Genomic DNA, 104,856 nt, shown 5'->3' on the forward strand with positions numbered 1-104,856 from the left:
AGTGTTCGAACACGTTGTCCCAGTATTCGGCGGCGAAGTTGGCGGTGTGCAGCTTGATGCCGATGCGGTCGCACACGGCCTGGGCGTCGGCCAGGTCTTCACGGGCGGTGCAGTATTCGGTGCCGTCGTCTTCTTCCCAGTTCTTCATGAACAGCCCTTCCACCTGGTAGCCCTGCTCCATGAGCAAAAGGGCGGAGACGGAAGAGTCCACGCCGCCGGACATGCCGACGATGACGCGGGTCTTGGCGGGGTCTTTGAGTGCTGGGCTGGTCATGGTTACCGGTGTGTATCAAGGGGGAAAAACGCCGATTCTATCAAAACCGGCGCGGCGCGTCAGTCGCGTAGCAGGTCGAGGCTGTGCAGCGGGCCTTTCAGGTAGTCGTCGAGGCAGCGTGGCACCAGCTCGCTGCGCCAGCGGGCGGGGTCGGCCAGCAGTTCGTCGCGGGTCAGCCACACGGCGCGGACGATGTCGCTGTCCAGTGCCAGGTCCGCATGGTGGCGCACAGGGCGGGCGGCGAAGCAGATGCGCTGGTAGGTCACGCCGTTGCTCGGGGCGGTATACAGGTAGATGCCGACCACGCCGGTGAGTTCGACTTCCCAGGCGGTCTCTTCCAGGGTTTCGCGCAGGGCGGCCTGGGGCAGGGTCTCGTTGGGTTCGAGGTGGCCGGCGGGCTGGTTGAAGACGTGCTGGCCTGCCTTGAATTCTTCGACGAAGAGGAACTTGCCTTGGTCTTCGACGATGGTAGCGACGGTGATGTGGGGTTGCCAGGTCATGTGCGGTGTCCTTTCAGATTGCCGGGACCGCTTTGCGGCCCTTCGCGGGCAAGCCCGCTCCCACAGGTGCCGTGCAGGTCTCGGTGTCTGCACCTTTCCTGTGGGAGCGGGCTTGCCCGCGAAGGGCTGCGCAGCAGCCCTAATCCCAGAAAGCACAAACCCCGGTGCGTGGCCGGGGTTTGTGCTGTTACTTCAAGCGAACCTTACAGGGCAGCAATGGCGCTGTTCAGGGTCTGGCTTGGGCGCATCACCTTGGCGGTCAGCGCGGCATCCGGGGCGTAGTAGCCACCGATGTCGGCCGGCTTGCCCTGAACGGCGTTGAGCTCGGCGACGATGGTCTCCTCGTTCTCGGTCAGGGTCTTGGCCAGTGGGGCGAAGCGTGCCTGCAGGGCGGCGTCGTCGCTCTGGGCAGCCAGGGCCTGGGCCCAGTACAGGGTCAGGTAGAAGTGGCTGCCGCGGTTGTCGATACCACCGACTTTGCGCGAAGGCGACTTGTTGGTGTCGAGGAACTTGCCAGTGGCCTGGTCCAGGGTGTTGGCCAGGACCTTGGCGCGCGGGTTGTCGTAGGTGTTGCCCAGGTGCTCCAGGGAAGCGGCCAGGGCCAGGAATTCACCCAGCGAGTCCCAACGCAGGAAGTTCTCTTCCACCAGCTGCTGCACGTGCTTCGGTGCCGAACCACCGGCGCCGGTTTCGAACAGGCCACCGCCGTTCATCAGCGGCACGATCGACAGCATCTTGGCGCTGGTGCCCAGCTCCATGATCGGGAACAGGTCGGTCAGGTAGTCGCGCAGCACGTTGCCGGTCACCGAAATGGTGTCCTTGCCTTCGCGGATGCGGGCCAGGGAGAACTTGATGGCATCGACCGGCGCCAGGACGCGGATGTCCAGGCCGGTAGTGTCGTGATCCTTCAGGTACTTCTGCACCTTCTCGATCATCACGCCGTCGTGGGCGCGGGCCGGGTCCAGCCAGAACACCGCAGGGGTGTTGCTCAGGCGGGCACGGTTGACGGCCAGCTTGACCCAGTCCTGGATCGGCGCGTCTTTGGTCTGGCACATGCGGAAGATGTCACCGGCTTCGACGTTCTGCTCCAGAACGACCTTGCCCTTGCCATCGACCACGCGCACCACGCCGTCGGCCTGGATCTGGAAGGTCTTGTCGTGGGAGCCGTACTCTTCGGCTTTCTGTGCCATCAGGCCAACGTTCGGCACGCTGCCCATGGTGGTCGGGTCGAAGGCGCCGTTGGCCTTGCAGTCTTCGATGGTGGCCTGGTAGATGCCGGCGTAGCAGCGATCCGGGATGATCGCCTTGGCATCCTGCAGTTCACCGGCGGTGTTCCACATCTTGCCCGAGTCGCGGATCATCGCTGGCATCGAGGCGTCGACGATGACGTCGCTCGGCACGTGCAGGTTGGTGATGCCCTTGTCGGAGTTGACCATGGCCAGGGCTGGACGCTCGGCGTACAGGGCCTGGATGTCGGCTTCGATTTCGGCCTGCTTGTCGGCTGGCAGGTCCTTGATGCGGGCGTACAGGTCGCCGATGCCGTTGTTGGCGTTGAAGCCTACTTCAGCCAGGGCTGCAGCGTGCTTGGCCAGTACGTCGTTGTAGAATTCTTCGACGATGACGCCGAACATGATCGGGTCGGAAACCTTCATCATGGTGGCTTTCAGGTGCACCGACAGCAGCACGCCGGAGGCCTTGGCATCGGCGATCTGCTCGGCGATGAAGGCTTTCAGGGCCTTGCGGCTCATGGTGGCGCAGTCGACGATCTCGGCAGCTTTGACGGCAGTCTTGGCTTTCAGCACGGTGGTGCTGCCATCTTTGCCAACCAGCTCGATGCGCAGGCTGTCGTCAGCCTCGATCAGCGCGGCTTTTTCGCTGCCGTAGAAGTCGCCATTGTTCATGTGGGCAACGTGCGACTTGGAGTCAGCGGCCCAGGCGCCCATCTTGTGCGGGTGCTTGCGGGCGTAGTTCTTGACCGACAGCGGCGCGCGGCGGTCGGAGTTGCCTTCGCGCAGCACCGGGTTCACGGCGGAGCCCTTGATGCGGTCGTAGCGGGCGCGGGACTCTTTCTCGGCCTCGGTGGACGGCTCGTCGGCGTAGTCAGGGATGTTGAAGCCCTTGCCTTGCAGTTCCTTGATCGCGGCTTTGAGCTGCGGTACCGAGGCGCTGATGTTCGGCAGCTTGATGATGTTGGCTTCAGGGGTGGTAGCCAGCTGGCCCAGTTCCGCCAGGTGATCGCCTACTTGCTTCTCTGCGCCCAGTTGCTCCGGGAAGGCGGCAAGGATACGGCCGGCCAGGGAAATGTCGCGAGTTTCGACGGCGATGTCAGCCGAAGCGGTGAAGGCTTCGACGATCGGCAGCAGCGAGTAGGTGGCGAGGGCGGGGGCTTCGTCGGTGAAGGTATAGATGATCTTGGAACGGGTGGGCATGCGGGTTAACTCTCTGTGTGCTGAGCGTGCTCGAGTCTCGTGTTGCGCAGGGTAGGCGCATCGCCCTGGCAACGCCATGAGCGGAAAGTCGAGAGGCTGCGAGCGGTGATGGTGGATGCATCAGTCGAGCGTCAATGCTGAGCTGCGGTAACAGTCCAGACTTTTCTGGCCAGGCTTTTCGGCCATTCATGGCCAAGGGCGGTCCGCATTTTCCTGGGATTCGCCCCGGTGACCCTTCGGTCGCGGCGGAGTATACCAAACCATTTGGGCTATTCAGCAAGGCGAAGTGACATCGGCGCCATTTATAAGACCAAAGATGTAGGGGCAATGTGGCGTAGTGACGCACCGTCGGCGGGGTATTCTTCGCGGGCAAGCCCGCACCCACAGCTTGCAGGTCGACAGATGTGGTTTAGGCTCATTGGACGCAGGATGTCCAATCACACCCGACAGCGGAGTAGTGCAAGCATGGGATACCAGAAAATCAAGGTTCCGACCGACGGCGCCAAGATCACCGTCAATGCAGACCATTCGCTCAACGTTCCTGACAACCCCATCATTCCTTATATTGAAGGCGACGGGATTGGTGTCGATGTTTCACCCGTGATGATCAAGGTGGTCGATGCCGCCGTGCAGAAAGCCTATGGCGGCAAGCGCAAGATCGCCTGGATGGAGGTGTATGCCGGCGAGAAGGCCACCCAGGTCTACGACCAGGACACCTGGCTGCCCCAGGAAACCCTGGATGCGGTGAAAGACTACGTGGTTTCGATCAAGGGGCCGTTGACCACACCGGTCGGTGGCGGTATCCGCTCGCTGAACGTGGCCTTGCGCCAGCAGCTCGACCTTTATGTGTGCCTGCGCCCGGTGTTGTGGTTCCAAGGCGTACCAAGCCCGGTGAAGAAGCCTGGCGACGTCGACATGGTGATCTTCCGCGAGAACTCCGAGGACATCTATGCCGGTATCGAGTGGAAGGCCGGCTCACCTGAGGCGAACAAGGTGATCAAGTTCCTCAAGGAGGAAATGGGCGTCACCAAGATCCGCTTCGACCAGGACTGCGGCATCGGCGTCAAGCCGGTTTCCCGCGAGGGCACCAAGCGCCTGGTGCGCAAGGCCCTGCAGTACGTGGTGGACAACGACCGCGAGTCGCTGACCCTGGTGCACAAGGGCAACATCATGAAGTTCACCGAAGGTGCCTTCAAGGATTGGGGCTACGAAGTGGCCCGCGACGAGTTCGGCGCCGAACTGCTCGATGGCGGCCCATGGATGAAGTTCAAGAACCCCAAGAGCGGCCGCGAGGTGATCGTCAAGGACGCCATCGCCGACGCCATGCTCCAGCAGATCCTGCTGCGCCCGGCCGAGTACGATGTGATCGCCACCCTCAACCTCAACGGTGATTACCTTTCCGACGCCCTGGCGGCGGAGGTGGGCGGCATCGGCATCGCGCCGGGCGCCAACCTGTCCGATACCGTGGCCATGTTCGAGGCCACCCACGGCACTGCGCCGAAATACGCCGGGCAGGACAAGGTCAACCCGGGCTCGGTGATTCTCTCGGCAGAAATGATGCTGCGCCATATGGGCTGGACCGAGGCGGCCGACCTGATCATCAAGGGCACCAATGGCGCGATTGCGGCCAAGACCGTGACCTACGACTTCGAGCGGCTGATGGACGGTGCCAAGCTGGTGAGCAGTTCGGGCTTTGGCGATGAAATGATCAAGCACATGTGAGTCAATTGAAAACCGGCCGCTTCTGCTAAAGAAGCGGCCGGTTCTTTCGTATCCCGGCAGAGAGCAGGGTGGTCAGACTTGCACGGTCTCGCCCTCGGATTGGCCTACGGCGTTGGTCGCAGCGGCAGCGGCAACGGCGGCGTCCTTGATCTGGGTCGCATGCAGGCCTTTGGGGCCCTGAATGATCTCGAACACCACGGACTGGCCTGCCTTGAGGGTCTTGTAGCCTTCCATCTGGATCGCGGAGTAGTGCGCGAACAGATCGTCGGTTTTTCCCTCTTCGTTGATGAATCCGTAGCCCTTGGCATTGTTGAACCACTTGACTTTACCGCTTGCCATCCCTATGTCCCTCTGCAAAGGACTCCATCACTGGAGTATCATCCACTTCATCCGCATACGAACCATGCGAAAAATCTGGTTGACTGCGCGGATCTTTATCGACCACGGTGGGTTCTTATTGGTTGTAACACCGTTTTGCCGTTAGTCAAGGTCAGGTGGCGCGTGCGCCAGCGGCCGCCAATGCAGTCAACCCACAACCTTAACCTGACGCTCATGATGAAATTCTTTCCATGCATGCACCCAGTGAGATTCGACTAACATTCAATCAGGATCGCCCGCAATCGAATGAGGACGACGGCTCAGGGCTTGCGGTACAGGAAGCCAAGCCGATCCTGCAGGCGCCACCGATGTACAAGGTGGTTTTGTTCAACGATGACTACACGCCGATGGATTTCGTCGTCGAAGTGCTCGAAACGTTCTTCAGTCTGAACCGCGAGCTGGCGACCAAGATCATGCTGACCGTCCATACCGAAGGGCGGGCAGTGTGCGGATTGTTTACCCGTGACATCGCCGAAACAAAGGCCATGCAGGTCAACCAATACGCCAGGGAAAGCCAGCATCCGCTACTCTGTGAAATCGAGAAGGACGGTTAATCGCCGACCACTTGGGTATGAGGTGAAGCTATGTTAAACCGCGAGCTCGAAGTCACCCTCAATCTTGCCTTCAAGGAGGCTCGTTCGAAGCGTCATGAATTCATGACCGTCGAACATCTGCTGCTGGCACTCCTTGACAATGAGGCTGCTGCGACCGTTCTGCGCGCCTGTGGCGCCAATCTCGACAAGCTCAAGCACGACCTGCAAGAGTTCATCGACTCCACTACACCCCTGATCCCCGTCAACGACGAAGACCGCGAAACCCAGCCAACCCTGGGCTTCCAGCGTGTGCTGCAACGTGCCGTGTTCCACGTGCAGAGCTCCGGCAAGCGCGAAGTCACCGGTGCCAATGTGCTGGTGGCGATCTTCAGCGAACAGGAAAGCCAGGCCGTGTTCCTGCTGAAACAGCAGAGCGTGGCCCGTATCGACGTGGTCAACTACATCGCCCATGGTATCTCCAAGGTGCCGGGGCACGGTTCGCACGCCGAGAGCGACCAGGAAATGCAGGACGAAGAGGGTGGCGAAACCTCCTCTTCGAGCAACCCGCTGGATGCCTACGCCAGCAACCTGAACGAGCTGGCCCGTGCCGGCCGTATCGACCCGCTGGTGGGTCGTGAGCAGGAAGTCGAGCGCGTGGCGCAGATTCTGGCCCGCCGGCGCAAGAACAACCCGCTGCTGGTCGGTGAGGCTGGCGTCGGCAAGACCGCCATCGCCGAAGGCCTGGCCAAGCGCATCGTCGACGGCCAGGTGCCTGACCTGCTGGCGCAGAGCGTGGTCTATTCGCTGGACCTCGGTGCGCTGCTGGCCGGTACCAAGTACCGTGGCGACTTCGAGAAGCGCTTCAAGGCGCTGCTCGGCGAACTGCGCAAGCGTCCGCAGGCGATCCTGTTCATCGACGAAATCCACACCATCATCGGTGCCGGTGCGGCGTCGGGTGGGGTGATGGATGCGTCCAACCTGCTCAAGCCGCTGCTGTCGTCCGGTGAAATCCGTTGCATCGGTTCGACCACCTTCCAGGAGTTCCGTGGCATCTTCGAGAAAGACCGTGCCCTGGCACGGCGTTTCCAGAAGGTCGATGTCAGTGAGCCATCGGTCGAAGACACTGTCGGCATCCTGCGTGGCCTGAAAGGCCGCTTCGAGAGCCACCACAACATCGAGTACAGCGACGAAGCCCTGCGCGCCGCCGCCGAACTGGCCTCGCGCTACATCAATGACCGGCACATGCCGGACAAGGCCATTGACGTGATCGACGAGGCGGGTGCCTATCAGCGCCTGCAGCCTGAGGCGAACCGGGTCAAGCGCATCGACGTGCCGCAGGTCGAGGACATCGTTGCCAAGATCGCGCGGATTCCGCCGAAGCATGTCACCAGCTCCGACAAGGAGCTGCTGCGTAACCTCGAGCGTGACCTGAAGCTGACCGTGTTCGGCCAAGACGCGGCTATCGACTCGCTGGCTACGGCCATCAAGCTGTCCCGTGCCGGTCTGAAGTCGCCGGACAAGCCGGTCGGTTCGTTCCTGTTCGCCGGCCCGACCGGTGTCGGCAAGACCGAGGCTGCGCGGCAGCTGGCCAAGGCGCTGGGTGTCGAACTGGTACGCTTCGACATGTCCGAGTACATGGAACGCCATACCGTGTCGCGCCTGATCGGTGCGCCGCCAGGCTACGTTGGTTTCGACCAGGGCGGCTTGCTGACCGAGGCGATCACCAAGCAACCGCACTGCGTGCTGCTGCTCGATGAAATCGAGAAGGCCCACCCGGAAGTCTTCAACCTGCTGCTCCAGGTGATGGACCACGGTACCCTGACCGACAACAACGGGCGCAAGGCCGACTTCCGTAACGTGATCCTGATCATGACCACCAACGCTGGCGCTGAAACCGCTGCGCGGGCCTCGATCGGCTTCACCCATCAGGACCATGCGTCCGATGCCATGGAAGTCATCCGCAAGAGCTTCACGCCGGAGTTCCGCAACCGTCTGGACACCATCATCCAGTTTGGCCGCCTGAGCACCGAGACGATCAAGAGCATCGTCGACAAGTTCCTCATCGAACTGCAGGCGCAGTTGGAAGACAAGCGTGTGCTGCTGGAAGTCAGCGATGCCGCCCGCGGCTGGCTGGCGGTTTCCGGCTACGACGTACAGATGGGCGCACGGCCGATGGCGCGGCTTATCCAGGACAAGATCAAGCGGCCGCTGGCCGAAGAGATCCTGTTTGGCGAGCTGGCCGAGCACGGTGGCGTGGTGCATGTCGACCTGCGCGATGGCGAACTGGTGTTCGACTTCGAGACCACGGCTGAGGTTGCGTGATAGAGGGGGCCGCGTTGCGGCCCTTCGCGGGCACGCCCGCTCCCACAGGGGAATAGCTATTACCTGTGGGCGCTGGCTTGCCGGCGATGGGCTGCAAAGCAGCCCCTGCAATCTGGCAGGCACAAAAAAGCCCGGCACTTGGCCGGGCTTTTTCATGGCTAGAGCTTAGCGCGCACGGTAGGTGATGCGGCCCTTGCTCAGGTCGTAGGGCGTCAGTTCGACGCGGACCTTGTCGCCAGTGAGAATGCGGATGTAGTTCTTGCGCATCTTTCCGGAGATGTGCGCGGTTACGACGTGCCCGTTTTCCAACTCCACGCGGAACATGGTGTTGGGCAGGGTGTCGACGACAGTACCTTCCATTTCGAAGCTGTCTTCTTTCGACATGCAGTAGAGCCCTCGGATCCAGTGTTGGCCCGACGCATAACCGCACCGGGCAAAAAAGTGGCGTGGATTATGCCGGAAAACTGTGTGTCAAGCCAATGCTTTCAGTTGAGGGTGACCCAGCGCTGGTTTATCAGCAGCTCGATGGGTCGATACTGCGTCTTGTAGTTCATCTTCTTGCAGTTTTTGATCCAGTAGCCCAGGTAGACCGCCTCCAGATCCTGGCGCAGGGCTTCGGTGATCTGCCAGAGGATGGCAAAGCGCCCGAGGCTGCGGCGCTCTTCCTCAGGTTCGTAGAAGGTGTACACCGCCGACAGGCCGTTGGGCAGCAGATCGCATACGGCAACTGCCAGCAAGCGGCCTTCCAGGCGGAACTCGTAGAACCAGCAGAACGGCAGGTCGCGGACCAGGAAGGTGGAGAACTGGTCGCGGCTCGGCGGGTACATGTCGCCATCGGCATGGCGGGTTTCGATGTAGCGCCGGTAGAGGTCGAAATACTCTTCCTTGAACGCCGGGCGAGCGGCGGTCACGGTCAGGTCGGCGTTACGCTTGAGGATGCGCCGCTGCTGGCGGTTGGGAATGAAACGCGCGGCAGGGATGCGCGCGGGCACGCAGGCATTGCAGTTCTGGCAATGCGGGCGGTACAGGTGGTCGCCACTGCGCCGAAAGCCCATTTCCGACAGGTCGGCATACACGTGCACGTCCATCGGCTGGCTGGGGTCGAGGAATAGCGTGGTGGCCTGTTCGTCCGGCAGGTAGCTGCAGGAGTGGGGTTGAGTGGCATAGAACTTCAACCGCGCCAACTCTGTCATGATCAACCCCCTCGGTGAGACGTTGCTTTAAGTGTAAGCCAGCTCGCAGAACTCGCCTAGCAAACCCAGGTGGCGCTGTTGGGCTGGTCGAGGTGTTGCGCCAGGTACTCGGCGAAGCGGGCGCGGCTGATGGCGCGGGCGCCAAGGCTGTGCAGGTGGTTGGTCGGCATCTGGCAGTCGATCAGCACAAAGCCGGCCTGGCGCAAATGCTCGACCAGCGTCACGAAGCCGACCTTGGAGGCATTGTCGGCGCGGCTGAACATCGATTCGCCGAAAAACAGCCTGCCAATAGCCAGGCCGTACAGGCCGCCGACCAGCTGGCCGTGCTCGCGCACTTCCACCGAATGGGCGATGCCGCGCCGGTGCAGTTCGCAGTAGGCATTGCGCATGGTGTCGGTGATCCAGGTGCCGTCGGCATAGTCGCGCGGTGCCGCGCAGGCGGCGATTACCCCAGGGAAGTCCGTGTCGAAGCTGACCTGGTAGCGGCCCTGGCGCATCAGCTTGGCCAGCGAGCGCGAGACGTGCAGCTCGTCCGGGAACAGCACCGTGCGTGGGTCGGGCGACCACCAGAGGATCGGCTGGCCGTCCTGGTACCAGGGGAAGCAGCCGTGCCGGTAGGCTTGCTCCAGGCGCTCGGGGCTCAGGTCGCCGCCAGCGGCGAGCAGGCCGTTGGGGTCGTGCAGGGCCTTTTCCAGGGGCGGGAAGGTCAGCGAGTCGCGGGTCAGCCAGGTGAGCATGGTCTATCGTGCGGTGGGGGAGGGGAGAGGGCAGCATGGCGCGCAGGGCTTGCGGGGTCAATGCCGGCAGGGTCAAGAGGCATTGGCGGGCAGCAGAATAGGCAATTTCCTACACATTCATGAAACCACAGGCACCATCCGCTACATTTGCTGTCACACCTGTGCAAAAACACAGCATAAGCCTTTGTCACGAAAGAAAATGCGTGCTCAAATTGCACCTATACGAAAGTCGCCCCCACTCAAGCTCCATACGGCGCGCCGTCATGGCGGCTGGCGGGCAGTAATGTTAAAAGTAGTGGTTCATTGGCCAGACGCCGGCCGATCACTACTGGACGCGCAGCACGCGCAGGAATAGACGCGTTTTGAAGAAATCCACCGCAACTCCAGCTCCCTTGCCCGTGCCCCTGTGGCGCCAGCAGCTGCATTACCGCCTCAAGGAAGGTGCGTTGATCGCTGTCGGCGCACTGTGCCTGTACCTGTGGATGGCACTGCTGACGTACGACACGTCGGACCCGGGCTTCAGCCACACCAGCAACGTCGACCAGGTGCAGAATGCCGCCGGGCGTGCCGGTGCGTACTTCGCCGACATCCTGTTCATGGTGCTGGGCTATTTCGCCTACATCTTCCCGCTGCTGCTGGCGATCAAGACCTGGCAGATCTTCCGCGAGCGGCACCAGCCGTGGCAGTGGAGCGGGTGGCTGTTCTCCTGGCGGTTGATCGGCCTGGTGTTCCTGGTGCTGTCGGGCGCGGCCCTGGCGCATATCCATTTCCACCCGCCGGCGAGCCTGCCGTTTTCTGCGGGCGGTGCACTGGGCGAAAGCCTCGGCGACCTGGCGCGCAACCTGCTGAACGTGCAGGGCAGCACCCTGATGTTCATTGCCCTGTTCCTGTTCGGCCTGACCGTGTTCACCGACCTGTCGTGGTTCAAGGTGATGGACATGACCGGCAAGATCACCCTCGACCTGTTCGAGCTGGTGCAGGGTGCGGCCAGCCGCTGGTGGGAAGCGCGCAACGAGCGCAAGCGCCTGGAAGCGCAACTGCGCGAAGTCGACGAGCCGGTGTTCGACTCGAAGTTCGACCTGGCGCCGAAGGCCGCCGACAAGCGCGAGCCAGCGAAGCCGGCGCTGCGCGAGCGCATCTTCAAGCGTGAAGAAGCACCGGCCCAGCCCGTTGAGCCCCGCGAACCGACCCTGGCCCGTGAACCGACGATCGCCCGCGAGCCTGTGGTACCTCGCGAACCGACCCTCGCCCGCGAGCCTGTCGTGCCCCGCGAGCAGCCTGCAGCGGCCCCGACCATCGTGCCACCGGCCGCGGCCAGGGCGCCGGAGCCGAGCAAGCGGGTGATGAAGGAAAAACAGGCGCCGCTGTTCGTCGACAGCGCCGTGGAAGGTACCTTGCCGTCGATTTCCATCCTCGACCCGGCCGAACAGAAGAAGATCGAGTACTCGCCAGAGTCCCTGGCCGGTGTCGGCCAGCTGCTGGAAATCAAGCTCAAGGAGTTCGGCGTGGAAGTCTCGGTGGACTCCATCCACCCGGGCCCGGTGATTACCCGTTACGAAATCCAGCCAGCCGCTGGCGTCAAGGTCAGCCGCATTGCCAACCTGGCCAAGGACCTGGCGCGGTCCCTGGCGGTGACCAGTGTGCGGGTGGTCGAAGTGATCCCCGGCAAGACCACCGTGGGTATCGAGATCCCCAACGAAAACCGGCAGATGGTGCGCTTCTCGGAAGTGCTTGCCACGCCGCAGTACGACGAGCAGAAGTCGCCGGTCACCCTGGCCCTGGGCCACGACATCGGCGGCAAGCCGGTGATCACCGACCTGGCCAAGATGCCGCACCTGCTGGTGGCCGGTACCACCGGTTCCGGTAAGTCGGTGGGGGTCAACGCGATGATCCTGTCGATCCTGTTCAAGTCCAGCCCGGAAGACGCGCGGCTGATCATGATCGACCCGAAAATGCTCGAACTGTCGATCTACGAAGGCATCCCGCACCTGCTGTGCCCGGTGGTCACCGACATGAAGGACGCCGCCAACGCCCTGCGCTGGAGCGTGGCCGAGATGGAGCGGCGCTACAAGCTGATGGCGGCCATGGGCGTGCGTAACCTGGCTGGCTTCAACCGCAAGATCAAGGACGCCCAGGAAGCCGGCGAGATCATCCATGATCCGCTGTACCGTCGCGAGAGCATGGACGACGAGCCGCCAGCGCTGAAGACCCTGCCGACCATCGTCGTGGTGGTCGACGAATTCGCCGACATGATGATGATCGTCGGCAAGAAGGTCGAAGAGCTGATCGCCCGTATCGCCCAGAAGGCGCGGGCCGCCGGTATCCACCTGATCCTCGCCACCCAGCGCCCGTCGGTGGACGTGATCACTGGTCTGATCAAGGCCAACATCCCGACCCGCATGGCGTTCCAGGTGTCGAGCAAGATCGACTCGCGGACCATCATCGACCAGGGCGGCGCCGAACAGCTGCTCGGCCACGGTGACATGCTGTACATGCCGCCGGGCACCAGCCTGCCGATCCGGGTGCACGGTGCGTTCGTCTCCGACGACGAAGTGCACCGCACGGTCGAGGCGTGGAAGCTGCGCGGCGCGCCAGACTACAACGACGACATCCTCAACGGCGTCGAAGAGGCCGGCAGCGGCTTCGATGGCGGTGGCGGCGGTGGCGGCGGTGGCGGCGATGGTGACGATGCCGAAACCGATGCCCTGTATGATGAAGCCGTGCAGTTCGTGCTGGAGAGCCGCCGCGCATCCATCTCGGCCGTGCAGCGCAAGCTGAAGATCGGCTACAACCGCGCGGCGCGGATGATCGAGTCGATGGAGATGGCCGGCGTGGTCACCCCGATGAACAGCAACGGCTCGCGGGAAGTGATTGCCCCGGGCGGCCCGCGCGACTGATGAACACCTTGCCGGGCGCCAACGGTGGCGCCCGCCTTTTCAATGCTCAATGAGGATTCCCATGCGCGCGATTCGCATGCTGTTGGTTTCTGCCCTGACCCTGGGCTCGGTTACTGCTTATGCCGGTGAGCAAGACGTACAACGCCTGACCCAGCTGTTGGAAAAATCCCAGACCATCGAGGCCAACTTCTCCCAGCTGACCCTGGATGCCGGCGGCACCAGCCTGCAGGAAACGTCCGGCAAGATGACCGTGAAGCGCCCCGGCCTGTTCTACTGGCACACCAATGCGCCGCAGGAGCAGGTGGTGGTGTCGGACGGCAAGAACGTTACCCTGTGGGACCCGGACCTGGAGCAGGCGACCATCAAGAAGCTCGACCAGCGCCTGAACCAGACCCCGGCGCTGCTGCTGTCCGGGGACGTGTCGAAGATCAGCCAGAGCTTCGACATCACCTCCAAGGAGCAGGGCGAAGTGATGGACTTCACCCTCAAGCCGAAAACCAAGGACACCCTGTTCGACTCGCTGCGCGTGTCGTTCCGCAAGGGCCTGATCAATGACATGCAGCTGGTCGACAGCGTCGGCCAGCGCACCAACATCCTGTTCAATGGCGTCAAGGCCAACCAGGCGGTGCCGGACAGCCAGTTCAAGTTCGACATCCCCAAAGGCGCCGACGTCATCAAGGAGTAAGCAGAGCTCGCCATGGACCTGTTTCGAAGCGAACCCGTCGCCCAGCCGCTGGCCGCCCGCCTGCGTCCGTCCAACCTGGACGAGTACGTTGGCCAGGAGCACCTGCTGGCGCGTGGCAAACCGCTGCGCGAGGCGCTGGAGCAGGGTGCGCTGCACTCGATGATCTTCTGGGGGCCGCCGGGGGTGGGCAAGACCACCCTCGCGCGGCTGCTGGCGCAGTTCTGCGATGCGCACTTCGAGACGGTCTCGGCGGTGCTGGCCGGGGTCAAGGAGATCCGCCAGGCGGTCGAAGTGGCCAAGCAGCAGGCCGGGCAGTATGGCCGGCGCACCATCCTGTTCGTCGACGAAGTGCACCGTTTCAACAAGTCCCAGCAGGATGCCTTCCTACCCTATGTAGAGGACGGAACGCTGCTGTTCATCGGAGCCACCACCGAGAACCCGTCGTTCGAGCTGAACAACGCCTTGCTGTCGCGGGCGCGGGTGTACGTGCTCAAGAGCCTCGACGAAGCGGCGCTGCGCAAGCTGGTCCATCGCGCGCTGACCGAAGAACGCGGGCTGGGCAAGCGCAACCTGCGTGTCGGTGACGACGCCTTCAAGATGCTCATGGCCGCCGCCGATGGTGATGGCCGGCGCATGCTCAACTTCCTCGAGAATGCCTCTGACCTGGCCGAAGATGGCAGCGAGATCGACGTCGAGATGCTGCAAAGCCTGCTCGGCGACAGCCGCCGCCGCTTCGACAAGGGGGGCGAGGCGTTCTACGACCAGATTTCCGCGCTGCACAAGTCGGTGCGCGGCTCCAACCCCGATGGCGCCCTGTACTGGTTCGCGCGCATGCTCGACGGCGGCTGCGACCCGCTGTACATCGCCCGCCGCGTGGTGCGCATGGCCAGCGAGGACATCGGCAACGCCGACCCGCGCGCCCTGAGCCTGTGCCTGGCCGCCTGGGATGTGCAGGAGCGCCTGGGTAGCCCGGAAGGCGAGTTGGCGGTGGCCCAGGCCATCACCTACATCGCCTGTGCGCCGAAGAGCAATGCGGTGTACGTGGGCTTCAAGACCGCCTTGCGCGAAGCTGCCGAACACGGCTCGCTGGAAGTGCCGCTGCACCTGCGCAATGCCCCGACCAAGCTGATGAAGCAGCTCGGCTACGGCGAAGAATACCGCTACGCCCACGACGAGCCCGACGCCTATGCTGCCGGCGAGGATTACTTCCCTGAAGCGCTCGAGCCGCGCCAGTACTACCAGCCCGTGCCGCGAGGCCTGGAGCTGAAGATCGGCGAGAAGCTGCGCCACCTGGCCGAGCTCGACCGCAACAGCCCCCGCCAGCGGAGAAAACCATGATTGCCCTGATCGCCGCGGTCAGCGCGGGTGGTATCGCCGGGACCTTGTTGCGCTTCGCCACCTCGAACTGGGTCGCGGCCCACTGGCCACGGCACTTCTATCTGGGTACGCTGGCGGTCAACCTGGTTGGCTGCCTGCTGATCGGCCTGCTGTACGGCCTGTTCCTGCACAAACCGCTGGCGCCGGTCGAACTGCGCGCCGGCCTGATCGTCGGCTTCCTTGGCGGCCTGACGACGTTTTCCTCCTTCTCGCTCGATACCGTGCGCCTGATGGAAAGTGGGCAAGTGCCCCTCGCCTTGGGCTATACCAGTATCAGCGTGGTGGGCGGGCTTCTGGCCACCTGGGCCGGCCTGTCCCTGACCCGTTTCTGAACCAACACCTACACATAACGAGAGAACGATATGCTCGATTCCAAACTGTTACGCGGCCAACTTCAGGAAGTGGCGGATCGCCTGGCCTCCCGTGGCTTCAGCCTGGATGTCGCGCGCATCGAATCACTGGAAGAGCGCCGCAAGGCGGTGCAGACCCGCACCGAGCAGCTGCAGGCCGAGCGTAATGCCCGTTCCAAGTCGATCGGCCAGGCCAAGGCCAAGGGCGAAGACATCGCCCCGCTGATGGCTGACGTCGAGCGCATGGCCAATGAACTGGCCGCCGGCAAGAGCGAACTGGACGGTATCCAGGCCGAACTGGACAGCATTCTGCTGACCATCCCCAACCTGCCGGACGCCAGCGTGCCGGTCGGTGCCAGCGAAGACGACAACGTCGAAGTGCGCCGCTGGGGCACGCCGACTGCCTTCGATTTCGAGATCAAGGACCACGTCGCTCTGGGCGAAATCAGCGGTGGCCTGGACTTCGAAGCCGCAGCCAAGTTGTCCGGTGCGCGCTTTGCCGTGCTGCGTGGGCCTATCGCCCGCCTGCACCGCGCCCTGGCGCAGTTCATGATCAACCTGCACACCGGCGAGCACGGCTACGAGGAGCACTACACCCCGTACCTGGTACAGGCCCCGGCCCTGCAGGGCACCGGCCAGCTGCCGAAGTTCGAGGAAGATCTGTTCAAGATCACCCGCGAAGGCGAAGCCGACTTCTACCTGATCCCGACGGCCGAAGTGTCGCTGACCAACCTGGTCGCCGAGCAGATCCTCGACGCCAAGCAGCTGCCGCTCAAACTGGTCGCCCACACCCCGTGCTTCCGTAGCGAAGCCGGTGCCTCGGGCCGTGACACCCGCGGCATGATCCGCCAGCACCAGTTCGACAAGGTCGAGATGGTCCAGGTGGTCGAGCCGTCCAAGTCGATGGAAGCCCTGGAAGGCCTGACTGCCAACGCCGAGCGCGTACTGCAGTTGCTGGAGCTGCCCTACCGCGTACTGGCCCTGTGCACCGGCGACATGGGCTTCGGCGCCGTGAAAACCTACGACCTCGAAGTGTGGGTGCCGAGCCAGGACAAGTACCGCGAAATCAGCTCCTGCTCCAACTGCGGTGACTTCCAGGCGCGCCGCATGCAGGCCCGCTGGCGCAACCCGGAAACCGGCAAGCCGGAGCTGGTGCACACCCTCAACGGCTCCGGCCTGGCTGTAGGCCGTACCCTGGTGGCGGTGCTGGAAAACTACCAGCAGGCCGACGGGTCGATCCGTGTACCAGAGGTGCTGAAGCCGTACATGGGCGGCGTCGAGGTCATCCGCTAAATGGATTACCTGCCGCTGTTCCACAAGCTGCAGGGCGGCCGGGTACTGGTCGTCGGCGGCGGTGAGATCGCCCTGCGCAAGGCGCGCCTGCTGGCCGATGCCGGCGCCGCGCTGCGCGTGGTGGCGCCGGACGTCGACGGCCAGCTGGCCGCGTTGGCCCGGGAAGGTGGCGGTGAGGTGCTGGTGCGTGGCTATCAGGCGGCCGACCTGGTCGGCTGCCGGCTGGTGATCGCGGCCACCGACGACCCTGGGCTCAACGCCCAGGTGTCGGCCGATGCGCAGGCGCTGAGCCTGCCGGTCAACGTGGTGGATGCGCCGGCCCTGTGCACGGTGATCTTCCCGGCGATCGTCGACCGTTCACCGTTGGTGATCGCGGTGTCCAGTGGCGGTGACGCCCCGGTCCTGGCGCGGCTGATCCGCGCCAAGCTGGAAGCCTGGATCCCGTCGGCGTATGGCGAACTGGCCGGGCTGGCCGCGCGCTTCCGGCACAAGGTCAAATCCTTGTACCCGGACGTCAATCAGCGCCGTGGCTTTTGGGAAACCGTGTTCCAGGGGCCGATCGCCGAGCGCCAGCTGGCCGGGCAGGGCGCCGAGGCCGAGCGCCTGCTGCAGGCGATGGTCGACGGTGCGCCGGTGCAGCAGGGTGGTGAGGTGTATCTGGTCGGTGCAGGGCCGGGCGATCCGGACTTGCTGACTTTCCGCGCCTTGCGCCTGATGCAGCAGGCCGATGTGGTGCTGTACGACCGCCTGGTGGCTCCGGCCATCATCGAGATGTGCCGGCGTGATGCCGAGCGTATCTACGTCGGCAAGCGCCGCGCCGACCATGCCGTGCCACAGGACCAGATCAACCGCCTGCTGGTCGATCTCGCCCAGCAGGGCAAGCGTGTGTTGCGCCTCAAGGGCGGCGACCCGTTTATCTTCGGCCGTGGTGGCGAAGAGATCGAGGAGCTGGCCGAGCAAGGCATCCCGTTCCAGGTGGTGCCGGGCATTACCGCGGCCAGTGGTTGCTCCGCCTATGGCGGGATTCCGCTGACTCACCGTGACTACGCCCAGTCGGTGCGCTTCGTCACTGGCCACCTCAAGGATGGCACCAGCAATCTGCCTTGGCATGACCTGGTGGCGCCGGCCCAGACCCTGGTGTTCTACATGGGGCTGGTGGGCTTGCCGACCATCTGTGCCGAGCTGATTCGCCACGGGCGGGCGGCCAGTACGCCGGCGGCCCTGGTGCAGCAGGGGACTACGCGCAATCAGCGGGTGTTTACCGGCACCCTGGCGGACCTGCCGGACCTGGTGGCCCAGCATGAAGTGCATGCGCCGACCCTGGTAATTGTCGGGGAAGTGGTGCAGCTGCGCGACAAGCTGGCCTGGTTCGAAGGGGCGCAAAACAGCTGAAACCGTTGGGGCCGCTTTGCGGCCCTTTCGCGACACAAAGCCGCTCCTACAGGGATCACGCGTTTCCGGTAGGAGCGGCCTTGTGTTGTGAAAGGGCTGCACAGCAGCCCCGGCAATCTCAAGCCTGCCAGATCCCTTTGCCCACCAACCGCTCCCGATCATGGGGCTGGTTGAAGTCCTGCAGCGGGCCCTTGGGCACGATGCCGTTCGGGTTGATGGTCTTGTGGCTCATGTAATAGTGTTTCTGGATGTGCTCCATGTTCACCGTGCCAGCCACGCCCGGCCATTGGTACAGCTCGCGCAGCCAGTTGGACAGGTTGTGGTAGTCGCTCAGGCGGCGCAGGTTGCACTTGAAGTGCCCGTGGTACACCGCATCGAAGCGCACCAGGGTAGTGAACAGGCGCACATCGGCCTCGGTCAGGTACTCGCCCGCCAGATAGCGATTGCGGCCCAGCAGCTCTTCCAGATAATCCAGTTCGTTGAACACGTCATCGAAAGCGGCCTCGTAGGCATCCTGTGTGGTGGCAAAGCCTGCGCGGTACACGCCGTTGTTCACCGCCGGGTAGATGCGTTCGTTCAGCGCCTCGATGGTCGGGCGCAGTGGCTCAGGGTACAGGTCCAGGGTGTTGCCGGTCAGTTCGTTGAACGCACTGTTGAAGATGCGGATGATCTCTGACGACTCGTTGTTGACGATGCGCTTCTCTTTCTTGTCCCACAGCACGGGCACGGTCACCCGGCCGGTGTAGTGCGGGTCGTCCTGGGTGTAGCGCTGGTGCAGGTACTGCAGGGCGTCGAGGTGGTCGCCGCTGGAGCCTTGCTGCGGGTCGAAGGTCCAGCCATGGTCCTGCATCAGCCAGCTGACCACCGACACGTCGATCAGTGGCTCCAGGCCTTTGAGGGCGCGCAGGATCAGGGTGCGGTGGGCCCATGGGCAGGCCAGCGAAACGTACAGGTGGTAGCGGCCGGCCTCTGGAGCGGGCAGCTGATTGCGGCGCTGGGCGTTTTCGCGTTTGAAGGTGCCGTCCTTGCCGTTTTCATACCACTGGTCGTGCCAGCGGCCGTCGATCAAAAGGCCCATGGTGAGCTCCTCGGAAACAATATTGTTTGTCGTTGGAGCCCAGTCTAGGGCAAATCGTTCGAATAACTAGCGCAAAGAATGCCCCCTTACTATCTAGTTATTCGATTGGTTTCGCGCAGCCCAGTAACCCCGTGCGCTGGCAAAAGCCTGTTCGCGATCCTGGCCCAGGCCACGCAGCGCCAAGGCCATGGTCGCTATCGCGGCCATTTCGCCATAGCTGTCCTCAGCCTCGCCGCGCCACACCGCCAGCAGCTGTTCGGGCTGCAGGCTCGGTGGCTTCACATGGCGGCGCTCGCTCAGCGCCGGCCATTCCTCGTCCCAGGCTTCGCCTGCGCGGGTGCCGTAGAGGTGGCTGATGACATCGGGGTTGACCTCGATCTCGCCGCCATCGCCCTTGATCACCACGGCGTGGTCGCCGAGCAGGCGGCTGGCTTCACGGTGCACCGCCTGGTAGCCGGGGTGGAAGATGCTCTGCAGGCCGCAACGCGCGCCCAGCGGATTGAGCACCCGTGCCAGGGAATGGATGGGCGAGCGCAGGCCCAGGGTGTTGCGCAGGTCGATCATCCGCTGCAGCTGCGGCGCCCAGTCGTGCAGCGGGGCGAACGCCAGGTGCTGCTGGTCGAGGGCCTGGCCGACCGCCGCCCAGTCGCGGCACAGCGGGATCTGCAGCAGTGCCAGCAGCTGTTCGGTATACATGCGCCCGGCGGTGTGCGCGCCGCCGCCGTGCATGAGGATGCGCACGCCATTGGCGGCCAGGCACTTGGCGCTGAGCAGGTACCAGGGTAGGTGGCGCTTCTTGCCGGCGTAGGTCGGCCAGTCGATATCCACGGCGATGCGTGGCGCCTGCAGGTGCGCACGCAGGGCTTCGGTGAAACCGGCGAGCTCTTCGGCGCTTTCTTCCTTGTGCCGCAGCAGCATCAGGAAGGCCCCCAGCTGGGTGTCTTCGACCTTGCCTTCGAGCAGCAGGGTCATGGCGGCGCGGGCTTCTTCGCGGGTCAGGCCGCGGGCGCCGCGTTTGCCTTTGCCAAGGATGCGCACGAATTCGGCGAACGGGTGTTCAGCCGGGGTTTCCAGGGTCAGCGGGCGGGCGTCGGTCATATGCAATTGGTCGGCTTGGGCAGGCCCGCCAGCTTGGCGGCGAGTTTGGCGGGGGTGCCGTTGAACAGGCGGTTGAGGTGCGGGCTGTTGCCCTTTTCCGTGCCCAGCTTGAGCGCGGTGTACTTGATCAGCGGGCGGGTGGCCGGCGACAGCTGGTATTCGTCGTAGAACTGGCGCAGCAGTTCGAGGATTTCCCAGTGGTCGGCGGTCAGGGCGATGCTTTCGCGCTCGGCCAGGGCCTCGGCGACCGGGTGCGACCAGTCTTGCAGGTCGACCAGGAAGCCGTCCTTGTCCAGGGCGATGGCGCGATCGCCAACGTTCAGCGTACTCATAACCAACTGTTGACCTTGTCGTAGTGCAGCGACAGCTCGACGAAAGCCTGGTAGTCCACAGGCTTGGCCAATGCGCTGCTGATGGCGCGGGCCTGCAGGTCTTCGTCGAGGGCGAACAGGCGCTGAGCCAGGTTGGCCGCCTGCAGCTGTTGCTGGGGGGCACTGCCCTCGCGCAGGGCGTAGACCGCATCGCCGCACAGCAGCACGCCGTCGTCGGCGCCCAGCAGGCGCAGGCAGCTGTCCAGGCGCTCGTCGCCGAACGGGGAGTGGGATAAAACGTGCAGGGTTGCCATCAGAGCGTCACCACTTGGTCGAAACGGGCAATCAGGGCTTGCAGGGCGGGATCGTCCAGCACTTCCACTGGCAGCTCCAGGCCATTGGCGGCCAAGCCACGACGCGCCAGGCTGTGCTGGCAGGCGAACAGCTCTTCAACGCCGAACATCGGTAGCGCCTGCAGGTTGGCGGCGAGGTTCTTCTGCTCCACGGCGGCCGGTTGCTGGCCGGGCGCCAGCTGGAACACGCCGTCATCGAGGAACAGCATGGCCAGCGGCAGGTCGAAGGCGCCGCCGGCCAGGGCGATGTCCAGCGCTTCGCGGGCGGATGGGCCGTTCCAGGGTGCCTGGCGGCTGATGATCAACAGGGATTTGGCCATTTCAGTCGCCTCCGAAGCAGACCAGGCGGTCGGCAGTTTGCGCGGCTTCGTGCAACTGGCCGAGGCCAGACAGCTCCCACGGCTTGGGCAGGTTCACCGCCGGGCGCTGGTAGCGGCTGGCTTCGGCTTCATCGAGCACGCCACGGCGCAGGGCGGCGGCGATGCACACCACCGCGTCGAGCCGGTTGATTTCGATGAAGGCTCGCCATTGGGCGGCGATGTCCTGCTCATCCTGAGGCGCGACCACGTTGGCCGAGGCGCTGTGCACCCCGTCCTGATAGAAGAACAGCCGGGCAATCTCATGCCCGCCAGCCAACACCGCCTCGGCGAAGCGCAAGGCGCGGCGCGAGGAGGGCGCATGGGCCGGGGAAAAAACCGCGATAGCGAATTTCATGGACAACTCGTGCAAAGGAATGCCGCCATGATAAAGCAAAAAAGCCCGACCCCGCTTCTACCTGGCGGGTCGAGCTTCCTGTATTTGAGGCTGACGCTAGCCCGTGGGAGCTGGCTTGTCGTGGCGACGAACCGCTGCGATGGGCCGCGCAGCGGCCCACTGGTCCTAACTGGAGGGCACAAGACTCAAGCTTGTTCCTTGCTCTCAGGCAGGAACCAGTTCAACACCAGGGCGCAGATGCCTCCGGTAGCTACACCCGACTCCAGCACATTGCGAATCGCCGCCGGCATGTGCGCGAGGAATTCCGGCACCTGTGCCACACCCAGGCCCAACGCCAGCGACACGGCGATGATCAGCAGGGCACGACGGTCCAGGCGGGTACTGGCCAGGATGTTGATGCCCGACGCGGCAACCGCACCGAACATGACCATGGCCGCGCCACCCAGCACCGGCTCAGGCACTGCCTGGATCACACCGGCCACGCTCGGGAACAGGCCCAGCAGCACCAGCATCGCGGCAATCCAGATGCCAATGTGGCGGCTGGCAATGCCGGTCAGCTGAATCACACCGTTGTTCTGGGCGAAGATCGAGCTGGGGAAGGTGTTGAACAGGCCGGCCAGCAGCGAGTTGGCGCCGTTGACCAGCACGCCGCCCTTGATGCGCGACATCCACAGCGGGCCTTCGACCGGCTGGCGCGAGACCTTGCTGGTGGCGGTGACGTCACCGATGGCTTCCAGCGAAGTCACCAGGTAGATCACCAGCATCGGAATGAACAGCGCCCAGGAGAAGCCCAGGCCGAAGTGCAGCGGCATCGGCACCTGGAACAGTGCAGCCTCGTGCATGCCGGTGAAGTCCAGGCGGCCGAGGTAGCCGGCCAGGGCATAGCCGACCGCCAGCGCGATAACGATGGCGCAACTGCGCATCCACACCACCGGGATGCGGTTGAGGACCACGATCACCGCCAGCACCGCGCCCGACAGCAGCAGGTTTTCGCCGTTGGCGAAGGTGCCGTTGGCCATCGCCCCGAAGCCGCCGCCCATGCTGATCAGGCCGACCTTGATCAGGGTCAGGCCGATCATCAACACGACGATACCGGTCACCAGCGGGGTGATCAGGCGTTTGACGAATGGCAGGATGCGCGACACACCCATCTCGACGAAGGAGCCAGCGATCACCACGCCGAAGATCGCCGCCATCACGCTTTCGACCGGCGTACCTTGCTTGACCATCAACGCGCCACCGGCAATCAGCGGCCCGACGAAGTTGAAGCTGGTGCCCTGTACGATGAGCAGCCCGGCACCGAACGGGCCGAAGCGCTTGCACTGGACGAAGGTGGCGATACCGGAGATCACCAGCGACATGGAGACGATGAGGTTGGTATCACGAGCCGAAACGCCCAGCGCCTGGCAGATCAGCAGGCCTGGGGTGACGATCGGCACGATGATCGCCAACAGGTGCTGCAGGGCTGCCAGCAGGCCGATCAACAGCCGTGGCTTGTCCTCGAGGCCAAGTACCAGTTCGTTGGCAGGCGCCGCCGCGCCTGGGCTGTGTTCGTGTGAGCTCATCGGTGAAGCTGCCCCGGAAGAAAAAAGGAGCGCATTCTACGGGCAGAAGGGCGATAGCGGTAGGGGAATGCACGATGGCGGCATGATCGGCGACCATTTGCGTGGTTTTCTGACTTTTAAGTCAGTGTTTAGGGTGGGGTTTGTGGAGGAAGGGGGAGGCTGGCCAGTTGTTCGCCTTGAGGGGTTCAGCGCCTGTGAGATCGAGCGCCGCGCGGGCGGCGCTCGATCTCACAGGCGCTGAACCCCTCAAGGCGAACACCCCGCAGCCCACCACATTTCCATCACGCAAAGAAAAGCCCGCCTAAGCGGGCTTTCTCAAGCAGCAATCAATCAGTCATCACGACCCATGATGCCAAACAGCTGCAGCAAGCTGATGAACAGGTTGTAGATCGATACATACAGGCTGATGGTCGCCATGATGTAGTTACGCTCGCCCCCATGAATGATCGCGCTGGTCTGGAACAGAATGCAGACCGACGAGAACAGCACGAAGCCAGCGCTGATCGCCAGTTGCAGGCCGCTGATCTGGAAGAAGAAGCTGGCCACCACGGCACCCAGCAGGACAAAGAAGCCAACGGTGATGAAGCCGCTGAGGAAGCTCATGTCCTTGCGGGTGATCAGCACATAGGCCGAAAGACCACCAAACACCAGCGCGGTCATGGCAAACGCCGAGCTGACCACTTCGGCACCACCGGCCATGCCCAGGTAACGGTTGAGGATCGGGCCGAGAATGAAGCCCATGAAGCCGGTGAGGGCGAAGGTGGACACCAGACCCCAGACCGAATCACGCAGCTTGGCAGTGAGGAAGAACAGACCGTAGAAACCGATCAGCACGACGAACACGTTCGGGTAACCGACACGCATCTGCTGGGCGACGAAGGCCATGACCCCGCTGAAGGCGAGGGTGAGTGCCAGCAGGCTGTACGTGTTGCGCAGGACCTTGCTGACCTCCTGCTGCTCGGCTTGTTGGCCGTGGTGTACGGCATAATCCTGTTCGCGCATGGCGACACTCCTTATGGAACCGTGGTTTGAGACGTTCAGATGCAAGCAGTCTAACAGAGCCTCCGCAACCCGCGACACAGAGAGTTTGACAGCGTGTTTCATTACGGTATTATGGCGGCCGCAAAACGAGCTGGAAGCGTGGCCGAGTGGTTTAAGGCAACGGTCTTGAAAACCGTCGATGGGCAACTATCCTAGAGTTCGAATCTCTACGCTTCCGCCATATTCAAAGCCCTGATTATTCAGGGCTTTTTGCGTTTCTGGGGCATAGAAAAACGACCCGTGGGAACACCCTTGGGAATGGTTTATTTTGGAAGCGCTTCCGATACTTTCTTACTTGGTCGGTTTCGCCAGTGCCCCAACTCGGCGATATACCCGCTCGGTGATGTCGCCCTTGGTGTGGCCCAGCAGCAGGCTGGCGTGGTCGACATCGATGATTTCGGATGCAGCTTTCGGGCGGATGTCACGGAACTGGAACTGGCTAATACGGCCTGCCAGCACCTGGTCGCCTGCCGCTACCGCTTCTTTCACTGCTTCCTCCCGAGCATCGTCCCAGCGATGGCGGAGCATGGCGGCCGTAACACGTTTTCCCGACTCGGTCAGCAGGAGATACGGCGAGCCGTGCGACGCGTTCCGCTCCAGTATCTTGCGGATCAGGGCGCCCAGGCCGCTTTCGACCCCATCCACCTCGAGCATGATCCTCAGCTTCTTGTGGGTCTTCTTCTGTTTCACGCCGAGGGCTTTATCCTCGATGTCATCCCTTCTCATCACCAGCACGTCCGCCGGACGCTGGCCCGTCAAATAAGCCAGGTCCATGGCGTCCTTCAGCTCACCCACCGCTTTTGCGTAAACCGCTTTCCAGATCGCATCGTTCGCATAGAAGTCCCTGGGCACTTCCTTGTTCTTGCGAACGCCCTGACATGGGTTCTCTTTGGAGGTGAGCCCCCATTCCCGTGCCATGTTGTAGACGTGCGATAGGAGGGCGATCTCCCTATTCGCACGCACCGGAGCCGATCGTGCATCTCGGTACTGGGCGACAAGCGCTGGAGTAATGGCCTCAATGGGTGCTTTCTCGAAAAACGGCCGCAGCTGCCGGAGCTCTGCCAGGTTGTCTTTCTGCGTGCGCTCGCCTTTCTTGGGGATGATGTCTCGCTCGTAGCGATCAAAAATCGCTCCCATCAGCAGCAAGTCACGCGGTTTTTCCCGGGCCTCCAGCTCGGCCCATTTCATCCGGGCCAGATTGAGGTCCGTACCCAGGGCGATTTCCTTGCCGTCCTTGTCGCGGTAGTAGTAGCTGATCCACGCCTTGTTCGGGTTCTTCTTGCTCTTGCTGGTGCGCTTGCGCCGGTACACGCCCGGCGGCAAATCCCTGTTCTCTGTGCTACGGGGGCGCATATCACCTCACCTTTGAAAAATCTGGCGTCCAAGCTGGTACGGGTGGCGGGGGCGGCGGTGCCAGCGGCACCACCTCGAGGGTTACGCCCAGTTTCATGCGGGCATATTGGCGACCCACCAGGGGCCGGCCGCCGCGGCTCTCGACGAAGTGCCAGCCGCGCTCGTTGAGCCAGCGGCGCTGCCAGCCCCTGGCCTTGTAACCGGTCAGGTCGGCCAGCTCTTCGTCCGAAAGGATCTCGGTTTCCATGGGATGGTCTCCACGCCGCCGGTGGCGGCAGGTTGGTGGTCAGTATTCGCCTTCGGTGATGGAGTGCTCGACGGACTGTGAGCGAGCGTCAGCCGCGCCCATGAAGACTTGGTTCAGAGCGTTGTCCTGCAGGGCGCCGACTGCATCAGTGCCTTCGTCGTCTTCGCCAAGCACTGGCAGCGCCTGGTGGCGGATCAGATCGATGCCTACGCCCTCGGGCACATCGAAGCGGGTGATGACGGTCGTGGTCACGGTGATGATTGGCATGGCGATAGATCTCCATGCCCGCGCATGTCGGCGGGCTTGAGTAGTTGGGGGAGGGGTTAGGCGAGTTCGGCCGCGAACGCGTCGACCAGTGCCTGGCTGGTGAAGTTGATCGGGAGGGCGTCGGTGCTCTTGCCGTCGCTGATCAGCACCCAGCCGTTCTTGTAAAGCGTGCAGGTGTTACGGCCCTGCTGAACCCGGGCAATCGGCAAACCGCCGAAAGGCAGCCAGCGATTGATGCGATAGATCAGCTTCATCGCGGCCCCTTCCATACCAGGTAGGCCATGAGCATTGGTGCGGCCAGCGGGATCAAGAACATGGCATCAGCTCCTTCGGTACCAGGACGGTATCGCCTAGCTCAAATTGCGCGATCGCCTGCATGGCAACGATCAGCGGGTTATCGGGATGGTGGAATGTGGTGCGGCGGTGCTTGCGCTCCTTGCCGAAGATCGTGCTGCCCCAGAATCCCGACTCGTAGTAGCCGTTGCGCTTGTCCATATAGCCGAAGTTGCGGTGCACGGCGCTGGTTGGCGGCGAGAGCGACACCTTGTATTTCTCGATCAGGGGCCCGGCCAGCGCCCAGTCCTCGTGCGGGTTGTAGAGCACATCCCACTCCAACACCTGGCCGCGCTTCTTCCAGAACACGCGCCACGGCACGTTGTACTGAGGGCCCACCAGGAAGACCTCAAGGCCTTCAGCCTGGGCGACTGCCCAATCGAGCGCATGGCCGACCAGGTCTGCCGTCTTCACTTCGATCAGGTCGGTCATACCAGCACCTCGCCGGGCACATCAAAAAATCCTAGGCGCCCCTTCATCGGGACAAACGGGAGCGGCTGTGGATCGCGCAGCACGAACCCTTTCTCGCCCATGTACCAAGGCGATTCGCTGTGGTCGACACTGTCGATAAGCTCAACGGAGCCAATGATCCCGCCCCGTAGCAAGTTGTCAGGCGGCACCGGGAAGGGCGGCTTGATCCCCCTGCGGGCCATGAAATCAAAGGCCGAAATAAACTCACGACGGGTCATGCCGGTGGCGGCATGTACCAAGAAACGGCCTCTGAACTTCGTGTGCCAGGTTCGATTCTCGATGTCTTTGCCACCGCTGATGATCAGCCAGGCCCATGGTTGTCTAATTGAAAGTGCCTTCACAGCTCATACCTCTCATCAATCCAGCGCCCAGGCGCCAGAGCGGGTGTAGGTTCGGGTTGGGTTTCGTGCGGGGAGAGCTGGCGCTGGTTGCTGGCCTGCAGCTGGCTGTCGGGGATGCAGCTGATGCCGACCCCATTCAGCAGGTAGCAGGTGACGCCGCGCTGGCTGTCGTGCTGCACGTCGATGACGTTCTCGGTTGCGCTGGTGCCGGTGGCGAGCAGCAGAAGGCAGAGGGCAAGGCGGGTCATGGCCGCACCTGCAAACATGCCTGGCAAATGTCGCCGGTGCCGACCCCGCGGTTGGACGCCTTCACCCAGATATGCGAGCACGGGGCCGTTACTACACGGCGCACCCAGACGCAGACAGGGCCATCCTCGGTGTCGTGAATCGAGAAAGTGAACCAGCCTTCACCGGCCGGCTTGCTTGGCTGCCAGGGCGTGCAGTCGTAGTCGCCATCGTCCATCCAGGCTTCCATCATTCCTTCAGGCTCGTCGTTTTCCATCTCGACCACGCAGTGCTCCAGTCCGTGGTCGCCGAACCAGCTGAAAGGCAGCACGCATTCGTCGCCGTCGTCCGGCCAGGCCGGGTGGGTCCAGAAGCCGTATTCGTCGCGCTCCACCTGCAAAGGCTGGATCGGTTGCTTTTCTTCAGGCATGACTTCGTCCTTGGCCGCCATATCGCGGCAGTAAGTTGTACAAAATAAAAGTTCGGTACAAGAATCTGGCCCGGTGGTCAGATTTTTCTGCTAGTGCTGGTACAACATGTTTGCCCCCAAAAGATGCAGAGCTATCGTGGTTACTCAATCAATGGGCGAAGAGAGAAGGAGGCTCGGTATGCGCATTCGCGGTGATGTTTTTTGGAGCTGGGCGGATCCAGCACTCCACCACCGATGTCATGAGGAAGAGCTGGACGATGGGAGCAGCCTCGATGTTCAAGTGCGTTTGTCACGTACAGGCCAAACGCAAATGTTCATCGGTGTGTATGCCCCGGGCGGCATGGCTATTCACGAGGAAGCATTTGACTCTCGCCCCGGTGAATCGATGACGAGAGCGATGGCCTGGGGAGTGGGCCGGGCTCGCCGGATTGCAAACGGAACTCTTCCTGAATTCGACAAGATGGCTTGCTCAAAATAGAGGAGAGAGGGTTACAGCTGAGCGGAGTACAAATGTGCTCTTGGCGTTTTCACATCCGGGTCATCGGGAGAAGACTAGACTTAGCGTCCCAACCGGAGAGCAGCCATGACTACAGAACGGGTTATGCATTTGGAGCAAGCGCTGGCAGCAGTGTTCGCTGCGGCAGAGCAACAGGGGCTTGATCTGGTTCAGCTTCGCCGTCAGGCCATTGGTGGCCTAATTGGCAATGCGTCGTGGCGCTGGGTTACCCCTGAGCAGGTACCTGGCGCAATCGCGGAGATCGAGGGCGCGTTATTTCTTGTGGATCCGGAGCCTGTTCAGGTCAACTGAAGGCTGTCAGGTGTTGCTCCCAGGGCTGCACGGGCAATGGAGCCGTCTTCCACGAACCAGGCCTCGCAGTCATGCCACAGCACGTTCGCTGGCTCGCCGCTCACGGTGTCCCAGTCGCTGCCAATGTCCTCAGCGAAGTGGTCCCGGTCGGCGTAGAACTTCAGTGCTTCTCGCAGCCGCTCAACCTCAGCGGCTTCGCCCATCGGCCCCAGCCCAACAATCGACAGCCCAGTCTCCGCCGCATCCCTCTCTGCCTCTTCTTTGGTCCACCAGAAGGCAGTACCAACCATCCAGGCTATTGGCTCGGGGTGGGGCTGCGGGGCTAGCTGTGCCATAACGCTTCGGAGATCTTGTGCCATTTCGCCGCGAACGGTCTTACCGTCGGCAGCATCGCGGTCAAGGGCGTTCAGGATCATCGACAGCACGCTGCGCATACCTGACGGCACGCTGATCATCTCTGTGTTGCTGGATCGGTTTTCTGTGGGCATGGGGATACCTCGCGGCTATAGTTCGCTGAATTCAAAAGAGGGGGTCTTGATGCTTAACTTCATTCAGTACCGAATCGATCTGCACAGACAGGCGAGAGCAGCGTTAAAGCACGAACTGAATCGACCATCAGGCACTCAAGCTGCCTATGAAAGCGGTCAGCTGGAAGAGTTTTACAGGCAGGCGGACCGCTTGCATGAATGGCGCATGATCATCCTTACAAGTTATCTGCGTTCTGTAGCGGATGATTTGATCGTTCCCATGCCGCCTCTCGACGACCGCACAATGTACGCGCAAGTTGATTGGGACGATGATCCGAGGCAGCCGAAGTACCTTACTGAAAAAGGTATCCAGACTGTGCGTACAGCAATCAGAGAGGAGCAAAAGCATCGTCGAGAAGCATGGACTTTTCGCTTGACCACCCTGACCGGTTTGGGTGGTATCGCAATAGGGATTCTTTCAGCTTGGCCTAAATAAAAGCCTTCCCTCCGCCGAGGCCGGCGAACAAGTCGATTGCTGTCTTTATGCTGAAATTTTACGCGCCAGTCAGTTGCAGCTGTGTTGCTCCGCATGTAGCCAGGCCGGGATTCAATTTGACCTTCTGCCCGGCCAGCATCCCTGCAATCTGGGCGGCCATGTCGAGTTCAATCGGGCGAGCCTTGCGTGGCTTGCCGATTTGTTGCCCGGCCAGATACTGCTCTATCAGTGAATTGTCCTGGCTCTCCACTGCGACGAGGTCGCGCCCATTGGAGTGCTGTTCGATGGCCTGATCTTCCTCGCCGCGAGGCACCAGCTCATGGATCTTGCCGTGCACCGCTGAAACCCAGGCGATTGCGAAGTGATCGCCGGCAGTCTCGGGCGAGTAGGCGCTGCGGCTTTTGCCGGATCGGACCTGCGCCACATATTCGCGCCTTGCCTGCGTCAGCTTGGAAAGCAAGGTTTCGTAGGCGTACATCGCGATCTGGGGTGCTGGCGTGACGCCGACAAACAGGGCTCGCTCAACTAGGCGGTCGGATGCGTTGCACCAGTGGCGGTACGAGAGCGGTCGGCAGCCAAACACCCTGGCAACTATCCCGCTCAGGTGTCGATCCCAGGTTGGCCGGCGGTTCACCCTGGACTTCTCCGACTGAACCTCATCCACGTCACTCAGGCGCACATCCAGCTCGGTGAGGCGATACTCGCGCATCAGCGCCTGGGCCTGGCGCATTGCCGTGGCTGCCTCGTTCTCGTTAGAGCTTTTGGAAAGGGCCAGGCAACGTTTTATCTTGCGGATGACTCGCTCGAGCTTGCTTTCGTCGTGCTGTCGTTGGGTCATGTCGTTGTCCTTGCGCGTAGGTGCTCCACACGTTGGGTAAGAGCGCGATTTGGGAAGTGCAAAGTCGGTGGAGATGGGGCATCAAGCGAACTGAGTGGTTTAGAATTGGCAGATGAATCATGATAGTCTTGGAGGTCAAGCCTCCGATGGTTTGCGTTACTGGGAAGCGCTACTAGTAGGTTCTTTCAAAGTCTATCTTCGGGGTTTGTTTGTGTTGATCTAATTTTTGGTGGGGGGTAATATGGAAGCTTTTGTAGAAAACTTGACGAGTACGTATTGGTGGGCTTCGGTTGTAATTGTTGGTCTTTTAATAAGCGTATTTGCAGCCTATGTAAAGAGCGGCATTGATAGTGTTTTCGGTCGGTTTTCTGACGTCTGGAAAAATCGAACCGAAAAGAAGCTTGCTAGGTTCGAGGAGCTGGTAGTGACGCTAGCTGCAAGCGAGTCGGAAAAAATAAAAACTTTGGCGCAGATCAATGCAAACCTCCTTCGCGCATTAATAAGTATGATGCTGGCGGTGCTCACCATGACTATGCTGGTGAGCTGGCCCGTAAATGAGTACATTCGCATAATTATTCTTCTTTTAGGCGGGTTCGCAATTCTGATGCTTGCCTCTGCATTGGCTAGAATCAGCAAAGCTGATGATTTGCAAAAAGCACTCAGTGCGGCAGAAAAAAGATAAATAAGCTACGTGCTACCGTCTAAAATGTATTGACTAAGACGGTGGGCAATATCTGCGGCAATTACGCCAGATTCACCGCGGTGAGCAGCCCAATTGGCGGGAATCTTCGGAGAGCCAGCTCCGGCGGACTTTGAAGCCGAACATGCACTCGATGTCGTGATACTCACACCGCTCGTAGGCCTTTTACTTGGCCTGCGAGGGCGTGTTGGCAACACATCGACAATTTTCGATTGGTGATGGCCCGCCAATCCCGCCGGCAACCAGTACCTGGTAACGCTTTAGTGGCAGCTTCTCGGCCATATCGCCGTATAGCATTTCCCAGGTAGGGTGGTAGTTTCGGATGCGCTTCTTCGGGTCGCTGTCGAGGATGACCCCGATGTAGTGGCCACGGTCGGCCATGATGATGCCAGGCTCGCCGTTGGCTATCACCCGGCGCCCGATCTCGGCCGGCACGCCGTAGTGGCGGCGGACGTAGTCGCAGTTGTAGTTGCTCATGGCTTTCTCCATGCATGCGCCGCCCTCCGTGCTGGTGGCGGCATGGTGGCAATTTGGTTTCGGATGGGGTATTACGGATGGTCAAATTTGCCAATTTATAGGAATAGATCTGATGTCAGATTTGCAGCTCGCAACCGACAGACCTAAATCGGTCAACTGGGAATACAAAGGCGCGGAACTGTCTTTGCGCTTCCGTTACCGAGGGCAGGAGAAGGTTCCGCATTCTGTGATCGTGGTGCTCGTAGGCGACAAGTCAGGTAAGGCAAAGCTCTTTGAGCTGACTTCCTCTACTTACGATGCGGCGGTGTTGCAAGGTAAGGATCTCGGTCAGATCTGGGCCGACATGGGCTTCCCCGGTGAAGGCGAGTTCAAGCAAGTAGAGGAGTGATCACCTCATCCCCAGGATCTTGCTGAATCATCAGCATGCTCTTCCGGTCGAAGGCCAGGGCCAGGCGCGGCGAGATGCTGATCTCGTGCCGCGGCGGGGTGAGAAACTTCGCTGCGTGCAGCCTGCCAAGGGCGTGAATGCCGTGGATCAGTGCCTCGATCATCTGGCTGGCCGAGGCGTCTGCCCAGCCGCAGATCGCTCGCAGGTTCTGGCCGGTTCGCTTTCTGGCTGAAAGCCGCAGCGGCTCGGTCCGCACCACATTTCGGTGAGCCTCGATTTCGTGGCGCGCGATTCTGAACAGTGCGTGATGCCCGAGCGCCTCGATGTGATGAATCATCAGCGTCATCGCCTCGCCCTGTTCCTCGATCCCGGCCCACTCCATCAGCTCCAGCAGGGCCTGTTTAGTCCCTGGTCGAACCTTAAAACGCAGGTCTTCTTCCTGCAGCTTGGCTGCTTTGGCGCGGCGCTTCTCGTCGCGGGCCTGCTGAGACATCGCCATACGGCACCTCCTTCAATCCGCTGGGCGGTAGGTTGAACTGCTCACGCCGCCTGTGCAGTTGCAGCGATTTCATGATCTTTCGGTTCAATGGTTAGCTCCATATCGCAATCGTGCCAGCCGGCAAGCCACCATGCGCTTTCGACAGTCATTTCCGGGTGCGGCTGATAAGCCCGGCACCTTCCAGCCGCTCGAGTGGTACGCCCCTGGTAGTAAGGAAGAGGGTGGATCTTTTCAGGTTTTACCCGTGGCATGCCTAAGCCCTCCGCTTCTTGACCGGAAAATCGATACCGAACTTCTTGATGATGCGGCTCATGGTGGTGTGGCCGATCTCCAAGCTCAGCGTGGCCCTGTGACGCGAGAGGCCTTGGTCCCTAAGTGCTTGGATTTGCTCCGCCAGCTTGGCGTCGCGCTCTTCATCATCGGGCTTTGGCGTGTGCTTACCGCGCGCCGCAGAGACGAAGGTGAAGCCGTTGCGCTTTGCCAGGTCCCAGAGTGTTGCCTGGGGCACGCCCAGCGCCTGGGATGCTTCGCGGCAGGTCATCGTGGCTGCCAGCTCGGCGACCATTTGAGCTTTAGCCCTGGCCTTTTCCTGGCGCGTCCCGCTCTGCACTGGCGGCAGGCCGCGGCGCTTCTTAGGCGATGGTGCGGGGTGCTTGCGTTCTGGAAGCGGCCGATAGGTGAACCCCTCCAGCACAACAAGCTGGCCGCCAGACGCGAAGAAGGCCGCTTTGGCGGCCTCCAGGTCGATGGATTGGTTCATGCTCACCTCACTTGATGCGGATCGAGCTTTCGCCGCGCTCAAGGTGCGCCCAGGCTGGCTCAGGGATGAGTTCGACTTCACAGTCTTCGCCGGCAGCCATGCGCTTGCGCACGGCTTCGTTGTGCTCGCGGACAGCCTTGAGCTTTGCCGCGATGGCGTTCTTGTCCGGCGCGATCTTGGTCACCACAGACGTCAGTTCATCCGGTACCGCCTGTTCGTTGTCGACGATCACCTTCTCTTTGCCGGTGACCAGGCTGATGGTGAACAGCGGTCGCTTGATCGACTTGATGTTGGCCGCGTCCATGTTCCGGCGCAGGTAGTCGGTGATGGCGGTCACGCTGTTGGCCTTGATGCGCTTGAGTTCGTTGAGGCGGTCGATCTCCGCGTCGATCGCGCTGATGTCGCCTTCGATGTTCCGGCGCAGCATGACGATGTTGTCGGCCTTCACCTCGAACTCACCTTGGATGCCGGCCATGGTGTCTTGAATGGCCTGCTTGAGGCCTTCGTCGTCGGTGTCGCACATGGCAGCGAGCTCGGCCATCTGGCCGGTGAGAGCGTAGAGCTGGGTCATGCTGCGGCCTCCTGCGGTTTGCCGGCTTCGAGGTTCTTCAATTCAAGGGAGATCCGCGCCGCGCCTTTCTCGTCCTTGCGGCCGATAAGCTTGCGCACGGCGTGGTCGTGGATTTTCTTGCGCTCATGCGGCGTCACCGCCTTCTGCATGGTCTCGATCGTGTCCCTGATGAAGTCCAGGCGCTCCTGCTGCTGGCGCTCGATCTCGGCTTGGCGGTCTTCGGCCTGCTCGATGGCCTGCTCGGCTTGCAACTGCTGGACGTAGTTCTGGTCGTCAAACATCCCAAGGAACACGTCGGCGCTGAAGCCCAGCATGGACAGGGCTTTCTTGATGGCATCGGTCAGGGATTTCTTCGGCGCCTCGCCATCGGTGGTCATGCCGTACTTGGTCTTGTACTGGTAACGGGTGCACCCGTACTGCTCGACCTCGCCGCGCTGGCCGTCCTGCATGAACCAGAGCTGGATTTTGACGGTGTGGCCGATCTCCCGGCCCAGGCAAATTCGCTTGTCGCCTTCACCGGCGAACACTTCGTGGCCGTCATCGAATCGCTCTTCGATGACCTTCCAGCCCCAGCCGATACCGACCGGGCCGAAAATTTCGGTCGCCTTCATGACCATTGCGGTGCCGTTCAGGCTGGTGATCTTCTGGCCGCCGACCTCGGCGTTCTTGGTGTAGCGGGTATCGGTGGTCTGCACCTGCTCCCAGATGCGCATGTTGGTAGTGGACATTGGAAAACCTCGCGCCTGGCCGGCGCCGTCAGTTGAAAGGGGAAATGCCAGGTCACCCAGGCACGGAGGTAAGGTCTAGGCCCTGGCTGCGGTGGATGGTTGCGCGCTCTCGCCGCTTACGCTCCCGAAGGGGTACGGTTATCCCGAAGGGCCGCCGTGCTCGGCTACGTGATTCAGGAAGTGATGCTGCCGGCCAGTGAGCTGGCGAGCATGAAGAAGGTGCTGGCGAAGAGCATGGAGAAGGAGCCGCGCCAGAACGCCATGCGTCTGGCCTGCTGGCGGCTCACGTGCGGACCTCGTAGGCGAGGGTGCACATGCCGCAGAGGTAGGCCCGACCAGACCAAGCTGCCGGGTTCTCGATGTGGGCCAGGCGCGCCTGGTTCATGGCGTCTTCCATGGTTAGGCCCTTGAACACCATCAGGATGCGGTCGTCTGGCACTGCCTGGGAAACCTCAGCCACCTGGTCGTCGATGATCGACGGGAAAATAGGCGTAGTCATGCAACCTCCTTGCGCCCATTAACGATCTTGTTGAGGCGCCCGCAGTAGTGGTTGAATTCTTCGATGGTGATGCGCTGGTCGGCCAGCATTTCGGTTAGGAGCTTGAGGACCATGGATTGCCAGGACAGGGGAGTCGCTGGGTCGGCCATGGCGTCAAGCTCGTTGTCGATCAGGACGTGCGGGCTTTTCATCGCTCGTCCTCGGCCTGGGCCAGCACTCCTTCTTTCGCGAAGGGCGTGAGCAGGGTGCGGGCGATCTCCTGCAGCATGGCGTCAGGGTTGGCCACGCTCATGATCTCGTCGGCGGCTGATGCAGCTTCGCTGGTCGACTTGCAGCGCGCTGCCAGGACCAGGCGGCCCAGCACCGATTTGCTGATGTCCGACAGGCCGAGCTGGCCCATCACGAACTCGTCCACTGCGATGGCGAACCGCTCGAAGGTCACGCCACGCTGCCGGAAGTTGCGCTGGAACACCACATCACGGCGCGCCATCAGTTCGGCAATGCCGTCGTCGATCCAGCGTGCCTCAGCTTCCTCAGCCGCGCTTTCGCTCACCGCCGGCGGCAACTGGTTGTCGTAGTGCCATTGTGCTGCTCGAAGTGCGCCCATGGCATCCTCCTAGTGGTTGTGCAACCGCATTGGCCAGGAGCCAGGCGCGGGTGACCAAACCCACCGTGAAAGGTGGCCTGGCGCCTGCCAATGCGGTCGATGTGAAGGGAATGGGTGATGCAGATGCCGGGCGCTACCCCGGTAGCTGGCTTGGCGTGGACCCATCCAGCGGCGCAATTCGTTTACCCTCAGAGCGAGGGCAGGGACGTCCACAGGTACTTCGGTAACCGCGCCCGGAGCTGGGCGCTTCTCTGCATCGGGGTGTGATCTGGCTGGCGCTGATCTCCGGCTTGGCTATTAGCGGCCTCAGTGACACCGGGGTTTCACCGGGGCGAAGGTTTCAGCCGCTTATTGTTGGACTCGCCATGGCCATCTGGGCGCTTACTCACTTTGCCGGCCATGATTCCCGCGATCCACCAGGTCTTACACTCGCGCATCAGCCTGCGCATTCAGATCTCACTCCGATACAGCCTGCGAAGGGGAGCAGGGCATCGGGCAGTTAACGACAGGCTGTCGTGTCGCTGGTTGTCTACGGAAGAGGTTTTGCAAGGGCCAGGCGATCGAAGTACTTGGCGCGATATTTGTCCCACTGCGCACGGATGCTCGGGCGATCGGCGTAGCCCTTCGAGAGGCCGAACAGCTCGCGCTGCTCTTGAATCCAGCTCTGAATGTTTACGCAGACGCCGCGGGCGCGACGGGAACGGAACTGCTCAGTGGTTTCGCCTGGCTTGCGGAACTGGTTGATATTGCGCATCTGTTTGCCCTCCAGGGCTGTTGATTTCCCGTCTGGCCCTGTCGCCAAGGCCAGCCAGTGAAATCTGTTCTCTCTCAGGCCCCGGTCGCTCACCCGGTATCGCGCTTCCTGCATCTGTCGAGGCATGCGCGCCGCTTGGATGCCGCTCTATCGCGGCACACCTGATCGCACCAGAGCCCTGCGGGGATGGTGGCCTGCTATGCCTGCAGGCTCGGCGGTCTGGCTTGTTAAAGAGCGGTGAGGCTGGGGGCCTCCCGAGGGGCTGTGTAGCGCCTCGATGGATCAAGCATTACCAATGGCATTATTTATGTGTCAATGCCGCTGGTAATATTTTTTCATTCGGGCACAAAAAAACCGCTCAGTGGCGGGCTACAGGAAGGGGAAATTTAAAGCGCCAGGCCGGCGCGCAGGCATGAAAAAGCCCGCGTAGTGGCGGGCTTTCGTTTCAATCTTCAAAGGCTGGAGTATGTATCGTCCACCTTGCGCTTCTCGAGTGTATAGCGCTCTAGATCAATCTCCTTGGACGCTAGCTTGGAGTCCAGCGCGTCCATGTCGCGGCGCTTCAAGCTGGCTACATGAGCTTTAGTTGCTTGGTAGTTGATGGACTCTGCCGCATTGTAGCCACTGACCGGATCCCACAGGATCGAGATGGGCCAGAGCAGCAGATTCACAACGCCGTAGCCGTATGAGCGGCCATAGAATGAACCGCCACCCGGAAGAACGCCAAATCCAGCCGCGGTCCCAGGGCTTTTCTCCTGGACTGCCATGTTGTTGGCTCGATATTTTGCGAGCTCAGATTCTTGAGATGAGTTGAGCCCTGTGGCACAGCCAGTCGTCATTGCGATAACGGCAGCAGCCACAAGGGTGCGAAGTGCGAACATCCGTGACCCCTTGTTGGTTTTCTCAATTCTCCCCTACACGCGGGGAGTAGGGCGATTCTATCGCAGATGATGGCATTTTGCCTTATTCGCGCGAAACGTGACGGGGGAGCAGCGCAAACTCAGGAGTAGCACGTGGCGCGTGGCGTTGGCTGGGCATGAAAAAGCCCGCCGAGGCGGGCTCTAGGATCAGTGTGCGTGCTTGTCTCTTTCCGGTCTGAGCATGCTCAAAATATCCAGTAACTGATTTAGCGTTGGAACCGAGGTCAGCCTACGGGTCAGCAGTCCGCCAGCTACAAAGACCATTGTCCAAGCGAAAATTATCGAGAGGCAGAGGACAGAGATAATAGGATTTCGGACGACATGGAACAGCATGCAGCTGGTCATGATCTTCCGCTTAGCATCCGGCGTCGATTTGTCCCCTGGTTTGCTGACCAGAGCCAGGTATGGAATGATTGGGATCGACAACACCACGGCCAGTGGCAAAAACCAGCATTTGGTCGCGATGAAGTAAGCCCCGAACATCGATCGGGCATCATCTTCAGATACGTCATCCCGCTCAATGTAATCGGTAACCAGCTGAGATGCCTTTTCCCTCAGCGGAAGGGACCGGGATCTGCAGAGTCGCCAGTATCCGACAGTCAAAGCTGCCAGCAGGCTAGCTACGACAAATTCGATCATTTCCCTTTACCTCCGGACTTCTTGCCCTTGGCAAGCTTCTTTTTGAAAGCCTTCTCGGCCTTCTCATCCGCTGCGCGCTCAGGCCTCCCAATCTTACCCCAAGTATAGATAGCATAGAGAGGGCAGACGATGATCATGATCACGCAGAAATGACCTAGGTACGCCGACTTGGCGTAAATCATTTCCAGGAGCCCTTTCAGTGAGTCAATCGCCAGGGACAGGTCTTTGATCGGCGACGGGCCGGCAGATTCGTCCTTGGTGGGGCTCATGCAGCATTCATCCTAAAACAAATCCTTCAAAATTTCTCAGAAAATGGCCTCGGCATGTGTCACACATCGCATTGCGTGGCCGTCCCAGCCCAGGATCAGCGGCAATTGCTCTCTTTCTCTAGAGAAGCACTGAGTACCAGAACACCTTTCCCAACACGCTGATCCCGCTCTCAGCCAGCTGCTGCGCGGTGTACTCCTCATCCGGGTGCTCATCCTGGTTGAAGCTGCGGAAGCGCAGGCCGCCGCCCGGCATCCTGTACAGCGTCTTCACGCGCAGCTCGCCGCCGTGGTCGATGGCATACATCTTCCCGTCTTTCACAGCGGTCGACGCCTTATCCACTCCAACCGTGCTCCCATCAGGAAGGACCGGCTCCATGCTGTTGCCATGCACGGTGACGCACACAGCCTGGTCAAACTGCACGCCTTGGTTGCGCAGGGTCTGCTTGCCGAACCGAAGCTTTCTGCTGCTCGACTTCTCGATAACGGTACGTCCCGATCCAGCGGACAGTTCAACTTCCTTAAGGAACGGCACGTAGACCTCGTCGTCGTCGAGCGGTGTTTCGTCGTCCCAGACGGAGACCGGGCCGAGCATGGTGGCGTTGGCCAAAGCGTTTCCAGCAGCAGGCCCAGCTTTAGAGACGATCAATGCTGCAGCCGCAATCCCTTCGATTTCGTCGGCAAGCCGATCACTGAAATCGCGTACCGGCACTTGCAGGATGCGGGAGAAGGCTGCTGCAACCTGAGCGTTGAGCGGATTAACGCCATTCAGATAATGACTCACGGAGCTCTGATTCATTTCGAGCAGATGAGCCAGCTTCTCCTGGGTAAGCCCCAGGTCCTTCTTCTTCGAATTGAAGATCCCCTTCAAGCGAAGGCATTCAGCTTTTCGATCTTCTGGTAGCGCGCGTTTTTTCATGCGGCGAATCGTATTCCTAGCGGTAATACACAACAAACGCCGATGGCATTGAAATTTAAAAATGCCATAGGTAATATTATTCCATGAGCAATCCATGGAGACAGCCCATGAGCCGAATTCACATAGCGCAGTTCGCCAGCCAGCGCGGCCAGGCAGAAGCTGCCGCACTTCTTGGGATGACCCAAGGCGCTTTGAGCAAAGCAATCCGCGTAGGCCGGGTTGTGTTTGTTACTGAAAACGCAGACGGGAGCTTCAGCGCTGAAGAAATTCGGCCGTTCCCGTGTCAGGTGGCGATCAAGAAGACTGCCGCTTAATCCATTCCCCCAACAAGGAGCCTCCCCTGCATGTACGCCAATCCCAAGCACCTGCACGACCGCGAGATCAAGGTCCGGGTCGATGAGGACACGTTTGAACTAATTCAGGCGCTGGCCAAGTTCCACCGCACTCAGCGCGCTGTGCTCTGCCGCGAACTGCTGGAAGCGCAGCTGGCTGCCCTGGCTTCGGAGAATACCGGCGATCAGCACGTGGCCTGAAGGCCCTTAGGAGGGGCCAATGCCTATCGAACAGATCGGCTTGGACCAGGAATTGACGAATCAGCTTGAGCAGGAAGCGAAAAGAAGGGGCATCAGCCCTGAAGAACTAGCTGCAGAGCTGATCCGAAAAGAGCTGGCAAGCCGAACGAAGCCTCGCAACCCAAGAGGCAATGTGAAGCCGTTCCACGTCAGGTCCTGATCAGGCCCTGATAAGCCCGAATTGCGGGCACAAAAAAGCCGGGATTGCGGCCCGGCCTTTTCAACTGCATATGACTGGAGTCGATTATGCATATCCAACCACCAGATGTACAGGGCCTCCAGAGGCCCGCGCCACAAAATGCAGCTAGCGGATTTGTGGCGCGCACAATGTCGTCCAAGGAGATTGCCAGCTTGACTGGCAAACGCAATGACAACGTAAAGCGCGACATTGTCGCCATGCTGAAAGATCTCAAGGTCGATCCCCTCACTTTTGAGGGCATCTATCTCGACGGGAGAAACCGAGAGCAGGTGCAGTACCTGCTTGATCGTGAGCACACCGATTGCCTGCTGACCGGCTACAGCCCGGCCCTGCGCATGAAGGTGATCCGCCGCTGGCGTGAGCTGGAGGGTCAGTCCGAAGCCCGCCAAGCGGTGACGGCCAATGGCACCAAGGTGATTGGTGAGATCGCCATCATGGAGTGCTTCACGCGCCTGCTGAAGCCGGCTCCATCGAGCCAACTGGCGATGCTGACCAAGATCGCCGAGAACAACGGGCTAGACCCGCAGTTCCTCCCGAGCTACGCCATCGACTCACCACCGGATGCCACAGGTGGAAGCTCAATGCCAACCATGGCTGTGACAGCTCTGCTCAAGCGCCACGGAGTGAACACTTCGGCCCCTGCTTTCAACCGTGCCCTAGCCGGGCTCGGCTTCCTCCAGGCTCGAACACGGCAGAACAGCAAGCGCGAACCTGTGTGCTTCTGGTCTGTGACTGATAAGGGCCTGCGCTACGGCAAGAACATCACCAGCCCTCAGTGCCCGCGAGAAACGCAGCCGCACTGGTACATCGATCGTTTCGAAGAACTCGTCGACCTGGTCGGCGTGGGAGCCAAGTAATGGCCGGAGACTGGATCAAAATGCGCGTAGATCTTCAGACGCATCCGAAAGTTTTCCGCATGGTGTCCGCATTGCGTGCGGACAGATTGCGGGTGATCGGCGGACTGCATGTCGCCTGGAGCATCTTTGACACGCACTCTGCCGATGGCGTGTTGCATGGATACACCACCGACGCCATGGATGCTGTGATCGGCTGGCCAGGCTTCACTCAGGCCATGGTGGATGTCGAATGGGCGGACATCGATGAGCATGGAAGCCTTGTCATGCCTCGCTTTGACGAGCACAACGGGGCCAGCGCAAAGCGCCGCGCCAACGACAGTGAGCGCAAGCGAGTTTCTCGAAAGGCTGATTCTGTCCGCAATTCGTCCGCAGATAATGCGGACAAAATGCGGACCAGAGAAGAGAAGAGAAGAGAAGAGAAAGAGCAAGATCAAAAGCCTTCGTCATCGAGCGATGACGGTGACCTGTTTGGCCGGTTTTGGAAGCTCTACCCGCGAAAGGTAGGCAAGGCCAATGCCGAGAAGGCCTGGTCGAAGCTGAAGGTCGACGCCGACCTGTTCGAACGCATGGCCTGCGCGTTGGATGCCTGGGCGGTTTCGCCGGACTGGACCAAGGACGGCGGCCAGTTCATCCCGCACCCGGCCACCTGGCTGAACGGCAAGCGCTGGGATGACGAACTGCCGGCTCCCAGTAATGTCCACCCGTTCCCGCCTCGGCGTCAGGGCAATGGTCCGGACTTCAACGACACCACATGGGCTGATGACCTGGGGGGCTTATGAGCACGCCAGCCAAGCCCAAGAGCGCCACCCAGATCATGGCCACGGCCCGTAACCTGCCCGCCGAGGCGCAGGCTACGGCCAAACAGCTGGACCCTGGCACCACCGAAGTGGTCAACGCCCTGTTCAAGGAGCTGCAGGCCATCTTCCCGGCGTGGAAGCAGGCCTGGCCGGATGACGAGGCGCTGAAGGCGGCCAAGCGCAGCTGGATCAAGTCGTTCGTCGCCGCGGGGATCAACACGCTCGAGCAGATTCGCTTCGGCATCCAGAAGTGCCGGGTGCTGGGTACCGACTTCGCCCCGAGCAGCGGCAAGTTCATCAAGCTGTGCCAGCCGACGCCGGAGGAAATGGGCATTCCGCCGCTTGCGCGGGCCCTGGCAGAGGCGCTGGAGAATTTCCACCCCAGCAGGGCAAGGTCGCGCGTTTGGACACACGCAGCGGTGCGCCACGCGGCCCTGCAATGCGAGGCGCAGAACCTGGGGTCGATGGAGGTGGAACGGGCCGAAAAAATTTTCGCCCGGGCCTACGACATCACGATCCGCATGCTGGTCGCTGGTGAGCCACTGGGCGACATCGCCACCGGCATCGGTCACGACAGCCAGAAGAGCGCCGCGCAGTTAGCCGACGAGTACGCCGCCCAGAAGCAGGTTCGCCTGCTGGAGATCCAGCAGATCCCAACCAGCGCCGCCGCGTGCCGTGCCCATCTGCTGGCCAAGTTGAACATCAAGCGCGCCGGGCAGCCGGCCGGGGAGGGGGCATGACCGACGAGATGCGTGCCGAATTCGAGGTCGCTTTCCGGGCTCAGTTCGGGTTTGGCGCTTCTGACATTCAAGAGGCAAAGGACGCTGAGGCTGCAGCGATTATGGGTTGTGCTCTGTGGGCCTGGGAGGCTTCCCGCGAGGCTGTGGTGGTTCAGATGCCGAACCGAGCAAGTGAGGCCTACCGCGAGGAGTTCGACGACGTGGAGGGCGGCAGCTTCAACGAGGCGGCCTACATCCGCGACGTGCGCAAGGCGATCGAGGCCCAGGGTCTGAAGGTGGCGCCATGAGAACCACAATGACCCTGATCCTACTGCTGGCCCTGTCCGGCTGCCAGGTCTGCTGTGACGCCCAAGGCGAGAGCTGCGCGGCGCGCTGTGAGGTGAGCCATGACTGAGTTCCTGATGCGAAGCATGGGCGACGTCAGCGCGCTGCTGGGGCGCCTGCAGGCTCAAGACTTCACCAAGCCCAAGCTGATCGTCATCCGCGACGAGAAGCGCCCGGATGTCTGCAACCGAAAGATGTGGGCCATGCTCCGCGACGTCTCCCAGCAAGTGGAGTGGTACGGCCGCAAGCTCACCGATGAGGACTGGAAGCACATCTTCAGTGCGGCGGTGCAGAAGCAGGATGCGGTGCCGGGCATCGATGGTGGCTTCGTCGTCCTGGGCGTCTCGACCCGCAAGCAGTCGCAGAAGTGGTTCAGCGACCTGTTCGAAGTGATGCATGCCTTCGGCGCTGAGCATGGTGTGCGCTGGACTGAGCCGGATCGGTGGGGAGGGCAGTACTGATGCGCGTCGTATCCAAGAAGGTGCGCGAGAGCGCCCGCGGCCAGGACTGCACCGTCCGCATTCCCGGCACCTGCAACTTCAACCCGGAGACCACCGTACTGGCGCACCTGCCGTGCGGGCAGAAGGGCATGGGTATGAAGGGCTTCGACACCGTGGCGGTATACGCCTGCAGCGCCTGTCACGACGTGCTCGACGGCCGCGGGAAGGGCGAGGTGGACTGGTCCGACATGCCTCGGGCGATCGCTGAGACTCATGAGGCCCTGATCCGGGCCGGCATCTTGACCATCAAGGGGGCCGCATGACGGACCTGACACTACCGTGGCCACCGACCGTGTGTAGCCCGAATGCCAGGGTGCACTGGACCAAGAAGAGCAAAGCGGCCAAGTCATACCGGGCAGCCTGCCACCTGCTGGCCAAGCAGGCCGGCATCAAGGCGCCGGAGGGGGATGCACTGCTCATGCTCGAGTTCGTTCCGCCCGATCGACGCCGGCGCGACGACGACAACCTGCTGGCGATGTTCAAGGCTGGCCGTGACGGGCTGGCAGATGCCTTGGGCATCGACGACAACGTGTTCGCCACCCAGATCAAGGTGAGCAAGGAAACGATCAAGGGCGGCGCCGTGCGCGTTCGTATACAGGCACAGGAGACAGCAGCATGACACCAGAATGGGCATTTCTGATTCTGGCCACCCTCACGGTGGTGGGCGGCGCATCGCTGTCCTGGGCCGGCGCGGTCCGCCGCAAGCGCTGCTACGAAGAGTTTCTGCTGAAGAAAAACAATCGCATCCAGGGAGAACGACCATGAAAGTAATCAGCGCCCGCCAAGTTTGGCACGACGCACTGCACGAGAACCGCGCATCCGCCCTGGCAGTCGCCGCAGAGCAGGCCGCCCTGGGCAAGAAGGGTGGCTCCGGCGATGTGAAGATCATGGTCATGCTGGAGAATCACGACGGCCAGGAAGTGTGCAAGGTGTACGAGGTTCGCAAGGAAGGTGTGCATGAGACCCGCCCGGGGCGCCGCCTCACCAACGACCGCTGCGCGCACATGCTGACCGCCGGCCTGGTGCTGCAGGCAATAGACTCGCTGCCAAAGTCGCTGCGCCACCTCGGGCACTTCCTGTACTCCCCAGTGGCCAGCGGTAACGACCTGAGCATCTCCCATGGCTTGGTATGGCTTGGGAGCGGCCTGGAGGCGCTCACAGACCGCAAGAAGCAGCGAGCCTACTGGATGGCCATGGCAGCGTTGCAATCGCACAAAATCCTCGTCCACGGCGGCGAGGCGATGGGGCCTGGTGCAGTGTGCATGTTCGTCGAGGATCGCACGGGCGAGAAGATGAACCCGCAGAACTGGGCCAGGGACTGGCAAGAGGTATGGGATGCGCTCTGCACCCAGGTCGACAAGTTGGACAAGCAGGCGCTTAAGCCAGTTGCTCGGGTGGTGGAAAGGCTCCGTGAGCGCAATGACGAGGCACAGGAAATAGCCGCTTGACAGTTTGAGGAGTGTTTTGGCACTATTTCGCCATCGTCATAATTTCGCCTTTGGCGAAAACATCCTGAGCCCGGCCCAAAAAGCCGGGTTTTTTGTTGCCCATCGAGGGCTTCAAGAGTCCCGGTCGCGAGCCGGGATATTTGTGCCAGTAAGAAACGCAACTGCAGCCAGGGCAGCCCTCGCGGGGGCCTGGACACTGGTAGCCGGTAGTGTGCAAAAAAAACAGCGGCAGCCAACTTGTCATGGGCTCCAATGCTTTAGCGCTTATCCGCGCCAGCCTAGAGGCTTGGTCGCGGATCAAAAGTCTCTCAAGTTGTTCCGCAGGTTGAACCAGGTCATATGGACTGGATATTTTTCCACCGCATCGTGAATTGACTTGTAAGCCGATAACGGGTCGATTTTTGCTTCTGGCCAGTCTGCGAAAGAGTGAACGATTACTGCCGAGACAGACTGGATGATTCTTCCAGACTCGCCATCCGCGTAGAAGTAATCTGGGTAGCCAGTGGCTAAAGGAGCAAGCAATAGGTAAATCTGATGTCGCCAGTGCTCTTCATGGCTTTCGCACTCACGAATGAGCTGAGGATCAGAAATTTCATGCTTAGCAACCCTGTATTCTTCTATCAGGCGAGCTGCGGTGAGCCAATTCAGTCTGTTTTGTGGTGGGACTAGCGCGTCAGGATCCCGTCCTCGTAGCGCCAAGTAAGCGCGCTCGATAGTGGTAATCGCATATTGCAATAGCCGCTCGTTTTCAATTCGAGTTCTCGTTGAAAGCTCCTCTTCCTGCCTGGCTTTTTCAGCATTGGCCAACGTCAGGGTGTGATTACGGTCATTCCTCTTGATAGCTTGAAAGGCTGCTTGCGCGGATAGCAAACCCGCTATTGCCGAAACGGCACCGGCCGTAGCAGCGATGGTATTCGCGTTTGTCGCTATCCATGCCAATGCCTGATTAGGGTCCATGACTTGATCTCCGTCCAAGTTGAAAGAACTCGGCAGGTAAGATAACTCATATCACTACACGACAAAGCAGCGTGCTTCTTAGGAGTCGAGCGCATGGAGCTTTTTCACCGCCTGCTCGAAAAGCTCGACTGGGCTATAGCGGGCCTATTGGGGGCCTTGGTAGCGACCCGCTGGCACAAGGATGACCTGACAGACCGAAAGGCCTGGATCCTGTTCCTGCTCACCGGCATGGCCTGCGCCCACTACCTCACCGGCATGGTGAGCGGGTACTTCGGCATCACCGAGCCTCGTAGCGTGGCCGGGGTAGGGTTCCTGCTCGGCACCTTCGGCGGTTCGCTCATCGCCGCCGTTACCCGAGCGATCAGAGCCGCCGATCTGTGGTCTGTCATCAGGTCCAAGTTCGGAGGACCTAGCTCATGACATACGAATACATCAACGCCATCGCGGCCGGCCTCATCGCCATCTGGGCAACCTGGTGCGTGCTGAGCGGAAAGGTGCGCGATGGGGTGATCGGCAAGGTGCTGTACGCGATCATTGCCATCAGCGGCTACGCTATCCTGGCCCGGTCCGAGCGCATGTTCTTCACCGCCAATACGGCCTGGGCCACGCTGATGGTATCGCTGGCCCTCGCCGGGATGCGGCACATGTTCATGCTGACCTACTGGCCCCGCGTGAAGCGCTGGATCTGCCGCCACTTGGACTGCGAGCGCTGCAAGCCGGTTGAGTGATCGGCGCCACAAAATCGAGATGCGCCGTTTCGTAGCGCGACCCGCTACGGGTTTTCAGCGACAAATCGTTGCAGGCCGTCGAGCGTGTACGAGAGCTCGAATTTCACTTCGTTCAACCCCCGAGCCCAAAGCTCGCTTTTGGGGTTTGTGTCAGTGCGCAAGCGGAAATTTGCCGACGTGCTTCTGACTGCCGGCCCGAAGAAGTACTGCTCCAATTCAGTTTTTGCGGTTTTTCGCCCCGAGAGAGTCTCGTACTTGGCTGATTCCTTGATCTCGTGCTTGAGAGTGGCAAGACGGCTTCTCAGTGAGTTAATGCTGCTCGGGGAAAGCCTCGATTTGTCTGAGGCTTCGTCAACTAAGCTCCGCGCCTCGTCATGCCAGCGCTGAAGTTTGGCAGCAATCGCTTGGGCTTCCTGATGATCAATGTCCATGTCGGTTCCACGCTGGGGTTGAGGTGTGCCGCAAGTGAGTGCGGCACGAGGTCGTCACTTAACTTTCAGAGCTTCTTGAATATGGTCGGCGTATTCGCTAAGCCTGGCCATTTCTCTCTCTAGATGGGTTATGTGCGCGCCGCTTTGACCGGCCTTCATCCCGATTACTTCTAAGGCGGCGGCCACTGCGTTGGCTCTCCGTTGTTGAGCTGTATAGTCGAGGTCGCCTGCTGCTTTGACTGCTGCAAGTATCGATTGAGACATGACATCTTCCTTCCATTGATGGAACGTTACCAATACCGGCAACAAGCCACCATTTCAAGATGCAGGGCCATATGAGCAGACCGATTCCGCCTGACGACCTGCTCGAATCGCTATGGTTGACCCTGCGCCCGGCCGCCGGTGTGTGGGATTGGGTGCAGAGCGAGATCCTTGCAGACACAGGCAGCATCCATAACCCAGAGCATGCCCATCTGATTGACGCCAACATCGGCGTGCTGTGGGCTTCCAGCGGGTTCGCCAAACAGGGGCGGGTTGTTCTTGGCCAGGCCGAGCAGCTCATGTTCCGCGCTGGCGGGTGGCAGAAGGCCCGGCAAGAGCAGCAGATGCGGCAGTGGTTCGGTGAGGAGCCGACCTACCTCATCACCCTGGCTGCCGACTACTGCGCCATTTGCACCGACGCTGAGTTCTGCGCCTTGGTCGAGCATGAGCTTTACCACATCGCCCAGGCGACCGATGAGTACGGCGCACCAAAGTTCACCCAGGAGGGGCTGCCCAAGCTCTACCTGCGCGGCCATGACGTAGAAGAGTTCGTCGGTGTGGTGAGGCGCTACGGTGCCAGCAACGATGTACAGCAGCTGATCGACGCTGCAAGCCGGCCGCCTGAGGTGGCCAAGATCAACATTTCGAGGGCCTGCGGAACCTGTCTGCTCAAGTCTGCCTGACCTTTGACAGACCTAAGACGGAATTGAACCTATGGCGGCCCTGAGCAACGAGGTGAAAGCCTTCATCGTTCAGGCCTTGGCCTGTTTCGATACCCCGGCGCAAGTGGCGGCCTCCGTCCGAGAAGAATTCGGCCTCGAGGTGAGTCGCCAGCAGTGCGAATCGCACGACCCGACAAAGAGCGCTGGCAGGGACCTGGCCAAGCGATGGCGGACGCTGTTTGACGACACCCGTAAGCGGTTCCGTGAAGAGACATCCGAGATCCCCATCGCGAATCGGGCATTCCGCCTCCGGACGCTGGGCAGGATGGCCGAGAAGGCCGAGTCCATGAAGAACATGGCCCTGACTGCCCAACTACTGGAGCAGGCGGCCAAAGAGGTCGGCGACGTTTACGTGAACCGCCAGACCAAGAACGAAAATCCCCACGACAATGTGCTGCCCACGCGGGTGCAGGTCGACGTGGTGGATGCGAGGAAGCCTGATGCCGTCACTTAACGTGCCCCAGGCTAACTTCCTCCGCATGGAGAACAAGTTCCGCGGCTTCGTGGCCGGGTTCGGCTCGGGCAAGACCTGGGTGGGCTGCGCTGCGCTGTGCAAGCACGTGTGGGAGTGGCCCCGGATCGACTCCGGCTACTTCGCCCCCACGTACCCGCAGATTCGCGACATCTTCTTCCCGACCATCGAGGAGGTCGCCTTCGACTGGGGCCTGAAGGTCAAGACGAAGGAGAGCGACAAGGAAGTCGAGTTTTACAGCGGCGGCCAGTACCGCAGCACGACCATCTGCCGCTCCATGGAGAAGCCCCAGACCATCGTGGGCTTCAAGATCGGGCACGCCCTGGTCGATGAACTCGATGTTCTGCCCGCGCTGAAGGCCGAGCACGCCTGGCGCAAGATCATTGCCCGGATGCGTTACAACGTGCATGGGCTGAAGAACGGCGTGGATGTGACCACGACCCCTGAGGGGTTCAAGTTCGTCTATCAGCAGTTCGTGAAGCAGCTGCGCGAGAAGCCCGCCCTGCAGGGCATGTACGGCCTAGTGCAAGCCAGCACCTTCGACAACGAGCTGAACCTGCCGCCAGACTACATTCCGTCGCTGATGGAGTCGTACCCGGCCCAGCTGATCCTGGCCTACCTGAATGGCCAGTTCGTCAACCTAAACTCCGGGTCGATCTACCACGCCTACGACCGGAAGCTGAATTCCTGCTTCGACACCGTAGAGCCTGGAGAACCCCTGTTCATCGGCATGGACTTCAACGTCGGCAAGATGGCGGCGATCGTCCATGTCAAGCGGCCTGACGGCAAGCCCAGGGCAGTGGATGAGCTGATCGACGGCTTCGATACCCCGGACATGATCCGGCGCATCAAAGAGCGCTACTGGCGGCACAACGGCCGGGACTACGAGAGGACCTGCGAGATCCTGATCTATCCCGATGCCTCGGGCGGGTCGCGCAAGTCGGTGAATGCCAGCGAGACGGACATCGCCATCCTGCGCCAGGCCGGGTTTAGCGTCATCGCCCCTGACGCCAACCCGCCGGTAAAGGACCGGATCAACGCCATGAACGCGATGTTCTGCAACGCGAATGGCGAGCGGCGTTACCTGATCAACCCACTGTGCTGCCCGACCTATGCAGACGGCCTGGAGCAGCAGGTATGGGCTGCCAACGGCGAGCCCGACAAGAAATCCGGCGTGGACCACGCGAACGACGCAGGTGGCTACTTCATCCACCACGACTATCCGATCAGCAGGCCGGTTACCCACGTACCCATCACGTTCACATTCTGAGGCCACCCATGCCGAACTTCATTCCCCGGGCAGAGTACTCGGAGGCCTTGCCCGGCTGGCAGCTGGTCAAACGCTGCGTGGCTGGCGCCCGCGAGGTGCGCAAGCACGACGAATACCTGCCGATGCCGGACCCGGAGAACAGGTCCCCGGAGAACCTGGCGCGGTACAAGCAGTACAAGAAGCGGGCGATGTTCCTGAACATCACCGGCCGCACGCGCACCGGACTGCTGGGCGCGGTGTTCCGCAAGACCGCTGAGCTGCAGCTGCCCACTGGTGTCGATTACCTGAAAGAGAACGCTAGCGGCGACGGCACGAGCCTGGAGCAGCTTTCCAAGGATGCCGTAGGGGAATGCCTGGACGTTGGCCGGGGCGGGTTCCTGGTGGACTTTCCGGCCGTTGAAGGCGTGTCCTCGATGGCGGACATGCAGGGCCGTCGCGCTTTGATCCACCACTACGGCGCCGAGTCGATCATTGACTGGGATGAGCAGGTGATCGATGGCGTGAAGCGGCTGGTATACGTCTGCCTACTCGAATGCGTCTCGCAGTTCAGCCCGGACAGCCTGGAACGCACCACTGACACCCAGTACCGCGTGCTCCTGCTGGTTGATGGCCGCTATGAGCAGCGCGTCTACGACAAGGATGGCAACAGCTACACCAGCGCCAGCCCGCTCGACAAGGATGGCCGGCCATTCGACCACATCCTGTTCAGCTTCTACGGATCGCAGAACAACGACGCCAGCGTCGACAAGTCGCCCTTGGAAGACCTGGCCGACGTGAACATCCTCCACTATGGCAATAGCGCCACTGTGGAGGAGAGCGGCTTCATCAGCAGCCAGCCCACGCTGTTCATCACCACCGACATCAGCGCCGACGAGTTCGCCAAGGTGAACCCGAACGGTATGCACATCGGTTCTACCCGGGGCTACAACCTCGGCAAGTCAGGGGATGCGAAGCTTGTCCAGGCGACCGAGAGCCAGCTGGCCCGCACGCTGATGAAGGACAAGGAAGAGCAGATGCTGATGATCGGCGCGCGTATCGTCCAGAAGGCTGGCAGCGCCGAGACAGCAGAAGCCGTGCGCATCCGCTATAGCTCGGACAACAGCGTGTTGGGCACGATTGCTGGCAACGTGTCTGAGGCCCTGAAGCGGGCCATTCTCGACGCCGAGCGCTTCATGCTGGGCGAGCCGGACGAGGAAGGGACAGTCTTCTGGCTCAACCAATCGTTCTTCGACGAGGCCATGACCGCCCAGGACATCCTGGCCCAGGTCCAGCTCTGGCAGCAGGGCCTGATCGCGAAGTCGGACCTGCGGGTCAATCTGCGCCAAGGCGGAATCCTTGAGGCAGACCGTACCGACGATAAGATCGACGACGAGATCGCAGAGCAGCCGCCGGTGACCGGCAACGACACCGGAGCAGGCAATGAGTAACGACGGATACCTGGCTGACGCAGCGACGCGGCACCAGGTGTACGTCCAGCGCTATGCCGGTGGCACGCTCAAGCGCCTGGCCAAGTTCATTAACAAGGCCATAAGCACGGCAAAATCGCGAGTTTCAGAGGGATTGAGCCGGTACGGCACCCAGCGATACGAGCGGCAGATCGACGAGCTACAGGGCGGCCTGGCGGAGATCTACGGCGACATGAAGCAGCAGGCCGTGCTGGATCTCACCGAGTTCGGCGGCTACGAGGCGCAGTTCAACATGAACCTGCTTGGGCGCGTCGTGCTTGCAACGGTTCAGCTGAACACGCCGAGCATCGAGCAGGTAGCGGCTGCCGCGCTGGCTGATCCCCTCGACCTTGAGGTCGGGAAGGGCCGGCAGCGCATCAGCATCAGCGGCGCGCTCGACCAGTTCGGCGCAAAGAAGAGCGCTGACATCATCAGCGAGATCCGCATCGGCTCCGCCCTTGGCGAGACGAACGGGCAGATCAGCCGGCGGCTCACGTCGCTGGGCGTCCAGCAGCGAGACCAGGCCACAGCGCTGGTCCGGACCATGACCAACCATATCGCCAGCTCTGCTCGGCAGCAGGTCATGGACGACAACGACGACATCCTCAAGGGGAAGCGCAGGGTTGCCACTCTGGATAGCCGGACGACACCTCTCTGCCGAGCACTGGACGGCACCGTGGTCCCGATGAGCGCACCGTCGCCGCCGTTCCACTGGAATTGCCGAACCACCGAAATACCGGTGCTCAAGGACGAATTCGCCCGGGAGATCCCAGGATCGACCAGACCGGCGGTGGGCGCCGGTGGCGTCGAGCAGGTCAGCAGCCGCTCAACCTACGGCGAATGGCTCGCGCGGCAGCCGGCAGCATTCCAAGAGGATGTGCTGGGCCCTGCGCGCTACAAGCTGTTCAGCAAGGGAGAGCTCAGCATTGACCGCTTCGTCGATGACAACGGCAAGACGCTGACCCTCAAGCAACTGCGCGAGCGAGAGCCGATGGCTTTCGAGCAGGCCGGTATCAGTTAGACTTTGCATGTTTACAACTCGGCGCGGTCCATTATGAATCGATGGTTGATTTCACTCATTGCAGTAGTAGTTGTTGGTTTTCCTGTTGTTTTCACAGCCGGAATGACGGTTGCTCTGGTTTTCGCGGCGGACGCTAATCCTGCTGAAGTTCTGAGGACCGTTTTCGGCTCAGTGGGCGATTGGGTATCAGGGATAGGGGCTCTTTCTGCTGCGGTGATTGCAGTTTATCTCGCGAACAAACAGCGCGAAGACAGCCTACCGAAAGTCGAAATCAGTCAAAGCGCAGATTCGCGCGGATTCTGCATTGAGATCATTTCGGTAGGAGAGCGCAGTGTGCTGCTCAAGGGGGCTTACCTGCGCTCCCGTAGACTGGATGGACAAGCACGGCTAACGCGAGAAGACGTATTCCCGAAACGTTTGGAGTTTGGTGATGTTCTGCCTATCCATGTCAAAGGTCACCAGTATCGAAATTTTTCCAATTTTATCAGCGGTCATGATGGGCAGTGTGACTTGTCTGATTTAGAGGTGGTAGTCAATACAAGTACGAGGTCCTTCGTTGTTCCCGCAGATGACTTATTTATCGATCTAGTCCAAGGAACTATTAGCTTGGACTCCCACCATAAGGGTGAAGCGGAACCTACATAACGGATTTTTCTAATCGTTTTCTGTGAATTTGAACAAGCCTCGCTAATGCGGGGTTTTTTTATGCCTGCAGGCGGGGCCTGCTCAACGTCTCTGGGAGACAGCAATGACCTTGAAATTCCAACTGGACAGCCTCGAAGGCGTCGAAGAATCGGTAGCAGCCCTGTACGTCGAGAAGGACGGCAAGTTCTTCCTCGGCATCGAGGGCCTGCCGCAGCAGGAGGATGTCACCGGCCTGAAGGCCAAGGTGGAAGAGCTCCTGGGCGAGAAGAAGGCCGCCGAGAAAGCCCGCCGCGAGGCCGAAGAAAAGGCGCGCGCCGAGGCCGAAGAGGCTGCCCGCAAGTCGGGCAACGTCGAAGAGCTCGAAAAGTCCTGGTCCGAGAAGTACAACCGCCGCGAAGCTGAGCTGACTGGCACCATCGAAAGCGAACGCGCCACCCTGCAAAGCCAGATCCGGGATCTGACCGTAGGCCGCACCGCCACCGAGATCGCGACTGCTCTGGCCGTGCCAGGCAGCGCCAAGGCATTGCTTCCCCACATCGAACGCCGGCTGAGCGTCGAGCAGCGCGACGGTAAACCAACCGTTGTCGTGCTGGACGCCGCCGGCAAGCTCTCGGCGGCAACGCTGGACGAGCTGAAAGCAGAATTCACCAACGATCCGGCCTTCGGCCCGCTGATCGCTGGTAGCAAGGCATCTGGCGGCGGGGCCGGGGGTGCTGGAAAGGGCGGCGGGGCCGCAAAAGGCAATTTCGGCGGTAACAAAGCGGAACGCACGGCGGCGATCGCCAGCCGGTTCCCAGACCTCCCTCAATCGTAAGGAAAAACACCTATGTCCCTGTCGCAAATGCAGGTTTTCAACGAGTACATCATGCCGGCGACCATCGAGACGCTGGATCAGATGCTCGTTGCGTTCAACGCCGCCAGCCGCGGCGCCATCGTGCTGTCCCCGGACGGCTTCACCGGCGACTTCCTCCAAGAGTCGTTCTTCCAGACCCTGGCTGCTGCCCAGCGCCGCGTGGATCGATACGCTGCCAACGGTGCCGCGCCGATCACCGACCTGACCGAGCTTAAAAACACTTCGGTGAAGGTTGCCGGCGGCTTCGGCCCGGTCCGCTATGAGCCGTCGCAGATGACCTGGCTGGAGCGCCCAACCGCCCAAGGCGTCGAGGTGGCATCCCGGGCGTTCGCTGAGATCCTGCTGAAGGACCAGCTGAACACCGCAATCGCCGCGCTGGTTGCAGCGATCACTGCCCAGGCCGCAGCCGTCAACGATGTCTCGGCAACTGCCGGCATCACTCAGGTCGGTCTGAACAACGCCCACGCCAAGTTTGGTGACGCCAGCCAGAACCTGGTAACCCAGGTGATGCAGGGCACCACCTACCACAAGCTGATCGGCCAGGCCCTGACCAACTCCGAGCAGCTTTTCCAGGCCGGCAACGTCCGCGTTGTCGACATCCTCGGAAAGGTCTCGGTGGTAACCGATGCCCCGGCGCTGATGCAGGCCGGCACCCCGAACAAGGAAATTATCCTGTCCCTGGTTCAGGGCGCAGCACTGGTGCACGACGGCCGCAACATGGTCAGCAACGTGTCGACCACCAACGGCAAGGAGCGCATCGAGACCACCCTGCAGGTGGACTACGACTTCGGCCTGGGCCTCAAGGGCTACACCTGGGATCAAACCAACGGCGGCAAATCCCCGACCGATGCCGAGATCGCCACCGGTACCAACTGGGACAAGACCGCCACCAGCATCAAGCACACCGCCGGTGTTGCTCTGATCGGTGACGCTTCTAAGTAAACCCTGATGGCGGGCTGGGCCTATGGCCTGGCCTGCTGAGGATATGCGCATGAGCAGAAACAACATCTGGTATCTGGCAGGGCCGTTCCACCAGTACCAGGAGAACGTCAAGGAGCTAGCCCGGGAACATGGGCTGGTCATTGTCGACAGCAACGTGGCGGAGGGTCGCAAAGGCGCTGCCAAGGACGTTCCCGAGGTAACCATTCGCCCCGAGCTGCAGGCCCTGGCGGTGGTCGTCGAGGCCGGCAGTTTGAGCCAGGACGTTGTCGATCGCTTGACCGCTGAGCTCGGCTCCATCGGCGTGATCGTCGAATCGTTCGCGGTACAGAGCTTGGAGCGCCCTTCGGGTGACCTGGGCGAAACAGCGTCGCGCCTGTGCGAGGTGCTGGAGGCGGTGAACGCCGGCGTTTCCAGCCTCAAGCGTGAGCGCGACGGTGAAGTGGAGAAGGTCTTACGCCTGGAGCAGGAGAAGGCAGACCTGCTGAAGCAGAATGCCGAACTGCTCAAGCAAGTCGAATCCCTCAAGCCAGCAAACGCTGACCCAGAGGTCGAAGCGCTCAAGGCCAAGCTCGACGCTGCGAGCGTCTCCTACCGCTCAAATGCCTCGAAAGAAGCTCTGCAGAAGCAGGTCGCTGACCTCGATAAGCAGTAATCCAGGGGCTGCGGCCCCAATCATTCAAGCGGAGGCCGGATGGCTACCTACATCACTGTGGCCGACGTAGACGCCATCCTTGGGCCTGACTGGGCAGCTCCAGAGCTGAAGGGGGAGGCGGTCTTCGAGGCGAATGCCTACCTGACTTCGCTTAACCTGGTCGGCATCGACATGGACAACATCCCTGACGATGTGAAGGAGGCAGGCGCACGGCTGGCCAAGTGCGCCTCCCAAGGAAAGCTTTACCAGCAGCAGACCGAGGGCTCGCTCGAGGCGAAGACGGTCAAGGCCGGATCGGTATCGACCAGCAAGACCTTCGGCTCGATCGACAAGACCAGCACTGCAGCCCAGCCAGCCTGTGTGCAGCTGGCACTGGCCCTGCTGACGCCCTGGCGCAGCAATCCGTTCGCGTTTGCTGTAAAAAGGGGATAGCCATGGGGCTCCGCGACGAAATCCAGGCAGACCTGGCCGAGGCCTTCGACGAAGACCTGGCCGACGCGGTATCGACGTTCACCGGTACCTACATGGGGCCCGGCGTCTGGGACCCGGTAAACGAGACCACCACGGCGCAGCCAGTGACCTACACCGGGCGCGGTGTGCTCGACAGCTACGACACCCGCCGCATCGACGGCCTGAACATCCTGGTGGGCGACGTATTGCTGATCTGCCTGGCCAATGAGGTCACGGATAGGCCGGCGGTTGGGCACCAGATCACGGTCGACGACCTGCTCACCGGTCAGCAAGTCACGTACCGCATCGTCAGCCCAGGAATCGATCCGGCCAAGGCGCACTACGAAATCCAGCTGAGGAAGTGACCATGGCCAAGAACAGAGGCTGGAGCACACCGCCCAGCATGTTCACCGGGGTGGTTGAGGAGCAACTGAGCCAGCGCGTTAGGGTTATCGCCATGGCCATGCTCAACGAGATTGTTCTGCGGTCTCCGGTTGATACCGGGCGCTTCCGTGGCAACAACATCGTCAGCGTCGGGGCGCCGGTGTACACCACCACCGTGAACGTCGACCCAACGGGCGCAGAAACCATCCAGGCCGGTGTTCGTGCAGTCACCGGCCTGGAGCCGTACACGCAGGTCTTCATCCAGAACAACCTGCCGTATGCAGGGCCGCTTGAGGATGGCCATTCCCAGCAGGCACCTGCCGGCATCTATGCGGTGTCGTTCAATGGCGTCGCCGAGGCCTACAGGACATGACCTTCGAACAGATCCGGGCCATCGTAACTGGGCGCATGACACAGTGGGCTGGAATTCCCGCTGACGATGTCGACTACCCGAACAACTCAAAAGGGCCCTTCAACCCCGCCGGCAAAGACATCTGGGCGAGGCTGGCGGATGTGCCGGGGCTATCCAGCGCACCCGAGACTGGCATCGGCCCGTGCGTGCGCCGCACCGGCATCATCATGGTTCAGCTGTTCGTGCCCAGCTACAAGGGCACCCTGGCCATCACCAAGGCAGCGGACACGCTGGTGCAGCACTTCGAGTTCTACAGCGACCCCGGCGGGCCTTTCGATTGCTATGCGGCCTCGGCCAGCACGATTGGCGATGACGGCCACGGCTGGTACCAGGTCAACGTGTCGATCCCATACCGGGCCTACTAATCAGGTAGGTTAACTTTGATGTCTTTCAAGTGAAATATGAAGGATGTCCAAACTCTGCTAACGCCTAGCCTGTTTGCCGCGTCTTGAGGTGATTTGTATTTATTAAGAGGGTCATCTTTGTCCTCTGGCCATGTAGCAAAAGCTTTCACTATGATGGCAGACACCGGGTCAATACCAAGCTCCTGATCGCTTATCCTTCTGTAGTACTCAATTCCTCCTAGTCGTTTAGCAACCGGGCTAATGAGCAGGTAGAACTGATGGCGCCAGTGTTCCTCATCGCTCTCGCACTCCCTCATGGTGAAGTCGCTTTTTATGCGTTTTTTGGTGGCTTTGTACTCCTCAATCAATCTCGCTGAGGTTAGCCAGTTCAGTCTGTCTTTTGGCGGCTCTGTTGCCTTCGCCGATGGCCCCTTTAGAGCCAGATATGCGCGCTCTAAAGTTGTTTTCGCGTGATTGAGTAGCCGCTCGTCCTCCCGTGCTTGGTCGTCGGCGTCCCGTTCAATTTTAGAGTTCTGAACTGTTTTTTTGATCGTATAGAACGCGCCAAAAGCAGATGCGGCGGCGGCAATAGCAGAGACAGCGCTCAGTGCAAACGATATGTAGGTAGCGGTTTCCGTTTCCATTTGTTGTATCCAATGTTGCCGCGAAATTATCGATGCTATCCGGGTCGATATCGCGCATCAAACCTTTCACCGCCACATGGCGGTTTTTTTACGCCTTTCGATAGGAGAAACACCCCATGTCCAGTGGTGCCAAGCGCTCGACCGCGTGGATTCGCGAAGTGACCCCGGGGATCATCCCGCAGGGCAACTGGAATGTGCTGACTCGCGTCAGCTTCGGCCTGGTGCCCACCTACAAGACCGAAGAGAACAACGAGATCGGCGAAGACCGCATGGCGCAGGGCACCGCCCAGACCACCGTGGACGTCGGCGGCGATATCGAGACCAAGTTCCGATACGGCGCGCTGGACGAGTTCCTGGCCTCCTGCTTCGGCAAGGACTGGGACAACAACGTCCTGACCATGGGCAACGACCGCATCTCGTTCTCCATCGCCGCCTATGACGCGGACGTGGGAATCGCCGGCATCGCCCGGGGCGCTCAGGTTGACTCGATCAACATCGAGGTACCGAACGACAACGAGATCAGCGTCACCACCACGTTCATGGCCACCTCGTGGGATGACAAGGCCGACAACAGCTCTTTCATCGTCAGCCCTGCGCCAGAGGCAAATCAGCGGCGCTATGGGTTCAAGGATGTGACCGGGCTGAAGATCAACGGCGTGCAGCTGGGCGAGGACAACGCCTGCGTGGATAGCTTCAACCTGCAGTTCGCCAACAATGCTCAAACCCAGCGCTGCATCGGCAACGGCAACCCGTTCCCGGGTAACATCATCCCGACCACCTTCACGCCGTCTGGCTCGATCACCATGAGCTGGTCCAAAACCGCATACCAGTACTGGAAGGCGCAGCAGACCAGTGGCGCGCTCAGCTTCGAGTTCACCCTCAACAATGCTGACGGCGGCTACACCTTCTTCATCCCCGAAATGGAAGTGAGCGGCGACTGGCCTGACGGCGGAGCTACCGACATCATCCAGGTGGAGCTGGCATACACCGCCCGTCGCGTGCCGCCGACCATCACCCGCCTGCCTGCGCCGATCTCCATCGCAGCGGTGACCGTCACCCCGGACACCCTGAGCCTGGAAGTAGACGAGACCGCCGACCTCGAAGCCGCGATAACACCTGTCGGTGCCAGCCAACTGGTCACCTGGACCTCCTCGGCACCGGCCATCGCCAGCGTGAGCGCGACCGGCCTGGTCACCGGCCTGGCAGCCGGCACCGCAACCATCACCGCGACCTGCGCCGCAGACGGCACCAAGAACGACACCTGCGCTGTAACCGTCACCGCTTAACCCTTTGCCCGGCGCGCCCTGCGGTGTGCGTCGGGCCTTTTACCGCAGAGGAATACCATGGCCTTCACCATCGCAAAGAAGCCTGAACTGGATATCAACGGCGAGCGCTGGGTCGAATTCGCCCCGGGCGCCCAGATTCTGGTCGGCTCGATCGCCAACCCGCTCTACAAATCGCACCAGGCGCTGATCAACCGCCACCTGGCCCTGATCAACCAGCAGGCACGGGTAGGCACCGCAGAATTCAGCCTTTCCGAGATCCCAGATGTAGAGCTTGAGACCGATGATGACCTGTTCATCGAACTGGCAGCCAAGCACCTGATCAAGGATTGGAAGGGGGTCGACATCGAGGAAAAGCCGGGCGAGCCAGCCCCGTACAGTCCAGAACTGTGCGTCCAGCTGATCAAGCAGATGAACAGCGTCTATTTCCTTGCTCTGCGCACCGGCAACGACATCGCCCGCCGGGTCGAGGAGAAGACCCAGGCCACCGTGGAAAAGTAGTAGCGGCATACCTGTGGGGGCGCGAGTGGGCCGGCGACGAGAACGAGAAGAAGCGCTGGAAGCATGAGCGCTTCGGTCTGGACATCCCGGCGCCTCCAGAAATCGACGGGGTGACCGCCGAGATCTTGGAGGCCTACGCCTATATCAGCAGGTCCCGTCAGTATGTCGGCATGGTTGGCGCTCCAGCGCCGCTATCGCCGGCATCGATCACCGAATATCTCGACCGCTACCCCTCGGTGATATGCCGCGAAGAGCTTGATGCCGCCATCTTCGCCCTGGACGACCAATATCGCAAGAACTGGGATGAGCAGTACGAAAAGGCGCAGGCTGAATCCGATTCGAAAAACAGACCGAAAAAGCGGTGAGAAATGCTCAGTAGGGGTGTGTTAGATTCTGGCCATCTTTACGGAGGAAGCCATGAATCGACTGCTATTGATCGCCGTTATTGCTTGCATGCCGTTGCCGGCTCTCGCCGCTAGCGGCGAAGAAACCTGCAAAAAGATCTCGGCCATGGCCGGAAAGGCAATGGAGGCGCGACAGGATGGTGATCTTCTTGAGGACGCCATGGCATCCGTAGGCGACCAAAGTAAGTTCTCTAATGCGATGGTTGTTAAAGCCTACACGCTGCCAGTTGCTACAAGCTCTGCCGGAAAGGAAAAGTATGTTTCCGAATTCAGAAACGCCGCATATGCAGAGTGCTACCAAAACTTAATTGAGCCAGTGAAATAACAAAACCCGCTTCGGCGGGTTTTTTAACCCCCGGAGAAAGGTATGGCGCAGGAATCACGCCTGGCGGTAACGATCGACTCGCGGGGCGCCAAGCGCAATGCGGATGATCTGACAGGATCCCTGGAGCGCATGGAGCGCGCCGGTGAAGGGGCAATATCGAGCACGGACGGCCTGTCGTCCAGCCTTGACGATCAGCGCAAGGAGCTTTCGCAGCTACTTGGCCAGATCAACCCGACGGTTGCCGCGCTCGGCCGCCTGGATGACATGCAGGAGAAGCTGGCCAAGTTCAAGGGCACCAAGTTCCTCGACGCTGACACCTTCGCAGAGTACAACCAGCGCATCAACGCGCTGCGCGAAGGTATCGGCGAATCAGCTGAAGGCATGAACAAGGCGGGGATGTCGGCCAAGGCCTACCAGGCTGCGCTGCGGGGCGTGCCGGCACAGTTCACCGACATTGCGGTCAGCCTACAGGGTGGCCAGGCTCCGCTGACCGTCTTCCTGCAGCAGGGCGGCCAGCTCAAGGACATGTTCGGCGGGATTGCGCCTGCGGCAAAGGCCCTGGGCGGCTACATCCTCGGCCTGGTCAACCCGTTCACTGTCGCCGCTGCAGCTGCTGGCGCGCTGGCAGTGGCCTATTACAAGGGGGCCGAGCAATCGGACGCTCTGCGTAATAGCCTGATCCTGACCGGAAACTACTCGAAGGCATCCGAATCACAGCTGATCGCCCTGGCCGATTCGGCAGACCAGGTGACCGGTACGTTCGGCCAGGCAGCTGGAGCTCTGGCGCAATTGACTGCCGCCGGAGAGAACACCACCGGCAACCTGAAGCTGATCACCACTACCGCTGTCGAGATGCAGCGCGTAACCGGAAAGGCTGTAGAGGAGACGGTCGCCGAGTTCATCAAGCTCGGCAAGGACCCGGTCGCCGGCATCGTTGAGCTGGACGAGAAATACCGGTTCCTGACCGCGTCGGTGTATGCCCAGATCAAGGCTCTGTCGGATCAGGGAAATGCTGTGGGTGCTGCCGACTTGGCAGAACGTACATACGCCGAAGCGATTGGGCAGCGCACCTCCAAGATCCGCGAGAACCTCGGCACCATTGAGCGCGGCTGGCTGAACATCAAGGACGCCACCAATGAGGTGCTAGATGCATTTGCCAGCATAGGCCGCAAGAGCGCTGAGAGCGAGCAGTCCGCTATTACTCGACTGCAGCAAGAGCTCGCTTACAGAACGAGCCTGCTCAACACTGCCTTTGAAGATGATACAACCAGATCACGCATAGCGCAGATCGAGAAAGAGATCGCCCAGCGAAAGGACATCCTCACTCTCAACCAGAAGACATTGGAGGAAGAGGAAAAGCGCCGCCGCATTCAGGAAGAGGGGCGCAAAGGACTCCAGGACCTAGACACCACCTACAAAAGCGCGCTGACGCAGACTCAGCGTCTGAACAAGGAGTTGAGCGATCTCGACAAGGCCCGGGCCAAGGCAGTAGCTGCTGGGGTGTTCACCGCATCGGAGGAAGCGAAGTACGCCCAGTCCCGCAAAAACATCGAGAAAGAAATCGCCGACATCAAAGAGCGTGAGGCGAAGAAGAACACGCCGAAGGGGGCCAACAAGGGCGTATCCGAGGCGGAAACGACGTTTTCCCGCCTGTACAACCAGTACGACCCTGCAGCGCAGGCAGCCCGCGCCCTGACCAAGGAACAGCAGCAGCTTGACCTGGCCTTCCAGAAGGGCAAGATCAGCCAGGAGGAATACGGCAAAGCGCTGGCGCAGGCCTCCACGAACTATGCCGCCGCGATCAAGGGCGCGCATGGCCTGACCCAGGCCGAGCAGTACCGCGCGCAGATGGAGCGGCAACTGGCCACCCAGCGCATGGAGTATGCCGCCCAGGCGGACGCCGTGGGCATGGGTCAGAAGGACGCCTATCGCATGCAGGAGCGTCTGCGGATCGAGCAGGAGACTAACAACCGCATCCTGCAGCTGCAGACTGAGCTGGCCAACGCCCAAGGCGAGAAGCAGCGCCAGGATCTGCAAGCCCAGATCGATATCGAGCGCGAGTTCATGCAGAAGCGGGTTGCTGCACAGCGCGATGGCTGGGCCCAGATCGATCAGGCCCAGGCAGACTGGAGCAACGGCGCCCGTGGCGCTTTCCAAGACTATTTGGACAGCGCCAGTGATGTAGCAGGGCAGACTCGCGACCTGTTCAATAACGCCTTCGGCAACATGGAAGATGCCGTGGTCGATTTCGTGAAGACCGGCAAGCTTTCCTTCAAGGATTTCGCTGACCAGGTTGTCGAAGACCTCATCCGTATTCAGGTGCGGCAGGCAGCGGCAGGCTTCCTTGGATCTGCGCTTGGATTCCTTGGTGGTGGCGGGGCGGCGGCATCCGGCAGCGGCACCATGACCGGGTTCAGCGAGACGATCTCGCGGTCTGGCTTCTCGACTGGCGGCTACACCGGTGACGGTGGCAAATTCGAGCCGATGGGCGTTGTCCACGGCGGTGAATACGTCATCCGCAAAGAGGTGGTAAGTCAGCCCGGGGCTCGCGATTATCTGGATCGCTTGAACGCCAAAGGCTACGCCAGTGGCGGCTTCGTCGGGGTGAGCCCTGCGGTTGCGGCTGCATCTGTTCCGGCAGCACCTTCTGCTGGCGCCATGCCGTCCATCATCCAGCACATCATCGTGGAAGGCACCGCAGACGAAGCGACCCTGGCCCGCATTCAGCAGGCAGCCCAGAAGGGCGCGCAGGATGGCTACAACCTGGTGTTGCGCGACTTCAAGATGAACGGGCCGGCGCGGCAGCTGATCGCCCGCAACCGATAGCAAGAAGGAGTACTGCATGGCTATCCAATGGCCGGCATCGCTGCGCCCGTCTGAAATGACGTGGGGCTTAGTCAACAACAGCCGCGCCTTCACCTCGACGCTCTCGAACGCCCAGCAGATCGTCGGGCAGCCGGGCGCGTACTGGCAGTGCACCCTGACGTTTGGTCTGCTTACCCGGCAGCAGGAGCGCGAGCTGTCAGCGTTCCTGGGGCGCTTGGACGGGCTGTTCGGCACGTTCAACCTGCCGGCGTTCACCCGAACCCGGAAGGTGAACGTGGGAAGCCTCACCGTCGTGTCAGGCGTGGCCCAGGCCAGGGCTATCACGGTGGCTGGCGCCGCTGCGAACACCCTAGTTTTCGCCGTGGGGGATTACCTCACGGTGGCCGGGGAGATGTTCGAAGTGGTGGAGCCTGCTGCCTCCAACGCTCAAGGCCAGGCCATCGTGTCGGTCAACAAGCGCATCCGCAAATCGCTGATCGCCGGTACGCCGGTTGAATACCTCAACCCCTACGCCGAATGCCGCATGACCCAGGACACGTGGAACATGACGGTGCGGCCTGTGGTGGCCAGTGGAAGCTACCAGTTCAGGGAGGCTTTCTGATGCCCTCGACGTTCCCATTCAGCCAGAGCGTGGTCGATATCATCGCCACTGGCAAATTCCTCAGCGTGTACGCTTGCCAGCTTGACTTCGAGGATGGACCGGTTTACGCGCACACAGGTACCGGTGACCTGGTGATCGGCGGCATCACGTATCTGGGGGTAGGGCAGTTCGGCGAGGTCGGGCAGTCGCAGGAGAGTGACAACTCGAACTCGCCCATGTCGATCGACCTGGCCCTCACCGGTTTGGACAGCTACATCATCACCGAGACGAACATTCGGGGATGCCGCGGGCGCTCGGGCAAGCTCATGTTTGTGGTGTTCGACGAGCAGGGCAACTACGCCGCCGACATTCTGTTTTCCGGCCGCATGGACGCCGCCACCTTTTCCTACGCCGGCAACGGTGAGGATGGCAACAAGATCACCGTCCCTATCGTTGACCGGATGGCCGAGTGGAGCCGTACGGGCACCGAGCGGTTCACCGACGAGAACCACCGGGCCCGCCACAAGGGCGACCGGTTCTTCTACGCCATCGCCCAGATGTCCGAATGGCCAATCTACTGGGGCTCCAAGAAGGACGCCCCGACGTTCACCTACGAGAAATAGCCATGCGCTACCGAGACTGGACCACACGCCTCAGCGAAGTGATCAAGGCCGCCTTAGAGCGGCCTTTTTCATGGGGCGAATTCGACTGCTGCCTGTTTGCGGCGGACTGCTCGGTAGCGGTGTGCGGTACCGACCCGGCCGAGGCGTACCGCGGCACCTACAAGACCGAGGCGGGGGCGAAGCGGGCGCTGAAGAAGCAGCACGGAAGCCTTGAGGCAGCATGGGACGCCTGCTTCGCCCGTGTTGCGCCGGCATTCATCCAGCGTGGCGACATTGCCATGTACGAAGCGCCTGGCGGCCGGTCGATGGCCGTGTACTGGGCAAACGAATTCTGGGCGACCACTGACGACGGGGTGGCCCGCGTGGTGTGCGACCCGCTTGCGGTCTGGAGAGTTGAATAATGTCCAATGGCGTCAGGAAGATTGCTCAAGTCGCCGTCGGCGCGGTCATTGGCTTCGTGCAAGGCGGCCCGGTGGGCGCCGCCATTGGTGCTGGCCTGGCGTTTTACATGGCCGAGCAGCAAGAGAAGCTGAACACCAAGTCGCCGATGCGCGACAACGAGCCGTCGGCCCAGACCGTCCGCTCCTCTAAAGCGCCCGCGCGCTTCATCCTTGGCCGGGTCAGCACCGGTGGCGTGCTGGTCTGGGCGCAGGAGCAGGTCGGTGACCAAACCGATGGCGAGTGGCTGCACCTGGTCTACGTCCTCTGTGAAGGCCCGGTCGACGCCCTGGAGAACATCTACCTGGGCGAGGAGGAGATCGCCACCTATGGCGAGCATGCCTCCTATGAACTGGTCGTCAACCCAACCCAGGTTAACGCCTTCCTGACGGCCAACTGCCCAGACTGGAAAGAGGAGCAGATCGGCCGCGGGCTGTCGTTCGTGCGCCTGTCGCTCAAGTACAGCGCCGAGAAATTCCCGTCCGGCATCCCTGACGCACGCTTCATCGTCCGTGGCCGCAACGACATCTACGACCCGCGCAGCGGCATTGCCGTGTACACCGAGAACACCGCGCTCCACATCCTCTGGTTCCTGCGCAACCGTTGCGGCGTGCCGGACGATGAGATCGTGTTCGAGACGTTCGCCAGCGGTGCTAACATCTGCGACGAATCGGTCGCGAACCCTGACAACACCACCAGCCCGCGCTATCGCAGCAGCTGCGTGATCGGCGCCGACGAGCAGCGCACCAACGTGCTGCAGAAGCTCGAGGCTGCCTGCGGCGGCCGGACTATCCGCGTCGGCGGGCGCTGGATGTTCCAGGCAGGGGCCTATTATGGCCCGTATGACTTCGAAATCACCGAGGACATGGTGATCGGCACCATCACCGGCAGCACCGAGCCGACCAATGATGCCGCGATCAACACCGTGCGCGGCACCTTCATCGACACCTCGCAGTCGTGGACAGAGACCGATTACCCTGAGGTCAGCGTTGCCGAATGGGTGGTCGAGGACGGCGGGGAGGCGGCTGAAACGCTGACCTTCTCCTACGTCACGGATGCCTACCAGGCCCAGCGCCTGGCGAACATCGAGCTTCGCCGCCGGCGCGCGGGTGGCACCATCAGCATTCCCATGAACTTCCTGGGATACAACTGCCGGCCAGGCCGCGCCGTGCGCGTGAACCTGCCGTCGCTGAACATTCTGGGCGAGTTCATCGTCACCAACTGGAGCATGGGCGCTGACCAGGGCTGCACCGCCCAGCTGCAGCAGTACGATGCAGCGCAGTTCGATGATGCGGTCGGCCAGCCCTATAACCCGATCGGCTTCATCAGCCTGCCAGCCGGTGGCCTTGGCAGCCCAACCGGGCTTGCCTGGACGGTCGACGAATCGGCAGAGATTAACCAGGGCGTTTTGAGCTGGGTGCAGCCGGCGGGCATCGTCACCGCGTACGCCGTCACTGTGCGCCAAGGCACAACTGCGGTGCAGGCCCAGCAGGTGCCGGCCACTACCCTGCAGTTGCCACTGTCCGGCCTTCCATCCGGCAACTACACGATGAGCGTGGCCGCACTCGGCCCGCTGACCCGCTCCGGCGAGGCCAGCATTACCGTGAACATCGACGGCCCACCCATCCCAGAGTCGTGTGTGGTGCAGGCCACCATCGACACCATCACGCTGATCCCGGGCAACGCGCTGCATGGCTTGAACGGCGGCACCTATGAGTACTTCTTCTCGACCAACCCGCAGGCCGCGCAGGGCGATTATCTGGGGCAGGGCCTGACCCTGACCCATACCGGGCTGGCATTCGCCACCAACTACGCTTACTTCGTGCGCTCGAAGAATGCCTATGGGGTGAGTGCATTCCTGAAGGTCGTGGCCTCCACGTCGACTGACGTGAGCAACATGCTCGACGCCCTGAAGGACAAGATCGAGAACGGCCAGCTGGCGCCGGCGATGAAGGAAAAGATCGCGCTGATCGACGGGCCACCCAGCTTGCCTGGCTCGGTCAATGACCGGCTGCAGCAGCTGGATGATCAGGTGCGCGAGGTCACCGACAACCTGCAGGAGCAGATTGAGGGTATTGCCGACCTGGCCGACTCGATGCCGTACGACCCGGACACGGCCTACGTGCTGGGCCAGGCCGTGCTCGGTGATGACGGCAAGTTGTACCAGGCCAAGCAGGCCGTGCCGGCCGGCAGCCCGCCGCCGAACACCACCTACTGGACGGACATCGGCCAGGCAGTGCAGACGGCAAACGGTCTGGCGGCCCGCGTGACCACGGTGGAAACCGCAGTCACCGACCAGGACGGTAAGCTGACAGCGCAGTCCCAGCGTATCGATGGCGTGCAGTCGAGCCTGACCATCACCAACCAGAACGTCACTGCTGCTCAACAGGCCGCCCAGGACGCGGCCACTCTGGCCGGCGGCAAAGGCAAGGTAATCGTGCAGTCGGCCGCACCGGCCGCTGCTGATCGCCTGGCGCAGAACTTGTGGATCGATACCACCGGCAACGCGAACACGCCGAAGCGCTGGAACGGCACCGCGTGGGTGGCCGTCACCGACAAGGTGGCCACTGACGCTGCGGCAGCGGCGGCCAACGCGCTGTCGGTTGCCCAGACCAAGGCCGACGCCTCTGTGGTCGATTCCCTGTCCTCGACGGTGACCCAGCAGGGCAACACCATCACGTCGCAGGGCCAGTCGATTACGGGGCTGTCGAACAGCCTGACCACTACCAACCAGAACGTGACTGCTGCACAGCAGGCGGCCCAGGCTGCAGCCGACGCCGCTGGCGCCAAGGGTAAGGTGCTGTACCAGTCGACCGCGCCGGCCGTGGCGGATCGGCTCACGCAGAACCTTTGGATTGACACCACAGGGAGCGCAAACACGCCGAAACGCTGGAACGGTACCGCCTGGGTGGCTGTGACTGACAAGGTGGCCACGGATGCTGCTGCCGCTGCGGCCAGCGCCCTGACCCAGGTGGCCAGCAAAGCAGATGCCTCGACCGTCTCCGCCCTGAGCAACACCGTGACTCAGCAGGGCCAGACGATCACCGCCCAGGGCAGCGACATCACCAATATCAAGGCGTCGGTGAGCAACGTCTCCGGTGAGAATCTGCTGCTCGATCCACTGTTCGCCAGTAGCAACGGGCTGACCAGTATTCCGGCAGCGGTAGCCTTGCCGCGTAACGACGCGACTGTGCCGGCTGGTGCGTCTACGGCCAAGGTGGTCAAGGTCACAACCGCAACAGCAACGGGCAACACCTACTATGGCTTCTCAGCCGCGCTCAACCAGCGCCCCCCGGAGAACACCAACGCCTCACAGATCGCAGTGGCTGCCGGCGAGGTCTATGACTTTGAACTGTATGTCTATGTGACGGCCGCGCGTGGTCAGACTGGGCTGTGGATTCAGTTCTATGACGGTGCGGGCGCAAGTGTTGGCCATAACTGGGCGGTCCAAGCCGGTGATGGCGTTCGCCTGACCAGCACCACAGGCGCCTGGGTCAAGTTGACCGGGCAGGCCACTGTGCCGGCGGCTTGCATTCGGATGGCGATGACTTTCCGGGTAGGTCCTGGTGATGCAACCGATGTGTTCATGTCGGGGCCAGTCGCTCGCAAGCGCGCTGGCCAAGACAACGCACAGGCGACCGCGCTTCAGGCTGTTGATGCTCGGGTGACGACAGCAGAAGGATCAATCATCAGCCAGGGCTCCGCGCTCACCCAGCTCAGCAACACGGTGGCAGGGAAAGCCGACAACAGCGCACTGCAATCCCTGCAGAGCACTGTGACGCTGCAGGGCAACACGCTGACAACCCAAGGTCAGGCTGTGACCCAGCTGCAAAGCACCATCGGCGGCATCGGGGGTAGCGGCTCCAACTTGCTGGCCGACGACTACAGCTGGCTCACGTCGACAACCCTGCCGGCCACATCGGTCGGTAGTGGCGTGACGCGGGAGGGTGTGGCGGTAGCGGAGGCTGATTCGGGTTTCGGCTACCAGGCGGGCAGCAGCACCAACAGCTTCCTGATGCTTACCCCGACCAACAACCTGGCCGGCTGGAACGTTCGGATCGAGCCGGGGGTTTACCTGGTTTCGATGTACATGCAGGCCAGTGCAGCCACCAACGGGCGGATTTCGCTCTACAACGGCACGCACCGCTATTCGCCGACCGTAGCTCTGCCCACCACGCGGACACGGGTAATGTTCCCGGTCACCGTAACGGACAGCGCGAAGGTCGGCATCACCATCTACTTCAACATGAGCGCCGTTTCAGGGCTCACATGCATCATTGATTCGGTGATGATCGAGAAGCGGGTAGGGGAGAGCAACACGCCTTCGCCGTTCGTTGCCGGGCCGTCGGCGCGCGCGGTCAGCGGCCAGGCCACGGCGATCAGCCAGCTGAACACCACCGTGACTCAGCAAGGCACGGCGATTACCGCCCAAGCGGAGCGGGTCGACGGGTTGTATGTCCAGGTGAATCCGGAAATGGAGGGCGATTCGACGGGCCTGGCGGGCGCTACGGGCAGTTTCGTCGGCGTCTGGACGGAGCAGTCCGCCCGGGTCGAGGACGGCATCGCCACAGGGCGGCGCATTGATACTGTGCAATCGACGGTCGGGGATGTCAGCGCCTCTGTTCAGCAGGTGTCTGAAACGGTCGCGGGTGTTGATGGCCGGGTCTCGGCCATGACGACAATCAAGGCCGAGACTATCAGCGGCGGACGGCGCGTCATGGCCGGCCTGGCGCTGGGAAGCGATGGGGAGACGGCCGAGATCCTGGCGTATGCCCAGCGCTTCGCAATTGTCGACCAGTCGTCTGGGCAAGTGACCCTGCCGTTTGTGGTTTCGAATGGCCAGGTGTTCATCAACCAGGCGGTGATCAATGCCGCGTTCATCCAGAACCTGATCCTTGGCATGACGCTGAAGTCTCAGGCGGTGAACTCCCAAGGCCTGCCGTTGCTGGAACTGAATTTCGTTACGGGGGCGGTGAGTATCCGGGGGCAGGACGCCAACGGCTCAACGCTGCTCAACAACGGGGGCGTGTATGTCTATGACGCCAATGGCATCGAGCGTACGGCAGTGGGGAGGCTTACCTGATGGCTGATCTGTATGGGCTCCGGACGCGGGATGCGGCCGGGGCCGTAACCCTGGACACCACCATTACGCCTATCCGCTCACTCAAGATGTTGCAGGTTACCGGCAATGGCGCCTTCGACCAGTACATCTCGGTGCCGGAGATCCAGGCGGCCTCGTTTGTGGTGGTGGATACCCTCCGCGATGGTGGAGAGCAGACATTCTCGCCGCAAGCGTGGTACTCGACTGGTCAGTTGCAGCTTCGCCAGCCTCAATCACTCACCTGGCAGGTGATGGTTCTCTCGCAGGGCGGCGAGCCTTTTGCGGCCCCAGGCAGTTATGGGATCCGGGCATCCAACAACAACGTGCGAACGCAGATCGACGCGATCAACAAAGTGCTGTCGATTCGTTACAGCGGAGGGTTCAGCATCGGTTTTCAAGGGCCAGGGAGTGGCAACCAGGTTCAGTGGGGAGAGGTCACGTTTCCTGCGCCAATCACCACCACCGAGCGGCCCCTGATTTTCTTGAATGCTGCCGACTACATGATGGTGGGCAACTTCTACGTTCGAGGCGCGCCAGGCAACTGGACAGGCTTTCGGATCAAGGCGTTCAACAATCAGGCAGCCCACGGAACGATCGCTCTGTATCCAATGCAAATCAAATGGTTCTGCGCAAGCTACATGGCGCCGAATACTGATGCGGGAATCTATGGAGCTTCAGTTCGGGATGCTGCGGGAAACAGGACGTTCGTCACAACAGCTAATTTGTCACTGTTGAACGGACAGCCGGCCAGTAATTCCTTTTCGGCGGGAGGAACGCCCATCACCGGTACCGGATATTACGCTTCACCTTTGCAGATGGGGTGGACTGGTAGCTACGAAGACTACGTGCTGGCGAATGCGCTTTTCTCAAATACCAACATCATTCAAACAACTCAGCCGTACCGGGCCAACTTTGGAGGATTCCTATCTGGGAACAGAAGCGTCCTTCAGATGTACTGCGAAAACTTCGACGGGCAGAACCCATTAAGCGCGAACGGGCGAACGCTGTTTGCCTCACGACCTATGAAGCCTCTTTAAGGTAATGACATGACCAAGCAAGTAATCAACCTTGGTGCTTCACCCAGCGGTGCAGGTGGCGATGACCGCAGATCCGCTTGGGTCAAGGCAAGGGCAAACTTTACCGAGCTGTACAACTGGATTGCGAACCTGTCGCAGACAGACGACCAAGCCACCGCTCTCCCGGCCTCTCTGCCTTTGGCCAAAGGTGGTACAGGCGCTACTACAGCTGCAGCGGCTCGAACTGCCCTAGGCCTCGGCAGCGTGTCGACGGAGAACATTCTGCCAGTCTCTAAAGGCGGTACAGGCTCTACCACTGGCGTCCCCACAATTGGTGTAGGCCAGACCTGGACCAATGTTACAAGCTCCAGGTCGTTGAACACTACTTATACCAACACCACCGGAAAGCCCATTCAAGTTACTGCGCTTCTGGGGCCTGTAAGTGGGGCAAACGTAACGGCATGTGTAGGCTCTGATGGCGAGCTTATGTATGGTAATTATTCAACAGCAGCTGGCGGATACATATCGACTCCTACCGTGACTGTTGGGGTTGGCGCTTCATATTCAGTATCTGCTCAGAATGGTTCGGCCGCGCTGGTTAACTGGAAGGAGTTGAGGTAGTGAAATATTACAAGGATTTATCAACTGGCGGCATTTGGGCCTATGAGGACGATGTTGCAGAAGAAATTGTAAGAGCAGGGCTGATACCCATCTCAAATGATGAATACCAGAAGTTTCTAGATGATCAATCTCTGGAAATCCGGAAGGGTGAAGAAGGCATCTGGGTTTCTGAGGAGATGTCAGTAGTCGCTGACCAGTTGCTCATGCTCGAAGATGGCGATCCAAACGCTATACCGGGCGCATCAATAGCAGATTGGCGCTCTTATCGGGTTGCGCTTCGTGCCTGGAATGATGGCGCAGACGGGTTTCCTTCTCAGGGAAGTCGCCCAGTTCGTCCGGGTGTGCCTGCATAGCTCGATCACACATTCAGCCGGTCTTCCGGCAGCACATTCATGAACCGCCGCCTGGCGGTATTTTTTTGCCTGGAGAAAAACCATGACCCAATCCCAGCCCCGGGGCATCCGTAATCGGAACCCCGGCAATATTGATTTCAACCCACGCAACGACTGGCAGGGCCAGATCGGCAAAGAACCTGGTGGCCGCTTCGCCATCTTCGACACGCCCGAGAACGGCATCCGCGCCCTGGGCAAGCTGCTGATCAACTACCGGGGCAAGGATGGAATGCCCGGCGTGGGCGGCAAGGGCATCGACACCGTACTCGAGACCATCAACCGCTGGGCGCCGAGCAACGAGAACGACACCCAGGCCTACGCCGGTGCTGTGGCCAAGCGGTTAGGCGTATGCACCACCGATCCGATCAACATCAAGGACCCGGCCACGCTGCGCGGGATGGTCGTCAGCATCATCGTTCACGAAAACGGTAGCAACCCATATGCGCCGGCGATCATCGACGAGGGTGTGCGGAGGGCGCTGGCATGAAGTCTTGGGCCATCAGGGTGGTAGTGCTGCTGGCGCTGCTGGCTTCGTACTGGGGCGTCTACCAGCACGGCCGATCGTTCGAGCGCGCCGAGGCCGCCAAGGCATCAGCGGAACGTGACAGTGGTGACCGTCTGGCCGAGGTGATCGGCGAGCGCGGCGCCCGACAGGAAGAACAACGACGCGCCAAGGCGCAGGAGGAGGCGAGAGCCCATGCTCAGGAACAACGAACGCTTGCTGATGCTGGCGCTGCTGGTGCCGATGCTGCTGGCCAGCGGCTGCGCGACGAAGGCGCCAAGCTCGCCGCCACCGTCAGTTGCCCCGGCACGGATTCCGCCGCTATCGCACGAGGCCAGGCAGCCACCCGCGCCGCCATGGTGCTCTCCGACCTGCTCGCACGGGCTGATGCGCGAGCGGGAGAGTTGGCGAAAGCTTATGACGGCGCCCGAGTAGCGGGTATTGCATGCGAGCGCTCTTATCAAAGCGTAGCTCAATCGCCTAACTAGCTTTGCTTGGGTCTTCAGAGAATACGATTGTTGCAATCCAGGCAGTATTGCGATCAAGTTCCTTTTCTCCACCAAAGCCCAACTCACGCCGAACTAGATTTCTAAATTTATTAAGCTGATCTGTCAATGGCTGTGTATTGCTTTTCTGAAACAAGATTTCGCAGAATAAGTTTACAAGTTCAATGTCATCACAAGTCAAGATAAGCTTAGAGTGGGCTTCACGTGCTTCTCTGATAGTGGCCATCTGTTTTTGTGGTGGTTTCATGTCAGCGTTCCATTGTATGTGGCTGAAATGTGCGTCGAGTATGGCTAGGGCGTTCAGGCAAGCTTCTAATTTTACGGTTCTGCGAGATGCATCTATAGCATCAATTTTGCTGATTTCACTTTTGACTTCCTCTACTTCTCTAGTGATTTCTCGGATGTCTTCTTTGGTGGCTAAATTTTCGGCTTTCTTTATTAAGTATTTTGGGAAATAGTATTTAATAAAGCAGAATAGAATCGCTGCAGTGAGGGCTGTTGCTATCAGATTTACCGTTTCCATATTGCTCTCCTAGTTATAGCTATTTCTTATGGGTGAAAGTTTTTATGTTAATTTAAGGGTATGTCAAAACACAAATTTTTCTGGTTATTTCATGTTAGGTTTCGCTTGACCTGCGTTTAGCACGCAGGATTCAAAGCGACCTGAAGGGAATTTTACATGCAAGTCTATATCTTCGAAGCGCCACAGCATGTTCTCATTAAAGTTTCGAACTATTCGAGCCGCTGACTCTGCAAACCATCGCCGCCCGGTGGGGAGAAGCTGCTGCTTCTGCATTGAACCGCTGACTGGCAGTTGCCCGGCACGAGGCCGAAGCGATACGATGCTGTATGCATATACAGTATCGGTGCCCTATGTACTTTCTTCTCGTCCGCCGCCGCGTGAATGGCCAGGCTATCCCCTCTGATCAGCTCAGGAAGATCCAGCCCCTGCGCGCCGACATCCACATAGGCGACCACCACAGCGAGCCTCTAGGCCGCGTGGCCACCCAGGCTTGGGTGTTCAATCCAACGCCCGGTCCGGACATCATCCCGCGGCTGCACGACGCCAAGGTCAACGGCATGGCCCAGCTCGGGATGAACATCAACGGGGTCGAGAATATCGACGGCGTGCTGTATGCGCAGTCCTGGTGGTGCAGGGCGGAATGATGGACGGGATCCCTCAGGCTTGGCTGGATGAACTGAACGACCAATTCGCCCTGGTCACGGACCCCGAAGGGCGCGCCGCCGTTCTAGATGAGATGGCCTATGCCGCTCATCGTCGCCGCGAGGTGAGCGCCGAGAGCCTGGTCGACATGCTGGAGCTGTCCGAGGCTGCCAGGGCGTGGGGGTTGATGGAGATCGAGGAGGCGTACCACATCGGCCTGTTCAGTTACGAGAATTTGAAAAGCTGGGAAGGTGACGAGCCAGGACGGATCGTGATCGGCAGGACGCCGGGGTGGGGCGCATAGGCTGTCTAAAACCGCTCGAAAGCTTCTCAGGTTTACTGGGCGAAACTCGCCCAAACTCGCCAATGCATATTAGACAGGAACGACGCATAGGCCGCGAACGGTGCGGCCTGAGGTCGATTTTCCACACTACTGCTGCATTACTGGCAGTTGCGCACGTCGAAGAGGTAGTAGCCGATGATCTCGGCACGCCGAGCATACCGCTCGATGTCGTTTGCCCGATACAACTCGTGCCCTGGGTACCGCTCGACTATCACATTGCGCATCGCCTCGAAGAATTCCTCAAAAGTGATGCTGTAGCCATGGTCTGCAAACGTCGCGTGCAAGGCATGGTGAAACCGCTGCTCATCATCCGGGTGCTTCGTGTACCAAGTGCTCACGCGAAGCCATGGAGACAGAGATTTTTCCAGAGCTTTGAGATCCATTCCGCACTTCCTGAGGAGCTTTACAGCCGCGGAGTGTATCTCCAAACTGCTTGAAAATTACAGCAAAAACCGATTCCAAAACTCAAACGGCGACCCTTGCAGTATGCGGCCTGTAGCCGTGCCGTTTTGTCTTTGTTTTGGAATCGATTCAGCTACCCAAGGGGCATAGATTCTGTATTTATCCCCCGGTCTTGAAAACCGTCGATGGGCAACTATCCTAGAGTTCGAATCTCTACGCTTCCGCCACATTCAAAGCCCTGATTATTCAGGGCTTTTTGCGTTTTTGGGCCATCGAAAAACGACCCGTGGGAACACCCTTGGGAATATAGTGGACTACTAACCCCGGACACCTTTTTAGGCGAAAATGGTCGCCACACAGAGGTGTTCGATGAGCAGACAACGACGTACTTTCACCCCCGAATTCAAACGCGAGGCAGCTGGCCTTGTGCTCGACCAGGGCTATAGCCTTACTGAAGCCGCTCGGTCGCTCGACTTGGTTGAATCGGCGCTGCGCCGCTGGGTGAATCAACTCCAGTCAGAACGTGGCGGTGCTACGCGAGCAAGGCGCTGACCCCCGAGCAGCAGAAGATCCAAGAGTTGGAAGCTCGGATCAACCGGCTGGAACGGGAGAAATCGATTTTAAAAAAGGCTACCGCGCTCTTGATGGCCGAGGAACACGAGCGCTCGCGTTGATTGATCAGCTCCGCTGCGAGGAGCCTGTCGAATTACTCTGCTCGGTGTTTGAGGTCAAGGGGCTGACTGCTCAAACTGGAACCACTGTTCTGGCACTCATCGGGCTATTCAATATTTTTGGCACCTACACAGCCGGCTGGCTCGGCGGGCACCTGTCCAAACCCAAGCTGCTCACGGCTCTCTACTTGCTTAGAGCAGCGGTCATTGTCGCCTTTGTTTCTGTCCCGGTGAGTAACGTCACGGCTTACCTGTTTGGGATGGCAATGGGCTTTCTCTGGCTTTCAACCGTCCCACTGACAAATGGAGTCGTCGCCTCGGTATTCGGTGTTCGCAACCTTTCAATGCTTGGCGGGCTCGTCTACCTGTTCCACCAAGTGGGCGCATTCCTGGGGGGGTGGGTCGGTGGGGCGGCTTACGACATCACTGGGAGCTATGACCTGGTCTGGAAGGCTGCGGTTGTCCTGAGCCTGATCGCTGCTGCAGTCAACTCGGCGGTGAGAGAGAAGCCAGTTGCGGAGCTTCGCACCAGCGTTGCTGACGTGTAGTAAGGAGGCTTTCTGCAGGCGCTCGTTCACCTTCATGGGCGCCCGGCATCGTTTTCGGCCTTCAACACAAACTGAACGTCAAGACCAGCGTTCGGGGCCTTGGGCTCAGGATCGAGTTTGAACACCGTTTCGAATCAGGCCTTCCCCTGTACTTGGCCTTTACAGGGGCGGCTTGCATATCCACTTTTCCGAACGCCACGGCGATGCGAGACCTGGAACCACCCTCTTCGTGCCCGTGCTGAACATCGAGGGTTTCAGGGATGGGTTGCTCACCAAGCGCTATGGCTCCAGTCGAAGCCCGTCATCCGCCTGAGGCTACTGAACCCGCCAGCCTCAGGCCATTTGGCGCTTTGCGAGGCTATCCGTCATCGCGGCCATTGCTAATTTCGCGGGTTCCGCTAACTTATACAAAACCTGTACAAAATTGAGGTGTTGTACATGTTTGGCCCGTGGCCTTTGACCCTTTACTTCGACGGGACCTGCCCATTGTGCGCCAGGGAGGTGGCCTTCCTGCGCAGGCGTTCAACGGCAGCAAAGCTTATCCTGATCGATATTGACGGTGATGACTTCGATCCCACTCGGTTCGGCCTGACGATTGAGCAACTGAGATCGTGCTTGCACGCAAGGTTCGCGAACGGTCAGTGGGTAACAGGCTTGGACGCTACACTTTGGAGCTGGCGTGCTGCCGGTGTGGGGATGTGGGCAGCTCCACTGGCTTGGCGTCCGCTCCGTCCTTTGCTTTCGGTTTTGTACAGGTTGTTCTGTCTTTTAAGGCCAAGTTTGGCATGGTTACCCCATCCCGAGGGTAGGCAGCGTTGCAAAGGCGAGGCATCAAAATGTCACATTCGCTAGCCGAGCATTATCGCGAAATCCTTGTTGGCGTTGGTGAAAACCCACAGCGAGAAGGGCTCTTGGATACGCCTCAACGTGCTGCCAAAGCGATGCAATATCTATGCAATGGCTATACCCAAAGCCTGGCTGAGATAGTCAATGGTGCTTTGTTCGAAAGTCACAATGATGAGATGGTGGTCGTTCGCGATATTGAGCTGTACTCATTGTGCGAGCATCACATGCTGCCGTTTATCGGCAAAGCGCATGTCGCCTACCTTCCAACAGGACGAGTACTAGGGCTTTCCAAAGTGGCGCGCTTAGTCGATATGTTTGCCCGCCGTTTGCAGATTCAAGAGAATCTGACTAGACAGATTGCGTGTGCCATGCAGGAAGTGACTGATGCGGCAGGGGTCGGGGTAGTTATCGAGGCCAAGCACATGTGCATGATGATGAGAGGTGTCGAAAAGCAAAATTCAGTGATGATTTCATCGGTAATGTTAGGTGAGTTTCGAGACTCGCCGACTACCCGGCACGAGTTCCTCAAACTTATTGGTCGAAACACCTGATATCTGATACTAAACCGTATAGGAAGGGCGAGCTAATGAGTGCAATTTTCAATACGTTATCTCCAAGTCGCTTTACAGTCCTTGGTTACGGTGGCTTGCTGCCGTTTGTTGGTGTGGCACTGCTGATGTGTTTGGCGACTGATTATCGAGACCTCCTGTCTGTTGCATTGGTTGGCTACGGGGCTGTGATATTGAGTTTTGTCGGGGCCCTGCATTGGGGGTTCGCTATGATATTACAGGGGTTACCTGCGAACGAGCGGCAGGTGAGGCTCGCGTGGAGTGTCATTCCAGCCCTCATCGGTTGGGTTAGCATGTTGTTACCTGTGTCATGGGGCTGCTTAGTATTGGCCTTTGGCTTCATTGGGCATCTTTGGCAAGATCGTAAATGGGTTGATATTGTGCCTGGGTGGTATTGGCCTATGCGAGTACGTTTAACCATCGTGGCAAGCGTGTGTTTGCTTGTTGGTGCGCTTGTGGTGGTCTTTTAAAATTGAAATAACTATTCCGATGTTAGTGTCTGAGTCATCGCTGAGGCATCACCACCTAGACTAGGCTGGCCCTTTGGTTGGGGCTTGTTCGGGTCCTGACGCTATTAACTGACTACATAACTTTCTCTAACCTATCGATGGTCGGTTGTTCGGCCAGCATGCTTGCAGCTTTTAAGGAAAAATTTAGATAGTGCGGCTGCAGCGTGTGTTCATCCAAAGATTTCTGACTTTTCCAGATCTCATAAATCATGAAATCAGTAGGTACATCCTCTGATCGATGTAGGGTGTACTGGATACATCCCTCTTCTTTTTGAGAGGCCTCGACCAAGCTGCGGAGCTCGGTGAGTAGGCCTTCTTCCAGACCTTCTTCCGCTTTCAATCTAGCGATAATCACAATGGGTGAATTGTTGGGCATATGATCTTTCTCCAAAGCGGGAAGCCGGTTTACCGAGTGATGACGACTTTACCTATAGCCTTTCCGGACTCCAGGCGTGCATGAGCTGCTTTTACACCTTCCGCTGTGAACGGGTGTCGTTCGTCTATAAGGGGCTTGACTAAGCCGCGATCCACCAAACTGCTCAGCTTTGTAAGAATCTTGCCGTGATGACTACGGTCAAGATCATGGATGATTGAAACCGCCATGAAGACCAAGTCCAGCCGTAGTGCCTTGAAATGCATATCTGTGAGGTCGTAGGTGTCATAGCCGATGATGGATATGACGTGGCCCTTGAGCTTGGCAGCCTTCAGCGAGTTTGTGAGCACGGCGCCGCCGAGCGTATCGAACACTGTGTCAAAGCCAGAGCCGTTGGTAATACGGCTGGTGTATTCTTCTGGCGATTCTTCCCGGTAGAAAGCGACATCGTCGGCACCCAGGGAGCGGGCAATCTCTGCTTTCTGTGCAGTCGAGACCGTAGTGGCAACACGGGCTCCCATGAGTTTTGCCAACTGAATGCCGATGTGGCCGACGCCACCCGTTCCGCCATGAACCAAGACTGCATCATCCGGCTGGATGGAGGCTCGATCAATCAAAGCTTCCCAGGCAGTGATTGCCACGAGCGGAAGACTCGCCGCATCAGCAAAATGCAATGAGGCGGGCTTGAGAGCGATCAATCTTGCGTCGGCTTCAACTTTCTCCGCCAAGGCGCCAGGAATACCCACGATTCCTCCGACGCATCCATAAACCTCATCACCTACCTTGAATTGGCTAACGCCTTCACCCACGGAGCTGATGATGCCGGCGACGTCCATATGCAGGATGGCTGGAAAGGTGAGACCTGCGGTGCCTTCGCTCCCGCTGCGAATCTTGGTATCAACCGGGTTAACACTGGTGGCCATAACATCAATGACGACGTGGCCTGGGCGTGCTGAAGGGGGAGCTGTTTCGATTTCTTCAAATACATCCGACTGGCCGTGCTGGTTTATCACGATTGCTTGCATCGAGTATCGCTCCGCTTGAAAACCCAAAATCTATCAGCAATGCAAATTCGCGAATATGCTATTCTTGTTGCTTCATTCGGTCTTAAAAGTTGTTAATTTTTATGCTCGACTCCCTTGATGAGCTTCGCTTGTTTCTTGCCGTTTATGAGGAGGGAACCATCCGTGCGGCGGCGCAGCGGCTGGGTCTCACAGCGGCGGGAGGGAGCAAGAAATTGCTTGCCCTTGAGGATCGACTAGGGCGAAGGCTTTTTAACAGAACGACTCGGAAATTAAGTCCAACCGCTGATGCCGAAAAGCTCCAACGGTTTGCCAGGCAGATACTAGATGGCGTCATGGAGGCGGAGCGGACTTTTTCTGAAGCGCAGGACGTCTCAGGATCTTTACGTATCACAGCTTCTGCCACGTTCGCACAGGGCTACCTTGCTCGAGTGCTGAGCAGCTTTCTAGCTGCCTATCCGAAGGTTGTAGTAGATCTTCACCCTACCGACCAGGTCGTCGATGTCGTTGCAAAGGGGTTCGATTTGGCCATCCGTCATGGGGTGTTGGCGGATTCTTCCATGATTGCCCAGCGTATAAGCGATTCGCGGCGAGTAATTTGTGGTGCTCCCGGGTATTGGGACAAGGTCGGGGTACCCCGGTTGCCTAGAGACCTTTCGAATCTGGATGGTCTCATTGTGGGGAAAGAGGTTAATTGGTCACTGTCCAAAGGTGGTAGCCAGCAATCGATCAAGATCAAGCGCCGATTCGAATCGAGCCAGGCGGAGGTCGTCAGGCAGATGGCGTTGGATGGCCATGGCATCGCGCTCTTGGCAGACTGGCATGTCAAACCCGATCTTGTATCAGGTAGGTTGGTCGAGGCGTTGCCCGATTGGAATGTGGAACCGAATGTAGGCGTCTATGCCGTGTACCCGTCCAGGGAGAATATGGCCCCACCTGTGCGAGCGTTCATCGAGCACTTCAAAGAATGGGCTACGATCCATCCGATCGAGGCCGAGGTAAAGTGAGACGCGCCCAGGCGCATGAGTTGGCCAACGGTTATGATCAGGCCGAGCAGCGGGACAGGCCCAGAAGCTCTGGGCCAACAGTGCAGGAGGCCATTGCACTCAATGATCTAGACGAGGGCGAAGTCCGTTATCCGGCCGTTCCCGTCGATCGCTACTGTGAGCACCTGAGGGTCGCCAAGGGCTAAATCCAACTCCGTATACGCAAACTGCCAGCGCAATAGCCTGACCTCACCGCGAGTCTCACATTCCTCGGAAGGGCCAAACAGACGTTCGATATCACTTAATGTGGATTGTCCGCGAACGAGGAGTTTCAGTTGTTCTTCAACTGGGGTTGAACTGCTGCTGATGTCTTCGAGCAGCATCTGATGTTCTAGAACGCTCAATAGACGATATGAATCCGCACGCATCGACTCAATAGGCTCCGAGTATCAGACCGTTAATTTTTAAAATAATTATCAATGGACGCGGATTCTAATCATGGAATGTACCGAATGGTACAAAAAGGCGACAAGGGGTAGCGTGCAACCCGATTAGCGCTGTGGCAATTCTGCTCAAGCCGCAGGAGAGATGAGTAACCATTCGTGTGAAGCGCCCCTGGTTTCCCAGGCATTCTCCAGGCTCACAAAATGGCGTTTCTCGTACCGCTGGCGACAGCTGCATGCACTGCCGTGTCGGCGTTCAAAGAAGCTCAAGAACGCGCTCGATCGCCGGAGTCACTCGTCCTGCATCCCAGATGTACCATAACTCGGAATAGGCGCCCTCATCGGCCAAGGGCCGGAAACACACCGTCGGCATGGTCAGGTTGGCAATTGATGCCGGAACGATACCGTACCCCAAGCCTGCTGCCACGAGCCCGAGGATGCTTGCCACCTCGGGTACCTGCCATGCCACCTTGAGCGTTACTCCAGCGCGCTGCGCCAAGGTGCTGACGATTTGCTGAATAGCAAAGTTGGAAGGGTCGCTGAAACTGATCAAAGGTTCGTCAGCCAGCTCGGAAATAGTCAATAGCGGCTTCACCAGCAAAGGGCTGTCACTTGGCAAAGCCACGATCAGCGGATTACGCACACCGGCTTTTTTAACATGGTTCGGCGCGAGCACTCCGAGAGGGCCACGCACGACTGCGATGTCGATTTCACCACGCAGCAGTGACTGCAGTTGTTCCTCGATACGCTGTTCATCGAGCGTCAACGCAATGCCGGGAAACCTATGGCGCAGGCGCTTGAGCAGTGCAGGAAATTCAGGCTCGAACATCGCCGAACCGATATACCCCACGTGGATCGATCCCAGCTCGCCTCGTGCTGTGCGTTGAGCGACTTCGTTGGCGTGCCGGTGCATGGCAAGCAGGCGCTGCACCTCTGTTCGATACGCTTGCCCCGCGATCGTCAGCTCGATGCCACGCTTGCGGCGCAAGAACAGCTGCACGCCTGTTTCCGTCTCCAGCTTCTTGATTTGCTGGCTAAGAGCCGGTTGCGCAATACCCAGCCGCTCAGCAGATTTACCAAGATGAAGGGTTTCGCACACGTCGAGAAAGTAGGCCAGGCGGCGCAGGGAAGTGTTCATGAGCTAATCATAAGTTTTTTCTTATCGATAATGCACCTTCTGCTGTATGGTTTCAGCGCTCTTTTCCCTTCATCGTTTACCTCATCTTACGTGCAGCCAAGCGAGGTAACGACCCATGGAAAAGCAGCCTATCAATGACCTGCGCACTGCTCTGGCACGATTGCAGGCACATCCGGGGCAACTGCTGGAAACCAGTCACCCTGTGAGCCCCAAAGCGCAATTGGCCGGGGTATATCGCCGTGTGGGGGCAGGTGGCACGGTCAAGCGACCGACTCAGCTTGGCCCGGCGATGATCTTCAACAACATTGAAGGCTATCCAGGCTCACGGGTTCTGGTCGGGTTGATGGCTAGCCGCGAGCGGGTGGGCCTGTTGCTGGACAGCGCGCCCGACAAGCTTGCAGAACGCATGGGTGAGGCAGTCCAAAATCCAATCGATCCGGTGATGGTCGACCGTGCCGATGCACCGTGCCAAGAGATCGTGCTTGATGCCCGCGATCCTGACTTCGACCTGCGTAGCCTCCTGCCGGCGCCGACCAATACTGCTGAAGACGCAGGCCCGTTTTTCTGCTTGGGGCTGGTGCTGGGCAGTGATCCGGATGAGGGGCATACCGATGTGACGATCCACCGACTTTGCGTCCAGGATCGCGATAAGCTGACGATCTTCTTTGCTCCAGACCGCCATATCGATCACTTCCGTCAGAAGGCTGAAGCCGCCGGCAAGCCCCTGCCGATTACCATCAACATGGGGCTCGATCCCGCCATCCCAATCGGTGCGTGCTTCGAAGCACCGACCACGCCGCTGGGTTTCGATGAACTGAAAATTGCAGGTGGCCTGCGCGGCCAGGGTGTCGAACTCGTTGACGCGGTGACCGTGAAGCAAAAGTCGATCGCCCGAGCGGAAATAGTGATCGAGGGTGAGATCCTCCCGAACGAGCGGATGCGCGAGGATATCAACACAGATACGGGGCACGCGATGCCTGAGTTCCCCGGCTACAACGGCCCGGCCAATCCTTCTCTGCCGGTCATTCGGGTCACCGGCGTCACCATGCGGCGCGGGGCGATTCTGCAAACCCTCGTCGGGCCCGGGGAAGAGCATACAAGCCTTGCAGGTATCCCTACTGAGGCCAGTATCCGAAACGCCGTCGAACTGGCGATGCCAGGCTTTTTGACCAATGTTTACGCTCACACCGCCGGCGGCGGGAAATTATTGGCGATCCTTCAGGTTGCCAAGCGCAAGGCAAGTGACGAAGGGCGTCAACGCCAGGCTGCGCTTATCGCACTGGGTGTGTACCGGGAACTGAAAAACGTGATCATCGTCGACGAGGATGTAGACCCCTTCGACTCCGACGATGTGCTGTGGGCCATGCAAACCCGCTATCAAGGCGACATGGACACGCTCTTCATCCCCGGCGTTCCGGGGCATGTGCTGGATCCTTCGCAGGGGCCTGAATACAACCCCGCGCTTCTGGTGCGTGGCCTGACCTGCAAGACCATCTTCGACTGCACCGCGCCGTTCCACTTGCGCGATCATTTCACTCGTGCGGAATTCGTCGACGTCGACCCACATCCATACGCGCCAGAGCTTTTCCCACGGAGTAACGCATGAGTAGTTCACGACAGCGTCTGGTAGTCGGCATCAGCGGCGCTACTGGGATTATTTACGGCATCCGGGCCCTGCAAATGCTGAAGGCACTTGGGGTCGAAAGTCACTTGGTGGTATCCAAGGCGGGCGAGATGACGCGCGCATACGAAACGGATCTCAGCCGTGATGAGTTGTACTCACTGGCTGACCACGTGCACCGGATTGGAGACGTGGGAGCAAGCATTGCCAGTGGCTCGTTCCGCACCCTGGGCATGCTGATAGCCCCTTGTTCGGTACGTACCTTGGCTGAGGTTGCCAGCGGGGTCACGACCACGCTGCTTACGCGGGCGGCGGACGTCGTGCTCAAAGAGCGGCGCCGGCTGGTACTCATGGTTCGTGAGGCTCCGCTGCACTCAGGCCATTTGCGCAACATGCTGACTGTGAGCGACCTGGGAGGCGTTATTCATCCGCCAGTGCCGGCATTTTACACGCGCCCTAAAACGCTCCAGGATGTTGTCGATCATTCGGTAGCACGTGCGCTCGATAGCTTTGGATTGGAAGTAGAGGATATGCCGCGCTGGGGTGAAAACATTGATGTCTCGCCCAGTGCCCGCAAACACACCGAAACCACCGTCAACTAGCAATCGTCCATCTGGATGTGGCGTTTCAGCGCGACATACGCCAACGGGGCCCGGCAACGTGTAAAAAACGCCGCCGATCAGTGCCACGCTCAGCGTTGTGCTGATTAGCGATGTCGCGCTGGTGGTGCCTGCGATCATCCCGGCCTGCGCATCGTTCATTCCTGCCAGTGCCGCCTCACCTCATCTGCCCGAGCTCAGGCATCCAGCGCCAGGCGAGCACCGCGTGCGCCCGAGACGCAGGGGGCGATCCATTCCCCACTGTTGCGCTGGGCCTCGCTGAGGCAGTCGTCACGGTGCAACGGCTCGCCATCGGTGACCCGGCACAGGCAGGCACCGCAAATGCCCATGCCGCAGGAAACAGGCAGCTCCACCCCAGCTCGCGCGGCGGCCTGCACCAGGCTTTCGCCGGCGCGGACTTGAACCTCGCACCCGCTGCGTTGCAGCACCAGGACACAGCTACCGTCAGCCTGGGCTGGCGCCTCGACTGCTTTGAAGTGTTCGCGGTGCAGCGCAGTGGCAGGCCAGCCAAGGGCCAAGGCGGCCTGCTCGACACTTGTCATGAAACCGGCTGGCCCGCAGCAATACACGCTGGCCTCAGGTTGCCAGGCTGGCAGTTGCTCAGCCAGGCACTCACGAACCTGCGCAGCGCGCAGGCCTGCGAATACTTCAGGTTGCGGCCCCTGGCGCGGGACAAGCGGTGCCTGGTGCACGTGCCGGGTGAAATACAGCAGGCGCACCGCGCGGCCCTGCAGCTGGCAGTGGCGGTACATGGGCAACAGGGGGGTGATGCCGATGCCGGCCGCCACCAGGATCACCGGGCCGGTGCCAGACGCCAGGGCGAACTGGTTGCGTGGCGTGCCGACCTCCACGCAGGCCCCCAAGCGCAGCTGTTCATGCAGCCATTGCGAACCACCCCGCGAAACAGGCTCACGTTTGACCGCCAGGTACAGGTGGCCGTCTTCGGGCAGGCTGATCACCGAGTACTGGCGCACCAGGCCGTTGCCCAGGCGCAGATCGACATGGGCGCCAGCGGCCCAGCTGAAGGGCAAGGGGCCGCCGCCGGGCAGGTCCAGTTCGATACCCAGCACGTCTTCGGCTTCCAGGCGCAGGGCGCGCACGTGCAAGGATACCCAGCTCATGCGCGCACCCCCGCTGCCCGTTGCAGACGCACCACGGCCTCGCGGGCCTGGTGGCCCAGCTCAGTGAGGTCGATACCAGGGAGCGTGTCGTTTTCCACCCGCAGCTGGCCGCCTACCAGCAATGCCCGCAAGGTCGGCCGCCCACCGCCGACCACCGGTGCAATACCCAGGTCATGCAAACCAAAGTAGCGCGGCTGATCAAGCCGATAGAGCGCCAGGTCAGCCGCCATCCCCACCTGCACTGTACCCACCGCGTCAAGCCCCAGCACCTGGGCGCCACCGGCCGTGCCCCAGCGCACCACGTCCTCCACGCAGGCGACATGCGCGCCGCCTTCGCGTGTGCCTGCGGCATGGCCGGGCAAGGCCCGTTCGCCGCCCTTGGCTCGTTGCATGAGCCAGGCGGCATGGGTTTCGCTGATCATGTCACAGGCTTCGTTGGAAGCTGCCCCGTCCACCCCGATCGAGATCGGCACGCCCGCTGCCTCCAGGGCGACGATATCGGCGATGCCACTGCCCAACCTGGCGTTGCTCTGCGGGCAGTGGGCGACGCCGGTGCCGGTTGCGCCCAGCAGGCGGATTTCCTCGGTATCGAGCTTGACCAGGTGGGCGAACCAGACGTCCGTCCCGAGCCACTCGTGCTCGGCACAGAAGGCCACGGGTGAGCATTGATGGCGGCGCTGCACTTCGTTCTGGTACTCCACCGTCTCACTCAGGTGACTGTGCAGGCGGATCCCCAGCTGGCGGGCAGCGCGGGCCGTTTCACGCAGATGTTCCGGTGGCATCGAGTAGGGCGGGCTGGTCGGTGCCATCACCACGCGGCGCCAGGCGTCGGCGGCGCTGTCGTGGTAGGTGCGCACCAGGCGCCCCACATCGTCCAGGTACTGCTCCAGGGTTTCCGGCCCTGCGCTCGTCGGCCCCTCGGCCTGGCGCACCTGGGTTGCGCCGCCTCGGCACAGCACGAAGCGCAGGCCCAGCCGCTGGGCTTCCTCGAACAGAATCTGCGCGCTGTCGAAGGCCATGCCTGGCAGGTAGAGGTAATGATGGTCGGCGACCGTACTGCAACCGGAGCGGGCCAGTTCCACCAGGCCGATGCGCGCGGCCAGGCGGAAGCTGTGCTCGTCGAACAGCCCGCGGTAGCGATAGGGGACAGCAGCCAGCCATGCCCCGAGGTTCTGGTCGATGCCTGCCGGGATGCCCTTGAGCAGCGACTGGAACAGGTGGTGGTGGGTGTTCACCCAGCCTGGGTAGACCACGCAGTCGGTCGCATCGAGCACCTGCTCGCCGGGTTGTGGCTGCAAGGCGCCAAGGGCCGCGATGCGCCCGTGGCTGATGCGGATATCGGGCCCGGCATGGCGCGCTGCTGCGCCACGCAGGCCGGTGAGAATGGCGCTGGCGTTACGGATCAGCCAGCTGTCGGAATGCGTCATGTGAGTCTCCAAGGGCCTAAGCCAGTTCACTTTCGTGCCAGTGACGCAGGCTCAGGCGAGCCAGTATGGCCATCAGGCTGAACAGCGCGACGCCAGTCAGGGCGATCAGCACCAGAGCGGCGAACAAGCGCGGGATGTTGAGCTGAAAGCCCGCTTGCAGGATCTGGTACGCCAGCCCCGCGCTGCTGCCACCGGTGCCGGCCACGAACTCGGCCACCACCGCGCCGATCAGTGCCAGGCCGCTGGCAATCCGCAGGCCGGCGAAGAAACACGGCAAGGCACTGGGGATGCGCAGGCGCAGCAGCACCTGCCAGCGGCTGGCGCGGTTCAGGCGGAACAGGTTGAGCAGCCCGGGGTTGACGCTGCGCAGCCCCAGCACGGTATTGGCGATGATCGGAAACACTGCCACCAGGGTGGCGCAAATCACCAGCGCCAGTGTCGTGTCGCTGCACCAGATGATGATCAGCGGTGCAATGGCCACCACCGGCGTCACCTGCAGCAGGATGGCGTAGGGGAACAGGCAGGCCTCGACCAGGCGGCTCTGCACGAAGACGAACGCCGCCAGGGTACCGATGATCACGGCGAGGGCGAACGACAGGAAGGTGATCTTCAGGGTCATCCACAGCGCGCCCAGCAACATCGGGCCATCACTGATCAGCGTTCGGGCGATGTCGGCCGGCGAGGGCACCAGGTAGACCGGCACCTGCCAGGCAATACATGCCAATTGCCAGAGACCCAGCAGCACGGCGCCAACCAGCAATGGCGAAGCGATGCGCAATACGGTGGGGTTGTGTAGCCAGGGAGCGGGAAGTTGGTTCATGGCGGAGCTCTCAGCAGTGCTCGCTGTTGGCCTGGGCCAGCAGCCGGGACAGGTGGGCGCATTGGGCGATGAAGGCCGGCGAGGTGCGGTAGGCCTCGTCGCGTTCCAGCGGGCCATCGATGGCGACATCGGCGATCACCCGGCCGGGGCGGGCGCCCATCACCACCACGCGCGACGACAGGTACACCGCCTCGAAGATGCTATGGGTGACGAAGACCACCGTCAGGTCGCGCTCTGCCCAGAGGCGGCGCAGGTCGGTGTCGAGCTTGTTGCGGGTGAACTCATCAAGCGCACCAAACGGCTCGTCCATCAGCAGCAGGTTGGGCTCGGTGGCCAGCGCCCGGGCAATCGATGCGCGCATCTGCATGCCGCCCGATAGCTCGCGCGGGTAAACCCCGCCGAATGCACCCAGGCCCACCTGTTCCAGCGCTGCCTGCACCTTGGCCTGGCTGTGGGCCCGGGGCACACCGGCCAGGTCCAGGGGCAGCCGTACGTTGTCTTGCACCTTGGCCCAAGGCATCAAGGTGGCTTCCTGGAACACCATCGCCAGGCGCTGGCTTGCTCCGCCCGCTTGTGGGTCACGCTCCTGGGCCTCCTTGCCCCACCAGCGCACATGGCCGGCAGAGGGTTGTTCCAGGCCCGCGAACATCTTCAACAAGGTGCTTTTGCCGCAACCCGAAGGGCCCAGCAACGAGACGAACTCGCCGCGCTGGATCGCCAACCTGACGCGGCGCAAGGCGTGGGTGCCATTGCTGTAGGTCTTTTCAACCTGGTTGGCGAACAGCGGGGTCTCGGCGCTTATGACATCGGCAGGCAAGTGTGCCTGTGGGCGGGCGTCGGCTTCGGGCAAGGTCTGTATCAACATGGGCGCTTTCCCATTTGGCTATGAGCGGTGGCAGATGCCCCGGCGCACCGGGGCGCTGAACGGCTGTCAGTGGCTGGCGAACACTTCGCTTTCGCCATGGGCTTCGAGCAAGCCCAGCAATTGCCGGCGGATCACCAGCCCGGGCTTGTCCGAGGGCATGTGAAGCTCGACGCGCCGACGGGTATCGACACAGGCATCGGGGTCAGTGGCCTCGAGAATGTCGCGGTCTTCGGCGGTGATCGCTGCGTCCCAGTCGATCAGCGCCTGGGTCGAGCATTGAGCTTCGCTGTCGTTGCGGTACAGCCACTGCACCAGCATCAGGCGCCCATCGTCGATCGGCGTGGCGCAGTTGTAGATGATGTGATGGATGCCGCTGTCCGGGTACATGCAGCCAAAGCGTCGCGAGAATGGCAGGTAATAGCGGTTGACCAGGTGGCGTTCGGTGATCGGTGCGCGGCTGCCGGTGATGGCGAAGCTTGCCTCAGGGTTGCGGATTGGCACGCGGGTCTCGGCTTCGAAGCCGTAGTCGGTTTCGCGGAACTCGTAGCTGGCCGGTTGCGGCTGGTCGAACAAACCGAAATTGGCCTTGTGCACAAAGGAGAAGTGCGAGTTGTCGAATGAATTTTCCATGACCCTAAGCGGGCTGGTTTTCCATTCTTCGTAGAACTGGAAGATGCGCCGGTAGCCGGGGGCGCCGTCCTCGGGGAAGTCGGGTATTGGCTGCAGCGGATCGTCCAGGGCCACCCAGGCATAGCCATAGCGCTCCTGGCAGTGATAGGCCTTGACGGCGGCACCCGCTGGGATCGCACCTGTCAGGTTCTGCGGGATCTTCACGCATGCGCCGCTGCAGTCGTATTCCCAGCCGTGGTAGCCGCAGGCGATGTTGCCGTCTTCGCTGACGAAGCCTTTGGATAGCCTGGCGGTGCGATGGCAGCAGCGGTCGCGCATCGCCACCGGGGTGCCATCGGGGCGTTTCCACAGCACCAGGGCTTCACCCAGCAGGGTGAAGGGTTTTGGCCCATCGTCCAGCGCGGACATCGGCAGAAGGGCGTACCAGAAACGGCGCAATACAGGTTGTTTGGTGACCAACATGATTCGGCTCCTTGCAGTTGGAAGTGACGGGCCGGGTTAGCGGCTGGCGGTGCTGGGCAGCACGCTGAGGTCTTGTACGAAGCGTGTGGTGTAGGCCTTCTGCCAGGGCGCGGTGGCGCCGAGCAGGCCGGCCTCGACCATGAAGTCGCGGGTGGCTTGCCAGCGGGCGTCGCTCATGGTGCCGATGCCTCGGGTAGCCGCATCGCCTCGGGTCAGCAACTGGTGTTGCTTGAGGGTCGAGACGCCCCAGGCCAGCAGCTCATCGCTCATGTTGGGGTTGTCGCGCTTGATCAGCGCATTGCCTGGGGCGGGGTTTTCCAGATAGCGCTGCCAGCCCTCCAGCGAGGCCCGCACGAACGCGGCCACGCGCTGTGGGTGTTGCTCGATGATGTCCTGGCGGGTGGCTATGGTGGAGCCATAAGGCGGGTAACCGGCATCGGCGAACAGAAAGAAGTTGGGTTTCTGACCGGCCTTGATGGCCTGAAACAGCTCCGAACTGGCGTAGGCCTGCTGGGTAGTGTCAGGGTCTGCGAGGAACGGCTGCAGATTGAAGGTGTAGGGGCGCGCCTGGTTGTCCTTGAGCTGGTATTTGCCTTTGAGCCAAGGCCACCAGGTTTGCTGGCCGGAGGTGGACACCAGCACCTGCTTGTCTTGCAGGCGGTCCAGGCCGCTGATGTCCGCGTGGGTCATCAGGCCTTGCGGGTCGCCCTGAAACGGGGCGGCCACCGCTACCACCGGCAGGCCTTGCTCCACGCTCTTGAGAATCTGCAGGTCGTAATTGACGATGAAGTCGGCCTGTTTGCTGACCAGCAACTGCATGCCGTTGACCTGGGGGCCACCCATGCGGATGGTCACGTCCAGGCCTTCGCGCTGGTACAGCCCCTCTGCCAGGGCCTGGTAGAAGCCACCCTGTTCGGCCTGGGCGTACCAGGAAGTCAGCAGCACGACTTTGTCGCCGGCCATGGCCAGGGGTGCGCCGGCGAGCAGCGCACCGAGCCCTGTCAGCAGCGAGCGAAGCGGTCGAGTCAAGCCAAAGCGGTTTTTCATGATTGTTCTCCACCTCGATTCGAAATCCGTCGGGGGGCCAGGTCAGCCCCTCGGCGAGAAGACCGAGTGGAGAAGCGACGCAACTGGAGAAGGGCGAGCGTTCACGGCTGACACTGCTCTCTTGCCCAGGGCCCAAAGGCCGCGCGCAAACATCCACTCGGATGTACACCCGTTCAGGGGCGCAAGAGCAATGTCCCATGCCTGATCAAGGCACTGACCGCTTCTACTCGAAGGTCTGTAAAGCCAGAAGCGTGCCAGTTCCTGCAAGCCACCCAGCGCCATGGCAGATGGCAGCTTGCAGGGTGCTGCGGGGGCAGGGCAGTGTGCCGCGACGGTGCATGTTGGTGCCTGCCGGCGCCATTAAGGTGCTCAATGTGAGTGCTAGATGGTATTCATTAGGTTGCCAAATTGGCCACAATAGTTGCGGTTCGCTGTATTCGATCGACTGGCACGCGCCCTGCAAGGGCATGCCCGAGTAGAAGCGGTCAGTGCCTTGATAAGGCATGGGACATTGCTCTGGCGGCGTCACGCCGCACACCCGGCAAGGGTGGCACCATGCACAGTGCGTGGTCAGAGGCGAGGTCTGTCCGCTGTCCCTTGCCGGTGAACTTCACCGACCTCGACCCAAGGGATGCCCATGAAACTCAACCCACTCGCCTGGTTCTGCCACAGCCTCCTGCCGCTCTGCACGCTGGCAAGTGCCAGTGCCCAGTCCGCCCCGCTGATGTGGAGCGACAACAGCCTCAGCTACCTCTATGGCCACAACTACAAGGTCGATGGCACCGGTAACGACATTCAGCAGACCATCACCTTCGAACATGCCAGCGGTTGGACGTGGGGGGATGTGTTTCTGTTCGTCGACAACAAATGGTCGAACGGATTGTCCGGCAGCGAGGGGTATACGTATTACGGGGAGTTCTCTCCGCGGCTGTCGCTGGGCAAGATCAGCGGGCAGAACCTGCGCTACGGTGTGATCAAGGATGTGCTGATCGCGGCGACCTACGAGCGCGGCGAGGGGCGCATTCGCCGATACCTGCTGGGGCCTGCAGTGGACCTGCAACTGCCAGGTTTCGATCGCTTCTCGCTCAATACCTACTATCGCAAGCCCGATGGCATCACCGGCAAGGCATCGGGGCAGTGGCAAATCAACCCGACCTGGGCCATGACTCTTCCGCTGGGGCGTTCGGACATTCTCTTCGACGGTTACCTGGAATGGTATGTAAATGACGTCGGTCGCAAGGGCACCTCGAACTATGTGGCCAAGAGTTTTCACTTCAACCCGCAGATCAAGTACGACGTCGGCAAGGCGTTGGGGTACACGGCCAAGCGGTTTTACGCCGGTGTGGAGTGGGACTACTGGTCAGACAAATATGGGATCGAGGACAGCCATGGTTTCCCGACCGATCAGAATGCGCTGAGTGTATTGCTCAAGGCGCATTTTTGAGCCTGCCAGGCTGAACTGACGACCCGTAGCCGCCGCTGGCAAGTGGAAGTGACCGCAAGGGTGGCGGCGGCACGTGGAGCGCTCAGAGCAGAATATAGTCGCTGTATTGCCGTAAGCCGCCATGGGTGCCTTCCATCAGGTGCACGTAGCGGCCGTTCACCCAGTCGATCGGCAAGCAGTCGTCGACATCCAGCACCGTATCGGTATGCGGCTTGAGCCAGCTTGCCTGCAGGCGTTGTTTGCCCAGTTGCCTGGCCTCGGCCTTATCCCTGGCCACCACCAGCAGGTAGCGGTGAGCCTCGCCAAACGTCCTGTCCTCGTAGCCGCCAAGGTTGATGAAGAACAGGCGGGGCTCGTCCGGGCCCGGCGCCACGTCACTGAATTCGACACGGTACCGGTCAATACCGTTGACCTCCATCCATGAGTCGATGTGCAGGCCTGGGCGGCTGCCGAACCAGGCCTGGCACAGTTGCGGGTAGGCCTGCTCAAGGGAGTCAGCCTGCACGAACACCACATCGTGTACTTCGATGCTGGCCCGTGGATGGCGACCACCGAGCATGACTATGTACAGCATGAGCAATTCCTTCCAGTTCCGCTTTGCGTCGTCCGTTACCCGTTGGCCGACAGGAGCGAACCGACTATTGAAATCTATACAAGGCGATATAATATCTGTACAAAATACAATTGTTGTACAGTATTTTTGGCGTGATCGAGGTCAGTATGGCGCACTCTGCTGCGCAGATGACGACACCCCTGATCAACCGCTCGAGTTGTGAAGAGGGTTCCGATCACCCTGTTCTCCGCCGCCTGCCCGAGGGGCACACCATGAACCTGATCGCGCTCACTCAATTGATCTCTACCGGCGAGGCAAAGGAACTTGAACTGCTCTCCCTGGAGGGGGGCTTCTACCTGCTTCGCGCCTTGACCGACGCTGGCCCTTTGACATTGAACGATGCCCATGGGCAGCCCGTTCGTGTGCGCTCCACGACCGAACTGCGGCAGGTGCTGGCAGACCTGCCTCCGGTGCCTTGCATGCTGGTTCAGCAGGTGGTGCACGATGAGATGTGCGGGCAACGTGACGGCCCCATTGCGCCGCTGCGTCTGCCGATATCGCTCACCCGCCAGTGGTAGCCAGAACGATGCGCCTGGGCCTGGTGCTGGGTGACCAGCTGTCGTTCGACTTGGCAAGCCTGGCCACGCTTGACCCTGCCCGCGATGCTGTTCTGATGGCGGAAGTGGAGAGTGAGGCCCGGTACGTGCCGCATCACCCGCTCAAGATCGTTCTCATCTTCAGCGCCATGCGCCACTTTGCCCAGGCCCTGCGTGAGCGGGGTTGGCAAGTGCATTATGTCGAGCTCGACGCTGACGGCAACAGCGGTAGCATCGTTGGCGAGTTGCGTCGCTGGCAGCAGGCCTTGGGCGCCACGCACATTCACCTGACCGAGTGCGGCGAGTGGCGCTTGGAGCAGGCTTTGCGCGATGCCGCATTGCCCCTTGTGTGGCATCGGGATACGCGTTTTCTGTGCTCCCGCGAAGCCTTCGCGCGCTGGGCCCACGAACGACGCCAGCTGCGCATGGAGCACTTCTACCGTGGCATGCGCAAGCGAACCGGCCTGCTCATGGAGCCCGACGGCAGTCCGGCAGGTGGGGCCTGGAATTTTGATGGCGACAATCGCAAGTCGTTACCTGGCCAGTTGCGCGGGCCGTTCGCTGCGCATTTCGCCCAGGACGGCATCACGGCAGCGGTGATCGCCCTGGTACGTCAGCGCTTCAGCGACCACTACGGGGCCATCGACGGCTTCGACTACCCCGTGACCCATGGCGAGGCACAACAGCTCTGGCAGCATTTTCTGGACTTCGGCCTGGCGGCTTTCGGTGACTACCAGGACGCCATGGCCGAAGGCGAGCCGTATCTGTTCCACGCGCGCATCAGTGCGGCGCTGAACATCGGGCTTCTGGACGTGCGTTGTCTGTGCCAGGAGGTCGACAGGGCTTGGCGCGAAGGGCGGGTACCGCTCAATGCAGCCGAAGGTTTCATCCGTCAGTTGATCGGCTGGCGCGAATATGTGCGGGGCATCTATTGGCTGCGCATGCCGGAGTATGCCGGGCTCAATTACCTGGGCAACGAGCGCGCGTTGCCGCAATTCTACTGGACCGGGCGCACCCGCATGCGCTGCATGGAGCAGGCTATCGGGCAAACCCTGCGGTTGGGGTACGCTCACCATATCCAGCGGTTGATGGTTACCGGCAACTTCGCCTTGCTGGCCGGTATCGTGCCTGGCGCGATCTGCGAGTGGTACCTGGCGGTCTACATGGATGCCTTCGACTGGGTCGAACTGCCCAACACGCTAGGCATGGTCATGCATGCCGATGGCGGCTATCTGGGGTCCAAGCCCTATTGCGCCAGTGGTCGTTATATCCAGCGCATGTCCAATCATTGCAAGGCTTGCAGCTACAGGGTCGACCAGGTGATCGAGGAAGATGCCTGCCCGTTCAATGCCTTGTACTGGCATTTTCTTATTCGCCATCGCTCACTGCTTTCGGCTAACCCGCGCCTGGCGCTGGTCTATCGTAGCCTTGATGGGATGTCGGCCAGCCGCCGCGATGCGGTGTGGCAGCGTGGCCAGTCACTGTTGGCGCGCCTCGATGCCGAGCAAGTGGTATGAAAAAGAGCCATCTGCCCAGCAAGGTCTGCGTGGTGTGCGGCCGGCCGTTCAACTGGCGCAAGCGCTGGGCGCGCTGTTGGGAGCAGGTGCGCTACTGCTCCGAGCGATGCCGCAGGTCAGCGCCACGCCGCGAGGCGCCAGAGCAGGCGTAGGGCGAAGGCCCGTATCGGCACCCGTAGCAGGCCTGTTTCCATCGCGCCCGGTTTAGTCAGCGCTCGGCCTGCCCCAGTTGTCGGCGCAATTCAGCCACTTCAGCCTCTAGCTCGCGTACCTTTTCCTCAGCGAAAATCTGTGCTGTGACATCGCGCTGGATACCGATGTAGTACGTCAGCTGATCCGCCTCGTTGCGCACGGGCGTGATGGACAACTCGTTCCAGAACAGGCTCCCGTCCTTGCGATAGTTGCGCAGCACCTGGCGGCAAGGGTTGCCTTCGCGGATCGCCTCGCGGACGGCTGCAAGGCCCTCTTGGTCATGATCCTTGCCCTGAAGAAAACGGCAGTCCTGATAGAGGATGTCGTCGGCGCAGTAGCCGGTCAGCCGTTCGAACGCGGGGTTGGCGTAGATAAGGATGCTGTCGTCGCCTTCCTGCTCGGCGACGACGATGCCATCGTTTGAATGCTCGACCATCAGTTGCAGGAGTTTCGCGTTGATCATAGGGCCCACCTACAGGCGTTTCGTATGCGATAGGCGCAGCGTAGCTTCTGTACAGAAGGCTCAGGCGCCGTAAGTTGCATGATGAACCAAGGAGGCTCGTCGCAGAAGGTGCATATGGGTTTAGAATGTTCTTCCATCTGGAAACCCCCTCGTGATGACTGACGCCACCCCACCCGATTTGCTACCCATGCGCGATGTGGTCAGTTTGACCGGCGTCAACCCGGTGACCTTGCGTGCCTGGGAGCGGCGCCATGGATTGCTCAGCCCGCAGCGCACCGAGGGCGGCCATCGCCTGTATACGGCGCGAGATGTCCAGCGCATACGCGACATCTTGCATTGGACCGGCAACGGCGTGCCGATCAGCAAAGTCGGCGACAGGCTCGCAGGCCAGCCTGAGGTGTCTGCCCAGCAGCGTTCTGCCTTTGACCAATGGCGCGCCGCCGTGGAATCCGCATCCAAGGCATTTGATGTTCAGGCACTGGAAGGCATCCATGGTCAGTTGTTCACACTCTTTCCCAAGGCCACCGTGCTGCGAGACGTGCTGATGCCGGTGTGGCATGACTTGGCTTCAGGGGCGGCTCCAGGTCAGCGTAGCCAGTGGTTGTTTCTCGACACGTTCTTGCGCGCCCGCTTGCTGCTGCGTCTGCAGATGAACCAGGTCGACGCGCCGCGGGTGTTGCTTGCCGCTGCCGAGGGCCAGGCCGAACTCAAGGTGTTGTGCACAGGGCTTCTGTTGAGCAGCGAACAACAGCGTATCGAAGTGCTCGGTTGCGGGCAGCCGCTGGAAGAGCTCCCGATGGTGTGTGCGGCCATGCAGCCTGCGGCGCTGGTGATAAAAGTTCAGGCGCCGGTAAGCCCCACCTTGATCAGGCGCTTGCGTGCGTTGCAGATGGCGATCGTGTGTCCGTTGGCCTTGATAGGCGACGGGCTGGCCGATTCACAACCCGCCTTGAGTGGCACCGCGCTGTTCCTGCTGGACGAGGGCGGCGCTGACGCCGCGCGCATGCTGAACGCCTTGCACCGTGGTGCGCTTGACCTTTGACCCAAGTCACGTTCCGGCCAGTTCTTGCACCAGACGCTGTTTGAGCTCGTGCAGGCGTGCGCTGTCTCGTCGGCGTGGATGGGGCAGGGAGATGCTGATGTCTTCCTTTATCCTGCCAGGCTGCGCATCCATCACGATCACCCGGTCACCCAGGTACAGCGCCTCTTCGATGTCATGGGTCACCATGATCACGGTGCAGCGCTCCTGTACCCAGATGCGTTGCAGCTCCTGCTGCAAACGCACCCGGGTCAAGGCATCCAGCGCGCCGAGCGGTTCGTCCAGCAACAGCACCTTGGGCTTGTTCACCAGTGCCCGGGCAATTGCCGCGCGCTGGGCCATGCCGCCAGACAGCTGGTGCGGGTAGGCCTGCTCGTAACCGCCCAGGCCCACCAGTTCGATATGCTCGGCCACCAGCCGGTTCTTTTCAGCTGTTGGCAACCTATGGTTCTTCAAGGCCAGGGCAATGTTCTGCTGCAGGGTCATCCACGGGAACAGGCGGTGGTCCTGGAACACGATGCCGCGCTCAAGGCCCGGCCCGCGCAGCGCCTGCTGGTCCAGCAGGATCTGCCCCTGGTAATCCTGGTCAAGGCCGACGATCAGCCGCAGCAAGGTCGACTTGCCGCAGCCGCTGGCGCCGAGAATGCTGACGAACTCGCCGGGGCGAATGTCCAGGTCGATGCCTTCGAGTACCGGCACCGGCTTGCCCTTGAGCGGGTAGGTCTTGCTCAGGCCGCGGATGGTCAGGGCGCCAGGGCTGGCGCTGGTGGGTAAGGCATGGGCGATAGCGTTCATGATAGGGCCTTTCAACGGGTGGGCTGCCAGCGCAGCAGGCGGCGGGTAAGCAAGGAACACAGCCAGGACATCAGGTAGCCGCACAGGCCGATACACAGCACGCAGACCACGATGATCTCCATGCGCGCCGCGGCCTCGGCGTTCATCATCAGGCTGCCAAGGCCAGCCCCGGCGGACAGGAACAACTCGCTGCCTACCGAGGTTACCCAGGCAAAGGCCAGCGCTTGCAAGACGCCGGCGGCAATGCCTGGCAACGCCGCCGGCAGCAGGATCAGCCACAGTTGCTGCCAACGGCTGAGCATCAATACTCGTGCGGCTTCACGGTGCTGGCCGGCGACCTGGCGCAGGCTTTCAAAGGTGTTCAGCACCATCGGGTACAACGCCGCCAGGCTGACGATCAGCAGCTTGGCGCCTTCACCGTTACCCAGCCACAGGGCAATCAACGGGATCCAGCCCAGCATCGGCACCTGGCGCATGGCATGGAACAGCGGCGCGATCAGGCGGTTGGCCGGTATGGACAGGGCCATCAGCGCCCCCAGGCCGACACCGCCGACGATGCCGATGGCAAGGCCGCTGCAGGTGCGCAACAGGCTCGCCCACAGGTTGACCAGCAACTCGCCGCTGGCCAGCAGTTCGGCCAGTGCGCTACCTACCTGCGCCAGCGGTACGAAGGCATAGGCGCCAGTCGCGCCTTGGCGCGAGGCGTATTCCCAGGCACCGAGCAGCAACAGCGGTAACACCAGGCCACGCACATTCTGCAGTTTCATCGCATCCTCCTCAGCGGCTTTGCCAGGCAGACAGGCGCCGCTCCACACGGCGCAGGGTGAAATCCAGGCAGAAACCGATCAGCCCGGTCAGCACCACGCCGACCATCACTACATCGATGCGCAGCATCTGCCGGCCCATCTCGATCATCTGCCCCAGGCCGCTGTCGGCCGCCAGCAGTTCGCAGGCCACCAGCACCACCCAGGCACGGGTGAGGGCCACGCGGATACCGGTGACAATGGCCGGGACCGCGGCGGGCAGGGCAATCCGGCCTACCAGGGTGGGCCAGCGCAGGCGGTACACCGCTGCCACTTCGAAATGACTGCGCGGGATCGCGCGGATGCCTTCGCAGGTGGCCAGCGCCACCGGGAAGAACGCGGTCTTGGCGACGATGACCACCTTGAAGGTTTCGTCGACGCCGAACAGCAGCACGAACATCGGGATCAGCGCGATGCTCGGCACCTGGCGCAGGGTATGGAACAGCGGCGCGCAGTAAGCCTCCACGGTTTTCGACAGGGCCAGTGCCGCGCCAAAGGCCAGGCCGGCCAGTGCGCCACCGCTAAAGCCCAAGGCCAGCCGCGACAGGCTGCCGGCCAGGTGCTCCTGCAGCTCGCCGCTGGCCAGCAGGTCGGTGAGGCTGCGCCACACTTCCAGCGGCGGGATCAGCAGGTTGGCCGGAAACAGTCCGGCATTGGCCACCACGGCCCAGAGGGTGAGCAGGGCCAGGGGTGAGATGAACCAGGTAAGGGACGAGAGCACGCGCATGGCTGGCCTTGGAAGAGCAGAGGGTAACGGCTTATCGCAAGAGCTGTGCCAGGCGGCGCAGGCTCTGGATTACAGGGCTGCAGGGAGGCGGGTGGTGCTGGGGAAGCAGCGGGGTGTTGCTGCAGCAGCAGTCGGTCAGCAGTGTCGGTGTTGGCGGCTTCGCGGGTTTGCCCGAGAAGCCGCCCACTCGGTTTCAGATCAGAAATCGTAACTCACACTGGTGTAGTAGAACGCCCCCTGCGCCCCCTCCGGGCTGGTAATGGAGTATTTCGGCACGCCATACAGCTGCGCGCCCTTGAGCTTGTCCGGGTGGCTGTCGAACAGGTTGATCGCACCCGCCGACAAGGTCAGGCCCAGGTCGAAGTGGTACGACACGTCCAGGTCGGTGACCCACTGCGGGCTGAAGGTCTGGTCCAGGGCGGGGTTGGCGGCGTTGCGGTTCTGCCACTCGCCATAACGGCGCTGGGCCACGGTGACGCTCCAGCCGTCATACAGCCAGTTGGCGCTGAGGGTCAGCTTGTCCTTGGGCGTGCCGTCTTCGATCAGGCCCTGGGTGTTGCGGCCGATGATCTGGTTGCCGGGGATGTTGCCCACGTCGTCCAGGCCGGTGATGCGGGTGTTGTTGCGCGCATAGCCGCCATTGAAGTCCACGCGCCCCCAGCGGCCCACGTCCAGCTGGTAATGGCCGGCCAGTTCGAAGCCGTCGGTGCGGGTGTCGGCGATGTTGGTGTAGAACGCCGCGCTCTGGATGTTGGCGTAGGGCGTGCCGGCGAAGATCGGGCCGACAACCGATGCGGGCAACTGGTCGGACAGGGTGATGCGGTTGTCGATGTCGATGCGGTAGGCGTCGAGTGTGACCGAGGCGTTAGGCAGTGGCTGCCAGACCAGGCCCACGGAGAAGTTGGTCGACTCTTCCGGTTTCAGCGCCTTGCCGCCGAGCAAAGCTGCCTCGGGGCTGTCGGCGCGCAGGGTGCGCTGCTGCACCTCGACCCAGTTGCCACTGCCCGGTGGCTGTTCCACCACCTGCACGCTGAATGACGACAACCCGCTCTGCACCAGAGAGGGCGCGCGGTAGCCGGTGCTGGCGCTGGCCCGTGCGGCAATTTGCGGGGTGAAGTCGTAACGCAGCGACAGCTTGCCGTTGGTGGTGTCGCCAAAGTCCGAGTAATGCTCGCTGCGCACCGCCACGCCGGCCTGGAATTTCTCGGTCAGCTGGGCTTCGACATCGAAGTAGGCACCGATCACGCGGCGGTCCAGCGACACCGCATCGACCTGGGTGATCCCCGAGTAGTAACCAGGAATGCGTCGGCCCGTAATGGGGTCGATGGTGTTGAACAGCGGCCCGTTGGACCAGCCGGCAGCGTCGCCCTCGCTGAGGTCGTAGTTTTCCTGGCGCCAGGCCAGCCCGGCGGACACGGTCAATGGCTTGAACAGCCACTCGTTGGCGAAGTCGCGGGTCCAGTCCAGGGTCAGGTTGGTCTGGTCTGCTTCGCGGCGGCCGGTATAGATGGTCGACGGGCTGGTGGTGCCCCAACTGGGGTTGATGGCGTTGCGGTCGGTGGAGTCGACGCGGTTGTTACCGTAGTTCAGTGCCAGGTCGAAGTTGCCCAGGGCGTCGTTTTCAAAGCGCAGGCCACCGGTGACGGCATAGTCTTCCAGGCCGTAGCGGGTGACTGGCAGACGGCCGTCCGGGTAGCGCGCCAGGGCTACGCTGCCATAGTTGCTGCGCAGGGTGGTGGGTGGGTCGAAGAAGTTTTCGGCGTCGGTGTTCTTGTGGGCGTAGGTCGCGAAACCATAGGCGCTCAGGCCCTCGCTCAAGCCCATTTCGGCGTTGGCGGTGAAGTTGTACTGGTCCGAGACATTGCCCGAGCCCCAGCGCCAGTTGCGGTAGCGGTTGTTCTGCTCGCGCGGTGTGTTGATGCTGGTGGAGCCGGGGTAGAAGAGGCGGTTGTCGTCACGGGTATCGCTGGCGGGGTCCTGGCTGCCGGCGTCGAAGGCCAAGGTCAGGAAGCCGTCGTTGGGCAGGGCAAAACCCTTCCAGCCGCTGAACTTGCGCTGCAGGCCGTCGCCTTTCTTGTAGCCCCCGAAGCGGTAGCCGGCGTTGCCGCCTTCGTCGCGCTCCTTGAGCACGATGTTGATCACCCCGGCGATGGCATCCGAGCCGTACTGGGCGGCGGCGCCGTCGCGCAGGATTTCCACCCGTTCGATGGCCGACAGCGGGATCAGGCTGAGGTCCACTGCTGCTGCGCCCCGGGCGTTGACCAGGCCCTGGCGGGTGACGTTGGCGCTGGTATGGCGGCGTTTGCCGTTGACCAGCACCAGTACCTGGTCCGAAGCCAGGCCGCGCAGCGAGGCGCCTTGGGCGATGGAGCCGGCAAACGCACCTTGCGGCGACTGTGGGAAGCTGAAGGAGGGCGACAGCGCGGTGAGCGCGGCGGACAGGTCGCTGGCACCGGTTTGCTGGAGTTTTTCGCCGCTCAGCACATCGACCGGGGCGGCGCTTTGCAGGGCGGTGACGTCGCTGCGATGGGTGCCGACCACGACAACGGTGTCGAGGCGGTCGTTGGGTTCGGCGGCGAATGCGGGCACGGCAAGGCCGGCGATGGCCAGGGCGATGGCGCTGGCCAAGGCGGTGGGATGGGGCATGGAGTAATCCTTTTATGCAGCGTGATGCTTTGGGGCTGCTGCACAGCAGCCCCAATGGCTTGATAATCAGAACCGGCTGGTAACGCTGAGCCCGACGGTGCGCGGGTCGCCGTAGGTGATCACGTACTGCCCGGCGGTGCCGTTGGGCCGGCCGTGCACCTGGTAGCGGCGGTCGGTGAGGTTGTTGACGAAGCCTGTCACGCTCAGCTTGTCGTCATGGCTGAACCAGCTCAGGCGGGCGTTGGCCAGGGTGTAGTGGGGTTGGCTGAGGGTGGCATCGACGCTGCTCTGACGGTCGGCCAGGAAGTACTCTTTGTCACGGAAGCTCACGTCGCCGCCGGCCACCAGCTTGCCGCCCACTTCCAGCGGGATGGTGTAGTCCGCACCCAGCGACACCACGTTGCGCGGCGAACGCACGAAGCTGTTGCCGCTGTAGTCGCCGGTCACTGCGCCGGTGGTGGGGTTGGTGTTCTTGAAGTCGGTGTATTCGGTGTCCAGGAACGATACCGCCGCGCGCAGGTGCAGGCGTTCGGTCGGTTGGCCCTCGATTTCAAGTTCCGCGCCCTTGACCTTGCCCTTGGCTCCGTTGGTCAGTGCGGTGGTGAGCACGCCATTGTTCACCGTCAGCAGGTTCACCTGGATGTCGGAGTAGTCGTAGTAGAAGATGTTCGCGTTGACCGTCAGGCGGCGGTCGAACCACTCCGACTTCAGCCCCAGCTCGTAGGCGTCCAGCTTTTCCGGGTCGACCGTGGTCAACTGCGCCAGGCTGGTCGACAGCCCGGTGTTGAAGCCGCCCGAGCGGAAGCCGTGGGCGTAGCGGAAGAACACCCGCAGGTTGTCGTTGATGCGGTATTCAGGCGTCAGGTCGTAAGTCCAGGCTTCCCAGGTCTTGTCTTCCTGGCGGTTGCCGTTGGTGCCCGCTCCGGCCAATGGGATCAGCGGGCCACTGGCCGTGGCACGGGTCAGCTGCACCAGGTCCAGGTCGATGTCCTTTTTCTCCTGTGTCCAGCGCAGGCCGCCGGTGACGCTGAAGTCATCGGTGAAGTCGTAGGTCAGGTTGCCGAACAGGGCGTAGCTGTCGGTGCGGTGATCGTAGCCCAGGTCGCGGAACGCGGTGGTGCCCACCTGGTTCGAGCCGGTACCGTTGGGGGTCGGCCCCGGCGTGACGATACGCTGCGCAGAGCTGTCCAGGTCTTCATGGAAGTAGTGGGTGCCCACCAGCCAGTGCAGTGGGCGGTCTTCCGGCGAGGCCAGGCGCAGCTCCTGCGACCACTGGCGGTAGCTGTTGTCGGTGATGGCCGCGCCGTTGACCTCGTAGGGGGTGTAGTCGGCATCGCTGGTCGAGCGGTTGCGGATGTAGTCGTAGGCGCTGATCGAGGTCAAGGTGTAGTCGCCCAGGTACCAGTTGAAGGTCAGCGAGGCGCCGTCGTGGTCCAGGCGATAGTCTTCATTGACGTTCAACGAGATGTCGCGCCCGTGCGGGCGTTCGTAGCCGACGTTGTAGTAGCGGCCCACCGGCAGCGAGCCGTTGCTGCCGTCGCCCTTGAACTGGCGGCTGTGCAGCTTGAGCAGGGCGTCCAGGTCAGGGTTGAGCTGGGCCAGGAACTGCAGGCGGATGGCCTTCTTGTTCACGTCGCCGTAGGTGTTGCCATCGAAGTCGTTGTTCTGGAAACCGTCGCGCTCCTCGGAGTACAGCGCTACCCGCCCAGCCAGTTTTTCATCCACCAGCGCACCACCGATGGCACCGGTGACAATGCGCTCGTTCTTGGTACCGAAGCCGACCGTGCCGTAGCCGTCGGTGTCGAAGGTCGGCTTTTTCGAGATCACGTTGACCGCGCCGGCCGTGGTGTTCTTGCCATACAGGGTGCCTTGCGGGCCACGCAGGATTTCGATGCGTTCCAGGTCGAACAGTGGCCCACCACCGGCGATGGGCGCGTTCAGGTACACGTCATCGGCGTAGACGCCCACTGGGTAGACCGTCGCCGCGCCGGTGTCGCCGGTGCCCAGGCCGCGGATGTACCAGCGCGGGCGGCCGTCGCCGTCGGGGTTCTTGGCCGAGGCGTTGGGCACGAAGGTGGTGATGTCGCCCATCGCGCGCACCCCGTCGGCGGTGATGCTGGTGCCCTTGATGGCCGACACGGCGACCGGGACTTCCTGCAAGGTCTGTTCGCGGTGCTGGGCGGTGACGGTGACGGTTTCCAGGGCCGGTTCGTTCTTGTTGTCTTCGTTGGCGGCGATGGCCTGGGTGCCGGTGCCGGCCAGCAGCAGCGCAAGGCTGATCTGGCGAGCGAGTGGATGACGTTGGTGCATGGTGGATCTCCCCGTATGTAAAGCGTTGTTGGGGAGGGCTAGAGCAGGGACTGTGCCACATTGATAACTGATTGATTTGTATGGATTTAATGCCTGCGCTTGGACGGTCTTGCAGGTTGGGCAGCAGTGGGGTGCTGGGCGGGTGCTGCTGGGGCAGCAATGGGGTGGCAGAAATGGCTGGGGCTGCTGCTCAGCAGCCCCAACATCTTAAACGGCCAAGCGCGAGGTCGAGCCGATCACATTCTCCAGCACGCGAAAATCAATCCACTCCCGCACATCAAAGCGCCGAGGTATGAACCCCCACCTGAACAGGAATTCGGTAAAGTCCTGCAGCGCCTCGATCGAGCGGCTGTCCAGCGTCGTGCGCAACCGCCGGTGCGCATCGTCGCCATACGCCGCCGCTACCCAGTACTCGCTGGTGTTGAGCTCACGCGCCAGAAAGCGCCGAGTCTCTTCGGGGTTGGCCCAGGCCCATTGCTCGGTGCGCAGTACCGTGTCGACCAGCGTGCGGCTGGCCTCGAAGTGGTTCTCCAGCAAGTGCCGGTCGACGGTCAGCGTGCGCGGCGTGCCGTTGTTGCTGCGGATCAGTGGGTCGGGGTGGCTGCCGGTGTCCACCACCACGCGCAGGCCGAACTCATGGGCCAGGTGTACCGCATGGGCGCCCTTGAGGAAGATGGCGTCGATGTCGCCACGCAGCAGGCCGATCAGCTCATTGTTGCGGCGGCTGAAGCGGCTGGTGTCCAGGCTCACTTCGGCGCCATACAGGTGCTGCTTGGCATCGTCGCTGTAGGTGCCGCCGTAGGGGTAGTCGACCAGCTCCACATCGGCCACCGCCAGGCCCTCGAGCTTCAGGGCGTTTTCCAGCCCGCGCAGGGCCTGGGCACGGGTGAAGTCGATCTGCACATTGGCCCACTTGGGCAAGCCGAAGCGGCGGTTCTTCAAGTCGCGGATACTGCGTACACCACTTTCTTCGGTGGTGAGGATCAACTGCACCTCATCGCTCCACGACAGCCCCAGCACGCGGGTCTCGACGCCGCTGGCGTAGGCCCAGATCGCCGGGATGTTGCCGCCGTGGCGCACCGAGTTCTGCAGGTGGTGGTCGTAGTGGGCCTCGCGCACCTCGCGTTCGCTGGACTCGCGCAACGACTGGATATTGGTGCCGAATGGCGCAAAGGCCTCGGCCAGGCGCCCCGACTGCACGGCAATGCCGAGGCCGGTGGGCACTGGGCTGTGGGTGTACCAGAGGGTTTCCAGGGGCTTGGTCATGGGGTAACGGGTTTCCTGTCCATGGGGGTGGGGGCCAGCAGCTGGTCCAGGGGTTGGCGGGCGATCCAGTCGCGCACCTCGAAGCGCGCCGGAATGAAGCGCCAGCGTTCGAGGAACTCGACAAAATCCTGCAAGGCCACGATGGCCTGCTCGTCCAGGCGGGTGCTCAGGCGCAGGTGGGCGTCATTGCCGTAGGCCACTTGCACCCAGTACTCGCTGCTGTTGGTTTCCCGCGCCAGGTAGCGGCGGGTTTCATCCGGGTGCTGGTGCGCCCAGCGCTCGGCGCGCAGCACCGTACCGAGCAGGGTGCGTACCACCTGCGGGTGCTGCGCCAGCAGGTGGCTGTCCACCGCCAGGGTGCGTGGTGTGCCGTTGTTGCTGCGGATCAGTGGGTCGGGGTGGCTGCCGGTATCGATCACCGTGTGCAGGGCAAAGGCGTGGGCC

General features: G+C 61.2%; 132 protein-coding genes, 1 tRNA gene and 2 pseudogenes (2 of these 135 running past the window's edge). 70 read left to right on the forward strand and 65 right to left on the reverse strand.

What is annotated here, in order from left to right; all coding sequences use genetic code 11:
- The 3 genes from mnmA to ACIPZ5_RS01520 form a co-directional block, all read right to left on the reverse strand.
- Positions 1-274, reverse strand: the start of a protein-coding gene (mnmA, locus tag ACIPZ5_RS01510) for a tRNA 2-thiouridine(34) synthase MnmA (RefSeq protein WP_343597409.1). 851 nt of this gene lie to the left of the window's left edge; the window shows 274 of its 1,125 coding nt (coding positions 1-274); the start codon lies at positions 272-274; its stop codon lies off the left edge, out of view.
- Positions 275-333: 59 nt separating this feature from the next.
- Positions 334-774: an NUDIX hydrolase gene (locus ACIPZ5_RS01515; protein ID WP_261940768.1), complete on the reverse strand. Its 441-nt coding sequence runs from the start codon at positions 772-774 to the stop codon at positions 334-336.
- Positions 775-977: 203 nt separating this feature from the next.
- Positions 978-3,203 carry an NADP-dependent isocitrate dehydrogenase gene (locus tag ACIPZ5_RS01520; protein WP_343597412.1) on the reverse strand — a complete coding sequence of 742 codons (2,226 nt, stop codon included), beginning with the start codon at positions 3,201-3,203 and terminating at the stop codon, positions 978-980.
- A 465-nt stretch (positions 3,204-3,668) separates the two neighbouring features.
- Here ACIPZ5_RS01520 and icd point away from each other — a divergent pair, with 465 nt between their 5' ends.
- Entirely contained in the window at positions 3,669-4,925 is a 1,257-nt protein-coding gene (gene icd / locus ACIPZ5_RS01525; protein ID WP_261940766.1) for an NADP-dependent isocitrate dehydrogenase, read from the forward strand.
- A 72-nt stretch (positions 4,926-4,997) separates the two neighbouring features.
- Here icd and cspD read toward each other — a convergent pair whose 3' ends face one another.
- Positions 4,998-5,264: a cold shock domain-containing protein CspD gene (cspD, locus tag ACIPZ5_RS01530; RefSeq protein WP_343597416.1), complete on the reverse strand. Its 267-nt coding sequence runs from the start codon at positions 5,262-5,264 to the stop codon at positions 4,998-5,000.
- A 230-nt stretch (positions 5,265-5,494) separates the two neighbouring features.
- Here cspD and clpS point away from each other — a divergent pair, with 230 nt between their 5' ends.
- Both clpS and clpA read left to right on the forward strand, forming a co-directional pair.
- Complete coding sequence (clpS, locus tag ACIPZ5_RS01535) at positions 5,495-5,857, forward strand: ATP-dependent Clp protease adapter ClpS (RefSeq protein ID WP_003251220.1); 363 nt, start codon at positions 5,495-5,497, stop codon at positions 5,855-5,857.
- 30 nt (positions 5,858-5,887) lie between these two features.
- Complete coding sequence (gene clpA, locus ACIPZ5_RS01540; RefSeq protein WP_261940765.1) at positions 5,888-8,158, forward strand: ATP-dependent Clp protease ATP-binding subunit ClpA; 2,271 nt, start codon at positions 5,888-5,890, stop codon at positions 8,156-8,158.
- Positions 8,159-8,323: 165 nt separating this feature from the next.
- Here the strand turns inward: clpA and infA are convergent, their stop codons facing one another.
- The 3 genes from infA to aat all read right to left on the reverse strand — a co-directional run bounded on the left by infA (position 8,324) and on the right by aat (position 10,088).
- The gene (gene infA / locus ACIPZ5_RS01545) at positions 8,324-8,542 is read right to left on the reverse strand and encodes a translation initiation factor IF-1 (protein ID WP_002553999.1); all 219 of its coding nucleotides are present in this window, start codon (positions 8,540-8,542) and stop codon (positions 8,324-8,326) included.
- A 101-nt stretch (positions 8,543-8,643) separates the two neighbouring features.
- A complete protein-coding gene (locus ACIPZ5_RS01550; protein WP_054886817.1) occupies positions 8,644-9,351 on the reverse strand; it encodes an arginyltransferase in 708 nt (235 codons plus the stop codon).
- Positions 9,352-9,407: 56 nt separating this feature from the next.
- The gene (aat, locus tag ACIPZ5_RS01555; protein ID WP_343597453.1) at positions 9,408-10,088 is read right to left on the reverse strand and encodes a leucyl/phenylalanyl-tRNA--protein transferase; all 681 of its coding nucleotides are present in this window, start codon (positions 10,086-10,088) and stop codon (positions 9,408-9,410) included.
- Between the two features lie 302 nt (positions 10,089-10,390).
- Between aat and ACIPZ5_RS01560 the strand changes: the two genes are divergently transcribed.
- The 6 genes from ACIPZ5_RS01560 to cysG all read left to right on the forward strand — a co-directional run bounded on the left by ACIPZ5_RS01560 (position 10,391) and on the right by cysG (position 18,082).
- Positions 10,391-12,985: a DNA translocase FtsK 4TM domain-containing protein gene (locus ACIPZ5_RS01560; RefSeq protein ID WP_400806683.1), complete on the forward strand. Its 2,595-nt coding sequence runs from the start codon at positions 10,391-10,393 to the stop codon at positions 12,983-12,985.
- A gap of 61 nt (positions 12,986-13,046) precedes the next feature.
- The gene (lolA, locus tag ACIPZ5_RS01565) at positions 13,047-13,670 is read left to right on the forward strand and encodes an outer membrane lipoprotein chaperone LolA (RefSeq protein ID WP_016392718.1); all 624 of its coding nucleotides are present in this window, start codon (positions 13,047-13,049) and stop codon (positions 13,668-13,670) included.
- Positions 13,671-13,682: 12 nt separating this feature from the next.
- Positions 13,683-15,008 (forward strand): replication-associated recombination protein A, encoded by a 1,326-nt coding sequence (locus tag ACIPZ5_RS01570; RefSeq protein WP_343597459.1) that lies wholly within the window; start codon positions 13,683-13,685, stop codon positions 15,006-15,008.
- Positions 15,005-15,379, forward strand: coding sequence for a fluoride efflux transporter CrcB (gene crcB, locus ACIPZ5_RS01575; RefSeq protein WP_070092653.1), 375 nt, complete (start codon positions 15,005-15,007; stop codon positions 15,377-15,379). The genes ACIPZ5_RS01570 and crcB overlap by 4 nt, the downstream gene beginning before the upstream one ends.
- 30 nt (positions 15,380-15,409) lie before the next feature.
- Positions 15,410-16,690 carry a serine--tRNA ligase gene (gene serS / locus ACIPZ5_RS01580; protein ID WP_261940761.1) on the forward strand — a complete coding sequence of 427 codons (1,281 nt, stop codon included), beginning with the start codon at positions 15,410-15,412 and terminating at the stop codon, positions 16,688-16,690.
- Positions 16,691-18,082 carry a siroheme synthase CysG gene (gene cysG / locus ACIPZ5_RS01585; protein ID WP_261940760.1) on the forward strand — a complete coding sequence of 464 codons (1,392 nt, stop codon included), beginning with the start codon at positions 16,691-16,693 and terminating at the stop codon, positions 18,080-18,082.
- Between the two features lie 118 nt (positions 18,083-18,200).
- On the opposite strand, the gene ACIPZ5_RS01590 is transcribed toward cysG, so the two are convergent.
- The 8 genes from ACIPZ5_RS01590 to ACIPZ5_RS01625 form a co-directional block, all read right to left on the reverse strand.
- Positions 18,201-19,160 carry a glutathione S-transferase family protein gene (locus ACIPZ5_RS01590; RefSeq protein ID WP_313710785.1) on the reverse strand — a complete coding sequence of 320 codons (960 nt, stop codon included), beginning with the start codon at positions 19,158-19,160 and terminating at the stop codon, positions 18,201-18,203.
- 93 nt (positions 19,161-19,253) lie between these two features.
- On the reverse strand, positions 19,254-20,258 hold the full coding sequence (locus tag ACIPZ5_RS01595) for a glycosyl transferase family protein (RefSeq protein ID WP_400806169.1): 1,005 nt from the start codon (positions 20,256-20,258) through the stop codon (positions 19,254-19,256).
- On the reverse strand, positions 20,255-20,590 hold the full coding sequence (locus tag ACIPZ5_RS01600; protein WP_085674362.1) for a TusE/DsrC/DsvC family sulfur relay protein: 336 nt from the start codon (positions 20,588-20,590) through the stop codon (positions 20,255-20,257). Before ACIPZ5_RS01600 ends, ACIPZ5_RS01595 begins: the two co-directional genes overlap by 4 nt.
- Positions 20,587-20,883 (reverse strand): sulfurtransferase complex subunit TusB, encoded by a 297-nt coding sequence (gene tusB / locus ACIPZ5_RS01605; RefSeq protein WP_261940757.1) that lies wholly within the window; start codon positions 20,881-20,883, stop codon positions 20,587-20,589. The genes ACIPZ5_RS01600 and tusB overlap by 4 nt, the downstream gene beginning before the upstream one ends.
- Positions 20,883-21,242: a sulfurtransferase complex subunit TusC gene (tusC, locus tag ACIPZ5_RS01610; RefSeq protein ID WP_400806171.1), complete on the reverse strand. Its 360-nt coding sequence runs from the start codon at positions 21,240-21,242 to the stop codon at positions 20,883-20,885. Before tusC ends, tusB begins: the two co-directional genes overlap by 1 nt.
- Position 21,243: 1 nt before the next feature.
- The gene (gene tusD / locus ACIPZ5_RS01615) at positions 21,244-21,636 is read right to left on the reverse strand and encodes a sulfurtransferase complex subunit TusD (RefSeq protein ID WP_085674356.1); all 393 of its coding nucleotides are present in this window, start codon (positions 21,634-21,636) and stop codon (positions 21,244-21,246) included.
- Between the two features lie 185 nt (positions 21,637-21,821).
- Positions 21,822-23,201 carry a nucleobase:cation symporter-2 family protein gene (locus ACIPZ5_RS01620; protein ID WP_261940754.1) on the reverse strand — a complete coding sequence of 460 codons (1,380 nt, stop codon included), beginning with the start codon at positions 23,199-23,201 and terminating at the stop codon, positions 21,822-21,824.
- A 330-nt stretch (positions 23,202-23,531) separates the two neighbouring features.
- The gene (locus ACIPZ5_RS01625; protein WP_400806174.1) at positions 23,532-24,203 is read right to left on the reverse strand and encodes a Bax inhibitor-1/YccA family protein; all 672 of its coding nucleotides are present in this window, start codon (positions 24,201-24,203) and stop codon (positions 23,532-23,534) included.
- A gap of 132 nt (positions 24,204-24,335) precedes the next feature.
- Here ACIPZ5_RS01625 and ACIPZ5_RS01630 point away from each other — a divergent pair.
- Positions 24,336-24,423: transfer RNA gene (locus tag ACIPZ5_RS01630), tRNA-Ser, on the forward strand.
- 110 nt (positions 24,424-24,533) lie between these two features.
- Here the strand turns inward: ACIPZ5_RS01630 and ACIPZ5_RS01635 are convergent.
- From ACIPZ5_RS01635 to ACIPZ5_RS01670, 8 genes are read right to left on the reverse strand one after another with little or no spacing between them, the layout of a single operon-like run.
- A complete protein-coding gene (locus ACIPZ5_RS01635) occupies positions 24,534-25,595 on the reverse strand; it encodes a tyrosine-type recombinase/integrase (RefSeq protein ID WP_400806175.1) in 1,062 nt (353 codons plus the stop codon).
- A 1-nt stretch (position 25,596) separates the two neighbouring features.
- On the reverse strand, positions 25,597-25,842 hold the full coding sequence (locus ACIPZ5_RS01640) for a DUF4224 domain-containing protein (RefSeq protein ID WP_085614919.1): 246 nt from the start codon (positions 25,840-25,842) through the stop codon (positions 25,597-25,599).
- Between the two features lie 39 nt (positions 25,843-25,881).
- Positions 25,882-26,109 (reverse strand): hypothetical protein, encoded by a 228-nt coding sequence (locus ACIPZ5_RS01645; RefSeq protein WP_186617712.1) that lies wholly within the window; start codon positions 26,107-26,109, stop codon positions 25,882-25,884.
- A gap of 56 nt (positions 26,110-26,165) precedes the next feature.
- Positions 26,166-26,363 (reverse strand): hypothetical protein, encoded by a 198-nt coding sequence (locus tag ACIPZ5_RS01650; RefSeq protein WP_212632465.1) that lies wholly within the window; start codon positions 26,361-26,363, stop codon positions 26,166-26,168.
- A gap of 52 nt (positions 26,364-26,415) precedes the next feature.
- A complete protein-coding gene (locus ACIPZ5_RS01655) occupies positions 26,416-26,874 on the reverse strand; it encodes a phage protein NinX family protein (protein WP_400806177.1) in 459 nt (152 codons plus the stop codon).
- Positions 26,871-27,254 carry an ASCH domain-containing protein gene (locus ACIPZ5_RS01660; protein ID WP_400806180.1) on the reverse strand — a complete coding sequence of 128 codons (384 nt, stop codon included), beginning with the start codon at positions 27,252-27,254 and terminating at the stop codon, positions 26,871-26,873. The genes ACIPZ5_RS01655 and ACIPZ5_RS01660 overlap by 4 nt, the downstream gene beginning before the upstream one ends.
- Positions 27,251-27,502: a hypothetical protein gene (locus tag ACIPZ5_RS01665; RefSeq protein ID WP_400806182.1), complete on the reverse strand. Its 252-nt coding sequence runs from the start codon at positions 27,500-27,502 to the stop codon at positions 27,251-27,253. Before ACIPZ5_RS01665 ends, ACIPZ5_RS01660 begins: the two co-directional genes overlap by 4 nt.
- Positions 27,499-27,909: a hypothetical protein gene (locus ACIPZ5_RS01670; protein WP_400806184.1), complete on the reverse strand. Its 411-nt coding sequence runs from the start codon at positions 27,907-27,909 to the stop codon at positions 27,499-27,501. The genes ACIPZ5_RS01665 and ACIPZ5_RS01670 overlap by 4 nt, the downstream gene beginning before the upstream one ends.
- A 178-nt stretch (positions 27,910-28,087) precedes the next feature.
- Here ACIPZ5_RS01670 and ACIPZ5_RS01675 point away from each other — a divergent pair, with 178 nt between their 5' ends.
- Positions 28,088-28,387: a hypothetical protein gene (locus ACIPZ5_RS01675; protein WP_400806186.1), complete on the forward strand. Its 300-nt coding sequence runs from the start codon at positions 28,088-28,090 to the stop codon at positions 28,385-28,387.
- Positions 28,388-28,492: 105 nt separating this feature from the next.
- The gene (locus tag ACIPZ5_RS01680; RefSeq protein WP_400806188.1) at positions 28,493-28,717 is read left to right on the forward strand and encodes a hypothetical protein; all 225 of its coding nucleotides are present in this window, start codon (positions 28,493-28,495) and stop codon (positions 28,715-28,717) included.
- Here the strand turns inward: ACIPZ5_RS01680 and ACIPZ5_RS01685 are convergent.
- Positions 28,705-29,205, reverse strand: coding sequence for a hypothetical protein (locus tag ACIPZ5_RS01685; protein ID WP_400806191.1), 501 nt, complete (start codon positions 29,203-29,205; stop codon positions 28,705-28,707). The genes ACIPZ5_RS01680 and ACIPZ5_RS01685 overlap by 13 nt on opposite strands.
- 49 nt (positions 29,206-29,254) lie before the next feature.
- On the opposite strand from ACIPZ5_RS01685, the gene ACIPZ5_RS01690 reads away from it, so the two are divergent.
- Entirely contained in the window at positions 29,255-29,680 is a 426-nt protein-coding gene (locus ACIPZ5_RS01690; protein ID WP_400806193.1) for a hypothetical protein, read from the forward strand.
- 58 nt (positions 29,681-29,738) lie between these two features.
- On the opposite strand, the gene ACIPZ5_RS01695 is transcribed toward ACIPZ5_RS01690, so the two are convergent.
- Positions 29,739-30,518 (reverse strand): DUF2786 domain-containing protein, encoded by a 780-nt coding sequence (locus ACIPZ5_RS01695; protein ID WP_400806195.1) that lies wholly within the window; start codon positions 30,516-30,518, stop codon positions 29,739-29,741.
- A gap of 241 nt (positions 30,519-30,759) precedes the next feature.
- Between ACIPZ5_RS01695 and ACIPZ5_RS01700 the strand changes: the two genes are divergently transcribed.
- A complete protein-coding gene (locus ACIPZ5_RS01700) occupies positions 30,760-31,200 on the forward strand; it encodes a hypothetical protein (RefSeq protein ID WP_400806197.1) in 441 nt (146 codons plus the stop codon).
- A gap of 183 nt (positions 31,201-31,383) precedes the next feature.
- Here ACIPZ5_RS01700 and ACIPZ5_RS01705 read toward each other — a convergent pair whose 3' ends face one another.
- Entirely contained in the window at positions 31,384-31,695 is a 312-nt protein-coding gene (locus ACIPZ5_RS01705) for a hypothetical protein (protein WP_400806200.1), read from the reverse strand.
- Between ACIPZ5_RS01705 and ACIPZ5_RS01710 the strand changes: the two genes are divergently transcribed.
- Entirely contained in the window at positions 31,694-32,083 is a 390-nt protein-coding gene (locus ACIPZ5_RS01710) for a hypothetical protein (protein WP_400806202.1), read from the forward strand. The two genes, ACIPZ5_RS01705 and ACIPZ5_RS01710, sit on opposite strands and share 2 nt — an antisense overlap.
- Here ACIPZ5_RS01710 and ACIPZ5_RS01715 read toward each other — a convergent pair.
- The 13 genes from ACIPZ5_RS01715 to ACIPZ5_RS01775 all read right to left on the reverse strand — a co-directional run bounded on the left by ACIPZ5_RS01715 (position 32,064) and on the right by ACIPZ5_RS01775 (position 39,245).
- Positions 32,064-32,582 (reverse strand): hypothetical protein, encoded by a 519-nt coding sequence (locus tag ACIPZ5_RS01715; RefSeq protein WP_400806204.1) that lies wholly within the window; start codon positions 32,580-32,582, stop codon positions 32,064-32,066. The genes ACIPZ5_RS01710 and ACIPZ5_RS01715 overlap by 20 nt on opposite strands.
- A gap of 41 nt (positions 32,583-32,623) precedes the next feature.
- Positions 32,624-32,833 (reverse strand): hypothetical protein, encoded by a 210-nt coding sequence (locus tag ACIPZ5_RS01720; RefSeq protein ID WP_400806207.1) that lies wholly within the window; start codon positions 32,831-32,833, stop codon positions 32,624-32,626.
- Positions 32,834-32,835: 2 nt separating this feature from the next.
- Complete coding sequence (locus tag ACIPZ5_RS01725; protein WP_400806210.1) at positions 32,836-33,342, reverse strand: hypothetical protein; 507 nt, start codon at positions 33,340-33,342, stop codon at positions 32,836-32,838.
- Between the two features lie 7 nt (positions 33,343-33,349).
- The gene (locus ACIPZ5_RS01730; RefSeq protein ID WP_400806212.1) at positions 33,350-33,913 is read right to left on the reverse strand and encodes a siphovirus Gp157 family protein; all 564 of its coding nucleotides are present in this window, start codon (positions 33,911-33,913) and stop codon (positions 33,350-33,352) included.
- Positions 33,910-34,641 (reverse strand): Rad52/Rad22 family DNA repair protein, encoded by a 732-nt coding sequence (locus tag ACIPZ5_RS01735; protein ID WP_400806214.1) that lies wholly within the window; start codon positions 34,639-34,641, stop codon positions 33,910-33,912. Before ACIPZ5_RS01735 ends, ACIPZ5_RS01730 begins: the two co-directional genes overlap by 4 nt.
- Positions 34,642-34,924: 283 nt before the next feature.
- Positions 34,925-35,140: a hypothetical protein gene (locus tag ACIPZ5_RS01740; RefSeq protein WP_400806217.1), complete on the reverse strand. Its 216-nt coding sequence runs from the start codon at positions 35,138-35,140 to the stop codon at positions 34,925-34,927.
- Positions 35,137-35,331 (reverse strand): hypothetical protein, encoded by a 195-nt coding sequence (locus ACIPZ5_RS01745; protein ID WP_400806220.1) that lies wholly within the window; start codon positions 35,329-35,331, stop codon positions 35,137-35,139. Before ACIPZ5_RS01745 ends, ACIPZ5_RS01740 begins: the two co-directional genes overlap by 4 nt.
- Complete coding sequence (locus ACIPZ5_RS01750) at positions 35,328-35,747, reverse strand: hypothetical protein (RefSeq protein WP_400806222.1); 420 nt, start codon at positions 35,745-35,747, stop codon at positions 35,328-35,330. Before ACIPZ5_RS01750 ends, ACIPZ5_RS01745 begins: the two co-directional genes overlap by 4 nt.
- Positions 35,748-36,276: 529 nt before the next feature.
- A complete protein-coding gene (locus ACIPZ5_RS01755) occupies positions 36,277-36,501 on the reverse strand; it encodes a hypothetical protein (protein WP_400806225.1) in 225 nt (74 codons plus the stop codon).
- 452 nt (positions 36,502-36,953) lie between these two features.
- Positions 36,954-37,382: a hypothetical protein gene (locus ACIPZ5_RS01760; RefSeq protein WP_400806227.1), complete on the reverse strand. Its 429-nt coding sequence runs from the start codon at positions 37,380-37,382 to the stop codon at positions 36,954-36,956.
- Positions 37,383-37,568: 186 nt separating this feature from the next.
- A complete protein-coding gene (locus tag ACIPZ5_RS01765) occupies positions 37,569-38,060 on the reverse strand; it encodes a hypothetical protein (RefSeq protein ID WP_400806230.1) in 492 nt (163 codons plus the stop codon).
- Entirely contained in the window at positions 38,057-38,329 is a 273-nt protein-coding gene (locus tag ACIPZ5_RS01770) for a hypothetical protein (protein WP_054883260.1), read from the reverse strand. The genes ACIPZ5_RS01765 and ACIPZ5_RS01770 overlap by 4 nt, the downstream gene beginning before the upstream one ends.
- Before the next feature lie 118 nt (positions 38,330-38,447).
- Positions 38,448-39,245, reverse strand: a complete 798-nt coding sequence (locus ACIPZ5_RS01775; protein WP_400806232.1) for a S24 family peptidase — start codon at positions 39,243-39,245, stop codon at positions 38,448-38,450.
- 107 nt (positions 39,246-39,352) lie between these two features.
- Here ACIPZ5_RS01775 and ACIPZ5_RS01780 point away from each other — a divergent pair, with 107 nt between their 5' ends.
- From ACIPZ5_RS01780 to ACIPZ5_RS01795, 4 genes are all read left to right on the forward strand, one after another.
- A complete protein-coding gene (locus ACIPZ5_RS01780; RefSeq protein WP_139671781.1) occupies positions 39,353-39,559 on the forward strand; it encodes a Cro/CI family transcriptional regulator in 207 nt (68 codons plus the stop codon).
- A gap of 30 nt (positions 39,560-39,589) precedes the next feature.
- Positions 39,590-39,778 carry a hypothetical protein gene (locus ACIPZ5_RS01785; RefSeq protein ID WP_027919780.1) on the forward strand — a complete coding sequence of 63 codons (189 nt, stop codon included), beginning with the start codon at positions 39,590-39,592 and terminating at the stop codon, positions 39,776-39,778.
- A 19-nt stretch (positions 39,779-39,797) separates the two neighbouring features.
- Complete coding sequence (locus ACIPZ5_RS01790) at positions 39,798-39,977, forward strand: hypothetical protein (RefSeq protein WP_400806235.1); 180 nt, start codon at positions 39,798-39,800, stop codon at positions 39,975-39,977.
- A 167-nt stretch (positions 39,978-40,144) separates the two neighbouring features.
- Entirely contained in the window at positions 40,145-40,873 is a 729-nt protein-coding gene (locus tag ACIPZ5_RS01795; protein ID WP_400806238.1) for a Rha family transcriptional regulator, read from the forward strand.
- Between the two features lie 15 nt (positions 40,874-40,888).
- On the opposite strand, the gene ACIPZ5_RS01800 is transcribed toward ACIPZ5_RS01795, so the two are convergent.
- A complete protein-coding gene (locus ACIPZ5_RS01800) occupies positions 40,889-41,074 on the reverse strand; it encodes a hypothetical protein (protein ID WP_400806686.1) in 186 nt (61 codons plus the stop codon).
- A gap of 574 nt (positions 41,075-41,648) precedes the next feature.
- Here ACIPZ5_RS01800 and ACIPZ5_RS01805 point away from each other — a divergent pair.
- The 7 genes from ACIPZ5_RS01805 (at position 41,649) to ACIPZ5_RS01835 (ending at position 44,682) form a co-directional block, all read left to right on the forward strand.
- A complete protein-coding gene (locus tag ACIPZ5_RS01805; RefSeq protein WP_400806239.1) occupies positions 41,649-42,410 on the forward strand; it encodes a replication protein P in 762 nt (253 codons plus the stop codon).
- On the forward strand, positions 42,407-42,697 hold the full coding sequence (locus ACIPZ5_RS01810) for a hypothetical protein (protein ID WP_400806241.1): 291 nt from the start codon (positions 42,407-42,409) through the stop codon (positions 42,695-42,697). Before ACIPZ5_RS01805 ends, ACIPZ5_RS01810 begins: the two co-directional genes overlap by 4 nt.
- 99 nt (positions 42,698-42,796) lie before the next feature.
- Entirely contained in the window at positions 42,797-43,195 is a 399-nt protein-coding gene (locus ACIPZ5_RS01815) for a recombination protein NinB (RefSeq protein WP_137137297.1), read from the forward strand.
- Complete coding sequence (locus tag ACIPZ5_RS01820; RefSeq protein ID WP_182408140.1) at positions 43,195-43,497, forward strand: nuclease domain-containing protein; 303 nt, start codon at positions 43,195-43,197, stop codon at positions 43,495-43,497. The genes ACIPZ5_RS01815 and ACIPZ5_RS01820 overlap by 1 nt, the downstream gene beginning before the upstream one ends.
- Positions 43,494-43,853, forward strand: coding sequence for an endodeoxyribonuclease RusA (locus tag ACIPZ5_RS01825; RefSeq protein WP_400806244.1), 360 nt, complete (start codon positions 43,494-43,496; stop codon positions 43,851-43,853). The genes ACIPZ5_RS01820 and ACIPZ5_RS01825 overlap by 4 nt, the downstream gene beginning before the upstream one ends.
- Positions 43,850-43,999, forward strand: coding sequence for a hypothetical protein (locus tag ACIPZ5_RS01830; protein WP_400806246.1), 150 nt, complete (start codon positions 43,850-43,852; stop codon positions 43,997-43,999). The genes ACIPZ5_RS01825 and ACIPZ5_RS01830 overlap by 4 nt, the downstream gene beginning before the upstream one ends.
- Positions 43,996-44,682: a hypothetical protein gene (locus ACIPZ5_RS01835; protein ID WP_400806248.1), complete on the forward strand. Its 687-nt coding sequence runs from the start codon at positions 43,996-43,998 to the stop codon at positions 44,680-44,682. The genes ACIPZ5_RS01830 and ACIPZ5_RS01835 overlap by 4 nt, the downstream gene beginning before the upstream one ends.
- A gap of 297 nt (positions 44,683-44,979) precedes the next feature.
- On the opposite strand, the gene ACIPZ5_RS01840 is transcribed toward ACIPZ5_RS01835, so the two are convergent.
- Positions 44,980-45,639, reverse strand: a complete 660-nt coding sequence (locus tag ACIPZ5_RS01840; RefSeq protein ID WP_400806250.1) for a hypothetical protein — start codon at positions 45,637-45,639, stop codon at positions 44,980-44,982.
- 93 nt (positions 45,640-45,732) lie between these two features.
- Between ACIPZ5_RS01840 and ACIPZ5_RS01845 the strand changes: the two genes are divergently transcribed.
- Entirely contained in the window at positions 45,733-46,059 is a 327-nt protein-coding gene (locus tag ACIPZ5_RS01845) for an MFS transporter (protein ID WP_400806252.1), read from the forward strand.
- The gene (locus tag ACIPZ5_RS01850; protein WP_400806253.1) at positions 46,056-46,367 is read left to right on the forward strand and encodes a hypothetical protein; all 312 of its coding nucleotides are present in this window, start codon (positions 46,056-46,058) and stop codon (positions 46,365-46,367) included. Before ACIPZ5_RS01845 ends, ACIPZ5_RS01850 begins: the two co-directional genes overlap by 4 nt.
- Before the next feature lie 44 nt (positions 46,368-46,411).
- Here the strand turns inward: ACIPZ5_RS01850 and ACIPZ5_RS01855 are convergent, their stop codons facing one another.
- Complete coding sequence (locus tag ACIPZ5_RS01855; protein WP_400806255.1) at positions 46,412-46,798, reverse strand: hypothetical protein; 387 nt, start codon at positions 46,796-46,798, stop codon at positions 46,412-46,414.
- Positions 46,799-46,852: 54 nt separating this feature from the next.
- Positions 46,853-47,062 carry a hypothetical protein gene (locus ACIPZ5_RS01860; RefSeq protein WP_400806258.1) on the reverse strand — a complete coding sequence of 70 codons (210 nt, stop codon included), beginning with the start codon at positions 47,060-47,062 and terminating at the stop codon, positions 46,853-46,855.
- Between the two features lie 71 nt (positions 47,063-47,133).
- On the opposite strand from ACIPZ5_RS01860, the gene ACIPZ5_RS01865 reads away from it, so the two are divergent.
- The 13 genes from ACIPZ5_RS01865 to ACIPZ5_RS01925 all read left to right on the forward strand — a co-directional run bounded on the left by ACIPZ5_RS01865 (position 47,134) and on the right by ACIPZ5_RS01925 (position 56,692).
- On the forward strand, positions 47,134-47,742 hold the full coding sequence (locus ACIPZ5_RS01865) for a putative metallopeptidase (protein WP_400806261.1): 609 nt from the start codon (positions 47,134-47,136) through the stop codon (positions 47,740-47,742).
- A 31-nt stretch (positions 47,743-47,773) separates the two neighbouring features.
- A complete protein-coding gene (locus ACIPZ5_RS01870) occupies positions 47,774-48,235 on the forward strand; it encodes a DUF2280 domain-containing protein (protein WP_400806263.1) in 462 nt (153 codons plus the stop codon).
- Complete coding sequence (locus ACIPZ5_RS01875; RefSeq protein ID WP_400806266.1) at positions 48,222-49,523, forward strand: terminase large subunit domain-containing protein; 1,302 nt, start codon at positions 48,222-48,224, stop codon at positions 49,521-49,523. The genes ACIPZ5_RS01870 and ACIPZ5_RS01875 overlap by 14 nt, the downstream gene beginning before the upstream one ends.
- Before the next feature lie 8 nt (positions 49,524-49,531).
- Positions 49,532-50,950: a DUF4055 domain-containing protein gene (locus ACIPZ5_RS01880; protein WP_400806268.1), complete on the forward strand. Its 1,419-nt coding sequence runs from the start codon at positions 49,532-49,534 to the stop codon at positions 50,948-50,950.
- The gene (locus ACIPZ5_RS01885; protein ID WP_400806269.1) at positions 50,943-51,989 is read left to right on the forward strand and encodes a minor capsid protein; all 1,047 of its coding nucleotides are present in this window, start codon (positions 50,943-50,945) and stop codon (positions 51,987-51,989) included. Before ACIPZ5_RS01880 ends, ACIPZ5_RS01885 begins: the two co-directional genes overlap by 8 nt.
- A gap of 45 nt (positions 51,990-52,034) precedes the next feature.
- Positions 52,035-52,634 (forward strand): hypothetical protein, encoded by a 600-nt coding sequence (locus ACIPZ5_RS01890; protein WP_400806271.1) that lies wholly within the window; start codon positions 52,035-52,037, stop codon positions 52,632-52,634.
- Positions 52,635-52,737: 103 nt separating this feature from the next.
- Complete coding sequence (locus ACIPZ5_RS01895) at positions 52,738-53,448, forward strand: hypothetical protein (protein WP_400806273.1); 711 nt, start codon at positions 52,738-52,740, stop codon at positions 53,446-53,448.
- Between the two features lie 12 nt (positions 53,449-53,460).
- Entirely contained in the window at positions 53,461-54,429 is a 969-nt protein-coding gene (locus ACIPZ5_RS01900) for a major capsid protein (protein ID WP_200929288.1), read from the forward strand.
- A gap of 49 nt (positions 54,430-54,478) precedes the next feature.
- On the forward strand, positions 54,479-55,081 hold the full coding sequence (locus tag ACIPZ5_RS01905) for a hypothetical protein (protein ID WP_400806276.1): 603 nt from the start codon (positions 54,479-54,481) through the stop codon (positions 55,079-55,081).
- A 39-nt stretch (positions 55,082-55,120) separates the two neighbouring features.
- Complete coding sequence (locus ACIPZ5_RS01910) at positions 55,121-55,513, forward strand: protein singed (RefSeq protein WP_400806279.1); 393 nt, start codon at positions 55,121-55,123, stop codon at positions 55,511-55,513.
- 2 nt (positions 55,514-55,515) lie between these two features.
- Positions 55,516-55,896 carry a glutamate 5-kinase gene (locus tag ACIPZ5_RS01915; RefSeq protein ID WP_400806281.1) on the forward strand — a complete coding sequence of 127 codons (381 nt, stop codon included), beginning with the start codon at positions 55,516-55,518 and terminating at the stop codon, positions 55,894-55,896.
- A gap of 2 nt (positions 55,897-55,898) precedes the next feature.
- Positions 55,899-56,288: an HK97 gp10 family phage protein gene (locus ACIPZ5_RS01920; protein ID WP_400806284.1), complete on the forward strand. Its 390-nt coding sequence runs from the start codon at positions 55,899-55,901 to the stop codon at positions 56,286-56,288.
- Positions 56,285-56,692, forward strand: a complete 408-nt coding sequence (locus ACIPZ5_RS01925) for a phage tail terminator-like protein (protein WP_400806287.1) — start codon at positions 56,285-56,287, stop codon at positions 56,690-56,692. Before ACIPZ5_RS01920 ends, ACIPZ5_RS01925 begins: the two co-directional genes overlap by 4 nt.
- Here the strand turns inward: ACIPZ5_RS01925 and ACIPZ5_RS01930 are convergent.
- Positions 56,689-57,315, reverse strand: coding sequence for a hypothetical protein (locus ACIPZ5_RS01930; protein WP_400806290.1), 627 nt, complete (start codon positions 57,313-57,315; stop codon positions 56,689-56,691). The genes ACIPZ5_RS01925 and ACIPZ5_RS01930 overlap by 4 nt on opposite strands.
- Positions 57,316-57,431: 116 nt before the next feature.
- On the opposite strand from ACIPZ5_RS01930, the gene ACIPZ5_RS01935 reads away from it, so the two are divergent.
- The 13 genes from ACIPZ5_RS01935 (at position 57,432) to ACIPZ5_RS01995 (ending at position 72,415) form a co-directional block, all read left to right on the forward strand.
- Positions 57,432-58,601 (forward strand): phage tail tube protein, encoded by a 1,170-nt coding sequence (locus ACIPZ5_RS01935; protein WP_400806292.1) that lies wholly within the window; start codon positions 57,432-57,434, stop codon positions 58,599-58,601.
- Positions 58,602-58,658: 57 nt separating this feature from the next.
- A complete protein-coding gene (locus ACIPZ5_RS01940) occupies positions 58,659-59,099 on the forward strand; it encodes a hypothetical protein (protein ID WP_400806294.1) in 441 nt (146 codons plus the stop codon).
- A gap of 110 nt (positions 59,100-59,209) precedes the next feature.
- Positions 59,210-59,464: a hypothetical protein gene (locus tag ACIPZ5_RS01945; RefSeq protein ID WP_400806297.1), complete on the forward strand. Its 255-nt coding sequence runs from the start codon at positions 59,210-59,212 to the stop codon at positions 59,462-59,464.
- Between the two features lie 52 nt (positions 59,465-59,516).
- Positions 59,517-59,828, forward strand: coding sequence for a hypothetical protein (locus ACIPZ5_RS01950; RefSeq protein WP_400806299.1), 312 nt, complete (start codon positions 59,517-59,519; stop codon positions 59,826-59,828).
- A gap of 42 nt (positions 59,829-59,870) precedes the next feature.
- On the forward strand, positions 59,871-62,654 hold the full coding sequence (locus ACIPZ5_RS01955) for a phage tail tape measure protein (RefSeq protein ID WP_400806302.1): 2,784 nt from the start codon (positions 59,871-59,873) through the stop codon (positions 62,652-62,654).
- A 16-nt stretch (positions 62,655-62,670) separates the two neighbouring features.
- Positions 62,671-63,255 carry a hypothetical protein gene (locus ACIPZ5_RS01960; protein WP_400806304.1) on the forward strand — a complete coding sequence of 195 codons (585 nt, stop codon included), beginning with the start codon at positions 62,671-62,673 and terminating at the stop codon, positions 63,253-63,255.
- Positions 63,255-63,857 carry a hypothetical protein gene (locus ACIPZ5_RS01965; protein ID WP_400806307.1) on the forward strand — a complete coding sequence of 201 codons (603 nt, stop codon included), beginning with the start codon at positions 63,255-63,257 and terminating at the stop codon, positions 63,855-63,857. The genes ACIPZ5_RS01960 and ACIPZ5_RS01965 overlap by 1 nt, the downstream gene beginning before the upstream one ends.
- 2 nt (positions 63,858-63,859) lie before the next feature.
- Positions 63,860-64,258, forward strand: coding sequence for a DUF6950 family protein (locus ACIPZ5_RS01970; RefSeq protein WP_400806310.1), 399 nt, complete (start codon positions 63,860-63,862; stop codon positions 64,256-64,258).
- On the forward strand, positions 64,258-69,378 hold the full coding sequence (locus tag ACIPZ5_RS01975; RefSeq protein ID WP_400806312.1) for a DUF1983 domain-containing protein: 5,121 nt from the start codon (positions 64,258-64,260) through the stop codon (positions 69,376-69,378). Before ACIPZ5_RS01970 ends, ACIPZ5_RS01975 begins: the two co-directional genes overlap by 1 nt.
- Positions 69,378-70,433, forward strand: coding sequence for a hypothetical protein (locus ACIPZ5_RS01980; RefSeq protein ID WP_400806314.1), 1,056 nt, complete (start codon positions 69,378-69,380; stop codon positions 70,431-70,433). Before ACIPZ5_RS01975 ends, ACIPZ5_RS01980 begins: the two co-directional genes overlap by 1 nt.
- 599 nt (positions 70,434-71,032) lie before the next feature.
- The gene (locus tag ACIPZ5_RS01985) at positions 71,033-71,386 is read left to right on the forward strand and encodes a hypothetical protein (RefSeq protein ID WP_400806316.1); all 354 of its coding nucleotides are present in this window, start codon (positions 71,033-71,035) and stop codon (positions 71,384-71,386) included.
- An 82-nt stretch (positions 71,387-71,468) separates the two neighbouring features.
- On the forward strand, positions 71,469-71,912 hold the full coding sequence (locus ACIPZ5_RS01990) for a structural protein P5 (protein ID WP_400806317.1): 444 nt from the start codon (positions 71,469-71,471) through the stop codon (positions 71,910-71,912).
- Complete coding sequence (locus ACIPZ5_RS01995) at positions 71,909-72,415, forward strand: DUF2514 domain-containing protein (RefSeq protein WP_400806320.1); 507 nt, start codon at positions 71,909-71,911, stop codon at positions 72,413-72,415. The genes ACIPZ5_RS01990 and ACIPZ5_RS01995 overlap by 4 nt, the downstream gene beginning before the upstream one ends.
- Here the strand turns inward: ACIPZ5_RS01995 and ACIPZ5_RS02000 are convergent.
- Positions 72,408-72,956, reverse strand: coding sequence for a hypothetical protein (locus ACIPZ5_RS02000; RefSeq protein ID WP_400806323.1), 549 nt, complete (start codon positions 72,954-72,956; stop codon positions 72,408-72,410). The two genes, ACIPZ5_RS01995 and ACIPZ5_RS02000, sit on opposite strands and share 8 nt — an antisense overlap.
- Positions 72,957-73,306: 350 nt before the next feature.
- Here ACIPZ5_RS02000 and ACIPZ5_RS02005 point away from each other — a divergent pair, with 350 nt between their 5' ends.
- Positions 73,307-73,600: a hypothetical protein gene (locus tag ACIPZ5_RS02005; RefSeq protein WP_400806325.1), complete on the forward strand. Its 294-nt coding sequence runs from the start codon at positions 73,307-73,309 to the stop codon at positions 73,598-73,600.
- On the forward strand, positions 73,597-73,902 hold the full coding sequence (locus ACIPZ5_RS02010) for a hypothetical protein (protein WP_197896043.1): 306 nt from the start codon (positions 73,597-73,599) through the stop codon (positions 73,900-73,902). Before ACIPZ5_RS02005 ends, ACIPZ5_RS02010 begins: the two co-directional genes overlap by 4 nt.
- Positions 73,903-74,039: 137 nt before the next feature.
- On the opposite strand, the gene ACIPZ5_RS02015 is transcribed toward ACIPZ5_RS02010, so the two are convergent.
- Positions 74,040-74,324: a hypothetical protein gene (locus ACIPZ5_RS02015; protein ID WP_400806326.1), complete on the reverse strand. Its 285-nt coding sequence runs from the start codon at positions 74,322-74,324 to the stop codon at positions 74,040-74,042.
- A gap of 388 nt (positions 74,325-74,712) precedes the next feature.
- Between ACIPZ5_RS02015 and ACIPZ5_RS02020 the strand changes: the two are divergent.
- The 6 genes and pseudogenes from ACIPZ5_RS02020 to ACIPZ5_RS02045 form a co-directional block, all read left to right on the forward strand.
- Positions 74,713-75,073 (forward strand): annotated as a pseudogene (locus ACIPZ5_RS02020) (transposase); the annotation flags it as partial.
- Between the two features lie 6 nt (positions 75,074-75,079).
- A pseudogene (locus tag ACIPZ5_RS02025) lies at positions 75,080-75,562 on the forward strand (MFS transporter); the annotation flags it as partial.
- Between the two features lie 172 nt (positions 75,563-75,734).
- The gene (locus ACIPZ5_RS02030; protein WP_400806329.1) at positions 75,735-75,875 is read left to right on the forward strand and encodes a glyoxalase superfamily protein; all 141 of its coding nucleotides are present in this window, start codon (positions 75,735-75,737) and stop codon (positions 75,873-75,875) included.
- A 125-nt stretch (positions 75,876-76,000) separates the two neighbouring features.
- Positions 76,001-76,414 carry a thiol-disulfide oxidoreductase DCC family protein gene (locus ACIPZ5_RS02035; RefSeq protein WP_400806330.1) on the forward strand — a complete coding sequence of 138 codons (414 nt, stop codon included), beginning with the start codon at positions 76,001-76,003 and terminating at the stop codon, positions 76,412-76,414.
- Complete coding sequence (gene folE, locus ACIPZ5_RS02040; protein ID WP_343594867.1) at positions 76,399-76,959, forward strand: GTP cyclohydrolase I FolE; 561 nt, start codon at positions 76,399-76,401, stop codon at positions 76,957-76,959. The genes ACIPZ5_RS02035 and folE overlap by 16 nt, the downstream gene beginning before the upstream one ends.
- 35 nt (positions 76,960-76,994) lie before the next feature.
- Positions 76,995-77,447 carry a DUF3429 domain-containing protein gene (locus tag ACIPZ5_RS02045; protein ID WP_400806334.1) on the forward strand — a complete coding sequence of 151 codons (453 nt, stop codon included), beginning with the start codon at positions 76,995-76,997 and terminating at the stop codon, positions 77,445-77,447.
- Positions 77,448-77,559: 112 nt separating this feature from the next.
- On the opposite strand, the gene ACIPZ5_RS02050 is transcribed toward ACIPZ5_RS02045, so the two are convergent.
- Complete coding sequence (locus ACIPZ5_RS02050) at positions 77,560-77,862, reverse strand: putative quinol monooxygenase (protein WP_400806336.1); 303 nt, start codon at positions 77,860-77,862, stop codon at positions 77,560-77,562.
- A gap of 29 nt (positions 77,863-77,891) precedes the next feature.
- Positions 77,892-78,884 (reverse strand): zinc-binding dehydrogenase, encoded by a 993-nt coding sequence (locus ACIPZ5_RS02055; RefSeq protein ID WP_400806338.1) that lies wholly within the window; start codon positions 78,882-78,884, stop codon positions 77,892-77,894.
- A gap of 101 nt (positions 78,885-78,985) precedes the next feature.
- On the opposite strand from ACIPZ5_RS02055, the gene ACIPZ5_RS02060 reads away from it, so the two are divergent.
- Complete coding sequence (locus tag ACIPZ5_RS02060; RefSeq protein ID WP_261940733.1) at positions 78,986-79,888, forward strand: LysR family transcriptional regulator; 903 nt, start codon at positions 78,986-78,988, stop codon at positions 79,886-79,888.
- Between the two features lie 107 nt (positions 79,889-79,995).
- Here the strand turns inward: ACIPZ5_RS02060 and ACIPZ5_RS02065 are convergent, their stop codons facing one another.
- Both ACIPZ5_RS02065 and ACIPZ5_RS02070 read right to left on the reverse strand, forming a co-directional pair.
- On the reverse strand, positions 79,996-80,250 hold the full coding sequence (locus ACIPZ5_RS02065; protein WP_400806340.1) for a hypothetical protein: 255 nt from the start codon (positions 80,248-80,250) through the stop codon (positions 79,996-79,998).
- 316 nt (positions 80,251-80,566) lie between these two features.
- On the reverse strand, positions 80,567-81,448 hold the full coding sequence (locus ACIPZ5_RS02070; RefSeq protein ID WP_343594879.1) for a LysR substrate-binding domain-containing protein: 882 nt from the start codon (positions 81,446-81,448) through the stop codon (positions 80,567-80,569).
- A 115-nt stretch (positions 81,449-81,563) separates the two neighbouring features.
- On the opposite strand from ACIPZ5_RS02070, the gene ACIPZ5_RS02075 reads away from it, so the two are divergent.
- Together ACIPZ5_RS02075 and ACIPZ5_RS02080 are read left to right on the forward strand one after the other, a co-directional pair.
- Positions 81,564-83,054, forward strand: a complete 1,491-nt coding sequence (locus tag ACIPZ5_RS02075; protein ID WP_343594881.1) for a UbiD family decarboxylase — start codon at positions 81,564-81,566, stop codon at positions 83,052-83,054.
- Positions 83,051-83,671, forward strand: a complete 621-nt coding sequence (locus ACIPZ5_RS02080; protein ID WP_261940729.1) for a UbiX family flavin prenyltransferase — start codon at positions 83,051-83,053, stop codon at positions 83,669-83,671. The genes ACIPZ5_RS02075 and ACIPZ5_RS02080 overlap by 4 nt, the downstream gene beginning before the upstream one ends.
- Before the next feature lie 194 nt (positions 83,672-83,865).
- On the opposite strand, the gene ACIPZ5_RS02085 is transcribed toward ACIPZ5_RS02080, so the two are convergent.
- The 6 genes from ACIPZ5_RS02085 to ACIPZ5_RS02110 all read right to left on the reverse strand — a co-directional run bounded on the left by ACIPZ5_RS02085 (position 83,866) and on the right by ACIPZ5_RS02110 (position 90,061).
- Positions 83,866-84,810, reverse strand: a complete 945-nt coding sequence (locus tag ACIPZ5_RS02085; protein WP_261940728.1) for a PDR/VanB family oxidoreductase — start codon at positions 84,808-84,810, stop codon at positions 83,866-83,868.
- Positions 84,807-86,237 (reverse strand): amidohydrolase family protein, encoded by a 1,431-nt coding sequence (locus ACIPZ5_RS02090; RefSeq protein WP_400806344.1) that lies wholly within the window; start codon positions 86,235-86,237, stop codon positions 84,807-84,809. Before ACIPZ5_RS02090 ends, ACIPZ5_RS02085 begins: the two co-directional genes overlap by 4 nt.
- A 16-nt stretch (positions 86,238-86,253) precedes the next feature.
- Complete coding sequence (locus ACIPZ5_RS02095; RefSeq protein ID WP_400806689.1) at positions 86,254-86,982, reverse strand: ABC transporter permease; 729 nt, start codon at positions 86,980-86,982, stop codon at positions 86,254-86,256.
- Positions 86,983-87,067: 85 nt separating this feature from the next.
- A complete protein-coding gene (locus tag ACIPZ5_RS02100) occupies positions 87,068-87,922 on the reverse strand; it encodes an ABC transporter ATP-binding protein (protein WP_400806346.1) in 855 nt (284 codons plus the stop codon).
- 66 nt (positions 87,923-87,988) lie between these two features.
- Complete coding sequence (locus ACIPZ5_RS02105; RefSeq protein ID WP_400806348.1) at positions 87,989-89,014, reverse strand: Rieske 2Fe-2S domain-containing protein; 1,026 nt, start codon at positions 89,012-89,014, stop codon at positions 87,989-87,991.
- 36 nt (positions 89,015-89,050) lie between these two features.
- Positions 89,051-90,061, reverse strand: coding sequence for an ABC transporter substrate-binding protein (locus ACIPZ5_RS02110; RefSeq protein ID WP_343594888.1), 1,011 nt, complete (start codon positions 90,059-90,061; stop codon positions 89,051-89,053).
- A gap of 637 nt (positions 90,062-90,698) precedes the next feature.
- On the opposite strand from ACIPZ5_RS02110, the gene ACIPZ5_RS02115 reads away from it, so the two are divergent.
- Positions 90,699-91,505, forward strand: coding sequence for an outer membrane protein OmpK (locus ACIPZ5_RS02115; protein WP_261940722.1), 807 nt, complete (start codon positions 90,699-90,701; stop codon positions 91,503-91,505).
- 82 nt (positions 91,506-91,587) lie between these two features.
- Here ACIPZ5_RS02115 and ACIPZ5_RS02120 read toward each other — a convergent pair whose 3' ends face one another.
- A complete protein-coding gene (locus ACIPZ5_RS02120; protein WP_343594892.1) occupies positions 91,588-92,079 on the reverse strand; it encodes a DUF1543 domain-containing protein in 492 nt (163 codons plus the stop codon).
- Between the two features lie 251 nt (positions 92,080-92,330).
- Here ACIPZ5_RS02120 and ACIPZ5_RS02125 point away from each other — a divergent pair, with 251 nt between their 5' ends.
- From ACIPZ5_RS02125 to ACIPZ5_RS02135, 3 genes are read left to right on the forward strand one after another with little or no spacing between them, the layout of a single operon-like run.
- The gene (locus ACIPZ5_RS02125; RefSeq protein WP_261944334.1) at positions 92,331-92,636 is read left to right on the forward strand and encodes a DUF6482 family protein; all 306 of its coding nucleotides are present in this window, start codon (positions 92,331-92,333) and stop codon (positions 92,634-92,636) included.
- Positions 92,637-92,644: 8 nt separating this feature from the next.
- Entirely contained in the window at positions 92,645-94,171 is a 1,527-nt protein-coding gene (locus tag ACIPZ5_RS02130; protein WP_343595389.1) for a cryptochrome/photolyase family protein, read from the forward strand.
- Entirely contained in the window at positions 94,168-94,323 is a 156-nt protein-coding gene (locus tag ACIPZ5_RS02135) for a DUF2256 domain-containing protein (RefSeq protein WP_343594894.1), read from the forward strand. Before ACIPZ5_RS02130 ends, ACIPZ5_RS02135 begins: the two co-directional genes overlap by 4 nt.
- Before the next feature lie 56 nt (positions 94,324-94,379).
- Here ACIPZ5_RS02135 and ACIPZ5_RS02140 read toward each other — a convergent pair whose 3' ends face one another.
- Positions 94,380-94,826 carry a PAS domain-containing protein gene (locus ACIPZ5_RS02140; RefSeq protein ID WP_261940718.1) on the reverse strand — a complete coding sequence of 149 codons (447 nt, stop codon included), beginning with the start codon at positions 94,824-94,826 and terminating at the stop codon, positions 94,380-94,382.
- Between the two features lie 154 nt (positions 94,827-94,980).
- Here ACIPZ5_RS02140 and ACIPZ5_RS02145 point away from each other — a divergent pair, with 154 nt between their 5' ends.
- Positions 94,981-95,868, forward strand: coding sequence for a MerR family transcriptional regulator (locus tag ACIPZ5_RS02145; RefSeq protein ID WP_261940717.1), 888 nt, complete (start codon positions 94,981-94,983; stop codon positions 95,866-95,868).
- Positions 95,869-95,874: 6 nt separating this feature from the next.
- Here ACIPZ5_RS02145 and ACIPZ5_RS02150 read toward each other — a convergent pair whose 3' ends face one another.
- From ACIPZ5_RS02150 to ACIPZ5_RS02180, 7 genes are all read right to left on the reverse strand, one after another.
- Positions 95,875-96,660: an ABC transporter ATP-binding protein gene (locus tag ACIPZ5_RS02150; RefSeq protein WP_261940716.1), complete on the reverse strand. Its 786-nt coding sequence runs from the start codon at positions 96,658-96,660 to the stop codon at positions 95,875-95,877.
- Positions 96,661-96,671: 11 nt separating this feature from the next.
- The gene (locus tag ACIPZ5_RS02155; RefSeq protein WP_400806354.1) at positions 96,672-97,427 is read right to left on the reverse strand and encodes an ABC transporter permease; all 756 of its coding nucleotides are present in this window, start codon (positions 97,425-97,427) and stop codon (positions 96,672-96,674) included.
- 10 nt (positions 97,428-97,437) lie between these two features.
- Positions 97,438-98,190 (reverse strand): ABC transporter permease, encoded by a 753-nt coding sequence (locus ACIPZ5_RS02160; RefSeq protein WP_343594901.1) that lies wholly within the window; start codon positions 98,188-98,190, stop codon positions 97,438-97,440.
- 198 nt (positions 98,191-98,388) lie between these two features.
- On the reverse strand, positions 98,389-100,836 hold the full coding sequence (locus ACIPZ5_RS02165; protein ID WP_400806356.1) for a TonB-dependent receptor plug domain-containing protein: 2,448 nt from the start codon (positions 100,834-100,836) through the stop codon (positions 98,389-98,391).
- Positions 100,837-100,902: 66 nt separating this feature from the next.
- Entirely contained in the window at positions 100,903-103,146 is a 2,244-nt protein-coding gene (locus ACIPZ5_RS02170) for a TonB-dependent receptor (RefSeq protein ID WP_343594905.1), read from the reverse strand.
- Between the two features lie 207 nt (positions 103,147-103,353).
- A complete protein-coding gene (locus ACIPZ5_RS02175; RefSeq protein ID WP_261940711.1) occupies positions 103,354-104,412 on the reverse strand; it encodes an ABC transporter substrate-binding protein in 1,059 nt (352 codons plus the stop codon).
- Positions 104,409-104,856, reverse strand: partial view of an ABC transporter substrate-binding protein gene (locus ACIPZ5_RS02180; RefSeq protein WP_400806359.1) — the final stretch only. 617 nt of this gene lie beyond the right edge of the window; 448 of the gene's 1,065 nt are visible here — the last part of the coding sequence; the start codon falls outside the window, past its right edge; the stop codon is at positions 104,409-104,411. Before ACIPZ5_RS02180 ends, ACIPZ5_RS02175 begins: the two co-directional genes overlap by 4 nt.

Source organism: Pseudomonas sp. NPDC089428 (genome assembly GCF_044749325.1).
Classification (GTDB): Bacteria; Pseudomonadota; Gammaproteobacteria; order Pseudomonadales; family Pseudomonadaceae; genus Aquipseudomonas.

Excerpts from the sequence above, each read along its gene's own strand:
- ACIPZ5_RS01515 (WP_261940768.1), bottom strand. The coding sequence starts at position 774 with ATGACCTGGCAACCCCACATCACCGTCGCTACCATCGTCGAAGACCAA.
- ACIPZ5_RS01520 (WP_343597412.1), bottom strand. The coding sequence starts at position 3,203 with ATGCCCACCCGTTCCAAGATCATCTATACCTTCACCGACGAAGCCCCC.
- icd (WP_261940766.1), top strand. The coding sequence starts at position 3,669 with ATGGGATACCAGAAAATCAAGGTTCCGACCGACGGCGCCAAGATCACC.
- cspD (WP_343597416.1), bottom strand. The coding sequence starts at position 5,264 with ATGGCAAGCGGTAAAGTCAAGTGGTTCAACAATGCCAAGGGCTACGGA.
- clpS (WP_003251220.1), top strand. The coding sequence starts at position 5,495 with ATGCATGCACCCAGTGAGATTCGACTAACATTCAATCAGGATCGCCCG.
- clpA (WP_261940765.1), top strand. The coding sequence starts at position 5,888 with ATGTTAAACCGCGAGCTCGAAGTCACCCTCAATCTTGCCTTCAAGGAG.
- infA (WP_002553999.1), bottom strand. The coding sequence starts at position 8,542 with ATGTCGAAAGAAGACAGCTTCGAAATGGAAGGTACTGTCGTCGACACC.
- ACIPZ5_RS01550 (WP_054886817.1), bottom strand. The coding sequence starts at position 9,351 with ATGACAGAGTTGGCGCGGTTGAAGTTCTATGCCACTCAACCCCACTCC.
- aat (WP_343597453.1), bottom strand. The coding sequence starts at position 10,088 with ATGCTCACCTGGCTGACCCGCGACTCGCTGACCTTCCCGCCCCTGGAA.
- lolA (WP_016392718.1), top strand. The coding sequence starts at position 13,047 with ATGCGCGCGATTCGCATGCTGTTGGTTTCTGCCCTGACCCTGGGCTCG.
- ACIPZ5_RS01570 (WP_343597459.1), top strand. The coding sequence starts at position 13,683 with ATGGACCTGTTTCGAAGCGAACCCGTCGCCCAGCCGCTGGCCGCCCGC.
- crcB (WP_070092653.1), top strand. The coding sequence starts at position 15,005 with ATGATTGCCCTGATCGCCGCGGTCAGCGCGGGTGGTATCGCCGGGACC.
- serS (WP_261940761.1), top strand. The coding sequence starts at position 15,410 with ATGCTCGATTCCAAACTGTTACGCGGCCAACTTCAGGAAGTGGCGGAT.
- cysG (WP_261940760.1), top strand. The coding sequence starts at position 16,691 with ATGGATTACCTGCCGCTGTTCCACAAGCTGCAGGGCGGCCGGGTACTG.
- ACIPZ5_RS01590 (WP_313710785.1), bottom strand. The coding sequence starts at position 19,160 with ATGGGCCTTTTGATCGACGGCCGCTGGCACGACCAGTGGTATGAAAAC.
- ACIPZ5_RS01595 (WP_400806169.1), bottom strand. The coding sequence starts at position 20,258 with ATGACCGACGCCCGCCCGCTGACCCTGGAAACCCCGGCTGAACACCCG.
- ACIPZ5_RS01600 (WP_085674362.1), bottom strand. The coding sequence starts at position 20,590 with ATGAGTACGCTGAACGTTGGCGATCGCGCCATCGCCCTGGACAAGGAC.
- tusB (WP_261940757.1), bottom strand. The coding sequence starts at position 20,883 with ATGGCAACCCTGCACGTTTTATCCCACTCCCCGTTCGGCGACGAGCGC.
- tusC (WP_400806171.1), bottom strand. The coding sequence starts at position 21,242 with ATGGCCAAATCCCTGTTGATCATCAGCCGCCAGGCACCCTGGAACGGC.
- tusD (WP_085674356.1), bottom strand. The coding sequence starts at position 21,636 with ATGAAATTCGCTATCGCGGTTTTTTCCCCGGCCCATGCGCCCTCCTCG.
- ACIPZ5_RS01620 (WP_261940754.1), bottom strand. The coding sequence starts at position 23,201 with ATGAGCTCACACGAACACAGCCCAGGCGCGGCGGCGCCTGCCAACGAA.
- ACIPZ5_RS01625 (WP_400806174.1), bottom strand. The coding sequence starts at position 24,203 with ATGCGCGAACAGGATTATGCCGTACACCACGGCCAACAAGCCGAGCAG.
- ACIPZ5_RS01635 (WP_400806175.1), bottom strand. The coding sequence starts at position 25,595 with ATGCGCCCCCGTAGCACAGAGAACAGGGATTTGCCGCCGGGCGTGTAC.
- ACIPZ5_RS01640 (WP_085614919.1), bottom strand. The coding sequence starts at position 25,842 with ATGGAAACCGAGATCCTTTCGGACGAAGAGCTGGCCGACCTGACCGGT.
- ACIPZ5_RS01645 (WP_186617712.1), bottom strand. The coding sequence starts at position 26,109 with ATGCCAATCATCACCGTGACCACGACCGTCATCACCCGCTTCGATGTG.
- ACIPZ5_RS01650 (WP_212632465.1), bottom strand. The coding sequence starts at position 26,363 with ATGAAGCTGATCTATCGCATCAATCGCTGGCTGCCTTTCGGCGGTTTG.
- ACIPZ5_RS01655 (WP_400806177.1), bottom strand. The coding sequence starts at position 26,874 with ATGACCGACCTGATCGAAGTGAAGACGGCAGACCTGGTCGGCCATGCG.
- ACIPZ5_RS01665 (WP_400806182.1), bottom strand. The coding sequence starts at position 27,502 with ATGACCCGCCTTGCCCTCTGCCTTCTGCTGCTCGCCACCGGCACCAGC.
- ACIPZ5_RS01670 (WP_400806184.1), bottom strand. The coding sequence starts at position 27,909 with ATGCCTGAAGAAAAGCAACCGATCCAGCCTTTGCAGGTGGAGCGCGAC.
- ACIPZ5_RS01675 (WP_400806186.1), top strand. The coding sequence starts at position 28,088 with ATGCGCATTCGCGGTGATGTTTTTTGGAGCTGGGCGGATCCAGCACTC.
- ACIPZ5_RS01680 (WP_400806188.1), top strand. The coding sequence starts at position 28,493 with ATGACTACAGAACGGGTTATGCATTTGGAGCAAGCGCTGGCAGCAGTG.
- ACIPZ5_RS01685 (WP_400806191.1), bottom strand. The coding sequence starts at position 29,205 with ATGCCCACAGAAAACCGATCCAGCAACACAGAGATGATCAGCGTGCCG.
- ACIPZ5_RS01690 (WP_400806193.1), top strand. The coding sequence starts at position 29,255 with ATGCTTAACTTCATTCAGTACCGAATCGATCTGCACAGACAGGCGAGA.
- ACIPZ5_RS01695 (WP_400806195.1), bottom strand. The coding sequence starts at position 30,518 with ATGACCCAACGACAGCACGACGAAAGCAAGCTCGAGCGAGTCATCCGC.
- ACIPZ5_RS01700 (WP_400806197.1), top strand. The coding sequence starts at position 30,760 with ATGGAAGCTTTTGTAGAAAACTTGACGAGTACGTATTGGTGGGCTTCG.
- ACIPZ5_RS01710 (WP_400806202.1), top strand. The coding sequence starts at position 31,694 with ATGGCTTTCTCCATGCATGCGCCGCCCTCCGTGCTGGTGGCGGCATGG.
- ACIPZ5_RS01705 (WP_400806200.1), bottom strand. The coding sequence starts at position 31,695 with ATGAGCAACTACAACTGCGACTACGTCCGCCGCCACTACGGCGTGCCG.
- ACIPZ5_RS01715 (WP_400806204.1), bottom strand. The coding sequence starts at position 32,582 with ATGGCGATGTCTCAGCAGGCCCGCGACGAGAAGCGCCGCGCCAAAGCA.
- ACIPZ5_RS01720 (WP_400806207.1), bottom strand. The coding sequence starts at position 32,833 with ATGCCACGGGTAAAACCTGAAAAGATCCACCCTCTTCCTTACTACCAG.
- ACIPZ5_RS01725 (WP_400806210.1), bottom strand. The coding sequence starts at position 33,342 with ATGAACCAATCCATCGACCTGGAGGCCGCCAAAGCGGCCTTCTTCGCG.
- ACIPZ5_RS01730 (WP_400806212.1), bottom strand. The coding sequence starts at position 33,913 with ATGACCCAGCTCTACGCTCTCACCGGCCAGATGGCCGAGCTCGCTGCC.
- ACIPZ5_RS01735 (WP_400806214.1), bottom strand. The coding sequence starts at position 34,641 with ATGTCCACTACCAACATGCGCATCTGGGAGCAGGTGCAGACCACCGAT.
- ACIPZ5_RS01740 (WP_400806217.1), bottom strand. The coding sequence starts at position 35,140 with ATGACTACGCCTATTTTCCCGTCGATCATCGACGACCAGGTGGCTGAG.
- ACIPZ5_RS01745 (WP_400806220.1), bottom strand. The coding sequence starts at position 35,331 with ATGAAAAGCCCGCACGTCCTGATCGACAACGAGCTTGACGCCATGGCC.
- ACIPZ5_RS01750 (WP_400806222.1), bottom strand. The coding sequence starts at position 35,747 with ATGGGCGCACTTCGAGCAGCACAATGGCACTACGACAACCAGTTGCCG.
- ACIPZ5_RS01755 (WP_400806225.1), bottom strand. The coding sequence starts at position 36,501 with ATGCGCAATATCAACCAGTTCCGCAAGCCAGGCGAAACCACTGAGCAG.
- ACIPZ5_RS01760 (WP_400806227.1), bottom strand. The coding sequence starts at position 37,382 with ATGTTCGCACTTCGCACCCTTGTGGCTGCTGCCGTTATCGCAATGACG.
- ACIPZ5_RS01765 (WP_400806230.1), bottom strand. The coding sequence starts at position 38,060 with ATGATCGAATTTGTCGTAGCTAGCCTGCTGGCAGCTTTGACTGTCGGA.
- ACIPZ5_RS01770 (WP_054883260.1), bottom strand. The coding sequence starts at position 38,329 with ATGAGCCCCACCAAGGACGAATCTGCCGGCCCGTCGCCGATCAAAGAC.
- ACIPZ5_RS01775 (WP_400806232.1), bottom strand. The coding sequence starts at position 39,245 with ATGAAAAAACGCGCGCTACCAGAAGATCGAAAAGCTGAATGCCTTCGC.
- ACIPZ5_RS01780 (WP_139671781.1), top strand. The coding sequence starts at position 39,353 with ATGAGCCGAATTCACATAGCGCAGTTCGCCAGCCAGCGCGGCCAGGCA.
- ACIPZ5_RS01785 (WP_027919780.1), top strand. The coding sequence starts at position 39,590 with ATGTACGCCAATCCCAAGCACCTGCACGACCGCGAGATCAAGGTCCGG.
- ACIPZ5_RS01790 (WP_400806235.1), top strand. The coding sequence starts at position 39,798 with ATGCCTATCGAACAGATCGGCTTGGACCAGGAATTGACGAATCAGCTT.
- ACIPZ5_RS01795 (WP_400806238.1), top strand. The coding sequence starts at position 40,145 with ATGTCGTCCAAGGAGATTGCCAGCTTGACTGGCAAACGCAATGACAAC.
- ACIPZ5_RS01805 (WP_400806239.1), top strand. The coding sequence starts at position 41,649 with ATGAGCACGCCAGCCAAGCCCAAGAGCGCCACCCAGATCATGGCCACG.
- ACIPZ5_RS01810 (WP_400806241.1), top strand. The coding sequence starts at position 42,407 with ATGACCGACGAGATGCGTGCCGAATTCGAGGTCGCTTTCCGGGCTCAG.
- ACIPZ5_RS01815 (WP_137137297.1), top strand. The coding sequence starts at position 42,797 with ATGACTGAGTTCCTGATGCGAAGCATGGGCGACGTCAGCGCGCTGCTG.
- ACIPZ5_RS01820 (WP_182408140.1), top strand. The coding sequence starts at position 43,195 with ATGCGCGTCGTATCCAAGAAGGTGCGCGAGAGCGCCCGCGGCCAGGAC.
- ACIPZ5_RS01825 (WP_400806244.1), top strand. The coding sequence starts at position 43,494 with ATGACGGACCTGACACTACCGTGGCCACCGACCGTGTGTAGCCCGAAT.
- ACIPZ5_RS01830 (WP_400806246.1), top strand. The coding sequence starts at position 43,850 with ATGACACCAGAATGGGCATTTCTGATTCTGGCCACCCTCACGGTGGTG.
- ACIPZ5_RS01835 (WP_400806248.1), top strand. The coding sequence starts at position 43,996 with ATGAAAGTAATCAGCGCCCGCCAAGTTTGGCACGACGCACTGCACGAG.
- ACIPZ5_RS01840 (WP_400806250.1), bottom strand. The coding sequence starts at position 45,639 with ATGGACCCTAATCAGGCATTGGCATGGATAGCGACAAACGCGAATACC.
- ACIPZ5_RS01845 (WP_400806252.1), top strand. The coding sequence starts at position 45,733 with ATGGAGCTTTTTCACCGCCTGCTCGAAAAGCTCGACTGGGCTATAGCG.
- ACIPZ5_RS01850 (WP_400806253.1), top strand. The coding sequence starts at position 46,056 with ATGACATACGAATACATCAACGCCATCGCGGCCGGCCTCATCGCCATC.
- ACIPZ5_RS01855 (WP_400806255.1), bottom strand. The coding sequence starts at position 46,798 with ATGGACATTGATCATCAGGAAGCCCAAGCGATTGCTGCCAAACTTCAG.
- ACIPZ5_RS01860 (WP_400806258.1), bottom strand. The coding sequence starts at position 47,062 with ATGTCTCAATCGATACTTGCAGCAGTCAAAGCAGCAGGCGACCTCGAC.
- ACIPZ5_RS01865 (WP_400806261.1), top strand. The coding sequence starts at position 47,134 with ATGAGCAGACCGATTCCGCCTGACGACCTGCTCGAATCGCTATGGTTG.
- ACIPZ5_RS01870 (WP_400806263.1), top strand. The coding sequence starts at position 47,774 with ATGGCGGCCCTGAGCAACGAGGTGAAAGCCTTCATCGTTCAGGCCTTG.
- ACIPZ5_RS01875 (WP_400806266.1), top strand. The coding sequence starts at position 48,222 with ATGCCGTCACTTAACGTGCCCCAGGCTAACTTCCTCCGCATGGAGAAC.
- ACIPZ5_RS01880 (WP_400806268.1), top strand. The coding sequence starts at position 49,532 with ATGCCGAACTTCATTCCCCGGGCAGAGTACTCGGAGGCCTTGCCCGGC.
- ACIPZ5_RS01885 (WP_400806269.1), top strand. The coding sequence starts at position 50,943 with ATGAGTAACGACGGATACCTGGCTGACGCAGCGACGCGGCACCAGGTG.
- ACIPZ5_RS01895 (WP_400806273.1), top strand. The coding sequence starts at position 52,738 with ATGACCTTGAAATTCCAACTGGACAGCCTCGAAGGCGTCGAAGAATCG.
- ACIPZ5_RS01900 (WP_200929288.1), top strand. The coding sequence starts at position 53,461 with ATGTCCCTGTCGCAAATGCAGGTTTTCAACGAGTACATCATGCCGGCG.
- ACIPZ5_RS01905 (WP_400806276.1), top strand. The coding sequence starts at position 54,479 with ATGAGCAGAAACAACATCTGGTATCTGGCAGGGCCGTTCCACCAGTAC.
- ACIPZ5_RS01910 (WP_400806279.1), top strand. The coding sequence starts at position 55,121 with ATGGCTACCTACATCACTGTGGCCGACGTAGACGCCATCCTTGGGCCT.
- ACIPZ5_RS01915 (WP_400806281.1), top strand. The coding sequence starts at position 55,516 with ATGGGGCTCCGCGACGAAATCCAGGCAGACCTGGCCGAGGCCTTCGAC.
- ACIPZ5_RS01920 (WP_400806284.1), top strand. The coding sequence starts at position 55,899 with ATGGCCAAGAACAGAGGCTGGAGCACACCGCCCAGCATGTTCACCGGG.
- ACIPZ5_RS01925 (WP_400806287.1), top strand. The coding sequence starts at position 56,285 with ATGACCTTCGAACAGATCCGGGCCATCGTAACTGGGCGCATGACACAG.
- ACIPZ5_RS01930 (WP_400806290.1), bottom strand. The coding sequence starts at position 57,315 with ATGGAAACGGAAACCGCTACCTACATATCGTTTGCACTGAGCGCTGTC.
- ACIPZ5_RS01935 (WP_400806292.1), top strand. The coding sequence starts at position 57,432 with ATGTCCAGTGGTGCCAAGCGCTCGACCGCGTGGATTCGCGAAGTGACC.
- ACIPZ5_RS01940 (WP_400806294.1), top strand. The coding sequence starts at position 58,659 with ATGGCCTTCACCATCGCAAAGAAGCCTGAACTGGATATCAACGGCGAG.
- ACIPZ5_RS01950 (WP_400806299.1), top strand. The coding sequence starts at position 59,517 with ATGAATCGACTGCTATTGATCGCCGTTATTGCTTGCATGCCGTTGCCG.
- ACIPZ5_RS01955 (WP_400806302.1), top strand. The coding sequence starts at position 59,871 with ATGGCGCAGGAATCACGCCTGGCGGTAACGATCGACTCGCGGGGCGCC.
- ACIPZ5_RS01960 (WP_400806304.1), top strand. The coding sequence starts at position 62,671 with ATGGCTATCCAATGGCCGGCATCGCTGCGCCCGTCTGAAATGACGTGG.
- ACIPZ5_RS01965 (WP_400806307.1), top strand. The coding sequence starts at position 63,255 with ATGCCCTCGACGTTCCCATTCAGCCAGAGCGTGGTCGATATCATCGCC.
- ACIPZ5_RS01970 (WP_400806310.1), top strand. The coding sequence starts at position 63,860 with ATGCGCTACCGAGACTGGACCACACGCCTCAGCGAAGTGATCAAGGCC.
- ACIPZ5_RS01975 (WP_400806312.1), top strand. The coding sequence starts at position 64,258 with ATGTCCAATGGCGTCAGGAAGATTGCTCAAGTCGCCGTCGGCGCGGTC.
- ACIPZ5_RS01980 (WP_400806314.1), top strand. The coding sequence starts at position 69,378 with ATGGCTGATCTGTATGGGCTCCGGACGCGGGATGCGGCCGGGGCCGTA.
- ACIPZ5_RS01990 (WP_400806317.1), top strand. The coding sequence starts at position 71,469 with ATGACCCAATCCCAGCCCCGGGGCATCCGTAATCGGAACCCCGGCAAT.
- ACIPZ5_RS01995 (WP_400806320.1), top strand. The coding sequence starts at position 71,909 with ATGAAGTCTTGGGCCATCAGGGTGGTAGTGCTGCTGGCGCTGCTGGCT.
- ACIPZ5_RS02000 (WP_400806323.1), bottom strand. The coding sequence starts at position 72,956 with ATGGAAACGGTAAATCTGATAGCAACAGCCCTCACTGCAGCGATTCTA.
- ACIPZ5_RS02005 (WP_400806325.1), top strand. The coding sequence starts at position 73,307 with ATGTACTTTCTTCTCGTCCGCCGCCGCGTGAATGGCCAGGCTATCCCC.
- ACIPZ5_RS02010 (WP_197896043.1), top strand. The coding sequence starts at position 73,597 with ATGATGGACGGGATCCCTCAGGCTTGGCTGGATGAACTGAACGACCAA.
- ACIPZ5_RS02015 (WP_400806326.1), bottom strand. The coding sequence starts at position 74,324 with ATGGATCTCAAAGCTCTGGAAAAATCTCTGTCTCCATGGCTTCGCGTG.
- ACIPZ5_RS02035 (WP_400806330.1), top strand. The coding sequence starts at position 76,001 with ATGTTTGGCCCGTGGCCTTTGACCCTTTACTTCGACGGGACCTGCCCA.
- folE (WP_343594867.1), top strand. The coding sequence starts at position 76,399 with ATGTCACATTCGCTAGCCGAGCATTATCGCGAAATCCTTGTTGGCGTT.
- ACIPZ5_RS02045 (WP_400806334.1), top strand. The coding sequence starts at position 76,995 with ATGAGTGCAATTTTCAATACGTTATCTCCAAGTCGCTTTACAGTCCTT.
- ACIPZ5_RS02050 (WP_400806336.1), bottom strand. The coding sequence starts at position 77,862 with ATGCCCAACAATTCACCCATTGTGATTATCGCTAGATTGAAAGCGGAA.
- ACIPZ5_RS02055 (WP_400806338.1), bottom strand. The coding sequence starts at position 78,884 with ATGCAAGCAATCGTGATAAACCAGCACGGCCAGTCGGATGTATTTGAA.
- ACIPZ5_RS02060 (WP_261940733.1), top strand. The coding sequence starts at position 78,986 with ATGCTCGACTCCCTTGATGAGCTTCGCTTGTTTCTTGCCGTTTATGAG.
- ACIPZ5_RS02065 (WP_400806340.1), bottom strand. The coding sequence starts at position 80,250 with ATGCTGCTCGAAGACATCAGCAGCAGTTCAACCCCAGTTGAAGAACAA.
- ACIPZ5_RS02070 (WP_343594879.1), bottom strand. The coding sequence starts at position 81,448 with ATGAACACTTCCCTGCGCCGCCTGGCCTACTTTCTCGACGTGTGCGAA.
- ACIPZ5_RS02075 (WP_343594881.1), top strand. The coding sequence starts at position 81,564 with ATGGAAAAGCAGCCTATCAATGACCTGCGCACTGCTCTGGCACGATTG.
- ACIPZ5_RS02080 (WP_261940729.1), top strand. The coding sequence starts at position 83,051 with ATGAGTAGTTCACGACAGCGTCTGGTAGTCGGCATCAGCGGCGCTACT.
- ACIPZ5_RS02085 (WP_261940728.1), bottom strand. The coding sequence starts at position 84,810 with ATGAGCTGGGTATCCTTGCACGTGCGCGCCCTGCGCCTGGAAGCCGAA.
- ACIPZ5_RS02090 (WP_400806344.1), bottom strand. The coding sequence starts at position 86,237 with ATGACGCATTCCGACAGCTGGCTGATCCGTAACGCCAGCGCCATTCTC.
- ACIPZ5_RS02100 (WP_400806346.1), bottom strand. The coding sequence starts at position 87,922 with ATGTTGATACAGACCTTGCCCGAAGCCGACGCCCGCCCACAGGCACAC.
- ACIPZ5_RS02105 (WP_400806348.1), bottom strand. The coding sequence starts at position 89,014 with ATGTTGGTCACCAAACAACCTGTATTGCGCCGTTTCTGGTACGCCCTT.
- ACIPZ5_RS02110 (WP_343594888.1), bottom strand. The coding sequence starts at position 90,061 with ATGAAAAACCGCTTTGGCTTGACTCGACCGCTTCGCTCGCTGCTGACA.
- ACIPZ5_RS02115 (WP_261940722.1), top strand. The coding sequence starts at position 90,699 with ATGAAACTCAACCCACTCGCCTGGTTCTGCCACAGCCTCCTGCCGCTC.
- ACIPZ5_RS02120 (WP_343594892.1), bottom strand. The coding sequence starts at position 92,079 with ATGCTGTACATAGTCATGCTCGGTGGTCGCCATCCACGGGCCAGCATC.
- ACIPZ5_RS02125 (WP_261944334.1), top strand. The coding sequence starts at position 92,331 with ATGAACCTGATCGCGCTCACTCAATTGATCTCTACCGGCGAGGCAAAG.
- ACIPZ5_RS02130 (WP_343595389.1), top strand. The coding sequence starts at position 92,645 with ATGCGCCTGGGCCTGGTGCTGGGTGACCAGCTGTCGTTCGACTTGGCA.
- ACIPZ5_RS02135 (WP_343594894.1), top strand. The coding sequence starts at position 94,168 with ATGAAAAAGAGCCATCTGCCCAGCAAGGTCTGCGTGGTGTGCGGCCGG.
- ACIPZ5_RS02140 (WP_261940718.1), bottom strand. The coding sequence starts at position 94,826 with ATGATCAACGCGAAACTCCTGCAACTGATGGTCGAGCATTCAAACGAT.
- ACIPZ5_RS02145 (WP_261940717.1), top strand. The coding sequence starts at position 94,981 with ATGACTGACGCCACCCCACCCGATTTGCTACCCATGCGCGATGTGGTC.
- ACIPZ5_RS02150 (WP_261940716.1), bottom strand. The coding sequence starts at position 96,660 with ATGAACGCTATCGCCCATGCCTTACCCACCAGCGCCAGCCCTGGCGCC.
- ACIPZ5_RS02155 (WP_400806354.1), bottom strand. The coding sequence starts at position 97,427 with ATGAAACTGCAGAATGTGCGTGGCCTGGTGTTACCGCTGTTGCTGCTC.
- ACIPZ5_RS02160 (WP_343594901.1), bottom strand. The coding sequence starts at position 98,190 with ATGCGCGTGCTCTCGTCCCTTACCTGGTTCATCTCACCCCTGGCCCTG.
- ACIPZ5_RS02165 (WP_400806356.1), bottom strand. The coding sequence starts at position 100,836 with ATGCCCCATCCCACCGCCTTGGCCAGCGCCATCGCCCTGGCCATCGCC.
- ACIPZ5_RS02170 (WP_343594905.1), bottom strand. The coding sequence starts at position 103,146 with ATGCACCAACGTCATCCACTCGCTCGCCAGATCAGCCTTGCGCTGCTG.
- ACIPZ5_RS02175 (WP_261940711.1), bottom strand. The coding sequence starts at position 104,412 with ATGACCAAGCCCCTGGAAACCCTCTGGTACACCCACAGCCCAGTGCCC.